Below are 112259 nucleotides of genomic sequence, written 5' to 3' on the forward strand. Positions count from 1 at the left end.
CGCTACGACAAACGAGCCCGCCACTACAACGCCCTCGTCACCCTCGCCTGCCTACAACTCTGGCTGCCGAAATGACATTGCGGACACGCCCTAGGGCCTAGGCCAGTTCCACGCGGATGGGGTCGCCGTCGCGGACGGTGGCCAGCAGGCGGGGGTCGCCGTCGAACGAGCCGAGGACGTTGCACGGGCTCGCCAGGCGGCTCTCGCCCCCGCGCGAGATGGGGGTCGGGCCGTAGGGCAGCGCGAGCGCGTTCCCCTCGGTCCAGAACGCGACCGTGCCCGGGTCGACGACCTGGCGGGCGTCGCTCTCCAGCGCCACGGAGACGCCGGTGTCGAAGTAGACCTCTTCGCCCCAGGTGTTGGCGGACGCGGAGATCGGGAGCGCGGCGGCCAGGGCCTTGCTCGTCGGAGTGTCTTCGAGGGTCGCCGTGAGATGGCCGGCGGGCCAGGAGAATCGAATCTTCATAGCGCAGATTCAACAATCTGTTGAATGTCTTGGCTAGGGGACCCCCGGCTGAAAGTCGCCGAGAAGGGTGCGCCATAATGCTTGTGAATGTGAACGCGTTCACAAGCGTGTCCCGCTTCCTCCGGGATTGGGCGGGATGTGCTCGGCAAACGGCCGCTGTGACCCCGGCTACGAAGGAGACGAGGACGTGGACCTAGCTCTGGCGCCAGAGACTCTGGCGCGATGGCAATTCGGCATCACCACCGTCTACCACTTCCTGTTCGTACCCCTCACGATCTCGCTCGCCGCGCTGGTCGCGATCTTGCAGACCGCCTGGGTGCGGAGCGAGAAGGAGAAGTACCTCAAGGCGACGAAGTTCTGGGGCAAGCTCTTCCTGATCAACATCGCGATGGGCGTGGTCACGGGCATCGTCCAGGAATTCCAGTTCGGCATGAACTGGTCGGACTACTCGCGCTTCGTCGGCGACATCTTCGGCGCCCCGCTCGCCTTCGAGGCCCTGATCGCCTTCTTCTTCGAGTCCACCTTCATCGGCCTGTGGATCTTCGGCTGGGACAAGCTGCCGAAGAAGATCCACCTGGCCTGCATATGGATGGTGTCGATCGGTACCGTCCTGTCCGCGTACTTCATCCTCGCGGCGAACTCCTGGATGCAGCACCCGGTCGGCTACCGGATCAACGAGGAGCGCGGCCGGGCCGAGCTCACCGACTTCTGGCGCGTTCTGACCCAGGACACCGCGCTCACCCAGTTCTTCCACACCTTCACGGCCGCCTTCCTGGTCGGCGGCGCGTTCATGGTCGGCATCGCGGCCTTCCACCTGGCACGCAAGAAGCACGTCCCCGTGATGCGCACCTCCCTGCGGCTCGGCCTGGTCGTCATGATCATCGCGGGGCTGGGCACCGCCATCAGCGGTGACCTGCTCGGCAAGGTGATGTTCAAGCAGCAGCCGATGAAGATGGCCGCCGCCGAGGCCCTCTGGGACGGCGAGGCCCCCGCTCCCTTCTCCGTCTTCGCCTACGGCGACGTCGACAAGGGCCACAACAAGGTCGCGATCGAGGTCCCCGGCCTGCTCTCCTTCCTGGCCGACAGCAACTTCAGCTCCTTCGTCCCCGGCATCAACGACGTCAACAAGGCCGAGCAGGAGAAGTTCGGCCCCGGCGACTACCGGCCCAACATCCCCGTCGCCTACTGGGGCTTCCGGTGGATGATCGGCTTCGGGATGGCCTCCCTCGGCGTCGGCATGCTGGGTCTCTGGCTGACCCGCAAGCGCTTCCTGCTGCCGCCGGCCCTGCGCACCGGTGAGGACGAGGTCCCGCACCTGGTCCTCTTCCGGAAGGCGCTGAGCCCCCGGTTCTCCCACCTCTACTGGGTCGTCGCGCTCTGGACGATGTGCTTCCCGCTCATCGCCAGTTCCTGGGGCTGGATCTTCACCGAGATGGGCCGTCAGCCGTGGGTGGTCTACGGCGTCCTGCGCACCCGCGACGCGGTTTCGCCGGGCGTGACGCAGGGCGAGGTGCTCACCTCGATGATCGGCTTCACCTCGCTCTACGCCGCGCTTGCCGTGATCGAGGTCAAGCTCCTGGTGAAGTACGTGAAGGCAGGTCCTCCCGAGCTCACCGAGGACGACCTCAACCCGCCCACCAAGATCGGCGGGGACGACAAGAACCCCGACCGGCCGATGGCCTTCTCGTACTGAGGCTGAGGAGACCGCACCATGCAACTCCACGACGTCTGGTTCGTACTCATCGCGGTCCTGTGGACCGGCTACTTCTTCCTGGAGGGCTTCGACTTCGGAGTCGGCGTCCTGACCAAGCTGCTCGCCCGGGACCGCCGCGAGAAGCGGGTCCTGATCAACACGATCGGGCCGGTCTGGGACGGCAACGAGGTCTGGCTGCTCACGGCCGGCGGCGCCACCTTCGCCGCCTTCCCCGAGTGGTACGCCACCCTCTTCTCCGGCTTCTACCTGCCGCTGCTGATCATCCTGGTCTGCCTCATCATCCGGGGCGTCGCCTTCGAGTACCGCCACAAGCGGCCCGAGGACAAGTGGCAGAGCAACTGGGAACACGCGATCTTCTGGACCTCGCTGATCCCCGCGTTCCTGTGGGGTGTGGCCTTCGCCAACATCGTCCGGGGGGTGAAGATCGACAAGGACATGGAGTACGTCGGTACCTTCTTCGACCTGCTCAACGTCTACTCGATCCTCGGCGGCCTGGTCACCCTCACCCTCTTCACCTTCCACGGAGCGGTCTTCACCTCGCTGAAGACCGTCGGGGACATCCGGGACCGCTCGCGCGCGCTGGCGACCCGGCTGGGCGTGGTGACGGCCGTACTGGCCCTGGTCTTCCTGATCTGGACCCAGCTCTCGCGCGGTGACGGATGGAGCTTGATCGCGATGGCCGTCGCCGTGGCGGCGCTGATCGCGGCCCTCGGCTTCAACCTCGTCGGCCGGGAGGGCTGGTCGTTCGCCCTGTCGGGCGTGACCATCGCGGCGGCCGTCGCGATGCTCTTCCTGACGCTGTTCCCGAACGTCATGCCGTCCTCGCTGGACGACGCCTGGAGCCTCACGGTCACCAACGCCTCGTCGACCCCCTACACGCTGAAGATCATGACCTGGTGCGCGGCCGTGGCCACGCCGCTCGTCATGCTCTACCAGGGCTGGACGTACTGGGTGTTCCGCAAGCGCATCGGCACGCAGCACATCTCCGACGCGCACTGAGCCCGCGCGGTCCGCGCGGCGTCCGGTCCGGACGGCCGCCGCCCGGACCGGACCTCCTGTCCGACCCTGCCGAGGGGATGTTTCACGTGAAACCGATCGACCCGCGCCTGCTGCGGTACGCCCGTTCCACCCGCCTCTTCCTCGCGGCGGTGGTGGCCCTGGGGCTCGCCGGAGCGGGGCTCGTGGTCGGTCAGGCGATGCTCATCGCCGAGATCGTGGTGGGCGCCTTCGAGAAGGGGCTCGACGGCGGCGCGCTGCGGACCCCCCTGCTGCTGCTCGCGGCGGTGGCCCTGGGACGGGCGCTGGTGGCCTGGCTGACGGAACTGGCCGCGCACCGGGCCAGCGCGGCGGTCAAGTCGGAACTGCGGGGCCGGCTGCTGGATCGGGCGGCCGACCTGGGGCCGGGCTGGCTGAGCGGCCGGAGCACCGGCTCGCTGGTGGCCCTGGCGACCCGGGGCGTGGACGCCCTCGACGACTACTTCTCCCGCTACCTGCCCCAGCTCGGGCTCGCCGTGGTGGTACCGGTGGCCGTCCTGGCCCGCATCGTCACCGAGGACTGGGTGTCGGCGGCCATCATCGTGGTCACGCTGCCGCTGATCCCGCTGTTCATGATCCTCATCGGCATGGCCACCCAGAGCCGGATGGACCGCCAGTGGAGCCTGCTGTCACGGCTGTCGGGGCACTTCCTGGATGTGGTGGAGGGGCTGCCGACGCTCAAGGTGTTCGGCCGGGCCAAGGCCCAGGCCGAGTCCATCCGGAAGATCACCGACGACTACCGCCAGGCCACGATGCGCACGCTGCGCATCGCCTTCCTCTCCTCGTTCGCGCTGGAGCTGCTCGCCACCCTCTCGGTCGCCCTCGTCGCGGTGACCATCGGCATGCGGCTCGTGCACGGGGAACTCGACCTGTACACCGGCCTGGTCATCCTGGTCCTGGCGCCGGAGGCGTACCTGCCGCTGCGCCAGGTGGGAGCGCAGTACCACGCGGCCGCCGAAGGGCTGGCGGCCGCCGAGGAGATCTTCGAGGTCCTCGAGACCCCGTCGCCCCCGACCGGCGCCGGGGCGGCCGTGCCGGCCGGCGCCCAGCGGATCACGTTCGAGGAGGTCGAGGTCCGGTACGAGGGGCGGAGCACGAGTTCGCCCGGGCCCGTGTCGTTCACCGTCGGGCCGGGCGAGTGCGTGGCCCTCACCGGACCCAGCGGGGCGGGCAAGTCCACGCTGCTGGGCGTGTTGCTGGGCTTCGTGGCGCCGGCCTCCGGGCGGGTGCGGATCGGGGACGCCGATCTGGCAGGGCTGTCCCCGGAGCAGTGGCGCGAGCGGGTGGCCTGGGTACCGCAGCGTCCGCACCTCTTCGCGGGAACCATCGCGGAGAACGTCCGACTGGCCCGTCCCGGGGCGTCCGAGGAGGCTGTGGAAGCGGCACTGCGCGACGCCGGGGCCTGGGAGTTCGTATCCGCCCTGCCGAACGGCGCGCGGACCCCGCTCGGTGAGGGCGGGGTGGGCCTGTCGGCCGGTCAGCGCCAGCGCCTTGCCCTGGCCCGGGCGTTCCTCGCGGACCGGCCGGTGCTCCTGCTGGACGAGCCGACGGCTGCTCTGGACGGGGAGACCGAGGCCGCCGTGGTGGAGGCCGTACGCCGCCTCGCGGTGGGCCGGACCGTACTGCTGGTGGTGCACCGGCCGGCGCTGCTGGCCGTGGCCGACCGGGTGGTCCGGGTGGGTGAGGGCGCCGCATTCCTGCCCGTGGCCCCCGGCCCGGCGCCCGAGGGCGCTCCGCAGCGGCCGGCGGCGGTGGCCGTCCCCGGGGAGTGGGTCCTCGGAGCGGCGCCCGAGCGTGAGTCGGTCAGCGGCGGCGCCGACACCGGTGGCGGCGATCCCTTGCGGCGGGTGCGGGCGGTGGCGTCGGCGTGGCGGGGCCGGTTCCGGCTGGGGCTGCTGCTGGGGGCGCTGGCCGTCGGTTGCAGCGTCGGGCTGATGGCGGTGTCGGGGTGGCTGATCTCCAGGGCTTCGCAGCAGCCTCCGGTCCTCTACCTGATGGTGGCCGTCACGGCCACGCGGGCCTTCGGCATCGGGCGGGCCGTCTTCCGGTACGCCGAGCGGATCGTGTCGCACGACGCGGTCCTGCGGATGCTCGCCGACCTGCGGGTGTCGGTGTACCGGCGGCTGGAGCGGATCGCGCCGGCCGGGCTGCGCGAGCAGCGGCGCGGGGACCTGCTGTCCCGGCTGGTGGCCGACGCCGATGCCTTGCAGGACTACTGGCTGCGCTGGCTGCTGCCGGTGGGTACCGCGGTGCTCGTCGGCACCGGGTCGGTGGCCTTCACCGCCTGGCTGCTGCCCGGGGCCGGGGCCGCCCTGGCGGTGGGGCTGCTGCTGGCCGGAGTCGGGGTGCCGCTCGTCAGCGGGGCGTGTGCGCGGACCGCCGAGCGGCGGCTGGCGCCCGCGCGGGGCGAGCTCGCCACCCGGGTGGCCGATCTGCTGACCGGCACCGCCGAACTGACCGTGGCCGGGGCCCTCGCCGACCGGAAGGCGCGGGCCCGGGAGAGCGACGGGGTGCTGACCCGGATCGCCTCGCGCGGGGCCGCCGCCACCGGGCTCGGCGGCGGGCTGTCGGCGCTGGTGTGCGGGCTCACCGTGGTGTGCGCGGCGCTGGCGGGTGCGGACGCCGTCGCCTCCGGACGGCTGTCCGGGGTGGCCATGGCGGTGGTCGTGCTGACTCCGCTCGCGGCCTTCGAGGCGGTCAGCGGGCTGCCGCTGGCCGTCCAGTACCGCCAGCGGGTCCGGCGTAGCGCCGAGCGGGTCCACGAGGTGATCGACGCTCCCGTGCCGGTCACCGAACCGGCCGAGCCGGGCACGCTGCCGGCCTCGCCCTTCCCGCTGCGGCTGACCGGGCTGGCCGCCCGTCACCCGGGCCAGGAGCGGGACGCGCTGCGGGGGCTGGACCTGACGCTGGAAGCCGGCCGGCGCATCGCGGTCGTCGGGCCCTCGGGTTCGGGGAAGACCACCCTCGCCCAGGTCCTGCTGCGGTTCCTGGACCCGGCCGAAGGCGCCTACGCCCTGGGCGGGACCGACGCGCAGACCCTCGACGGCGATGACGTACGCCGTGTCGTGGGCCTGTGCGCCCAGGACGCGCACCTCTTCGACAGCTCGGTGCGGGAGAACCTACGGCTGGCCCGGCCGGAGGCGAGCGAGGAACAGCTGCGTGCGGCGCTCGCCTCGGCCCGGCTGCTGGAGTGGGCGGACGGGCTGCCGGACGGGCTGGACACCCTCGTCGGTGAACACGGGGAGCGGATCTCGGGCGGTCAGCGCCAGCGGCTGGCCCTGGCGCGGGCCCTGCTCGCGGACTTCCCGGTGCTGGTGCTGGACGAGCCGGCCGAGCACCTGGACCTGGCCACCGCGGACGCGCTGACGGCGGACCTGCTGGCGGCCACCGAGGGGCGCACGACCGTACTGATCACGCACCGGCTCGCCGGGCTGGAAGCGGTGGACGAGGTGCTCGTACTGGACCGCGGCGCGGTCGTCCAGCGGGGTCCGTACGCGGAGCTGGCGGCGGTCGAGGGACCGTTGCGCGGGCTCCTGGACCGGGAGCGGGAGGCGGACGGGACCCTGGCCGAGTTCCACCATGCTGACTTTCCCTCCTAAAGCGGACTAACTAGTCTCAAGGGCATGTCAGTGCAGGAGTCTGAGGAATCGCCGGATCCCACACGGGAAACACCGGACCCGCTGGAGGCCGCGACCCGTGCCACCCGGAGCCTCCAGGGGCTGTCCACCGAGCTGACCGCTCGGGTGCCGCAGCTGCTGGAGGCCATGCGCTCGGTCGGTACCGGGCTCGAACTGCACTCCACGCTCGACCGCATCTGCGAGACCGCCGCCGAGCTCGCGGACGCCCGCTACGCGGCGATCGGCGTCGTCGACACCGAGGGACGGGGCCTTTCGGACTTCGTCACCTTCGGCGTCAGCGCCGAGCAGGCCCGGAAGATCGGTCACCGCCCGGACGGGAAGCGGGGCCTGCTCGGCGCGCTGATCTCCCATCCCGACACGGTGCACCTCGCCGATCTGACGAAGGATCCGAGGTCGTCCGGCTTCCCCGCGCACCACCCGCCCATGAAGACCTTCCTCGGCGTGCCGATCCGGGTGCAGGGGGAGATCTTCGGCAACCTCTACCTCGCCGAGAAGAACGGCGGAGGCGAGTTCAACGACTACGACGTCCACATGGTTCGGGTGCTGGCCACCGAGGCGGGCATCGCCATCGGCAACGCCCGGCTGTACGAGGCCGCCACCCAGCGCGAGAGGTGGATCGACGGGTCGGTGGCCGTCACCACCGCCCTGCTGTCCGGCGGGGACGCGGACGACGCCCTCGCGGTGGTGGCCGAACAGGCCCGGCGGCTGGCCGACTCGGCCGCCGGGATCGTGATGCTGCCCGCCGAGGAGGGCGGGATGGAGATCGTCGCCGTCTCGGCCGAGAACCCGGCCACCTCGCTCGGCATGGTGGTCCCCGCCGAGAGCCCCATCGTGGACAAGCTGCTGCGGGGCGAGCCGGTGTTCGTGGCGGACGCCGCCAGCGATCCACGCATGATCAGCCGTCTGACCAGCCAGTACGGGCCCTGCATGATGCTGCCGCTGCACAGCGGCGGCCGGGTGCTGGGAGCCCTGGTCACCCCGCGGGCCCGGGGCAAGCGGCCGTTCAGCGAGGCCGAGCGGACCCTGGCCACGCAGTTCGCCTCCCAGGCGGCCCTCGCCCTGATGATGGCCGAGGCGCAGCGCGACCGGGAGCGGCTCGCGGTGTTCGAGGACCGGGACCGGATCGCCCGCGATCTGCACGACCTGGTGATCCAGCGGCTGTTCGCCACCGGGATGATGCTGGAGGGCGCCCAGCGCCGGTCCATCGTCCCCGAGGTCCGCGACGGGGTCGGCAAGGCCGTGGACGAACTGGACGTGACCATCCAGGAGATCCGCACCGCGATCTTCGCGCTCCAGCAGGGCCCGGCCGAGGCGCCCTCGGGGCTGCGCACCCGGGTGCTGCGGGAGATCAACATGGCGGCCGTGCCGCTGGGCTTCAAGCCCGCGCACCGTTTCCTGGGCCCGATCGACGCCGTCGTCGGCGAACTGGTGGGCAAGAACCTGATCGCCGCTCTGCGTGAGGCCCTGTCGAACGCCTTCCGGCACGCGGAGGCGTCCCGCATCGAGGTGGTGCTCGACTCCACCATCACCCTGGCCGACGGCCGGCCCGGGGTCCGGCTGGAGGTCGCCGACGACGGCGTGGGCATCCCGGAGGGCGGCCGGCGCAGCGGCCTGCGGAACCTGCGCCGCAGGGCAGAGTCGCTGGGCGGCACGAGCCATTACGGACCCGGCCTCGGCGAGGACGGCGGCGGGACCACCTTGGTGTGGGAGGCCCCGCTCTAGGCCGGCATCCCGCCGGCTCCCGCCGGAACCCCGCGGGATGCGCGGGTGCCGGACCGCTTACGGAGCTTCGGGGCGGCCCGCCGCGGTGTGGTCGGCGAGGATGTGCTCGATGACCACGGCCACCCCGTCCTCGTTGTTGGCGACCGTACGGCCCGAGGCCGCCGCGATCACATCGGGATGGGCGTTGCCCATCGCGTACGAGGTCCCCGCCCAGCGGAGCATCTCGATGTCGTTCGGCATGTCCCCGAAGGCGACGACCTCGGCGGGGGTGATGCCGCGCTCGGCGCAGCAGCGCTCCAGGGTGCTCGCCTTGGACACGCCGAGCCCGCTGATCTCCAGCAGGGCGGTCGGGCTGGAGCGGGTGATCGAGGCGTAGGCCCCGGCCGCCGAGCGGGCCAGGGCGAGGAACTCGTCCGGGGTCAGTTCGGGGTGGTGGGCGAGCAGCTTCAGTACGGGCGCCGTGTCCTCGGGCTCCTCCTGCAGCAGCTTCTCGGCGGTGGCGACGGTGGCGCCCGGGTCCTGGAAGAAGGGCGGGTAGGCCGGCTCGTAGTGGATGCCGGTGGTCCGCTCGACCGCGAAGGAGGTGCCGGGGGCGGCCTTCCGCAGGGTTTCCACCACCGTGAGCGCGGTGGCCCGGGGCAGCGCGCGGACCTCCACGAACTCCCGGCCCGCGTGCAGGTCGACGACGGCGGCGCCGTTCGCGCAGATCGCCAGGCCGTGGCCGTGGACGTGATCGCTGACCACGTCCATCCAGCGGGCCGGGCGGCCGGTGACGAAGAAGACCTCGATCCCGGCCTCCTCGGCTGCGGCGAGCGCGGCGACCGTGCGGAGCGAGACGGATTTGTCGTCGCGCAGCAGGGTGCCGTCGAGATCGGTGGCGATGAGCCGGGGTGCGGGGGTGGGCCCGTCCGGGCGCTGGGGAGCCGAGGTCACCGTCCCATCTTCGCCCATCGGCTCCCGCGCCCCGACCAGCTCGGGCCGAGATGTTTCACGTGAAACCGCGCCGTGTGACCAGGTCCGGGCGCGATGTTTCACGTGAAACACGGCCGTTCGGCCCACGGCGGGGCCCCTGGTGCGCAATGTGCGGTTGGCGCGGATGCGGTCGTAGGCTCGAACGCATGAGTCTGCGTCTGAGCACAGTGATCCTCCCGGTCCGCCCCTGGCACGAGGGCGGCCGCGCCCAGTGGGAGCGGGCCGAGCGGCTCGGGTTCCACACCGCCTACACCTACGACCACCTCACCTGGCGGACCTTCCGCGACGGCCCCTGGTACGCGGCGGTGCCCACCCTGACCGCCGCTGCCGCCGTCACCGACCGGCTCCGGCTCGGCACCCTGGTCACCTCGCCGAACTTCCGCCACCCGGTGACGCTGGCCAAGGACCTCATGACGCTGGACGACATGTCCCGCGGGCGCATCACCCTCGGCATCGGCGCGGGCGGCAACGGCTTCGACGCGGTGGCGCTCGGCCAGGAGCAGTGGACCCCGCGCGAGCGCGCCGACCGCTTCGCGGAGTTCGTGCCGCTGCTGGACCGGCTGCTCACCGAGGATGCCGTCACCCACCACGGCACCTACTACTCCGCCCAGGAAGCCCGCAACATCCCCGGCTGTGTCCAGCGCCCGCGGCTGCCCTTCGCGGTGGCCGCCACCGGCCCGCGCGGGGTCAAGCTCGCCGCGAGCCACGGCCAGGCCTGGGTGACCGCCGGTGACCCGAAGGTCTTCGAGGGCACGCCCGATGAGTCGCTGGAGGCCCTGCGCGGCCAGATCGGGAAGCTGGACAAGGCCCTGGCGGAGATCGGGCGCGAGTCCGGTTCCATCGAGAAGGTCCTGCTGACGGGCTTCACCCCCGAGCGCAGCACCCTGCTGGAGTCCGTGGACGCGTTCGTCGACTTCGCGGGGCGTCACCGGGAGCTCGGCTTCACCGAGATCGTCATCCACGCACCGATCCCGGACTCCGACTTCGCCGCGGACGAAGCCGTCTTCGAGCGGATCGCCACCGAGGCGCTCGCCCAGCTCGGCGCCTGAGGGGCCGGGTCCGGCCTGCCGGCCGTGGTCCCGAGGAACAGGCCTCCTCGGGACCACGGCCGGGAGCCGGCCGGATGCTCACCCGGCCGGATGCTCACCCGGCCCGACGCTCACCCGGCCGGACACTCACCCCGTCAGGCGGCCACCCGGCCGGATGCTCACCCCGTCAGGCGCTCACCCGGTCAGGCTCGTGACGAGCCGCCGGGCCTGCGGCAGCAGCCACTCGGGGCCCGTCCCCTCGGGCAGTGCCTCGACCTCCTCGATCAGCGCGGAGATCCGGGCGGCGCCCGCTGCCGGGCGCCCCAGTTCCTGCTCGGTCCAGGCGGCGTTGTTCAGGCACTGGAAGCGGTCCTGGAGGTACTCCGCCCCGAGTCCGGCGTAGAGCGAGGCCGCCCGCTCCCAGAGCAGCACCTCCTCCAGCCGCAGCGCCTCGATCCCGGCCGCGCCCGGCGTCCTGCCCGGGGCGGGGTCGCTGCCGTCGTCGGGGAGCGCGGCGTCCACCCGCCGGTCCAGCACCTGCGCCAGCTGGTGCCAGGTCTGCGCCAGCTCGGCGCGCAGCTCCGGATCCCGGGGCTCGTCGGCCAGGGCCGCCTCCAGTACGCGGGCCGCCTCGTCCATCCGGGTCCGGGCAGCGGCGACGGTGGCTTCGGTGGCCTCCTGGCGCAGCCCCAGCCAGGCCAGCGAGCGCAGGATCCGGACCTCGGAGATCACGGACTCCCCCGTCAGCCGGCGCAGTTCCAGGGCGCGCTCGTAGGCGGCGACGGCCTCCTCGGCCAGCCCGGCGTCGGACAGGCAGTCGGCGGCGGCCTGGGCGAAGGACGCCTGTGGCCGCGGGTCCTCCCAGTCCTTGACCAGTTCCGCCGCGAGCAGGAACTGCTCCGCCGCCGCCCGCGACTCGCGCAGGTCCCGCAGCAGGTTGCCCAGGAAGTCCCGGGCGGAGACGGCCTGTCCCTCGCCGTGTTCCAGCAGGTCGGGCAGCGTGGACTGGAGCACCTCCGCCGCGTCGGCGGTCCGGCCCTCCCGCGCGTGGGCCCGGGCCAGCAGCAGCCGGGCCTGGGCCCCGCCGTCCGCGGTCAGGCCGGCCTGGTCGAACCAGTGGGCCGCCGTCAGCGCGTGCTCGGCGGCCTCGTCCGCCGCGTCCCGGCGCAGCAGGACGTCCGCGAGGGTGATCCGTACGACGGCCTGCTGTTCGGCGTCGGTCACCTCGGCCGCGTGCTCCAGGGCGGACCGGGCCGCCTGCTCGGCCTCCTCGGGCCGCTTCAGGGACATCAGCACCCCGGCCCGCAGGACGAGCGGGTCCACCGCCTCCCAGGGCCGGGCCGCCGTGACCGCCCGGTCCGCGGCGGACGCCAGCAGGAGCAGGGCCCCGTCGGTGTCGCCGCGGGAGAGCGCCAGCCGGCCCAGCATCTCCTCGGCCTCGGCGGCGAGGTCGGGCAGGGTCGGGCCGTAGGAGGCGACGAACGCGGTGAGCTCCGCCACCAGCACCTCGTGGCCGTGCTCCTCCGCATGATCGTGCGCGGCGTCGCCGTGGTCGCGGGTGGGCGCGGCGTCGACCGAGCGGAGGTAGGACTCCACGCGGATCGTGGACAGTTCCGCGAGGGCGATCCGGCGCGCACGCAGCGGTTCGGCCGTGTCCAGCGACTCGGCGGCCCGCAGTCCGGCCGCCAGCAGTTCCCGGATCCGCCCCGGCTCCTCCCCCGCCTGGGCGGCCGCCGTCGCCAGCCGCAGTTCGGCGAGCGCCGCGCGTTCCTCCCGGCCCAGCGCCCGGTACCCGTCGCGGACGCCGGCCAGCAGCGCCGCGGCGTCCTTCGCCCCCGCCCGCGCGGCGGTCAGGGCCTGCTGGTCGGCCAGGTCGGCGGCGAGCAGCGGGTCCGTCTCCGCCGGCGGCAGCGCGGAGGTCCGTACGGAGACCTCGGCCCACAGGGCGTCCGCCCCCGGGTGGCCCGTGTCGCGGGCGGCGCGGGCCCGTGCCACCAGGTCGGGAAGGCCGACGGCAGAGGCGGCCGGGCGTGCCGGGGCTGCCGGAGCCGCCACCGGCACTGCGGGCACTGCGGCGGCCGACGGCCGGGGCAGCGTGGCGCTGCGCACGCCCAGCGGGAGCGCGTCGGTCAGCGGCTCGCGTGCGATCCGCTCGCGCAGCTCGTCCGAGACCCGGGTGGTGCGGTTGCGGGCGTCGAAGCGCGCCGCGACGGCGAGGGCCTGGCCGAGGAGGATCCCGTACAGCTCGTCGACGGTGCGCGCGGAGCCCTCGTAGGGGACGCACGGGTCGGCGCCGTGTCCGAGCCGCTTCAGCCGCCCCAGCAGGACGAGGACGCCGCCGAAGAAGTCCCGCTGCGCGTCGGCGTCCGCGAGCGAGCCGAGGAGCGCCGCGTGCTCGGAGAGGATCTCCAGGCCACGGGCCTCGTTGCCGGTCAGGGCGCAGAACTCGATGTGCTCGCCGATGGAGCGCAGCAGGCTCTCCTTGCCCCGGGCCAGACGGTAGCCGCGCAGATGGTGGGAGCGGGCTTCGGCGGTGCGGCCGAGGCGGACGAGGGGGAGCAGGGCGCGGGCGAGGACCCGGTGCGGTTCCTCCATGCAGGTCTGCTGTCCGCTCAGGACGGGTTCCCAGATCTCGATCGCCCGGGCGTCCTCGCCCCGGTCGGACCAGAACCAGCCCTGGGTGTGGGTCTCGCAGGCGTGGCAGTCGCTCATGGCGTCGCGGTCCGCGGCCCGCCAGCGCTCGACGGCCCGTTCGGCCCGCTCGCGGTCGCCGGTGGCGTGGGCCAGGTAGTACTCGGACTGGCGCACGGCGCGTTCGCTGTACCCGGCGATCCGGTAGCGGCGTTCCATGTCGTCGAGCCAGTGGGTGACGGTTTCGACGGGGATCTCGGGGGATTCGACGATCCGGCCGGCGACCCACTTGAAGCGCCAGAACAGGGAGTGGGCCTCGGATGCGTCGAAGGCCCCCGGGTCGCGGTCGTACTCCTGGAGCAGGCGGGCGAACGGGACGACCATGCGGGTGCGTTCGGCGCTGTACTCGTAGGCGTCGATCTGGCCGACCAGGGCCTGGCGGAACAGGGCGGGATCGCCGCTGACCTCGGCGGCCGCCGTGAGGGCCTCGGCCTGCGCGTTGCGGGCGGCGCCGTAGGGGAGTCCGCGGTTCTGGTGGAGGGCGTGGCGGATCTCTTCGCTGGTCAGGGTGCTCACTTGTCGCCCTCCTGGGCCGGGGTGGAGTGGGTCGCCCATTCCAGGAGCCCGAGGAAGGCCCGGTTGAGCAGGGTGGAGTCCGCCGGGCGCAGCGGCCGTTGGGACATCAGCAGGGCCTGTCCGTAGAGCGATTCGGTCGCCGTGCCGGCCAGCGTGGGATCGGGCAACGCGGCGATCCGCCTGATCAGCGGGTTGTTGTGGTTGAGGACCAGGCGGGCGCGCGGTCCGGAGCCGCGCAGCGAGCCGAGGATGCCGCTCCACAGGGAGTCGGTGCTCTCCAGGGCGGCGGTCCGGTCGCGTTCCTGGCGGGCCTGGCGGTCGTCGAGGTAGAGGGCGGGGACGGCCACGGGCTGGAAGGCGCGCAGCACGACGTCGCAGCTTTGGGGTTCCAGGCGGGTGCGGGCGGTGGACAGGAAGGAGGCGAGGGCCAGTTCGACGTCGGTGGGTACGGGGTCGAGGCGCTCGGTGACGGCTCCGGCGTCGAGTTCGGCGACGTTGAGGTCCGGGCGTACGGAGGGCAGCAGGGCCAGCAGGTCGGCGTCGTAGGTGTATCCGGCGTTGATGACGCCGAGGCCGTGGGCCGCCGCGATCGGGGCGATCTGGCGGAACTCCTCCACGGTGCGCGTGAAGTGGATGTCGGTGTGGGCGGCCGCGAACTCCTCCAGGCTCATGGAGCCGTCGGAGGTCTCGAACGGCAGCCAGGGAAGCATCAGCCCGAGCAGTTCGGCATCGTGCCGGGCCAGCGACTTCACCCCGAGGTGGTGGACGCTCAGGAAGGCGGCTAGACGGTCGGGTTCGCTCGCCGCGAGTTCGGCCAGCCAGCTCCTGACGCGGGCGCCGAGGGCTTCGCGGACGGCTGCCAGGGTCTCGTCGTCGTAGAGGTTCTCGCGGGAGGCCGTGGGCCGCAGGGTGTCGGTGTCGAGGACGGCGCGGACGAAGAAGGCCCAGTCGGGGAGCAGGTTGTCGGCCTGGTCGGTGAGCAGCATGCCCTTGAGGTGGACGCGGTGTCCGGCCCGATGGGCGGGGCTGGTCGGTTCGGGCAGGACGTACGCGACTCCGCGCACTCCCGCGACCGGCAGGTCGAGGTCGATGCTGTCGAGCGGGGTGAAGCCGAACAGGGACGCGCAGTGGCCGGCGAGCGCGACGCGGCGGGCGGCCGGGGTGGGGAAGGGCCGGTCCCACACGGCGGGCCGGTCGGTGACGGGGCGCGGTTCGCCGCCGAGGCCGTCGTCGAAGGTGATCTCGTAGGGCAGGAGGGAGCCGTAGTCACGGGCGAGCCGTTCGACCCGAGCCGGCTCGGTCCACTCCTCGGCGCCCGCGCGGGCCTCCAGGTGGACGGTGGTGCCGGGCTCGGTGCGGGCCTCGTGCGGCAGTTCGCGCACGGTGTAGGAGCCGTCGTCGGTGGCGAGCCACTCCACGGGCACGGCCAGCGGGTCGCGGGCGGAGCGGGTGACGACCCGGATCTGCCGGGCGACGACGAAGCAGGCGAGCAGGCCGATGCCGAACTGGCCGAGGAACTCCTGGCGGGTGGTCTCCAGGCCGTGCTGTCCGCCGCGCTTGGAGCTGCGGCCGATGGTGGCGAGGAGGGAGTGGGCCTCGGCGGCGGTCAGGCCGATGCCGGAGTCCTCGATGGTGACGCGGCCGGCGGAGGCCGACAGGCGGATGCGGACCTGTGCGCCGGGCTCGTGGGCGTGGCGGGCGGTGACGGCGTCGACGGCGTTCTGCAGCAGCTCGCGGACGTAGACGCGCGGGCTGGAATAGAGGTGGTGCGAGAGCAGGTCGACGAGACCGCGCAGGTCGACCTGGAAGTTGTTGACCTCGGCTTCGGCCGGGGAGACGGACGTCATGGGGTGTCACCTCGCGTGATCACAGGGATGGTCGGTGATCGCGAGGTTCCCCCCTCACTGATCCCGGAACGAGAACAGAGTAGGGGGATGATCCGACAGTCCTCCCGTGAATTCCGCGCGCGGCGGATCAGGGGAACCGCAGGAACCGCGGCGGTACGGACTCGGCGAGCCACACCCCGTTGGCGCTGATCCGGAACACGTGCCCGGCCGTGCGCATCCCGCCCGCGTCCACCGCCAGGACCACCGGCCGGCCCCGGCGCGCGCCGACCCGGGCCGCCGTCTCGCGGTCGGGCGAGAGGTGGACGTGGTGGCGGGCCATGGGGCGCAGGCCCTCGGTGCGGATGGCGGCCAGGGCGGCGGGGACGGTGCCGTGGTAGAGGTACGCGGGCGGTTCGGCCTCCGGCAGGTCCAGGTCCACCGCCACGGTGTGTCCCTGGCTGGCCCTGATGCGGGTGCCTTCGACGGCGAAGCGCTGCTTGTCGTTGGTGGCGACCACGTGGTCGAGCTCGGCCCGGCTGAAGGGGAATCCGTGGGAGGCCGCGGCGCGCAGGAGATCGTCGATCTCCACCCATCCCCCGGGATCGAGCACCAGCCCGATGCGTTCCGGCTGATGCCGCAGATGTTTCGAGACGTATGTGGACACCTTCACGGTGCGTCTGTCGTCCATGACCCCAGCTTGTCGGGTCGGACGGGTGAGTATCAGCCATTTTTCGCGGCTCCCTCGGCCACGGACTCCCTCTATCGCGTTTCCAAGATACGGAATACATTTTCCGCTGAACTGCTGCCCAGAGGGAGAAACCGTGACAAACAAGGCTTCACTGCTACGTCGTGTGACTGCCGAACTCATCGGCACCGCGAGCCTGCTCGTGGTGGTGATCGGCTCCGGCATCCAGGCGGCGTCACTCAGTTCCGACACGGGTGTGGCGCTCGTGGCCAACTCACTCGCCTCCGCCATCGGCCTCGGTCTGATCATCACCTTGTTCGGTCCGCTGTCCGGAGCCCACCTCAACCCGGTCGTCACCCTGACGGCGTGGTGGGCGCGGCGCTCCGGCGGCGAGGGACTCGACGTCCGTGAGGCCCTCGCCTACGCGACCGCGCAGACCGCCGGCGCCATCGGCGGGGCCGTCCTCGCGGAGACGATGTTCGGCCGCACCCCGGGCACCTTCTCCACCCAGGTGCGCGACGGCGGCCACCTGCTGATCGGGGAGATCGTGGCGACCGCCGGACTGGTGCTGGTCATCCAGGGGCTCGGCCGCATCGGCCGGTCCCGGCTGATCCCGGCCGCCGTCGCCGCGTACATCGCCGCCGCGATCTGGTTCACCTCCTCCGGCTCGTTCGCCAACCCCGCGGGGACGGTCGGACGCGCCTTCAGCGACTCCTTCACCGGGATCGCGCCGCAGTCCCTGCCCGGCTTCGTCGCCGCCCAGCTGGTCGGCGGGGTCCTCGGGCTGGCGCTGGCCAGGCTGCTCTACGGTCGCGAGGGCGACACCGGTTCCGGTGCCGACGTACAGGGGACGGGGACCGGGACGGAGCCGGAGCCGACGGTGCTCGAGGTCCCGGTGGCCGATATCCCCCGCACCGGCCCCTCTTTCGAGGCCCTCGTCTGAGGTTTGATCCCCGTTCCCCACAGGCAAGGCCGAGTTGTCCACAGCCGTTTCGGTGGATTTCAGCGGCAAGCGTGTGATTCGCCCTGTGGACTACTGATCGAGCACTATCGGCCGCCCCTGCTGACCAGATCGTTCATGGTCCGGGCCTGGAGCTCCCGCTCCGTCGCGGCCCGTACGAATTCCGCCACATGTTCCGGTCCCACCAGTTCCTGCACCGCCCGCACCGTCTCCGCGGGCAACGCCACCGGCGCGGGCCCCGAGGGCTGAGCCCCGCCGGCGGCTCCCAGGTGGCGCTGGAGGTGCCGCGTCGCGAACAGCCGCATCGCCCGGGCCAGCTCCGCGTCCACCGTCTGCTGGGCCAGCGGCCGCAGTCTGCGCACCATCGTCGCCGCCTCCGCCGCGTCCGCGTCGGTCGGCGGCACCTGCCCGAGGTAGCGGGCGAACACGTGCTCCGTGGTGAACTCCAGGAACCTGGAGGCGATGTGCTCCACCTGCCCGCGCAGTTCGCGCAGGTGCCCGGTGATCGCCGGCAGCGGCACCCCGGCCGCGTACAGCTCAGCCGCGACCGCCAGCTCCTGCGGGGAGGGCACCAGGAACTCGTCCGGCCGCCCGGCGATCCGCTCCAGTACCCCCAGCTCGCACGCCTCGTCGACGGCGTCGTCGTCGGGCCGGCCGCCGAAACGCTCGTTGAGGTCGGCCCGGCTGATCCGGGCCGCCTCCTCGTCGGTCCACGGTCCGTGCACCTCGGCCACCAGACCGAGTACGCCGCCCAGCCCGCGCCCCGCGTCCCAGGCCTCCAGCAACTCCTTGATGGAGGCGAGGGTGTAGCCGCGGTCCAGCAGGTCGGCGATCTGCCGCAGCCGCGCCAGATGCGTGTCCCGATAGACGTTGGACCGGCCGCGGCGCTCCGGCTTCGGCAGCAGCCCGCGGTCCTGGTACGCCCGGATCGTGCGCACCGTCGCCCCGCTGTGGTGGGCCAGATCCTCGATCCGGTACTCGGCTACCGCCTGATCGGACAATCCCGGCTCCCTACGACATGGCGGCTCGGCCGACGGCGCCCGCCGCGGCCCGGGCGGCAGGTGACGCCGCCAGGTACTCGACCGCCCTGCGCAGCGAGCCCTCCTGCGAGGGATGGTACGACCGCCGGAAGGAGCGGGGTATGGCCGCGCCCGGCTCTCTCCACGTCGGCAGCAGGCCCTTGGCCGCTGCCCGGCGGTGGCCGGGCAGCGAACGTCGTGCCCGCCCGGCGAGTCCGGGGCCGTGGCGCGTCAGGCCGGCTGCGGTCCCGCCGGTCCCGTGTTCACAGCCGGGGCTCCAGCTTCGCGAACCGTCGCAGCGTGCGCGGGGCGAAGCGGGACATCCACAGCGCGCCCTTGGACTCCGGGGTCACGGGCACGACGGCCTGGTTCTTCACCACCGCGGTCAGGATCGCGTCGGCGACCTTCTCCGGCGGGAAGTTGCGCAGCCCGTACAGCCGGGAGGAACGCTCCTGGCGGCGCTTCTCCTCGGCCGCGTCCACCCCGGCGAACCGGGAGGTGGCGGTGATGTTGGTGTTGACGATGCCCGGGCAGATCGCCGAGACGCCGATCTGCCGACCGGCCAGCTCCGCGCGCAGGCACTCGCTCAGCATCAGCACCGCCGCCTTGGAGGTGCTGTAGGCGGGCAGCGTCTTGGAGGGCAGGTAGGCGGCGGCGGAGGCGGTGTTGACGATGTGGCCGCCCTGGCCGCGCTCCGCCATCTGCTTCCCGAAGATCCGGCACCCGTGGATGACGCCCCAGAGGTTGACGTCGAGGACCTTGCGCCAGTCCTCGGCGGTCGTCTCCAGGAACGCGCCCGACAGTCCGATGCCCGCGTTGTTCACCAGGACGTCGACGATCCCGTACTCGGCGGCGACCTTCGCCGCGAGCTTCTCCATCGCCTGCTCGTCACTGACGTCCACGCACTCGCCCCAGGCCTCGGCGGCGCCCACGAGCCTGGCCATCTCGGCCGTGCGCGCCGCGCCCTCCGCGTCCCGGTCCACGGCCACGACCCGGGCCCCGGCCTCGGCGAACGCGAAGGCGGTGGCTCGCCCGATGCCGCTGGCGGCGCCGGTGACCAGCACCAGCTGCCCGCCGAACCGGTCCGCGTACCGGCCGGGCGCCTGCTGCCGCGGCGCGCGAGCCGCCGGCTCCTCCCGGGCGGTCACGAACTCGGCGATCCACGCGGCCACCTGGTCCGGCCGGGTGCGGGGGATCCAGTGCCGCGCGGGCAGGGTCCGCCGCACCAGGTCCGGGGCCCACAGCCCGGTGTCGTCGTAGAGCCGCTCGGACAGGAACCCGTCCCCGGTGGGAACGATCAGCTGCACCGGGACGTGCGCGTACGCGTCGGTGCGGGGCCTGCGCATGCGGGGCCGGACGTTGTCGCGGTAGAGCCAGGCTCCGTGGGCCGCGTCCTCGGCGACCGAGCCGGTCGGGTAGGAGCTGTCCGGGAAGTTCTCCGCCCGCTGGATCAGCTTCGGCCACCGCTTGCCGAGCGGTCCGCGCCAGGCCAGCTCCGGGAGCGCCGGGGTGTGCAGCATGTAGACGTACCAGGACTTCACGGCCTGGTTCAGCAGCTGGGCGGCCCGGCGCGGGGTGGGCCGGGTCATCCGCTTCTTGATCCAGTGCCCGAAGTGGTCCAGGGAGGGGCCGGACATGGAGGTGAAGGAGGCGATCCGCCCCTCGGTCCGGGCGACCGTCGCGAACTCCCAGCCCTGGACGGACCCCCAGTCGTGGCCGACCAGGTGCACCGGGCGGTCGGGACTGACCGCGTCGGCCACCGCCAGGAAGTCGTCCGTCAGCTTCTCCAGGGTGAAGCCCCCGCGCAGCGGGCGGGGCGCCGAGGAGCGCCCGTGGCCGCGCACGTCGTACAGGACCACATGGAACCGGGCCGCGAGCCGCTCGGCGACCTCGGACCAGACCTCCTTGCTGTCGGGGTAGCCGTGGACCAGCACCACCGTCGGCCGGTCCGTCTCCCCGAGCTCGGCGACGCACAGTTCGATGCCGCCGGTGCTCACCCAGCGCTCGCGCGCCCCCGCCAGTGCCGTACCGCTGCTCATCTCGCTCATGCCGCCTTCTCCTCAGCCCAGCGCCGCACGTGCGGCAGGTCGTCGTCCAGCCAGAAAGCGCTTTCCGCGGGATCCGCGGAATCGGTGACCACGAGGATCTCCTCGAACTTCGCGCCGGTGCCCCGGAAGCCCAGGTGCGGCTCAACCGCCCACAGGCCGGGCTGCGGCGGGTGGTCGGAGAAGTGGTAGGGACTCCACAACGGGGACCAGCCCTCGCGGTGCCCGTGCAGGGCGTCCGCGGCCAGCCCCTTGAGGGACTGGGTGCCGAAACCGAACGCGGTCGGGGACCAGCGCCGCTCCCGGACCCGGTCAATTTTGTGCGCGATCACGCCGAAGGGATAGGCCCGGTGCCGGTTCGCGTACCCCTGGCGGGTCATCAGCCGCTCGACGTTCTCGTAGATCTCGCGCAGCGGGCGGCGCTCGCGGACCTGCTCCAGGATCAGGTCGCGGTGCGGCCGCAGGTCGGACATCAGCCGGTCCTGCACCGGATGGAGGCCGAGGCTGCCTGAGTATCCGATGTCGGCCGCGTACCCCCGGTGGACGGGGGCCATGTCGAGGATGAAGGGCATGCCCGGCTCCAGCCGCCGCCCCGTCGGGAAGAACTGGAGGGGGATCTTGAAGTTCGCGAAGGCGGTGCGGTCCCCGAACCAGGCGAACGGCAGGTGGAACCAGTCCCGCACACCGCGCTCGCGCAGCCAGTCGCGCTGCATCCGCGCCGCCTCGCGCTCGGTCACGCCGGGCCGGAGCTGCGCCGCCACCGTCTCGGCGCACTCGTAGGCCAGGCGCTGGACCTCCCGGAAGCCGCGCAGCTCGGCGGAGAGCCGCCCACGGTCGTGCGCGGTGCGTTGCTTGGTGTGCCCAGCCATGCCAGCCGTCCGTCCCTGTAGCCGTACGCGCCCGTAACTTGCCACTGATGAATGTGACAATGACCGGAGATCACGTCAAGGGTCGTGCACGGACCTGTGGACGAACGCGGCGCTTTCACGCCGGGCCGATTTCGGCCTTCCGTCCGTGTTCCGCCCCCCGTTCCGTCAGCCTTCCGGCAAGGTCCGTAGTCCTCAAGGCGGACAAGCGATCCCGCTCCAGGTCTGACGACCCGCGCCCCGGGCGGCACTAACGTCGTTCGCGTGACTGTCATCGCGACCGAAAGCCTGAGCAAGCGGTACCCCCGAGTGACCGCCCTCGACCGGCTCTCCCTGGACATCGGGCCCGGAGTGACCGGCCTCGTGGGCGCCAACGGAGCCGGCAAGTCCACGCTGATCAAAATCCTGCTGGGACTGTCCCCCGCCACCGAGGGCCGTGCCGCCGTGCTCGGACTCGACGTCGCCACGCACGGCGGCGCCATCCGTGAGCGCGTCGGCTACATGCCCGAGCACGACTGCCTGCCGCCCGACGTCTCCGCCACGGAGTTCGTCGTCCACATGGCGCGCATGTCCGGGCTGCCGCCGACCGCCGCCCGCGAGCGGACCGCCGACACCCTGCGCCACGTCGGGCTGTACGAGGAGCGCTACCGCCCCATCGGCGGCTACTCCACCGGTATGAAGCAGCGCGTCAAGCTGGCCCAGGCGCTCGTCCACGACCCGCAGCTGGTGCTCCTCGACGAGCCGACCAACGGCCTCGACCCGGTCGGCCGCGACGAGATGCTCGGCCTGATCCGCCGTATCCACACCGACTTCGGCATCTCCGTCCTGGTCACCTCCCACCTCCTCGGAGAGCTGGAGCGGACCTGCGACCACGTGGTCGTCGTCGACGGCGGGAAGCTGCTGCGCTCCAGCTCCACCAGCGACTTCACCCAGACCACCACCACGCTGGCGATCGAGGTCACCGACTCCGACACGCACCCGGACGGCACCGCCGCCCTGCGCCGCGCGCTCACCGCGGCGGGCATCACCCTGCACGCGGGCGAGGAGCAGGGGCTGCCCGGAGCCGGCCACATCCTTCTGGTGGAGGCCTCCGGCGAGGACACGTACGACGTGGTCCGCGACACCGTCGCCGACCTCGGGATCGGCCTGGTCCGCATGGAGCAGCGCCGCCACCACATCGCGGAGGTCTTCCGCGACAGCGACCGGGCCGCGCAGGCCGCGCAGGCCGTGCAGGCCGCGCAGGCCGTGCACGCCGCCCCGCCCGCCCCGCCCGTCCCGCAGTTCCAGACCCAGCAGAAGGGAGCCGGTTCCGATGGCGCCTGACACCTCGACCCAGATCCACAACATCGGCTACCGGTCCTACGACGGCCCGCGCCTCGGCCGCGCCTACGCCCGCACCTCCCTCTTCTCGCAGTCCCTCCGGGGCGCGTACGGACTCGGCCGCTCCGCCAAGTCCAAGGTGCTGCCGATGATCCTCTTCGCGGTGATGTGCGTGCCCGCGCTGATCATCGTCGCGGTGGCGATCGCCGTCCCCGGCTCCACCGATCTGCCGATCAAGTACACGACGTACGCCCTGACCACCCAGGTGATCATCGGGCTCTACCTCGCGTCCCAGGCACCCCAGTCGGTCTCCCGGGACCTGCGCTTCAAGACCGTGCCGCTGTACTTCTCGCGGCCCATCGAGCGGGTCGACTACGTCCTCGCCAAGTACGCGGCGATGGCCTCGGCCCTCTTCATCCTCACCGCCACGCCACTGCTGATCATGTGGATCGGCTCGCTGCTGGCGAAGTTCGACTTCGCCGACCAGACCAAGGGATTCGGGCAGGGACTGGTGTCGGTACTGCTGCTGTCGCTGCTCTTCGCGGGCCTCGGCCTGGTGATGGCCGCGCTCACCCCGCGCCGCGGGTTCGGCGTCGCCGCCGTCATCGGTCTGCTCCTCATCCCGTTCGGCGCCGTCACGGCCGTCCAGGGCGTCGCCTACGGCACCGGCCACACCGGGGCCATCGAGTGGATGGGCCTGTTCTCCCCCGTCACCCTGATCGACGGCGTGCAGACCGCCTTCCTCGGCGCGACCTCCGCCTTCCCCGGTGGTGAGGGCCCCTCCGCCGGCGTCGGCGTCGTCTACCTGCTCGTCGCCCTCGGCCTCATCGTCGGCTCGTACGCCGCCCTGATGGCCCGCTACCGGAAGGCCGGTCTGTGACCATCATCGACATCGACCACACCTCCCGCTGGTTCGGGAACGTCGTCGCGGTCAACGACGTGACCATGCGGATCGGTCCCGGAGTCACCGGCCTGCTCGGCCCCAACGGTGCCGGCAAGTCCACCCTCATCAACATGATGGGCGGCTTCCTCGCCCCCTCCACGGGCACGGTGACCCTCGACGGCGCGCCGATCTGGCGCAACGAGCAGGTCTACCGGCAGGTCGGCGTCGTCCCCGAGCGGGAGGCCATGTACGACTTCCTCACCGGCCGGGAGTTCGTCGTCGCCAACGCCGAGCTCCACGGGCTCGACGACGCGGCCGCCCAGCGGGCGCTCGCCACCGTCGAGATGGAGTACGCCCAGGACCGCAAGATCTCCACCTACTCCAAGGGCATGCGCCAGCGCGTCAAGATGGCCTCCGCGCTGGTCCACGAGCCGTCCGTGCTGCTCCTCGACGAGCCCTTCAACGGCATGGACCCGCGCCAGCGCATGCAGCTGATGGACCTGCTGCGGCGGATGGGCGACGAGGGCCGCACCGTGCTGTTCTCCTCCCACATCCTGGAGGAGGTCGAGCAGCTCGCCTCCCACATCGAGGTGGTCGTCGCCGGCCGGCACGCCGCCTCCGGCGACTTCCGCAAGATCCGCCGCCTGATGACGGACCGCCCGCACCGCTACCTCGTCCGCTCCTCCGACGACCGGGCGCTCGCCGCGGCCCTGATCGCCGACCCCTCCACGGCCGGCATCGAGGTGGACGTCAAGGAAGGCGCCCTGCGCATCCAGGCCGTCGACTTCGGACGCTTCACCGAGCTGCTGCCGCGGGTCGCCCGCGCGCACGGCATCCGGCTGCTGACGGTCTCGCCCTCGGACGAGTCCCTCGAGTCGGTCTTCTCGTACCTCGTCGCGGCCTGAAGGAGCTGGCACCCATGTACAACCCCACCGTCGCCCGGCTCACCTACCGGGCCCTCCTCGGCCGCCGCCGCGCGCTGATCCTCTTCGCGCTGCCCGCCCTGCTGATCGTCATCTCCATCGCCGTGCGCGCCTTCACCGGAGTGGACGACAAGGTGGCGGCCGACCTGCTCGGCGGCTTCGCCCTCGCCACGATGGTCCCGCTGATCGGCGTCATCGCCGGCACCGGAGCCATCGGCCCCGAGATCGACGACGGCTCGATCGTCTACCTGCTCTCCAAGCCGGTGAAGCGCCCGACGATCATCCTCACCAAGCTGATCGTGGCGATCGCCGTCACGATGGCCTTCTCGGCCATCCCCACCCTGATCGCCGGATTCATCCTCAACGGCAACGGCCAGCAGATCGCCGTCGCCTACACCGTCGCCGCGCTCGTCGCCTCGGTCGCCTACAGCGCGCTCTTCCTGCTGCTGGGCACCGTCAGCCGGCACGCGGTCGTTTTCGGCCTGGTCTACGCACTGATCTGGGAGTCCCTCTTCGGCAGCCTGGTCTCCGGAGCCAAGACCCTCAGCGTCCAGCAGTGGGCGCTGGCCCTGGCCGAGAAGGTCGCCGGACAGGGGTACGTGGACGCCAGCGTGGGTCTGCCCACCGCCGTGATCCTGCTGCTCGTGGTCACCGTCGGCGCCACCCTGTACGCCGGCCAGAAGCTGCGCCGCCTCACCCTCGCCGGCGAGGAGTAGGCCCGCCGCACCGGCCGTACCCCGTGCCCCGCCCGGCCCATCGGCCGGGCGGGGCGCCGTTTCTCACGGCATCATCGGTGCATGATCGAGCACACGGAGCCGGAGCCGTCCAGGCCCATGAGGTCGTGGATACGCACCTCGCCCGGAACCCACCTCTGGCTCCTGATCATCGCCGTGACCAGCCTGATCGTGGTGATCGCGCCCGACCGGGTGGAGCACGTCCTGCTCCACCGCAACAGCAGCAACATCCACCAGCTCGTGAAGTACCCCGTACGCGCTCTGTTCAGCAGCGCCTTCTGGATCGAGAACCCGTCCTCGCTCGCGCTCTACGCCGTGCTCTTCGAGGTCTTCCACGCCCCCGTCGAGCGCTGGCTCGGCACCCTGCGCTGGCTCGTGATCGTCGCGACCGCCCACGTCGTCGCCACCCTCGTCAGCCAGAAGGTCCTCCTGATGGCCATCCAGCACCACCGGGCGCCGCACAGCATGACCCACGTCGTGGACATCGGAGTCAGCTACGGGATCGCGGCCTCGGTCGGCGTCCTGACCTACCGGCTTCCCGGCCCCTGGCGATGGCTCTACCTGGCCGGGGCCGTGGCCTTCTTCGCGGTACCGCTCTTCACCGGCGGCACCTTCACCGACCTCGGGCACGCCATCTCGCTCGCCGTCGGCCTGCTCGCCTGGCCGCTCACCCTGCACCCGCATCCCCGTCCGGCCCCGACCGAGCCCTGACGAGCCGGGGACGTTTCACGTGAAACGCGGCTGCTGTTTCACGTGAAACATGGCCGGCGTTTCACGTGAAACACCGTCGGTCCTCCGCACAGCCCGACGAAATTCGCTGGTACGGGGCCTGCGCCCCCGGCAGAGTGAGTGGCGCGGGGAGCAACAAAAAGTCCGGGACGGCCACTTCGAGCGCGCCTCACGGCGCGGGCCGTCCCGGACCTCTCGTACGTCTGCCCCGGGCTGCTCAGGCGGCGCCCAGCAGGCGCTCCAGCACCACCGCGATGCCGTCCTCCTGGTTGGAGGTGGTCACCTCGTCGGCCACGGCCTTCAGCTCAGCATGGGCGTTGGCCATCGCGACGCCGTGCGCGGACCAGCCGAACATCGGGATGTCGTTGGGCATGTCACCGAAGGCGATCGTCTCGGCGGCCTTCACACCCAGCCGGCGGGCGGCGAGCGAGAGGCCCGTCGCCTTGCTCAGGCCCAGCGGCAGGATCTCCACTATCCCCGGACCGGCCATCACGATGTCCACCAGGCTGCCGACGGTCTCCCGCGCCACCCTGACGAGCTCGTCCTCGCCCATCCCCGGGTGCTGGATGTACAACTTGTTGAGCGGAGCCGTCCAGACGGCCGCCGTGTCCTCCAGGTATATCGCCGGCAGGCCCTCCTGCACCTGGTAGCCGGGGCCGAACAGCACCTCGCCGTCCACCCCGTCCCGGCTGGCCGCCAGGGCCAGCGGACCCACCTCGGCCTCTATCTTCGAGAGCGCGAGGCCGGCCAGCTGCCGGTCCAGCGTCACCGAGGTCAGCAGCCGGTGCGCTCCCGCGTCGTAGACCTGCGCGCCCTGCCCGCACACGGCGATCCCCTGGTAACCGAGGTCGTCGAGGACGTGCCGCGTCCAGGGCACGGCCCGGCCGGTGACGACGATGTGCGCCGCGCCCGCCGCGGTGGCCGCGGCGAGCGCTTCACGGGTGCGCTCCGAGACGGTGTCGTCGTCACGCAGCAGCGTGCCGTCGAGGTCCGTCGCGACGAGCTTGTACGGGAACGGGGCCGGGCTCACTTGGTGATCGGCTCCAGCACCTCGCGGCCGCCCAGATAAGGACGCAGCACCGGGGGCACCCGCACCGAACCGTCGGCCAGCTGGTGGTTCTCCAGGATGGCGACGATGGTGCGCGGGACGGCGCACAGGGTGCCGTTCAGCGTGGACAGCGGAGCGGTCTTCTTGCCGTCGCGGTAGCGGATCGACAGGCGGCGGGCCTGGAAGCCGTCACAGTTCGAGGCGGAGGTCAGCTCGCGGTACTTGCCCTGCGTCGGGATCCAGGCCTCACAGTCGAACTTGCGCGAGGCGGAGGAGCCCAGGTCGCCGGTGGCGACGTCGATGACCTGGAACGGCAGCTCCAGGCTGGTCAGCCACTGCTTCTCCCAGTCGAGCAGACGCTTGTGCTCGGCCTCGGCCTCCTCCGGCGCGACGTAGGAGAACATCTCGACCTTGTCGAACTGGTGGACGCGGAAGATGCCGCGCGTGTCCTTGCCGTACGTACCGGCCTCGCGACGGAAGCACGGCGAGAAGCCGGCGTAGCGCAGGGGCAGCTTGTCGGCGTCGATGATCTCGTCCATGTGGTACGCCGCGAGCGGGACCTCGGAGGTGCCGACCAGGTAGTAGTCGTCCTTCTCCAGGTGGTACACGTTCTCCGCGGCCTGGCCGAGGAAGCCGGTGCCCTCCATGGCGCGCGGACGGACCAGCGCCGGGGTGAGCATCGGGATGAAGCCGGCCTCGGTGGCCTGCGCGATGGCGGCGTTGACCAGGGCCAGCTCCAGCAGGGCGCCGACGCCGGTGAGGTAGTAGAAGCGCGAGCCCGACACCTTGGCGCCGCGCTCGACGTCGATGGCGCCCAGGGCCTCGCCGAGCTCCAGGTGGTCCTTGGGCTCGAAGCCCTCGGCACCGAAGTCGCGGATCGTGCCGTGGGTCTCGAGGACGGTGAAGTCCTCCTCGCCGCCGACCGGGACGTCGCTGTGGACGATGTTGCCGAGCCGCAGCAGGAGCTGCTTCGCGGCCTCGTCGGCCTCGTTCTGCTCCGCCTCGGCGGCCCGGACGTCCTGCTTGAGCTGTTCGGCCTTGCCCAGCAGCTCTGCGCGCTCCTCCGGGGAGGCCTTGGGGATGAGCTTGCCGAGCGACTTCTGCTCGCTCCGCAGTTCGTCGAAGCGCATGCCGGAGGACCTGCGGCGCTCATCGGCGGAGAGGAGTGCGTCGACGAGCCCGACGTCCTCTCCACGGGCGCGCTGCGAGGCGCGGACACGGTCAGGGTCTTCACGGAGCAGCCGAAGGTCAATCACCCCTCCAGGCTACCGGGCCGGGCTTCCTGGGATCACACCGATATCACGCTGCGTGTCACTATGTCCCAATTGCGGAGAATGGAAAACCCTTCCCCGGCGGCCGGATCCGGCCCCCGGCGCCCGGACGATAAAAGCGGCCCATTCCCCGAAATGGGGCACGACGCCAACGGCCGGGCGAGGCCTGAGCAGGGTCGCAGGGGCTTCCTTGTCCACAGGAATTGCCCCTGGGCCGGTCTTATCCACAGGCTGTGTGCCGGATCTGTGGACACGGAATTAGATCAATAGGGATCGGCGAGCGGTCGGGGTCGATCAGGGTTCAAACCGCCCTCACACACTCATTCGGGTGGGAATGGCTCGCTCCAAAGAGTTGATCGGTGATACGTGGGTGACGCCGTTCACCTACCGCTCCCCAGCGCGAAACCTGAGCCGCCCGGCCGATTTGTCGACCTTGTCGTGCCGACCTGTCGACTTGTCCCCAGGTCCCCATCCCGGCCTGTGGATAACTCTGTGGACAGTGGACGAAGCGCTACGGCCTGCCGTCGAGGCAACGCGTCAGCCAGTCCGAGGCCTCCGTGAAGTCGCTGTCGGAGGTTCCCGGCCGCGCGGCCCGCACCTCACTCAGAGCGACACCGGCACGCGGGTACGAGCCCAGGAAGCGCACCTGCGGGCAGGTCCGCTTCAGACCCATCAGCGCCTCGCTCACCCGGCGGTCGGAGACGTGCCCCTCGGCGTCGACGGCGAAGCAGTAGTTGCCGATGCCCTCCCCGGTCGGCCGGGACTGGATCAGCATCAGGTTCACCCCGCGCACGGCGAACTCCTGGAGGAGCTCCAGCAGCGCACCGGGGTGGTCGTCGCCGAGCCACAGGACCACCGAGGTCTTGTCGGCACCGGTCGGCGCCGCCGGCCGGGCGGGCCGGCCGACGAGCACGAAGCGGGTCTCGGCGTTCTGCGCGTCGTGGATCTCGGTGACCAGCGCCTCCAGCCCGTACGTGGCGGCGGCGAACTCCCCCGCGAAGGCGGCGTCGAAGCGGCCCTCCTGGACCAGCCGGGCGCCGTCGGCGTTCGAGGCGGCCGACTCCCACAGCGCGTCGGGCAGGTTCGCCCGCAGCCAGTTGCGCACCTGCGGCTGGGCCACGGGGTGCCCGGTGACGGTCTTGACATCCGACAGCTTGGTCCCGGGCCGCACGAGCAGCGCGAACGCGATCGGCAGCAGCACCTCGCGGTAGATCATCAGCGGCTCGCCGGAGGACAGCTCGTCGAGGGTGGCGGTGACGCCGCCCTCCACCGAGTTCTCGATCGGCACCAGCGCGGCCGCGGCCTCGCCGTTGCGCACGGCGTCCAGCGCCGCCGGGACCGACACCATCGGGACGAGCTCCCGGGTGGCTGCTTCCGGCAGAGTGCGCAGGGCGGCTTCCGTGAAAGTGCCCTCGGGACCGAGATAGGTGAAGCGGGTGGCCGACATGCGGTCAGCCTAATGCCGGGGCACCCGCCCCCGCCGGGCCGTTCACCCTTCGAGCAGGTGCTGCCCGACGTACTCCCCGGGGCGCGGACCGGGGGGAACGGCGTACAGACCGCTCGACTCGTGCCGGATGAACTCCGACAGCGCGTCGCCGCGGTCGAGCTTGCGCTGGACCGGTACGAACCCGCGCAGCGGGTCGGCCTGCCAGCAGATGAAGAGGAGTCCGGCGTCGGGGGTGCCGTCGGCGGCGATCCCGTCGTGGAAGGAGAAGGGCCGCCGGAGCATCGCGGCCCCGCCGTTCTGCTCGGGCGCCGAGATCCGGGCGTGGGCGTTGGAGGCGATGACGGGCTTGCCGTCGGGGCCGAGCTTGTCCAGGGCCGGCTTCGTGGTCTCGGTGCCGCCGGTCAGGGGGGCTCCGTCGGCCTTGGTCCGGCCGATGACCTGCTCCTGCTGGGCCGTGGACCGCTTGTCCCAGTCGTCGAGCAGCATCCGGATCCGGCGGACGACCGCGTAGGAACCCCCGGCCATCCAGGCGTGCTCCGCCGGTCCGGGGCCGGAGCCCTGTACGAAGATCCGCTTGCCGAAGTCGGCGTCGGACGGCTTCGGGTTGCCGGTGCCGTCCACCTGGCCCATCAGGTTCCGCGCGGTCATCGGGGCGGCGGTCGCGCCGGGCGAGCGGTTGAAGCCGTTCATCTGCCAGCGCACGCGGGCGGCCTCCCCGGCGTCCTTCTGTACGGCGCGCAGCGCGTGGAAGGCGACGAGCCCGTCGTCCGAGCCGATCTGGACCCACAGGTCGCCGTTGCTGCGCTGGGGGTCCAGCCGGTCGGAGGAGAAGTCCGGCAGCGGGTCGAGGGCGACCGGCCGCCGGGCGGTGAGACCGGTCCGCTCGAAGAAGGAGTGGCCGAACCCGAAGGTCACCGTCAGGGACGAGGGCCCCGCGTCCAGCGCGATGCCGCTGTCGCCGTGCGGCGCGGTCTCGCCCGCCATGAGCCGGCGCGCGGTGTCGGACCAGCGGCGCAGCAGCGCCGCGGCCTCCTTGCGCCCGGCACCGGGTGCCAGGTCGAAGGCGACGACGTGGCCCTTGGCCTGGAGCGGGGTGGTGATGCCCGCCTGGTGGTCCCCCTCGAAGGCCACCCGGGCCGCCCCGAGCGCGGCGAGGGAGCCGGCCCGGCCGGAGGTGCCCCCGGCCGGGGAGTCGGAGACCGCCGAGTGCACCAGGGCGCCGCCGGTGGCGCCGAGGGCGAGCCCGGCGGCGCCCGCGGCGCCGACGGTGCCCAGCAGCCGGCGCCGGGAGATTTCGATGTCGGGGTTGCTCGCGGTGCTGTCGGTCACGCTGTTCAGCCGATCTTCACGTTCTTCTGGACGGTCGTCTGGTCGATGTCGGAGGTGCGGACGGTCACGTCGATGCGCCAGTCGCCGGCGAGCGGCAGCTGGACCCCGGTCGCGCTCCAGTGTCCGGGAGCGTCGCGGTCCGGTGCGACCGGCAGCGGGCCGATCTCCTTGGCCTCCAGGGTGAAGGAGATCTTGATTTCGGGGAGGTCCAGCGGCTTGCCGTCGGCCCCGTCGGCCCACAGGTGCAGGGTGTTGGCGCCGACCCGGCCCGGATCGAGTTCCAGGCGGACGGAGCCCTTGCCGTTCTGGCCGCCGGTGTCGAACGGCAGGGTGATCTTGACGGCCCGGTTGGGGACGGCGGGGCCCGCGGAACTGCTGCGGCCCGTCTCCTGCTCCGCGGCGCGGCCCGGTTCGGTGCTGGTCAGGACGGTGGTCACGGCCAGCAGGACCACGGCCACGCCGGCCTCGGCGAGCACCGAGCGGCGCAGGCCCGCGCGGCCCGGATCGGCGTCCCGGACCTGCTTCTCGCGGGCCTTGTCCCGGGCGGCGCGCTGGCGGTCCAGCTGGGCCGCCCGTCGGGGGTCGGCCTCCGCGTCGGCACCCGCGCCGGAGGCAGCCGCCCCGGAAGCACCCGCCCGGGAAGCACCCGCCCCGGAAGCGGCGGTCCCGGCCGGTGTTTCACGTGAAACATCGACGGTCGGCGTTTCACGTGAAACATCGGCGCCCGCCGCCACCGCCGCGTGCTCTTCGGCGGGGACGTCGGCGTCCTCGGTGCGGTCGGCCGCACCGAGACGGCCGGTCCACTTCCGCGATACGGAGGCGATGCCGATGAGGACCGCTACCAGCCCGACCTTGATGAGGAGCAGCTGCCCGTAACTGGTGTCCGTCAGGGCCGACCAGCTGCCGAGCTGGCGCCAGGACTGGTAGATGCCGGTGGCGGCGAGCACCAGGACGCTGATGAAGGCCACCCTGGAGAACCGCCGGACGGCTTCGCGCTCGATGTCCGGCACCTTGTGCAGGGCGACCAGCAGGGCCACCAGACCGCCGAGCCAGGCGGCCACGGCCAGCAGGTGCAGGACGTCGACCGGCATGGCGATGCCGGGCTGGATGCCGGTGGAGGCGTGCTCGGCGAGGGCCCAGGTCGCGGCGATGCCGCCGGCCACGACCGTGCCGCCGATGGCGAGCCCGAAACCGAGGTCGCTCGTCTCCTCCTTCGCCTCCTTCGCCGCGTCGGCGGCGGACACGTCCCCGGAGACGTCGGCAGGGGCATCGGCGCAGACGCCGGTCCCCCCGGCCCCCTCCGTCCCCGAGGCCTTCTGGCGCCGCGCGTAGGCGCCGAAGAGCACGGCGATGAACAGGGCGGCCGCGCCGAGGAGCAGCAGCCGGGAGACGAAGGAGGCGCCGGTCTTCGTGTCCAGGACGGCCCGCAGCCCGTCGAGGTCGAAGGCGTCGGCGAACTTCCCGGAGCCGGTGTACGGGGTGCGCAGCACCAGCATCGCCAGGGTGGCGGCGGTCAGGGTGACCCAGCCGCGCACCACCAGCTTCTGCAGCGAGCGCTCGGCGGCGCCCCTGCGCCAGCACAGCAGGATGAAGGCGCCGCCGCCGACGAGGACGGTGAAGCCGGCGTAGGCGGCGTAGCGGGCGATCCCGTACGCGATGCCGACGGGCCCGCCGCCCGCCTGCTGGTCGGGCAGGGCGACGCTGGTGGCGGAGGGGGCGCCGATGGAGAAGGTGAAGGCGCCGGACACCGGGTGGCTGTCGGCGGAGACGGCCTGCCAGGCGACGGTGTAGGTGCCGTCCGGCAGGCCGGAGTGCAGGGCGGTGCCGTAGCGGATGGTCGAGCCGCTGCACATGTCCCGCAGCTCGCCGGTGTCGACGCGCTTGCCCGCCGGGTCCATGACGCGGATGGAGTCGTCACCCATGGCGACCTGCTCCGAGAAGGAGAGGGTCACCTGGGCGGGTGCCGTGGTGACCACCGCCCCGTCCTTGGGGTCGCTCGCGGTGAGTGCGGCGTGTGCCGAGGCCGGGGCGGCCGCGGCGAACAGGGTTGCCAGCAGGGCTGCGAGAACCAGCACCAGCCGCGGCAGGCGTGCCGTGGCGCGGGCGGCGCGGGCCGGGGAAGGAGCGGGGGCGGTGGCCGTCATGGCGTGTCAGTTCCTCGGTCCGTCAGTGGGCGGTGGAGTTCTGTGCGGAGTAGGTCCGTTCCTTGACGTCCAGGTCGACCTTGACCGGGTCGGCCTTCTCGAAACGCAGCTCGACGGTGATCTTGTCACCGACCTTCGGCTTGTTCTTGAGCCCCATGAACATGATGTGGCTGCCGCCCCGCTCCAGCCGGAGCTCACCGCCCGCGGGCACGTCCAGGGCCTGGACGTGCCGCATCTTCTGGTCCTTGGTCTCGTGGATCTGCAGATCGTCCGAGAGCGGGCTGGTGACGGCGGTCAGTTTGTCGGCCGTCTTCGAGCCGTTCTCGATGACCATGAAAGCGCCGGCCATCTTGTCGTCGACCGGTTCGGGCATGTAGGCCCCGCTGACGGTCAGCTGCGGCTTGCCCGACTTCCCGGAGGAGTCGGTGGAGCCGGCGGAGTCCGATGACGAGCAGCCGGATATGGCGAGCGCTGCCGTCAGGGAGAGGGCGGCGGCGAGGGTGCGGGTGGTGCGGGCGTTCACGGGTTCTCTCCCTTGACGATCTTCGGCAGGTCCTTGGTGTAGTCATCGACGGTGGTGCCCTCGCCGTAGAGGACGTAGCCCTCGTCGGTCTTGGGCGAGAAGCCGATGACCTGGGCCCCGTGCATGGAGACGACGCTGCCGTCGGCCTCCTTCTTCGGGGCCTCGATACCGATGCCGAGCGATCGTGCGGCGGCCTGGATGGTGGCGAAGTCCCCGGTCAGTCCGGTGAAGGACGGATCCTGGGCCCTGAGCCACGTGCCGAGGGAGGCGGGGGTGTCGCGTTCGGGGTCCGTGGTGACGAAGACGACCTGGAGCTTGTCCTGGGCCTCCTTGGGCAGCGACTTCCTGGCGACGGCGATGTTGCTCATCGTCAGGGGGCAGACGTCGGGGCAGTTCGTGTAGCCGAAGTAGATGAGGGTCGGCCGGCCCTTGGTCTGCTCGCGCAAGTTCCACGGCTTGCCGGTGGTGTCCGTGAGGACCAGATCCGGCTTGTCGAAGGGGCGGTCGAGGACGGTCGCGGCTCCGGCCTTGTTCTGGCCGGAGATCTGGGTGACCGAACCTGTGGTCGTGCCCGTCTCACTGCCGCAGGCGGTGAGGGCGAGCGCGGTCGCCACCGCGAGGGCGGCGACCGTCACACGTGTGGTGCGCATGGAGAGATGTCCCTGGGATCGGGGATGGTGGTGCGGACGTACGGGAAACGACGGAGCTCGCGTACGGGCTGCCGCCGTTCCGGGCGAGCCGCCGACGCCCGCCTCCGGGAGGCGGCCGCCGGCGGGCAGTGGCCGTCGCCGGGCAGCGGCCGTCGGCGGCCGTCGGCGTGAGGCGTGGTCAGGAAGCGCGGCGGCGCGAGGCGATGCCGAAGGCGAGACCGCCGAGGCCGACGACGATGCCCACGATGCCGAGCGTGCGCGCGGTCGTGTCGGAGCCGCTCGTGGCGGTGGCCTCGTCGTGCGTGTCCTTCGCGGCGCCGTCGGTGCTCTTGGCGTCGGTGGCGGGCTTCGCGGCGTCGTCGTGGCCGCCGGCGGCCTTGGCGGCCGTCAGCTTCAGCACGGGCGCCGGGGACTGCGGCTCGGGGGCACCGGCCTTGGTCTCCTCGATCCAGCGCACGACCTCGTTGTTGTCGTAGGTCTGGATGGCCTTGAAGACCATCTGGTCGGCGTTGTCGGGGAGCTTGCCGACGGAGAGCGGGAACTGCTGGAACTTGCCGGGTTCGATCTTGCCGCCGGTCCAGGTCACCTTGGTGACGGCCTCGTTGATCTGCTTGCCGTGCACGGTCAGCGGCTTGTCGAGCTTGGTCTTCTCGACGTTCACGGTCCAGCCGGGGATGTCCTGCGGCATGACGGACGTGAGCGGCTGGTCGATCGGGAAGTTGACCTCGAGCTGCGTGGTCGAGGCGTTGTCGCGCTCGTTGGGCACCTTGAAGTTGATGACCGCGTACCCGCCCTTGGCCGCCTCGCCCGCGGGCTGCACGCTGACGTGCGCGAAGGCGGGACCGGACAGGACGAGGACGGCGCCGGCGGCGAGGGCGGCGGCGAGGGACACGCGAGAGGTCTTCACGGCGGAAACACTCCAGGTAGGCAGGGTGACGTCGCTCCGCGCACGGGCGCGCGCGGAGTTCGCGGCACCGGTGCTCCCGCCGGATGTCCGGGGAATGGGGGTGCCGCGTCAGGCTGCGAGGGCGAGCGCCGTGGGCGGCCCGCGCCTGATCACCGAGTGCAGGAGCGCGTCCCGGCCGGTCGCCGGGACGCTCGCCGGGACGGTCCGCCGGGCCAGGGGGCCGCGGGCGGGCGCGCCCGGAAGTCCGGCCGCGAGGGCGCGTACGAAGGCCAGCGCGGCGCGCAGCGGACGTACGGGGTCGGCCTGGGGGGAGCGCCGGGACAGTTCGACGAGCCGGAACAGCGCGGCGTCGCCGCGGCCCAGCAGCCAGCCGGCCGCGAGCGCGGCCAGCAGGTGGCCGAGCAGCATGGCCGGGCTGAACAGCCCGATGGCGGGTTCCCCGGCGGCCCCCGCCATGTGCGCGTGGGCCATGTGGGCGTGTGCCGCGGCCTGTCCGGCCATCGCGGCCGGGTCCAGTCCGGCGGCTTCCAGGATCTGCCGGGCGTCGGCCTGACTGAGCGGTACGGAGTTGCCCCCGCACACCAGCCGGGCGGCGAGCGCCGCGAGCGAGGTGTCGGCTCCGTCTTCTGCCGGCATCGGGGCCGCGCCGTGCTGGCCGAGGCCGAACAGGGTGTGCAGTCCGAGCTGGCCGACGGTGAGTCCGGCGGCGATGCCGGGCAGCGACCGGCGGCGTCCCGCGAGGGGGGCCGCGACCGCGAAGACGCCGACGAGGGCCAGGGCCAGTGCCCACCACGGCACGGTCGCGCAGGAGGCCACCGCGTGGCCGGCTGCGGACAGCACGACGCAGAGCGCGGTGAACACCGCGGCCCGGGTCATCCGGAGGCCCGCTCCGGCGCGTGTCGTGTGGGTGGCAGTCATGGCCGGGCCATCATCGCACTGGGCCCGTGCCCTGCATACGGCAGGTGCTGGAGGGACCCTCGGGTTCCGGCCCAGGGTCAGTGCGGGAGCAGCGCGCGGTCGGCGCGGGGTCAGGACCGGCACGGCGGACGGTCAGCGTGGCGGCGCCGGGCCGGCGTCCCGCGGGCCCCTCGCATACACCGCCGCCCGGGAGCGTCGCATCGGCCGAACGAGGGCTCTGACGGCGCCCGGGGGCTTACGGTCCGCCGGGGGCGGCAATAGGTAACCGTATGAGCATCTGGTGGTCTCTCCACTTGAGGCGGGAAGCCGCGAGCGTGCCGCTCGCGCGGCGCCTGCTGCTGGGGACGATGGAGACCGCGGGGGTGGACCCGGACATCTCCTTCGACCTGTCGGTCGCCTTGACCGAGGCGTGCGCCAACGCGGTGGAGCACGGCGGCCTCGGCGGCCCCTGCGAGGGCGGCGGCGCGGATCCGCGCCCCGGCGGCAGCGGCGGCAGCGGCAACGGCAGCGGCAGCGGCGGCGACGGGCTCCCGGACGGAACCGAGGCGTACCACGTCACGGCCTATCTGGACGGGGACCGCTGCCGCATCGAGGTGACCGATTCGGGGCCGGGGTTCCCGCCCGCGACGGTCTCCCGCCCCAGACCCTCGCTGGCCGAGCACGGCCGGGGCCTGCACCTGATCGCCGAGCTCGCCGATCACGTCCGCTTCCGCAACCGGCCGGGCCGGGGCGCGGTGGTGAGCTTCGACAAGATGCTGAAGTGGCGCGACGGAGCCCTGCTGAAGGTCTCGTAACCGCAGGGGCGCCGCCCGCCGTGGCAGCCGTGGCGGTCGGCCCCGGACACGCCGGTGGGCGGGAACCGTCCCGGTCCCCGCCCACCGTCACGCAGGCACGCACGCACAGGTGCGTCCGCGCGGGTGTCAGCCCTTGAGGCGCGCCATCCACGCCTCGACCTCGTCCGACCGGCGCGGCAGCGCGGCGGAGAGGTTCCGGTTGCCGTCCTCCGTCACGACGATGTCGTCCTCGATCCGGACGCCGATGCCCCGGTACTCCTCGGGCACGGTCAGGTCGTCGGCCTGGAAGTACAGACCGGGCTCGACCGTCAGGCACATGCCCGGCGCCAGCGTGCCGTCGACGTACGCCTCGGTGCGCGCGGCGGCGCAGTCGTGGACGTCCATGCCGAGCATGTGGCCGGTGCCGTGCAGGGTCCAGCGGCGCTGCAGGCCCAGCTCCAGGACGCGCTCGACGGGGCCCTCGACCAGGCCCCACTCGACGAGCTTCTCGGCGAGCACGCGCTGCGAGGCGTCGTGGAAGTCGCGGAACTTGGCGCCCGGCTTCACCGCGGCGATGCCGGCTTCCTGGGAGGCGTACACGGCGTCGTAGATCTTGCGCTGGATCTCGCTGAACGTGCCGTTGACCGGCAGCGTGCGCGTGACGTCGGCCGTGTAGAGGGAATGCGTCTCCACACCGGCGTCGAGCAGCAGCAGGTCGCCCGAGCGGACGTCGCCGTCGTTGCGGACCCAGTGCAGGGTGCAGGCGTGCGGGCCGGCGGCGCAGATGGAGCCGTAGCCGACGTCGTTGCCCTCGACGCGGGCGCGCAGGAAGAAGGTGCCCTCGATGTAGCGCTCCGAGGTGGCCTCGGCCTTGTCGAGGACCTTCACGACGTCCTCGAAACCGCGGACGGTGGAGTCGACGGCCTTCTGCAGCTCGCCGATCTCGAAGGCGTCCTTCACGGCGCGGGCCTCGGAGAGGTAGACGCGCAGTTCCTCGTCGCGCTCGGCGGTGACCTTGTCGGTCAGCGCCTTCTCGATGACCGCGTCGTGCCCGCGGACGGCGCGGACCGGTCCCTCGGCCTCGGCGAGGGCCTCGGCGAGCTCGCGCACGTCCTTGGCGGGGATCCCGAGGAGTTGCTCGGCCTCGGTCAGGGAGTGGCGGCGGCCGACCCACAGCTCGCCCTGGCCGGACAGCCAGAACTCGCCGTTCTCGCGGTCGGAGCGGGGCAGCAGGTACACCGTGGCGGTGTGGCCCGTGGGGCCGGTGGGCTCCAGTACCAGTACGCCGTTCTCGGTCTGGTCGCCGGTGAGGTACGCGTACTCGGTCGACGCGCGGAAGGGGTACTCCGTGTCGTTCGAGCGGGTCTTCAGGCGGCCGGCCGGGATCACCAGGCGCTCGCCGGGGAAGCGCGCGGACAGCGCGGCGCGCCGCTCGGCGGTGTGGGCCGCCTGGGCGATGGGCTCCAGGCCGCGCAGCTCGGTGTCGGCCCAGCCGCTGCGCATGTTCTCGGCGAGCTCTTCGCTGACGCCCGGGTACAGCCCGTTCTTGCGCTGCTTGTGCTTCTTCTGGGGCTGCTCTTCTTCCGGGGTCTCCGGGGTGAGCTCGTCAGCCACGTCTTCTCCTCAGCCGCATCGACACGCAGGGTCCGGGTGTGTGGACCTCGTTCATCGTATGTGCGTCGGGGAGGCGCCCGGCGATGGCTGTGACATATCAGTCATACCGGGCGTCTCCATGGCCCTCAGAACCCGCCTGCCCGCTGCGTGCGGCCGGGCGCGCACCCCAGCGGGCAGCCGCCGTCAGTCGAACCGGGCCGCGAGCAGGACGATGTCCTCGGCCGGGTCCGCCCCGGTGGCGCCGAGGTCCTCCCCGGGCAGGACGGTGCGCAGGATGTGGTCGCAGAGGGCCGCCGGGTCCTCCCGGGCGCTACGGGGAACCCCCGCGGCCGCCGCGTGCAGCCGGGCGTAGGCCCGGTCCATGGGGTCACCGGTGCGCCGCAGCAGGCCGTCGGTGTAGAGCAGCACCGTTTCTCCGGATGCGGGCTCGATCTCCACGCTCGGCGCCTCCCAGCAGGCCAGCATGCCCAGCGGCGCGGAGAGGGTGGTCTCCACGTACTCGGTGCGGCGCTCGCCGATGAGCAGCGGCGGGGTGTGCCCGGCTCCGGCCAGGATGATCTTGCGGGCCGCGGGCTCGCAGTACGCGAAGAGCGCGGTGGCCGAGCGCGCGGGCTCGGTCAGGCGCAGCAGCAGCTCCAGATCGGAGAGGACCGCGACGGGGTCCTCCCCCTCCATGACGGCGTAGGCGCGCAGCGACGCCCGCAGCCGGCCCATCGCGGCGACGGCGCTCGGCCCGGAGCCGGCGACGGATCCGACGGCCAGGCCCATGGCCCCCTCGGGCAGCGGCAGGGCGTCGTACCAGTCGCCGCCGCCGCGCGGGCCGGTGTGGTGCCGGGCGGCGAGCTGGACCCCGGGGATCCGGGGCAGCCGGCTGGGCAGCAGTTCCTCGGAGACGGTGGCCAGCCGGGTGCGGGAGCGCTCCACCTCCAGCATCCGGGCCAGGTGTTCGGCGGCGTGCCGGACGTAGAGCCCGACGAGGTCGCGCTGGCGCTCGCTCGGCTCGGCCTGTTCGTCGTAGAGCCAGACGGCGGCGCCGAGCCGGCCGGTGGCGTCCGCGGTCATCGGCAGCGCGTAGCTGGCGGCGTAGCCGAGCCGGGCCGCGACCTCGCGGTGGCGGGGGTCGGTGGGGGGTTCGTGCTCCCCGGCGCCGGGCACCGCCGGGGCGGAGGCCGGTTCGGGCAGGAACTCGGAGCCGCCGTGGGCGTCGGGCAGTCCGTCGAGGATGCGGCCGTACGAGGTGGCGCTGCGCGGCACCGTCTCGATGTGACCGAGGTCCGCGCGGCCCAGACCGAGCCCGATCGTGGTGCGGGGACCGAGCCCGTCGGAGGGTTCCAGGACGACCAGTCCGCGTCGCGCGCCGACGAGGACGGCTCCGGCGCGCAGGAATTCCTGGAGGGAGGAGGCGAGGTCGGTGGCCCGCGCGAGGCGTTCGGTCAGCTCGTGCAGGGTCGTGAGGTCGGAGACCATGCCCGCCAGCCGGTCCTGGATGACGCTGCTCGCGGCAGGCGGTACGGCCTGGGCGGGGGCGGTTCGAGGGGCGGGGGAGGCGTTCGTGGACGTCGAGGTGGAAGCGGGTGTGGGCACCGCAGTGTGCGCTGAAGCTGTAACTGCCGGATCGATTCCAGCCACTTTCGGCAGATGCGGGGCGCTCATGGCGTCCGCCTTTCCACCTGGTGCGATTCGCCATATAGCATCGCAAACCCCCAGATCGTGCTGCGCCGCCATCAATGGATCCACATCTACACGCACACGAGGAGCGATGTCCAGCATTGCCCAGGCGGGAATACTGGTGTCCGTGAGACGGCGACTCACTGTTCAGCCGGGGCTAAAACTTGGCCGGAAAAAGCGGCAAGCGGACGGTTTTTGCGATCGACTGGACGGGCGTCCCAGGCGGTCCGGGTACGTAATCGGCAGTGTCCGGGGCCAGTTGACGTCTTCCGGCACCGCCGGGAACCGCCCGGCGCGGGTCGTCGTCCTTAGCGGCGGCAGCCGTTTTCGGTAGCGGCGCGGGTCGTCCGGGCGTTCCCGCCGGACCCCCGGCGGACGTTCGACGGACCAGTGAGAAAACTGCACGAACCGTGTGAACCTGCTTGCGGCGGACAGTGACGCGAAACCTGTACGTGTGGTGAGACACCGCTCACATGGTGTGATGTGGCCCTCGACGTTCAACGGAAAGGAACGAGCGCTCATGCGCGAGATCCTCGGAAGGCGTCTCCAGCGGCTCCGCGATCGCTTCAAATTCCCGCGCGCCGCCCCCTCCCGCTCCACCGCGGCGGTCCCGGCCGGCGCCGTCCCGTCCCTCCTCGACGCGGCGCTGACCTGCGCCACCGTCCACCACTGGCCCGTGCTCCCCGGCGTCGGCCGGGCCGCCGCGGACAGTGCGCGCTGCGCCTGCCCCGACCCGGACTGCGTGGTCCCCGGAGCACATCCCTTCGACCCCGGGCTGCTCGCCGCCACCGCCGACCCCCGGATGGTGACCTGGTGGTGGACCCGGCGCCCGGCGGCTCCGCTGCTGCTGGCCACCGGCGGAGCGGCGCCGTGCGCGGTGAGCCTGCCGGCCGGGGCGGCCGCGCGGGCCGTCGTACGGCTGGACGCGCAGGGGCTGCGGCTCGGGCCGGTCGTCGCCACGCCCACCCGGTGGTCCCTGCTGGTGGCCCCGTACTCGCTGGAGCGGCTCGGCGAACTCCTCTACGCCAAGGACCACGTACCGGCCTCGCTGCGCTTTCACGGCGAGGGCGGATACCTGCTGCTGCCGCCCTCCACGGCCTCCGGCGGCGGGCAGGTCCGCTGGGAACGGGAGCCCGCGGCGGGAGCCGGCGGGCTGTGGCTGCCGGAGGTCGAGGCGGTCGTGGACGCGCTCGTCGAGGCGAGCAGCGGCGCTCCCGGCGGGGGCAGCCGGCTCGCGTACTGAGTCACTCGTACGGGTGCCAGTACGACGAGTTTCCCGGGGAATTGGGCGCGGGGATCTCCGCGCCCCTTTCCCGCGTCGCTATCTTCGGCGAATGAATCTCCGCCTGATCGGTATCGGCGCCGGTGTGCTGATCATCTTGTCGCTTCCCCTGGCCGGAGCGATCGCCGGGCCGGATTTCGCCGGTCAGGGCGACGGAAAGGGCGGGGGGCTGCTCTCCTCGCTCGGCCTTTCGGACCCGTCCCGTACGTCGGACAGGGCACGGGCCGGCGCCGACCCGGCGAGCCCCGGACCGGCCCTCCAGGCCCGCACGGACTCCCGCTGCGGTCCCGAACTCCGCGCCCCGCAGGGCCTGGAGGCGCAGACCTGCGTCCTGGAGGGCGAGGGGCAGACGTGGGGCCGCAGCTACTACCGCAACACCAGCGGGCGGGCGCTGGACGCCGTACTGACGGTCATGGGGCCGGCGGGGCGCACGGTGCAGATCCGCTGCGCCGTGGCCGCGGGGGACGAGCCGGGTCTGTGCGAGACGCCGCGAGGGGAGTCGGTCGGAACCCCGGACGGCTACTCGGCTGTTGCGGAGTTTGCAGTTCCGGATGATGAAGGGCGGCTGCTGCTGCGGTCCGGGAGCAACTCACCGGCACCGCACGAGGGTTGAGCACCACCTGAAAAGCAAGGGCCCGGTCGCTGGCGACGGGGGATGCACCAGCGACCGGGCTACAAGAACGGTAACAAGAGATCGCCTGTTCGCAAATTCGATCTCTGATATTCAGACATCGATTTGCAGGCGATTAGCGGGAGTTGTGACTCCGGTCACCGCTCCCGCGGGCCTACGGGACGTCAGCTGAGCGTCACCTGACGGTTGGTGAGTCCGCCGCGCGCACGGCGCTCCTCCGTGGTCAGCGGGGTGTCCGTGGCCAGGGCCGCGGCCAGCCGCTCCGCGAGCTCGGCGGCGGGCTTCTCCACGTCCTCGGCACCGACCCCGGTGGGCAGGTCCCAGACGGGGACCATCAGGCCGTGGGCCCGGAAGGAACCCACGAGCTTCGTGCCCTCGCCGAGCGAGGAGGTGCCGGCGGCGTGCAGCCGCGCGAGGGCGTCGAGCAGCTTCTCCTCGGGGTGCGGCATGACCCAGCGCAGGTGGTTCTTCTCCGGGGTCTCGCACCAGTAGGCGGCGTCCACGGAGGTCAGCTTCACGGTCGGGATGGCGGCCGCGTTGGCGCGCTCCAGCGAAGCGGCGATCTCCGGGGAGGCGTTGCGGGCGTCCTCCGACTCCGGAATCCAGAATTCGAAGCCGCTGTGCACAACCGGCTCGAAAACGCCGTCCAGGTCCAGGAGATCCTGAAGTCGGCTGCCCTCGGCCGGCACGCGCCGGGCGGCGACCGGAGTGCCCGGCTCGGCCGCGAGCGCGCGCTCCAGGGTGTCGGCCATGTCGCGGGCCAGGTCCCCGGTGCTCGAATCGTTCTGCAGGCCGAGCAGGACGGAGCCGTCCTCGCGGCGCAGCGCCGGCCACGCCATGGGCAGGACGGTCACCAGCGTGACGGACGGGACGCCCTCGGGCAGGCCGCCCTTGAGGGTCAGCGGGATGGTGGCCGCCGGGACCAGCTCGCGCAGCGCCACCCAGTCGCACTCGCCCGGCAGCCCCTCGAACGGGCGCTGCACGTGCTCGGTGACGGCGTGCGAGGCGGCCGCGCCGTGGCAGGCCTTGTAGCGCCGCCCGGAACCGCAGGGGCAGGGCTCGCGCGCGCCCACCACCGGGATCTCCCCGTTGGTGATCTGCGGCTTCGCGGTCTTCGCGGCGGGGCGCTTCTTGGCCATCGTGGGTGTCTCCCGGTTGCGGCGGTACGGCGGTCTCTGCGGTCGCGAGCCTAGCCGTTCGTACCGCCGCATCCGGTGGGGTGCGGCCGGGAGCACCGCGGGAGCACGGTCGGCGTGCGCTCCCGGGGGGCCGTCCCCCGTGCGTCCGGGGGATCCGCTTCACGGATCCAGATCGTCGAAGGCGGCCGAGAAGTCGATCGCCGGGGCAGTGACGCGCGTAGCGAAATCGTCGTGCCGGGGCCCGCAGGCGACGATCACCCACACGGTGACCTCACCCGCCGCTCCGTCCCGGACACCCCAGTCCTGGGCCAGGGCGCTGATGATGTTCAGTCCCCGGCCGCCGTGCGCGGTCACCGAGGGGGTGGAGGGGACCGGGCGGGTCGGACCGCCGCCGTCCGTGACCTCGACCGTCAGCCGTCCCGCCTTGTCGACGCGCCAGGCGGCGCGTATCTCCCCGTCCCCGACCTCCCGCGCGCCCAGCGGCCGGCCGTGCCGGCAGGCATTGCTGAGCAGTTCGGAAAGGATCAGTACGGCATCGTCCACGACCGCGTCGGACAGACCGCCGATGCGCAGCTGCTCGCGCATGCGGTGCCTCGCCTCGCCCACGCCCGCCGGTCCATGGGCTATGTCCATGCACGACGACGTGGGCACTTCCTGTGCCATCACCAACGCCACCCCCGGAACCTCCTTAGCCCCACGCCATGGTCTGGATGCCCCAATGGCCTGGACCGGAAACCGCTCTGACGAGGCCCTCTGACGCATTCATGACCAATGAACGCGGAGCGGATGCGCCGGTGCACACCCTGTTACCCGCGGGTCGCGTGGGAAGGGTGCGCAAATCGGGACGTCAGCGTCCCAGTTGGGACAGAACCTGACGTGGCCTGTTCGTGATGATCGCTTCTACACCCAGATCCGCGCATAGCTGAACATCTTCGGGTTCGTTCACGGTCCATACGTGGACGGAGTGCCCGGCGGCCTGGAGCTTGCGGATGAAGCCGGGGTGGTTGCGCACGATGCGCATCCCGGGCCCGGCGATGCGCACCCCGGCCGGCAGCCGCCCGTCGCGCATCCGAGGGGAGATGAACTGCATGAGGTAGACGGTCGGGATCGTGGGGGCCGCCGCGCGCACCCGGTGCAGGGAGCGGGCGGAGAAGCTCATCACCCGGACCGGGTGCGGGCCGTCGGCGGGCGGGGCGTCGAGGCCGAAGCGCTTGAGGAGGAAGAGCAGACGCTCCTCCACCTGTCCGGCCCAACGGGTCGGGTGCTTCGTCTCGATCGCGAGCTGGACGGGGCGGCCGGCGTCGGACGCCAGTTCCAGCAGCCGCTCCAGGGTGAGGACGGAGGTGCGCTCGGGGTCCGCGTCCCAGTCGGGGGACTCCTCGCGGTCCTTCCACGAGCCGAAGTCGAGCGCGGCGAGCTCGGACAGCTCCAGGGCGGAGACGGCCCCGCGGCCGTTCGAGGTGCGGTTCACCCGGCGGTCGTGGACCAGGACCAGATGGCCGTCGGCCGTCAGCCGGATGTCGCATTCGAGGGCGTCGGCGCCGTCCTCGATGGCCTTGCGGTAGGCGGCCAGGGTGTGCTCGGGGGCATCCTCCGAGGCACCGCGGTGGGCAACGACCTGGATGGGGCGGGGCAGTGCGTGGGTCACCCGGTCATGGTGCCATCGAGGGGGCTTCGCGCGTCGGGGTGAGTCCTGGGGATGCGCCGGATATGTCGGAGATAAAGGATGGGGGGAGACGCACAGGTCCGGCTTACAGTGCTCTGACGGGTCATGGGAAAAGCTTCACCCTGGAACTTGTGCGGCATGTCGAACGTTCAGTCGGACCGATGCCGGGCCGGTTCAGGGCCGGCATCGCCTGATTTCCAGTGGCCTTGAAGGCCGTGTAGCCGTGTGTGACTGAGGAGAGAGCGCTGTGAGCACCGAGAACGAGGGCACCGCGGCCCCGACGCCCCCCGCGGCCCCGTCCGCACCCCCTGTGCCGGTGGCCGCCTCCGCCCCCGAGCAGGCTCCGTCGCAGCCGCCCACCGCCCCGCCGGCCCCGGCGCAGGCTCCGGCCGCGGCTCCCGCCCCGGCGCAGAACCCCGCCGCGCCCGGCGCCGAGCAGACCCAGCAGCTCCCGCCGTCCCCGGCCGGCCCCCCCGCGTACGGTCAGCCCCACGACCAGCAGCCGGGCCCATACCAGGCCTACGGCCAGACCCCGCCCCCCGCCCCGGCGGCGCACGGCGCCGAGGGCTGGCCCCCGCCGCCGCCCGCCGTGCCCGCGTACGACGGCGGCGGCGCCGGCCACGGCGGCTGGGGCGCGCCGCTGCACACCGACGGCGCCCCCGCCCCCAAGCCGAAGGGCAGGGGGGGCCTGGTCGCGGCCGTCCTCGCGGCGGCCCTCCTCGCCGGCGGCATCGGCGGCGGCGTCGGCTACTGGGCGGCGCAGCGGAGCGACAACGCCTCCGGTTCGACCACCATCACCGCCAGCACCCCCAAGGACGTCAAGCGGGACCCCGCCTCGGTCGCGGGGCTCGCCGCCTCCGCGCTGCCCAGCGTGGTCACCATCGAAGCCTCCGCCGGGGACGGCGAGGGCGGCACCGGCACCGGCTTCGTCTACGACGAACAGGGCCACATCCTCACCAACAACCACGTGGTGGCCTCCGCCGCCAACGGCGGCAAGCTCTCCGCGACCTTCTCCAACGGCAAGAAGTACGAGGCCGAGGTGATCGGCCGCGCCCAGGGCTACGACGTGGCCGTGCTCAAGCTGAAGAACCCGCCCACCGCCCTCAAGCCGCTGGCGCTCGGGGACTCGGACAAGGTCGCCGTCGGCGACTCGACCATCGCGATCGGCGCGCCCTTCGGCCTGTCCAACACGGTCACCACCGGCATCGTCAGCGCCAAGAACCGTCCGGTGGCCTCCGGCGACGGCTCCGGCGGCAAGAACTCCTACATGAGCGCCCTCCAGACGGACGCCTCGATCAACCCCGGCAACTCGGGCGGCCCGCTGCTCGACGGCCGCGGCGCGGTCATCGGCATCAACTCCGCGATCCAGTCCGCCGGGAACGGCGGCTTCGGCGGTGGCCAGGCCGGCTCGATCGGCCTCGGCTTCGCCATCCCGATCAACCAGGCCAGGAACGTCGCCGACTCCCTGATCAAGACCGGCAAGCCGGTCTACCCGGTGATCTCGGTCTCCGTGGACCTCCAGGCGAAGAGCGACGGGGCCAAGATCTCCGAGCAGGGCGCGTCCGCCAACGAGCTGGTCGACCCCAACGGCCCGGCCGGCAAGGCGGGCCTCAAGCCCGGCGACGTCATCACCGAGTTCGGCGGCCGCCAGGTCGACAGCGGTCCGACCTTGATCAGCCTGATCTGGACGTACAAGCCGGGCGACACGGTGAAGCTGACGTACCTGCGCGACGGCAAGCCGAACACGGTCGACATCACCCTCGGCTCGCGGGTCGGCGACAAGTAGCCGGCCGACGAGTAGCCGGCCGACGAGTGGTGACGGGCCCGCGCTCGACGCTGGCTTGATGGCAGGGGCCGTGGGCGGGATTCCGCCTACGGCCCCTCCCAATATCTGCTTATGCTTCGCTGGTGTTCGATTCACGGCACATACGGACATTCCATGAAGTGGTCGCGGCGGGCTCGTACTCCGCGGCCGCTCGCGTCCTGGGCTACACCCAGCCCGCGATCACCCAGCAGATGAAGGCGCTCGAACGCGCGGTCGGCACCCCGCTGTTCACCCGCGTGGGCCGGAAGATGAAGCTCACCGAGGCCGGCGAGTCCCTGGCCCGGCACGCCGAGTCCATCCTCGGCAGCCTCTCCGCCGCCGAGGCCCAGCTGAAGGCGTACACCCGGCTGCGCACCGGGCGGGTCCGGGTCTGCGGATTCCCCAGCGCCAACGTCACCCTCGTCCCGGAAGCCCTCAGCGGCCTGGCCAAGGACCACCCGGGAGTCCAGGTCGAGCTGCTGGAGGGGGAGCCGCCGGAGTCCCTGCGCCGCCTCCAGCGCGGCGAGTGCGACATCACCCTGGCCTTCACCTATCCCGGCCTGCACGAGGAGATCCCCGAGGAAGTGGCCGAGGTGCGGCTGCTGGAGGACCAGCTGACCGTGCTGCTGCCGACCGGGCACCCGCTGGCCCGGCGCCGCGCCGTGCACCTGGCCGACCTCGCCGAGGAGCGCTGGATCGCGGGCTGCCCGCGCTGCCGGGCCAACCTGCTGCACGAGTGTGCCGAGCTGGGCTTCGTCCCCGACATCAGGTTCGCCACCGACGACAACCTGGTCGTCCAGAGCCTCGTGGCGCAGGGCCTGGGTGTCGCCATGATGCCCGCGCTGGTGCTGCCCTCGCTCTCCCTCAGCCGCGTGTGCGGACGGGTGCTGGAACCCGCCGCGCGCCGGCACATCGCCGCCTACGTCTACCGCGACCACCTGCGGATCCCGGCGACGGCCGTGGTGCTCGACGAGCTGAAGCGCGTGGCCGCGAACCGGGTCGGCTGCTGAGCCCCGCAGACTGAACCCGGCGCTCCAGGCTCCGGCGCTCCGGGCTCCGGCGCTCCAGCGCTCCGGGCTCCGGCGCTCCAGCGCTCCGGGCTCCGGCGCTCCAGCGCTCCGGGCTCCGGCGCTCCAGCGACCCTCGATCCATAAGCGGAGCTTGGGAATTCAGGGCAGAACTGTCGTTGGACGTGATGGATCAGCCGACGGACGCTGCTTCCATGACCACCACCACGCAGGCCCGCACGACCGCGAGGATGGCCGCCCTCGTCAGTGAGATCCGCAAGGTCGTCGACCGGGGGCTGGCCCCCGACCTGACCGCCTACCTGGTCGGTGAACGACTCGCCCCGCACCTGGGCGCGCCCGAGCTGCTCACCCCCGAGCAGTGCGAAGGCCATCCCGACCGGTACCGGCAGCACGTCCTGCACACCGAGCCCGACGGAAGCTTCTCCGTGGTCGCCCTGGTGTGGCTGCCCGGTCAGGAGACCGCCATCCACGACCACGTCTCCTGGTGCGTGGCCGGGGTGCACGAGGGCGCGGAGAGCGAGATCCGCTACCGGCTCGCCCCCGCCATCGCCCCCGGGAGCAGTGCGCGTCTCGTGGCGACCGAGGAAGTGGTCAACGGTCAGGGCGACGTCTGTGGCTTCGCCCCGCCCGGCGACATCCACAAGGTGCGCAACTCCTGCCGTACGAAGGCGATATCCCTGCACGTCTACGGGGCCGACGTGAGCCGCCTCGGCAGCAGTGTCCGCCGCGTCTACCCGGAACCGACCGGCTGATGGCCCTCCTGAACCGCACCGCCCCGCGGCCGCCGAGGACGCCGCTGCGCGGTGTTTCACGTGAAACATCCACCTCCTGGCCCGGATTGGCCCTCGCCGCCGCCGGCACCCTGCTCGCCTGGTGCGTCCATCTGCTGATCCCGGCGGTACCGATGCTGACCGCCTCGGTGGTGCTCGGCATCGCGGCAGCCCACCTTCCAGGTCTACGGAGCACGGTGCGCGGCACCGCCCGCCCGGGCCTGTCGCTGGCCGGTCGGCGACTGATGCGCATCGGCATCGTCCTGCTGGGCCTCGGCCTCGGGCTGGACCAGGTCGCCCGCCTCGGCTGGGCGACGGTGGCGATGGTGACCGGCGTGGTCGCGGCCACCTTCTTCGGCACCGTCTGGCTCGGCCGGCGCCTTGGACTCCCGGGCGATCAGCCCCTGTTGATCGCCACCGGCTACTCGATCTGCGGGGCCTCGGCGATCGGAGCGGTCAGCGAGGTCTCCGGCAGCGACGAGGAGGACGTCGCCTCCTCGGTGGCCCTGGTCACCCTCTGCGGCACCCTCGCCATCGCCGTCCTGCCCCTACTCCAGGGCCCGTTGGGGCTCTCCGACCCGGCTTTCGGGCGCTGGGTGGGGGCGAGCGTCCATGACGTCGGCCAGGTGGTGGCGACCGCCCAGACCGCGGGCCCCGGGGCGCTGGGCGAGGCGGTCCTGGTCAAGCTGATGCGGGTGGCCCTGCTGGCTCCGCTGGTGGCGGCCGTGGCCTTCTCGATGCGGGCCCGGCGCCGTGGGGCACGCACCACCTCGGGGCGCAGGCCCGCTCCGGTCCCGCTCTTCGTGGCCGGGTTCCTGGCGGCGGCGGCGCTGCGCACCACCGGGGTGCTGCCCGACGCGCTGCTGGAGTGGGCGCACACCGCTCAGGGGCTGCTGCTGGCGGCGGCCCTGTTCGGCCTGGGCAGCGCGGTGGACCTGCCGAGGCTGGCCCGGACCGGCGGGCGCGCTGCCCTGCTGGGGCTGGGGGCCTGGGTGATGGTGGCCGGGGTCTCGTACGTCGGCGTCCTGCTCACCGTATGACCTCGCTCCCGCAGGGGAGTTGGCCATTTCCTGGCCGGAACCGACCGAACGCCCGGACTGCCTCCTGACATCTCGCGCCTCTCGTGCGACGGTGCACCCGCACAGCCGATCCGCACCGACAGCTCTTCACCCCACCCTGCCCGGGTCAGACCGGTCCGGGCACGGACGAAGGAGTCCTGCGTGAATCGTCATCGCACGGCGGCGTCCGTCCTCCTCGCCTCGGGCGCACTGCTCGCGGGGGCCCTGACGGCCGCCTCCCCCTCGGCCGCCGCGGAATCGCCCGCCTCGTTCCGGCCGTCCCACACGGCCGGCTTCTGGACGGCGGAGCGGATGCGCCGGGCCACCCCGCTGGACGTGCCGGCGGGCCCCGGCGCCACCGCCACCCGTACGGTCTCCTCCGGGGCCGCCCCGTCGGGCCCGCCGGTCCGGGTGGCGCCCACGACGGCCTCGGCCGCCGCGGCCTCCCCCGCGGCCTTCCCGCAGGCCGGCGGGGCCTGGACGGGCGGCGGAGCGATCGTGAAGACCTCGGGCCGGGTCTTCTTCACCATGGGCGACCGCACGGCCTCCTGCTCCGGCGACTCGATCACGAGCGCCAACGGCAGCACGGTCATCACCGCCGGGCACTGCGTGAAGTACCAGGGCGCCTGGCACACGAACTGGGTCTTCGTCCCGGCGTACGACAACGGGAACGCGCCCTACGGCCAGTGGCCCGCCACCAAGACTTTCGCGACCGACCAGTGGGCGGCGAGCGAGGACATGAACATGGACGTGGGCCTCGCGGTCGTCGCCCCCCTGAACGGCCAGAAGCTGAGCCAGGCCGTCGGGGCCCAGGGCATCCTCTTCAACGGCGGCTACAACAAGAAGATGTACTCCTTCGGCTTCCCCGCGGCGGCCCCGTACGACGGCACGAAGCTCGTCTACTGCAGCGGGAACAGCAACAAGGACTTCCTGCTGACCAAGGACCACGGGCTGGGCTGCAACATGACGGGCGGCTCCAGCGGCGGCCCATGGCTCCAGGACTTCAACGAGGCGACGGGCCTGGGCACCCAGGTCTCGGTGAACAGCTTCGGGTACAGCTTCCTGCCGAACCGGATGTACGGCCCCTACTTCGGCGACGAGGCGAAGGCCGCCTACGACAGGGCCCAGACCTCCTGACCCCCGCCACCCCCTCCCGCCCCGAAACACCCACCACACCCACCCCCACATCCCGGTACTCTGTACCGGCCAGGTGGGTTGCCCGAGCGGCCTAAGGGAACGGTCTTGAAAACCGTCGTGGCAGCGATGTCACCGTGGGTTCAAATCCCACACCCACCGCAGCGGAACGGCCCCTGACCAGTACGTCGGTCAGGGGCCGTGCGCGTGTGCGGGGCGCGCGCCGCCTCAAGGGGTCAGTCGTGGCGGGTCACGGCGGCGGGCTGGAGGCGCAGTTCCCGGACCTGGTAGCAGTCCGAGTGGACCGTCGCGACGACCGCGCCGCAGGCGCACGCCAGGTTGGGACCCCACTCGCCGTCCATGCCGCAGCAGTAGCCGCGCCGCATCGCGCGGTCCGGGTGGGGCTCCAGGCCGGTGCCGTCGTCCGGGTTGAGGACGAGGGTGCTGCGGGGACCGGATTCGACCAGCAGGCCGGAGGGCTCCTCCAGGACGTACGGGGGTCCGTACGGCTGCGGATCCACGGCGAACGCCCCCGGAGCCATGCGCACGATCGGGCTGTCGGTGTGACCCTGCGCGTCCGTGGGACCCGCGTCGGGGCGGTGCCACCCGGCGTCCACGTCGGGGTGCGGCAGGGGCCGCTCGGTGACCGCCCGCGTGAGCGCACGGCCGCAGCTGCGGCACTGGAAGACCGTCATCGGGACACCTCGATTCATGGCCGATTATCCGCGTTGGTTCATACGAGTGGTGTTTGTCGGAAGAACGGCGCGGGTCGTGGGGGCCCTGCGGTTGCGACCACATCATGACGAATGTATGCAGATCCGCCCGTCGGAACATTGAGAAATGAGGCATCCGTCATGACCCACCGCAGCAGCGTCACGTCGATCTGGACCACCGTCCTCGCCGCAGTCGTGGCCCTCCTGGCCGCCCTCGGATTCGGCGGCAAGGCGGCTCCGGTCGCCGCATCCGCCTCCGTCGCCACTCCGATGGTCCCCGCCGTGCGTCGGCCGGCTCCGGTGGCGCGACGGACGTGGCGGGCGATGATGCGGGGCGGTTCGCTCCCGCCGACCATCAAGCAGCGGATCCGCGCCGAGGCCCACGGCAAGTCCCCGTCCGTCCGCTGCTCGGCCACCGCTGCCGCTCTCGCCGCCGACTCGGTACGTCGTTCGGGTTCCGGTTCCGATGTGGGTGTGGGTGCGGGTGCTGGGGTGCAGGCGGGTGCAGGTCTCGGCGGCGGTGCGGAGCGGCGGCAGATGGCGCTCGCGGCGTAGTGGGTCGGCTGGAGCGGGTACGGCACCAGCAGGGAGTACGGCCCGGTCGACGCGGTCGGCAGGGACGTGGAGCAGGACGCGGAAGAGACGCAGCAGAGACGACGCAGCAGAAGCGTGAAAGAGACGTAGCAGACGTACGAGCGCAGGCGCTGGAGCCCGGTCGGTCACGGCCGTGGATCGCGCCGCGGAGTGCCCCCGGAGCGGGGCACGGTGGAATGGCCTCGGCGCACACCGGGGGCGCGCAGGGGGCGTGAAGCTCGACAGGCAGGGCCGTAGGACCGGGAGACGGCGGGGTTCCCGGACGACACGGCCCTCTTCGGCATGTCCGGGACAGGCCGGTTTGAGGGAACGATTCGCCCGTGGTGTGCCAGGGGTTCCAGCGGGGGCGCCGGCGCTGACCTGCGGCGGCCGTGGCGCGAATGAGGTTTATCCGATGTTGGTCATGCTTGCGGGGGAATAGGGGGCTGCGGGGTGGTTCGCCGGGGATTCGGTGGGCAACTCTGGTCTCGCGACGTCGTCCGCAACACGGAACGACCGAGGCGGTCGGCCAACTGCCTTGGAGATCACCCGACTTCGGTTTTCTGGAGGATTCAGACATGGCAAGCATCCGTACCGCCCGCGTCATCGCCGCCGTCGCCGCTCTCCCCCTCGCCGTGGCCCTGTTCGGCGGCGTGGCCTCGGCCGACAACGGCGCCCTCGCGAACGACGGGTCGAATGCGAGCGTCGCCGGCATCATCGGCAGTGGTGTGGGCGGCAACAACCACGGCAATTCCTCCACCTCGCAGCAGGTGGCCACCGGCTCCGGCGCCTCGAACCAGAACAACACCGCGCAGGTCAACGGCTCCGCCTTCACGGCGATCCACCAGGCCAACACGAACGTCGCGGTGGACTTCCACCCCTGGTGGTAGGCGGCCCCTGAGCCGCGCCGACCGCTGAGGGCGCCCGTACGACCGGACCGGCTGGGGTCCGGTCGGGCGGGCGCCCTTCCGCGTGCTCCGGCCCCCGGCCGGTCTCCCGACCTTGACATCGCGAGTAAATCTGACGGACAGTCAGGTCCACTCGTCCGATGACGCGATGCCGGGAGGCCAGTGCCGTGCACCTCGCCCCGTCCGAAGCCCAGTCGAGGCTGCGCGCCGAACTGCGCCAGTACTTCAGGAAGCTACTGCCGGACGGGGCGCCCGAGGACCCTGCCGCCCAGCGCGCCCTGCTGCGCCGGATCGGCGCCGACGGCCTGCTCGGCATCGGCTGGCCCGTCGAGTACGGCGGCCAAGGGCGCGGGCCGGACGAGCAGTTCGTGTTCTTCGACGAGGCCTACCGGGCCGGGGCGCCCGTCTCCATGGTCACCCTCAACACCGTCGGCCCCACCCTCATGAAGTACGGGACGAGCGAGCAGAAGGAGTACTTCCTCCCCCGCATCCTGCGCGGCGAGCTCGTCTTCGCCATCGGCTATTCGGAGCCCGGGGCCGGCACCGACCTCGCCTCGCTGCGCACCCGGGCCGTCCGTGACGGCGCGGAATGGGTGGTCGACGGGCAGAAGATCTTCACCTCCAACGCCCAGAACGCGGACTGGATCTGGCTCGCCTGCCGCACCGACCCCGAGGCCCCCAAGCACAAGGGCATCTCGATCATCCTGGTGCCCACCGACAGCCCCGGATTCGCCTGGACCCCGATCGACACGGTCGGCGGCCTCACCACCACCGCGACCTACTACGACGGCATCCGCGTCCCCTCCGGGCACCTCGTCGGCCCCGAACACGGCGGCTGGGGCCTGATCACCAACCAGCTCAACCACGAACGCGTCGCCCTCGCCGCCATCGGCATGCAGGCCGAGGACTTCTACGAGCGCGCGCGCCGGCACGTCCGCACCCCCGACCCCGCCACCGGCGAGCGCCCGGGCGACCGCCCCTGGGTGCGGGCCCGGCTGGCCGAGGCCCATGCCCGGCTGGCCGCCGTACGCCTCCTCAACTGGCGCCTGGTCCAGGACGTCGGCGCGGGCACGCTCGCCCCCGGCGACGCGAGCGGGGTGAAGTTCCTCGGCACCGAGTCCGCCGTCGAGGTGTACCGGATCTGCCAGGAGGCGGTGGGCGAGGAGGCCCTCATCAGGGGTCCCGGGGCCTTTGCGGGCGGCGAGCTGGAACGGCTGAACCGGGCCGCCCAGATCAACACCTTCGGCGGCGGGGTCAGCGAGGTCCAGCGCGAGATCGTCGCGATGATGCGGCTCGGCATGAAGGGGAGGAAGCGATGACCGGGGGACCGACGACGCCGAGGACCGGGCACACGGCCGGACACGCGGCCGGACACAGGGCCGAGGGCGCCGACGCGAGTGCGGACGCGCACGCCGCCGGGGACGCCGAAGGGGACATACGGTTCCACGCCGCCCTCCAGGCCTTCGAGGGACTCCCCGCCGCCACCGCCGGCCGGGGCAAGGACCCGGTCAACGAGCCGATGATCCGGCACTGGTGCGAGGCCCTGGGGGACACGAACCCCGCCTACACCGGGCCGGACGCCATCGCCCCGCCCACCATGCTCCAGGCCTGGACGATGGGCGGGCTCTCCGGTCACACCGGCCGCTCCGGCGCCTACGACGAACTCCTCGCGCTCCTCGACGGCGCGGGCTGCACCTCCGTCGTCGCCACCGACTGCGAGCAGGAGTACCTGCGGCCGCTGCGCCCCGGGGACACGGTGACCTTCGACGCCGTGATCGAGTCGGTCTCCCCGCGCAAGACGACCAAGCTCGGCACCGGGTACTTCGTGACCACCCGCATGGACGTCCACGCGGGCGGCCGGCTCGCCGGGACGCACCGCTTCCGCATCCTCAAGTACGCCCCCGCGGGCACGAAGGCGAAACCGCGGCCCGCGCCCGTGCCCGCGGCCGCCCCCCAGCGCCCCCGCCCCGTGATCAACCGCGACAACCAGGGCTTCTGGGACGGGGTCCGCGAGCACCGGCTGCTGATCCAGCGCTGCGCCGGCTGTGCCACCCTGCGCTTCCCCTGGCTCCCCGGCTGCAACGCCTGCGCCTCCCCCGCATGGGACACCGTCGAGGCGAGCGGCGCCGGTACGGTCTTCAGCTACGTCGTCATGCACCACCCGCCCTTCCCCGCCTTCGACCCGCCGTACGCGGTGGCCGTCGTCGAGCTCGCCGAGGGCGTCCGACTGGTCACGAACATCACCGGCGTGCCCTACGACAGGGTGCGCATCGGCCTGCCCGTCCAGCTGGAGTTCCTGCGCGTCGACGACACGCTCGAACTCCCCGTCTTCCGCGGAGAGGCGGGCTGACGTGGACTTCCACCCCACGGAGGAACAGGCCGCGGCGGCCGGACTCGCCGCCCGGATCTTCCGCGACCTGGCCACCCACGAACGCCTCGCCGCTGCGGGCACCGGCAGTGACGCCGAACTGTGGAAGGCCCTGGTCTCCGCCGGACTGACCGCCGCCGTCGAGGAGATCGGCCTCCTCGGCCTGGTCCTGCTGCTGGAGGAACAGGGCCGCACCACCGCGCAGGTCCCGTACGCCGCCACCTGCGCGTACGGCATCCTGCCGGTGGCCGCGCACGGCAGCCCCGCCCAGCGCGCCGCACTGCTGCCCGCCCTGGGCTCGGGCGAGGCCGTCGCGACCGGCGCCTTCCCGGCCCGGGGCCGCCGGATCACCGCCGCGCCCGACGGCCGGCTGACCGGCACCGCACCCGCCGTGCCCTGGCTGCGCGACGCGACGCACGTGCTCGTACCGGACGCCGACCGGGCGCTGTGGCTCGTACGGACGGACGCGCCCGGGGTGGTCACGGAGCCGGTGGAGACGACGGCCCCGTGGTCGGCGGGCCGGCTGACGCTGACCGGCGCCCCCGCGGAACGCCTCGGCGCCCCCGGCCCGTCCGGCACCACCCCCGCCCCCGCCCCGGAGGGCGGCGGTGCCTACGAGCAGGTCCTCGCCTGCGCCCGCACCGCTTTCGCGGGCCTCCAGGCGGGCGTCTGCGCGGGCTCGCTCGCCCGCGCCGTCGAGTACACCTCCACCCGCGAGCAGTTCGGGCGGCCGCTCTCCACCAACCAGGGGGTCATGCTGCGGGCGGCCGACGCGTACATGGACACCGAGGCGATCCGGGTCACCGCCTACGAGGCCGCCTGGCGCATCGACGAGGGGCTCGACTCGCGCGCACACGCCCTCACGGCCGCCTGGTGGGCCTCGGAGGCGGGCAAGAGGGTCGTCCACACGGGCCAGCACCTGCACGGCGGCATGGGCGCCGACCTGGAGCACCCCGTCCACCGGCACTTCCTGTGGGGGCGCCAGCTGGACGCCTACCTGGGCTCCGGCAGTGAACTGCTGGCCGAGCTGGGCGACGCCCTCGCCGCAGCCGAGGACGAGGAGGAGAGCGCATGAACGTCGGCGACGCACTGCCCCCGCTGGAGATCCCCATCACCCGCACGCTGATCGTCGCGGGCGCCATCGCCTCCCGCGACTACCAGGACGTGCACCACGACGCGGAACTCGCCCGCGAGAAGGGCTCCCCGGACATCTTCATGAACATCCTGACCACGAACGGCCTGGTCGGCCGGTACGTCACCGACCGGCTCGGCCCGCGCACCGTGCTGCGCAAGGTCGCGATCCGCCTCGGCGCGCCCAACCACCCGGGCGACACGATGACGCTCACCGGCACCGTCACCGCCCTCGACGGGGACACCGCCGAGATCCGGATCGTCGGCGCCAACTCCGTCGGCCACCACGTCACGGGCACCGTGACCGTCACCCTGGGGGCCGGCGCATGAGCGTCCGTACCCGCGACACCCTCGGCGGCCGCGCCGCCATCGCCGGGATCGGCGCGACCGAGTTCTCCAAGGACTCGGGCCGCAGCGAGCTCAAGCTCGCCGTCGAAGCGGTCCACGCCGCCCTCGACGACGCCGGGCTGACCCCCGCCGACGTCGACGGCATGGTCACCTTCACGATGGACACCAGCCCCGAGATCACGGTCGCCCAGGCGGCCGGCATCGGGGAGCTCTCCTTCTTCTCGCGCATCCACTACGGGGGCGGCGCGGCCTGCGCCACCGTCCAGCAGGCAGCCCTCGCCGTCGCCACCGGGGTGGCCGAGGTGGTGGTCTGCTACCGCGCCTTCAACGAGCGCTCCGGCCGGCGCTTCGGCTCCGGGGTGCAGCAGCGCGAGCCCTCGGCGGAGGGCGCGGCGCTCGGCTGGTCCCTGCCCTGGGGCCTGCTCACCCCGGCGTCCTGGGTGGCGATGGCCGCCCAGCGCTACCTGCACGCCCACCGCCTGACCCCCGAGGCCTTCGGCCACGTGGCGGTGACCGGCCGGCGGCACGCGGCGAACAACCCGGCCGCGTATTTCCACGGCAAGCCCATCACCCTCGCCGACCACGCGGCCTCCCGCTGGATCGTGGAGCCGCTGCGGCTGCTGGACTGCTGCCAGGAGACGGACGGCGGCCAGGCCCTCGTCGTCACCACCGCCGAACGGGCCCGGGACCTGCGCCGGCGGCCCGCCGTGATCACCGCTGCCGCCCAGGGGGCCGGCCGCCGCCAGGAGGCGATGACCTCCTTCTACCGCGACGACCTCACCGGCCTCCCGGAGATGGACGTCGTCGCCCGCCAGCTCTGGCGCACCAGCGGGCTGCGGCCCGCGGACATCGACGTCGCCATCCTCTACGACCACTTCTCCCCCTTCGTGCTCATGCAGCTGGAGGAGTTCGGCTTCTGCGGCCCGGGCGAGGCCGCGGACTTCGTCGCCGCCGACGCGCTGCCGCTCAACACGCACGGCGGCCAGCTCGGCGAGGCCTACCTGCACGGCATGAACGGCATCGCCGAGGCCGTCCGCCAGCTTCGGGGCACGTCCGTCAACCAGGTCCCCGGCACGGAACACGTCCTGGTCACCGCCGGGACGGGGGTCCCGACCTCCGGCCTGGTCCTGGGCGCCGACACCTGACCGCCCGCCCCGGCATCCGCCCCGGCACCCGCCCCGGCATCCGCCCCCCGCACACACCGGCGCCCCACCCGTGGTCCCGGTCCGCGCCCGCCCCTCCACCTACAGGAGGTGGGACGCGGCCCGGGCCTACAACCTGAGACGGACCCGCCTTCGGCACCTGCGGCCGATCCCACGGGCGCCGTCCGCTCCTAGCGTGGAGCCATGACCACGCCCGTGTGCACCCACGCCTCGAACCCGACGCCGTACCCGTCGTTCTCGGCGTACGTCCGGACCCGGGGCTCGGTCCTGATGCGCACGGCGCGGTCGCTGACCGCCAACCCCTGTGATGCCGAGGACCTGCTCCAGACGGCCCTCACCAAGACCTACGTCGCCTGGGACCGCATCGAGGACCACCGGGCCCTGGACGGCTACGTCCGGCGGGCCCTGGTCAACACCCGGACCTCCCAGTGGCGCAAGCGCAAGGTCGACGAGTTCGCCTGCGACGAGCTCCCGGAGAGCGAGCAGCCGCCCGCCTCCGACCCGGCCGAGGCGCAGGCACTGCGCGACGCGATGTGGCGCGCGGTGACCCGGCTGCCCGACCGGCAGCGGGCCATGGTGGTGCTGCGCTACTACGAGGACCTCAGCGAGGCGCAGACCGCCGAGCTGCTCGGCGTCTCGGTCGGCACGGTCAAGAGCGCCGTCTCCCGGGCGCTCGGCAAACTCCGCGAGGACCCGGAACTGACCCCGGTGCGCTGACCCGCCCGCGGCCCGGCGCCCCCCGGCGCCCGCTCCGAGCGCCTCGTTTCACGTGAAACATCGACGTCCCCGCCGCGTCGTTTCACGTGAAACATCGACCGGCCCACAGTGATCCGCCCCGCGGTTTGTACCCCCGGGTAGTGACATGCCGAGCGGTATGTGCACAGAATCGGCAGCATCCGACAGCCGCCGCAGCGCCGCAGCGCTCACCGGGAGGACGCTTTGCTGAGCACCATGCAGGACGTACCACTCCTCGTCACCCGCATACTGCAGCACGGGATGACGATCCACGGGAAGTCCCAGGTCACGACCTGGACCGGGGAGGCCGAGCCGCACCGCCGCAGCTTCGCCGAGATCGGTACCCGCGCCACCCGCCTCGCCGGCGCCCTCCGCGACGAGCTCGGTGTCCGCCAGGAGGACCGCGTCGCGACCCTCATGTGGAACAACGCCGAGCATGTGGAGGCGTACTTCGCGATCCCGTCCATGGGCGCGGTCCTGCACACGCTCAACCTGCGGCTGCCTCCCGAGCAGCTGGTCTTCATCGTCAACCACGCGGCCGACCGGGTGGTGCTGGTCAACGGCACCCTGCTGCCGCTCCTGGCGCCGCTGCTGCCGCACCTGCCGACCGTCGAGCACGTCGTGGTCGCGGGCATCGGCGACCGCTCCGTCCTCGACGGGCTCGACGTACGCGTGCACGAGTACGAGGAGCTGCTGGAGGGCCGCTCCGACCACTACGACTGGCCCGAGCTGGACGAGCGCCAGGCAGCGGCCATGTGCTACACCTCCGGCACCACCGGGGACCCCAAGGGCGTGCTCTACTCCCACCGTTCGATCTACCTGCACTCCATGCAGGTCAACATGACCGAGTCGATGGGCCTGACCGCCAAGGACACCAGCCTGGTCGTGGTCCCCCAGTTCCACGTGAACGCCTGGGGCCTGCCGCACGCCACCTTCATGACCGGCATCAACCTGCTGATGCCGGACCGGTTCCTGCAGCCCGCCCCGCTCGCCGAGATGATCGAGCGGGAGAAGCCCACGCACGCCGCCGCCGTCCCCACCATCTGGCAGGGGCTGCTGGCCGAGGTCACCGCCCACCCGCGCGACCTGACCTCGATGAAGCAGGTCACCATCGGCGGCGCGGCCTGTCCGCCCTCCCTGATGGAGGCCTACGACAAGCTCGGCGTCCGGCTGTGCCACGCCTGGGGCATGACGGAAACCTCCCCGCTGGGCACCATGGCCCACCCGCCGGCCGGTCTGAGCGCCGAGCAGGAGTGGCCGTACCGGATCACCCAGGGCCGCTTCCCGGCGGGCGTCGAGGCCCGCCTCGTCGGCCCGGGCGGCGACCTGCTGCCCTGGGACGGGGAGTCCGCGGGCGAGCTGGAGGTGCGCGGCAACTGGATCGCGGGCGCCTACTACGGCGGCGCGGCCGGGGAACCCGTACGGCCCGACGACAAGTTCAGCGCGGACGGCTGGCTCAAGACCGGCGACGTCGGCGTGATCAGCCCCGACGGCTACCTCACGCTCACCGACCGGGCCAAGGACGTCATCAAATCGGGCGGTGAATGGATCTCCAGCGTGGAGCTGGAGAACGCCCTGATGGCCCACCCCGAGGTCGCCGAGGCGGCGGTCGTCGCCGTCCCCGACGAGAAGTGGGGCGAGCGCCCGCTGGCCACGGTGGTGCTCAAGGAGGGCGCCACGGTGGACTACGCGGGGCTGCGTGCGTTCCTGGGAGCGTCGATCGCCAAGTGGCAGCTGCCGGAGCGCTGGACGATCGTGACGGCGGTGCCGAAGACGAGCGTCGGCAAGTTCGACAAGAAGGTGATCCGCAAGCAGTACGCCGAAGGCGCCCTGGACGTCACCACCCTGGGCTGATCAGCCGCGCGTGAGCCAGGGCCGCAGCAGCTTGCTGACCGCGGGCATGGCCACGTAGGTCATCAGGGTGCTGAAGACCACCGCGAAGGCGGCGGTCCGCAGGACGAAGTTCACGTCGACCAGGTACGGCCCGAGCACCGCGTTGCCCGCCAGCGAGATCGGGAAGATGGCCAGCCCCGAGCTGATCGCCATCTTCCAGCGCGGCGGCGCGGGCCGGGTCGTACCCGGCTTGGCGAACCAGGTCTCCATGCCCTGCAGTTCGCGCCGGGCTATCTCGGTGTGGTGGTGGCCGAGGCAGTTGGAGAACCACTCGGCCCGCTGCGGGGAGTCCTGCCAGTGCCGGAACGCCGCCTGGTCGCGGAAGCGGTGGACCAGGAACCACGGACCGCCGTCCGCCGCCGGCCGGAAGAGCCCGTACCCGAGGTGGCCGGGGAAACCCGCGGCCGTCTCCAGGATCCCCTGGGCCCAGGCCTCGAAGTCCTCCTCGTGCCCGGGCTCCACCTGCCGCGCGATCAGCAGGTTCACCTCTCCGCTGTCGGCGGGGACGGTCTGCTCGGACGTGTTGGTGATGGCCATCGGGCCAGGATGGCTAGTTGGTCCCGATCTTGGCCAGCAGGTCCACGATGCGGCCCTGCACGTCCGCCGTCGTGGCCCGTTCGGCGAGGAACAGCACGCTCTCGCCGGAGGCCAGCCGGGGCAGGTGGGCCGCTTCGATCCCGGTGGCCGTGTACACCACCAGGGGGGTGCGGTTCAGCTGCCCGTTGGCCCGCAGCCAGTCCACGATGCCGGCCCGGCGGCGCCGTACCTGCATCAGGTCCATGACCACCAGGTTGGGCCGCATCCGGGTGGCCAGCTCCACCGCGTCGGTGTCGGCGCCCGCCCGCGCGACCTGGAGGCCGCGCCGCTCCAGGGCGGCGGTCAGCGCGGTCGCGATCTCGTCGTGCTCCTCGATCAGCAGGACCCGGGAGGGGTGCTGTTCGCTGTCGCGGGGCGCGAGCGCCTTGAGCAGCACCGCCGGATCGGCCCCGTACGCCGCCTCGCGCGTGGCGTGCCCCAGCCCGGCCGTCACCAGGACGGGGACCTCGGCGGCCACGGCGGCCTGGCGCAGGGACTGCAGGGCGGTGCGGGTGATCGGCCCGGTCAGCGGGTCGACGAACAGCGCGGCGGGGAACGCGGCGATCTGCGCGTCCACCTCCTCGCGGGAGTGCACGATCACCGGACGGTAGCCGCGGTCGCTCAGCGCCTGCTGGGTCTGTGCGTCCGGCGCGGGCCACACCAGCAGCCGGCGCGGGTTGTCGAGCGGCTCGGGCGGCAGCTCGTCGTCCACGGGACGCGGTACGGGCCGGTTGACCACCTCGACGGCCCCGCCGGGTCCGTCCAGCGGCTCGGGGCCCTCGGCGGAGCCCGCCTCGGGGGCGCCTATGGCGAAGGCACGCCCCTGGGGGGCCGGTTCGGAGAGCCTGCGGCGACGGCCGGAGCCGGAACCGCCGCCGTTCGTGGCGCCGGCGTCGAGGCTGATGCCCTGGCCCAGGGTGCCGAGGGCGCGCACGCTGATCGGCTGCGCGGCGCCCGCCGGGGCGTCACCGGGCTGCCGGGCGGCGGGAACGGCGGCGTGGCCGGCGCCGTCGCTGTCCTCGGGGGCGGTCCGGGCCGCCGGAACGGGCCACGCCGGGGTCGCGGGCAGCGCGCGCCGCCGCCCGGTCGGCGGTACGGCTTCCGCGCCGGCGGAGGCGGCGACGGGCCCGGCGGCGGGAGCCGAAGGGGGCTGCGGGGCGGCCGGTTCGGCGGCCACGGGCGAGCCGAGCACCCGGCGTGCCCGGCGTCCGCCCGGCCCCTCGGAGTCCCCGTCGCCCTCACCGGCACCGGGGCCGGCGACGGCCTTCACGGCACCCGGAGCGGGGGCGGAAGCAGGCCCGGAAGCAGCACCGGAAGCGGGAACGGGGCCGGAAGCCGGAGCGGGCGGGGCGACCGGCACCGCGGCGGCCGGCTGCGGCGGCCCGGCGGGCAGCGCGAAGCCGCCCTCGGGCGCGATCGGCCGCTGCGCCGCGGGAGCCCCCGGCCCGGGCGGCGCGGCCGCGGCCCCCAGGGCCCGGCGGCGTCCGGCCGGATGCTCGGTCACCGGCACCGGGGGCACCGCCGGTACGGGCGGCAGCGCGGGCATGGCGGTCCCCTGCGGGGGCACGGGCCGCCCGGCCCCGGGCCGCACCGGCCCGAGCGCGGCTTCGCTGCCGTCGCCGTCCCGGCCCCGCCTGCGCCCGGTGCCCAGCCCGGCCGGGTTCACCGGGGACTGTGCGAGTTCGGCCGGCCCGGAGGGGACGTCGGCGGGGGCGCCGTCGGCTCGGCGCCGCCCGGACGGCAGCGCCAGCGCGCCCCCGCCCCCGGGGGCCCTCGCCGCGTCCGCCTCGTCGTCCAGGAACGCGTCCACCCCGCGCCGGGCCCGCCGGCCGCCGGGACCGGCCGCGGGACCGCCTCCGCCGGAAGGCCGCTCGCCGGAGCCGCCCGGGGCGCCACCGTCCGCGTCGGGCTCGGGCTCCGGGTCCGGCTCCGGCAGGGTCACCGTCCCGGCTCCGGAGCCGAGCGGCAGTTCCAGTACGTACGCCCCGCCGGGCGCGCCCGGCACCTCCACCGTCTGCAGGACCCCGCCGTGCGCGGCGACGATGCCCCGCACGATCGGTTCGTGCACCGGGTCGCCGCCCTCGTACGGGCCGCGCACCTCGATCCGTACGACGTCACCGCGCTGTGCGGCGGCCACCACGATCGTGGAGTCCATGTAGCCGCTGCCCTGGGGGGTCTTGCCGGTGGCGTCGACCCCGGCGACGTCCGCGACCAGGTGCGCGAGGGCCGTCGCGATGTGCCGCGCGTCCACCTCGGCCTCGATGGTCGGGGCGTGCACGGCGAACTGGGCGCGGCCGGGGCCGATCAGCTCGACGGCGCCGTCGATCCCGGCCGCGACGACCGTGTTGATCAGGACGTTCTTCTTGCGGAGCTTCTCGGTGCCCGCGTCGAGGCGCTGGTAGCCGAGCACGTTGTCCACCAGCGTGGTCATCCGCGAGTAGCCGGCGGCCAGGTGGTGCAGCAGCTGGTTGGCCTCGGGCCACAGCTGTCCCGCGTCATCGGCGGCCAGCGTGGCCAGTTCCCCGCGCAGTTCCTCCAGCGGGCCGCGCAGGGACTCGCCGAGGACGGCGAGCAGCTGGGCGTGGCGCGCCGCGAGGGCGTCGTAGGGGCGGCGGTCGGTGAAGGTCATGACGGCGCCGACGAGCAGCTCCCCGTCCCGTACGGGCGAGGTGGTCAGGTCGACGGCGACGGGCTGACCGGCCTTGTTCCACAGCACCTGGCCGCGGACCCGGTGCTTGCGCCCGCTGCGCAGGGTGTCGGCGAGCGGGGACTCGTCGAAGGGGAAGGGGGAGCCGTCGGCGCGCGAGTGCTGGACGAGGCCGTGCAGCTCGCGGTTGCCGAGGTCGGTGGCGCGGTAGCCGAGGATCTGCGCGGCGGCGGGGTTGACGAGGACGACCCGGCCGTCGGTGTCCGTGCCCACGACGCCCTCGGCGGCGGCGCGCAGGATCATCTCGGTCTGCCGCTGCGAGCGGGCCAGCTCGGCCTCGGTGTCCACGGTTTCGGAGAGGTCCCGCACGACGAGCATCAGCAGTTCGTCGCCGGTGTAGGCGGGCTGGGGTTCGCGGTAGGCGTCACGGCCGTCGAGGTGGGCGGCGGTGACCTCGACGGGGAACTCGCTGCCGTCGGTGCGGCGCGCGGTCATCCGCTTGGGCCGGGCGCGGCCCTCCTCGTCGTCGCCGGGCCGGCGCATCGATCCGGGGATCAGCTTGGAGTCGAACTCCGGCAGCAGGTCCAGCACGCCGCGGCCGACGAGACCCGTGCCGGGACTCTCCATGACCTCCAGCGCGATCGAATTCGCGTTGACGACCGTGCCGTTGGCGTTGACGAGCAACAGCGCGTCCGGGAGTGCGTCGAGTATTGCTGCGAGGCGAGCAGCGCCTCGGGATGGCCTGCTGCTCACGACGAGCTTCCTCCCTGACCACGACTACCGGCATGTCACGGGAGGAGTCTAAGGGCACCGCTCCGCGGGGAGGTGGCGGAGGAACGGAGGAATCCGTGCATCCGCCACATCCGCCCAGGTCAGGAACGCGCACTCGGAAGCACAGGTTCCAGGTCGTTCCACCGGCTGATGTCGCATCCGTTCCTCCGCCGGAACGTGCTGTCCACCTTCTGTCCGTGCCAGGTTCCCGTGACGCGGGCGGTGGCGCGGCCGCCGTCCTGGAAGGTGCACAGCTGCCGCTTGGGCTCGGGCGCGAAGGGATCCTTCCCCTCCTTGGCGAACTGCTCCAGCCGGGCGCAGGCCTTCTCGGCCTCCGGGTGGTCGCCGCCGACGGGGCGGCACTCCAGCCGGTACTCGCCGTCGACCAGGCGGTTGCCGGTGTCGGAGACGGTGACGGTGAGGCGGTCGGGGGAGGCGGACAGCAGTCGCCCCAGCGGCAGTGGTGGCAGCGGTCCGGCGGCCGCGGCGGCCAGGGCGGAGGTGACGGCGAAGGCGGCGAGACGCAGCATGGGGCACTCCAGGTCGTCCGTACGTCGTACGCCTCACCAACGAGGAGCACGCCCCGACGTTGCGTGGGCTTTGGGTGGGCTTAAGGCTTTGCCCTGCGGCCCCGGCTGCTTGTACCGTGGGAGCGGATTGGTGACCGGCCCCGCGCCTGTGTCATCATCTGCACGCACCTTCGTACGCGAGGGTGTGCTGGAGGCGTCGCCTAGTCCGGTCTATGGCGCCGCACTGCTAATGCGGTTTGGGGCTTACACCCCATCGAGGGTTCAAATCCCTCCGCCTCCGCACTCACGAAGCCCCGGTCCTCACGGACCGGGGCTTCGGTGCGTTCCGGGTCCCTGCGACCGGCCGGCTCCGGCCGAGTGGTTTCGAAGGCCCCCCGATGGGTAACCAAACCGGCCCCAAGCCCGGCGCGACCCCGCCGCGCGACCCACGTGGACGATCTTCATCTGAATCGTTTTCGCAGGTCAGATGGGTTGGACCTAATGGATTTCGCGTCCCGCCGAGGTCCATGTATTGTTGTTCTCGCAAGGCCAACGGGGCGCAAAACCCCGGGAAGCCCAAGCACTCGTAGCTTAACGGATAGAGCATCTGACTACGGATCAGAAGGTTGCAGGTTCGAATCCTGCCGAGTGCACAGCCGAAGAGGCCCCCCGGTTCACCGGGGGGCCTCTTGCGTTGTCTTGATGTTCCCCTGGCTAGCCTTCGCGGGACCGGTCGGTCTTTTCGTACCTTCGAAGGGGGACTCCATGGGTCTGTTCGGGAACGCGCACCACATCGATGCCGGCACCGCGCAGCGGGACTTCGCGCGGTTGCTCGGGAACGGGGAGCAGGTCCACGCCGCGTACCTGTTGATCCGGGACACGATCCTGTTCACCGACCGGCGGCTGGTGCTGGTCGACAAGCAGGGGCTCACCGGGAAGAAGGTCGAGTACCACTCCATCCCGTACCGGAGCATCACGCACTTCTCCGTGGAGACGGCCGGGCACTTCGATCTCGACGCCGAGCTGAAGATCTGGATATCCGGCACGCCGGAGCCGATCGGGAAGACCTTCACCAAGGGCGTGGACATCTACGAGGTGCAGGCGATCCTCACGCAGTTCGTCGCCCGGTAGGCCGGTCTCGCCGAATTCTGTTCGGCGCTATCTCGGTATTGCAGGATCCGGTACCGTCTTGGCAAGAGCAGCCGGGGCCCTGGGAGGAACACCGCGTGGACGACATCGACCGGGCGCTCGTGCGGCGCCTCCAGCAGGACGCGGGCCAGTCCTACGCGGCGCTGGGCGCGGCCGTGGGGCTCTCGGCCGGGGCCACCCACGAGCGCGTCCGCAAGCTGCGCGAGCGCGGGGTCATCCGGCGGACCACCGTCGAGGTGGACCCGGCCGCGGTGGGCAGCGGGGTGCTCGCCTACGTGATGGTCGACTCCCGCAGCTGGCTGGGGGACTCCCGGGAGGCCTTCGAGGCCATCGCCGAGATCCAGGAGGCGCACGTCATCGCGGGCAGCGCCGCCGTCCTCGTCAAGGTCCGCACCGCCACCACCCGGCAGCTCCAGGACGTCCTGCGGCGCCTGTACGCCATCGACGGCGTCAGTGGCACCCAGGCCACCGTCGTCCTGGACACCTTCTTCGAACGGCCCCTCCCGCTGTGACCTGGCGGAGCACGGGACTGCGCTGGACCGACGGCCGCCCCGTCATGGGCTGGCAGGGCGGCCCGCCGGGCCACGAGAGCACCAGCCGCCTCGTGTACGGGACCCGGCTGGCCTTCACCGTGGGCGAGGGGCGGCGCTGCCTCGGGGTGTGGCGGGCCGGGAAGCGGACCCCGTGTCCGACGGAGCGGACCGTGCCGGGCCGCACGGGCAGCGCCCAGTGTCCCGAGTGCGCCCGCCTGGACCGGTCCTTCTCGGTGGCCGCCGACACCCATGCCGCCGACCCGCGCACCTACCGGGTCTACCTGGCGTGGTTCGGGCCCGGGATGGTCAAGGTCGGCATCACCGCCGAGGAGCGCGGCCCGGCCCGGCTGCTGGAGCAGGGGGCGGTGACCTGGGCCTGGCTGGGGCGCGGGCCGCTCATGGCCGCGCGCCGCACCGAGGAGCTGCTGCGCGCCGCCCTCGGGGTGCCGGACCGGATCGCGTACGTCCGCAAGCGCGCCGTACGGGGACACCTGCCGCCGGCGCCGGAGCGGGCGCGGGAGGTCGCCGGGCTGCACGCGCGGGCCGCCGCACTGTCCGGCTGGCCGGAGTCGCTGGAGCGGGTCGCGTGCGGGATCACCGACCACGCGGCGGTGTTCTGGCCCGACGGGCTGCCCGCCCCGGCCCGGGTGGTCACCGAGCTGGTGCCCGGCGGGAGCATCGCGGGCGGCCTCGTCGCCGCGGCCGGGCCGGACCTGCACTTCGCGGACGGGCTCGTGGTGGACACCCGCCTCATGGCCGGCTGGGGACTGGGCGTGGCGGCCGCGGACACGGTCACCGACGTGCCGCTCGCGCCGGTGCCCCCGGTGCTTCCCGGGGCGGAACAGGACGGGTTGTTCTGACCGCTCGACCGTTCTGACCGTTCTGCCCGTTCTGGCCGCGGGATCAGGACGTGGATCCTGATCCCCCTGCCCTTCCACCGCTGTTCGTGGTGGACACGCGAGGGGCCGACCGCCGAGGGTGGGGACATGAGCACGCAGCCCGCTGGGGCATCCGAACCGCCCGGTGTCACGGCTTCGACCACCACGGCTGACGCGGTCCGCGCCTTCCGGGAACGGCTGGACCTGCCCGGACTGGTCGACGTCCACACGCACTTCATGCCCGCCCGGGTCATGGAGAAGGTCTGGGACTACTTCGACGCCGTCGGCCCGCTCACCGGCGTCGCCTGGCCCATCACCTACCGGCACGAGGAGGAGCAGCGGGTCGCGCTGCTGCGGGAGTTCGGGGTCCGTGCCTTCACCTCGATGGTCTACCCGCACAAGCCCGGCATGGCCGCCTGGCTCAACTCCTGGGCCGCGGACTTCGCCGCCCGCACCCCCGACTGCCTGCCCACCGCCACCTTCTTCCCGGAGCCCGACGCCCCGGCCTACGTCCGGCAGGCCGTGGCGGGCGGGGCCCGCGTCTTCAAGGCGCACGTCCAGGTCGGCGGTTACGACCCGAACGACGAGCGGCTCGACGCGGTGTGGGGGCTGCTCGCCGAGGCCGCGGTCCCCACCGTGATCCACTGCGGCTCGGGTCCGGTCGCGGGCAAGCACACCGGCCCGGGCCCCGTCGCCCGGCTGCTGGAGCGCCACCCGGGCCTGCCGCTGATCGTCGCCCACATGGGGATGCCCGAGTACGCCGATTTCCTCGACCTCGCCGACCGCCACCCCGGCGTCCGCCTCGACACCACGATGGTCTTCACCGACTTCGCGGAACGGCTGAGCGGCTTTCCGCCCGGCGCGCTCGGACGGCTCGCGGACCTCGGCGACCGGATCCTGCTCGGCACCGACTTCCCGAACATCCCCTACCCGTACGAGCACCAGCTGGAGGCCCTCGAACGCCTCGGCCTCGGCGACGACTGGCTGCGGGCCGTCTGCCACGACAACGGCGCCCGGCTGTTCGGCCTCACCGGACCGCCCGGCCCTCCCGGACTGCCCGGCCCTTCCGCCCCTCGCACCCCTCGCACCCCCTGAAGACGTTTCTCAGGAGATTCACAGGAAGGGGCAAGAACGCTCTCAGAGGCGGCGGCCAGCGTGAGGGCATGACTGCGACGACCACCTCCCACGCGTCCACGTCCACCGGCTCCCCGACGGCCCTGGTACGGCCCGACGGCGGACCCTGCCGGGTCCTCGTCGTCGACGACGAGGCCTCCCTGTCCGAGCTGCTGTCGATGGCCCTGCGCTACGAGGGCTGCGAGGTCCGCAGCGCCGGGGACGGGGCCGGCGCCGTCCGCGCCGCCCGGGAGTTCCGCCCCGACGTGGTGGTCCTGGACATCATGCTCCCCGACATGGACGGTCTGGCCGTCCTCGGACAGCTGCGCCGCGAGATCCCGCAGGTCCCGGTGCTCTTCCTGACCGCGAAGGACTCCGTCGAGGACCGGATCGCCGGGCTGACGGCGGGCGGCGACGACTACGTCACCAAGCCCTTCAGCCTGGAGGAGGTCGTCGCCCGGCTGCGCGGCCTCGTCCGCCGCTCCGGCGCCGCCCAGGCCGCCCGCGGCGGCTCGGTGCTGGCCGTCGGCGACCTGCGGCTGGACGAGGACAGCCACGAGGTGGTCCGCGGCGGCCAGGAGGTCCACCTCACCGCCACCGAGTTCGAGCTGCTGCGCTACCTCATGCGCAACCCCCGCCGGGTCCTCAGCAAGGCGCAGATCCTCGACCGGGTCTGGTCCTACGACTTCGGCGGCCAGGCCAACGTCGTCGAGCTGTACATCTCCTACCTCCGCCGCAAGCTGGAGGCGGGCACCGGCCTGCCCCCGATGATCCACACCCGCCGCGGCGCCGGCTACCTGATCAAGCCGGCCGACTAGTGGCCCCGCGCCCGCCCCGGCTCCCCGGCCGCCCCTGGTCCCTGCGGACCCGGCTCGTCGTCTCGGCGGTGGCCCTGATCGCCGTGGTGGGCGCGGCCATCGGCACCGTCACCACCCTCGCGCTGCGCTCGTACCTGGTCGACCGGCTCGACGAACAGCTCGGCGTCTCCGTGGACATGGCCACCCGGGGCCCCGGCGCCGGGAAGGCCTCCCGCGAGAACAGCCTCGGCTTCGTCCTGGCCCCCGGAAACCCGACCGGCACCGCCGGGATCCGCCTCGACCCCGACGGCAAGGTGCTCGCCTCCGGCCTCAGCTCCTCCGGCGACGGATCGCCCCTCGACCACGTCCGCCCCCTCTCCCAGGGCCAGACCGACGCCCTGCTCGCCGTCGCCCGCCAGAGCGCGCACGGCCGCCCCGGGCCCGTCGAGGCGGAACTCCCCGGACTCGGCGGCTACCGGGTGCGCACCTCCCCCGACGGCGGCCTGGTCCTCGCCACCCCGCTGCGCGACGTCGACCGTACGGTGGGCACCCTCGTCGGGGTCGAGGTCTGCGTCACCCTCGCCGGGCTGATCGCCGCCTCCCTCGCCGGTCAGGCCCTGATCGGGGTGGCCCTGCGCCCGCTGCGCCGGGTCGCCGCGACCGCAACCCGCGTCTCCGAACTCCCCCTGCACAGCGGCGAACCCGCCCTCCACGAGCGGGTCCCCGATGCCGAGGCCGACCCCCGCACCGAGGTGGGCCAGGTCGGCGCCGCCCTCAACCGGATGCTGGGCCACGTCTCCTCCGCGCTCACCGCCCGCCAGCACAGCGAGATGCGGGTCCGCCAGTTCGTCGCCGACGCCAGCCACGAGCTGCGCACCCCGCTCGCCTCCATCCGCGGGTACGCCGAACTGACCCGCCGGGGACGGGAGGAGACCGGCCCCGACACCCGGCACGCCCTGGGCCGGATCGAGTCCGAGGCCACCCGCATGACCGGCCTCGTCGAAGACCTGCTGCTCCTCGCCCGGCTCGACGCGGGCCGCCCGCTCACCACCGGCGCCACCGACACCGACCTCGCACCGCTCGTCGTCGACGCCGTCAGCGACGCCCGGGCCGCCGGCCCCGGACACCACTGGCGCCTCGACCTCCCCGCCGAACCCGCGACGGTCCGCGCCGATCCGGCCCGGATCCAGCAGGTCCTGGTCAACCTCCTCGCCAACGCCCGCACCCACACCCCGCCCGGCACCACCGTCACGGCCCACGTTTCACGTGAAACATCCGCCGTCCGGCTGCGGATCGAGGACGACGGCCCGGGTATCGCCCCCGGACTGCTGCCCCACGTCTTCGAGCGCTTCGCCCGCGGGGACGCCTCCCGCTCCCGCGCGGCCGGATCCACCGGCCTCGGCCTCGCCATCGTGCAGGCCGTCGTCGTCGCGCACGGCGGCCGGGTCGACGTACGCAGTGAGCCCGGGCGGACCGCCTTCGAGGTCCTGCTGCCCCTCGCCGTCGGCCCGTCGCCGGACTCACAGAGGGGCCACAGGCTCACCACACAGCCGTGACAGGGCGCCCCGCGAGGGTCGGAGCATGTCAACCGACGCCTGCCCCGGGGCTCTTCCGGCCCGGGCGCCCCTCGCGCCACTGCCCGGCGTGCCCGTACTCGACGTGGTCATCCCGGTCTTCAACGAAGAGGAGGACCTCGGCCCCTGCGTGCGCCGCCTGCACGCCCACCTCACCCGCACCTTCCCCTACCCCTTCCGCATCACCATCGCCGACAACGCGAGCACCGACCGCACCCCCGAGGTCGCGGCCGCCCTCGCCACCGCGCTCCCCGAGGTACGGGGCACACGGCTGGAGGAGAAGGGCCGCGGCCGCGCCCTGCGCACCGTGTGGAGCGACTCGGAGGCACCCGTCCTCGCGTACATGGACGTGGACCTCTCCACCGACCTGAACGCACTGCTGCCGCTGGTGGCCCCGCTCATCTCCGGCCACTCCGACCTGGCCATCGGCACCCGGCTGGCCCGCTCCGCGCGGGTGGTGCGGGGCGCGAAGCGGGAGTTCGTCTCCCGCGCGTACAACCTGCTGCTGCGCTCCTCGCTCGCCGCCCGGTTCAGCGACGCCCAGTGCGGGTTCAAGGCCATCCGCCGCGAGGTCGCCCAGGAGCTGCTGCCCCTGGTGGAGGACTCCGGCTGGTTCTTCGACACCGAGCTGCTGGTGCTCGCCGAGCGGGCCGGGCTGCGGATCCACGAGGTGCCGGTGGACTGGGTCGACGACCCCGACTCCAGCGTCCACCTCGTGCGCACCGCCACCGAGGACCTCAAGGGGGTCTGGCGGGTGGGCCGGGCCCTGGCCGTCGGGGCGCTCCCGCTCGACCGGCTCGTCCGCCCCTTCGGGGACGACCCGCGCGACCGCGTCGCCCTGCCCGGGGTGCCGCGCGGGCTGGCCCGGCAGCTGCTCGGGTTCTGCGCCGTCGGCGTCCTGAGCACCCTGCTCTACCTGCTGCTCTACTCCGCCCTGCGGGGCGCGGCGGGCCCCCAGGCGGCGAACGCGGCCGCGCTGCTGCTGTGCGCCGTCGCCAACACCGCCGCCAACCGCCGGCTCACCTTCGGGGTGCGCGGGCGGGCCCGGGCGGTGCGCCACCAGGCCCAGGGGCTCGTGGTGTTCGGCATCGGACTGGCCCTGACCAGCGGTTCGCTCGCCGCGCTGGGAGCGGCCGGCGCCGAACCGGCCCACAGCACCGAACTGGCCGTCCTGATCACCGCCAACCTCGCGGCCACCGTGCTGCGCTTCCTGCTCTTCCGCGCCTGGGTCTTCCCCGAGCGCACCTCCCCCACGACCGAGGAGGGTCCGTGACCACGGCCGCGCTCCCGCTCTTCCCGCCCGCCGCCCCGCTGCCCGCCGCCGTCCGCCGCGCGGACCCCCGGCCCCGCTGGGAACGGCCCGCGTACACCGTCCTGCTGCTGGCCACCGCCCTGCTCCTGCTGTGGAACCTGGGCTCCTCCGGCTACGCGAACTCCTTCTACTCCGCCGCCGTCCAGGCCGGCTCCGAGAGCTGGAAGGCCTTCTTCTTCGGCTCCTCCGACGCCGGGAACTCGATCACCGTCGACAAACCCCCGGCCGCCCTGTGGCCGATGGCCCTGTCGGTCCGGCTCTTCGGGCTCGGCTCCTGGCAGATCCTCGTGCCGCAGGCCCTGATGGGCGTCGCCACCACCGCCGTCCTGTACGCGGCCGTCCGCCGCCAGTTCGGCGCGGCGGCCGCCCTGCTGAGTGGAACCGCCTTCGCGCTGACACCCGTCGCCGCGCTGATGTTCCGGTTCAACAACCCCGACGCCCTGCTCACCCTGCTGCTCACCGTCACGGTGTACTGCGTACTGCGCGCCCTGGAGGGGGCGCACACCCGGTGGCTGGTCTGGGCCGGTGTCGCGGTCGGGTTCGGCTTCCTGACCAAGACCCTCCAGGCGTTCGTGATCCTGCCGCCGCTCGCCGTCCTCTACGCCGTCTGCGCGCCGACGCGGCTGCGCCGCCGGCTGGGGCAGCTGCTGGCGGCCGGGCTGGCCGCGGTGCTGGCCGGCGGCTGGTGGGTTGCGGTGGTGGAGCTGTGGCCCGCCGCCTCCCGGCCGTACATCGGCGGCTCGCAGAACAACTCCTTCCTGGAGCTGACCCTCGGCTACAACGGCCTCGGCCGGATCAGCGGCAACGAGACGGGCAGCGTCGGCGGCGGGGCGGCCCGAGGCGGCGGCCCCGGCGGCGCCGGGGGCGGCGGCTGGGGGGAGACCGGCATCGACCGGCTGTTCTCGGCCAACATCGGCGGCCAGATCTCCTGGCTGCTGCCCGCCGCCCTGGTGTTCCTGGTGGCCGGACTGGTGGTGACCTGGCGGGCCCGGCGGGCCACCGACTCGCTGGAGGGGATGGCCCGCGCGGCCTTCGTCGCCTGGGGCGGGTCCCTGCTGATCACCGCCGTGGTGTTCAGCTGGATGCAGGGCATCTTCCACGAGTACTACACCGTCGCGCTGGCCCCCTTCGTGGCGGCGCTGGCCGGTATGGGCGTGGCCGTGCTCTGGGAGGAACGCGGCGGGCGGGCCGCCGCGCTCACCCTGTCCGCAACGCTCGCCCTGACCGCGTGGTGGGCCTACGTCCTGCTCGGCCGGGCCACCGGGTACCTGCCGTGGCTGCGCTGGACGGTGCTGGCGGCCGGTCTGGCCGCGGCGGCCGCACTGCCGTTCGCCGCCCGGCTGGGCCACCGGGCGCTGCTCGCGGTGGCCGCCCTCGGGCTGGGCGCGGCGCTGGCGGGGCCGTTCGCGTACTGCCTGACCACCGTCGCCTCCGGGCACACGGGTTCCATCGTGACGGCCGGTCCGGCGGTGGCGGGCGGCCATGGCGGCCCGGGCGGCTTCCGGGGCCCGGGCGGCACACCGGGCCGCTTCGGCCCCGGCGGGGAGGGCGCACCGCGAGGGCTACCGCAGGGCGCACCGCAGGGCATGCCCCGCGGCACGGGAGCGACCGCACGACCGGGTGGCCCCGCCGCACCCGCCGCACCCGGCGGCCTCGGCGGCCGGGGCGGCCCGGGCGCCGGCGGTGGCACGGGCGGTCCCGGCGGGCTGCTGGGCGGCACCCGGGTCGGCGCCGCCGCGACGGCCGCGCTGCGCACCGACTCCTCCCGCTACACCTGGGCGGCGGCGGCCATCGGCAGCCAGAACGCGGCGAGTTACCAGCTGGCCTCGGGCGCGCCGGTGATGCCGATCGGCGGGTTCAACGGGAGCGACCCCTCCCCGACGCCGGAGCGCTTCCGGGAGTACGTGAAGGCGGGGCGGATCCACTGGTTCATCGCCTCGGGCACCGGCGGGGCGCGCGAGGGCGGCGGCGGGCCGGGCGGGGCCGTGGGCAGCGCCATCGAGGCCTGGGTGAAGGGGGCGTTCGAGGCCACCACCATCGACGGGGTCACCTTCTACGACCTGACGGCTCCTTCGGCCGGCTCGTCCTGATCCCGCTGGGACGGGCGGTCAACCCCCTAGCATCAAGAGGGCGGACCGGGCATTCCGGGCTGATCCCCTTGTGGCGAGGAGGGTGCCTCCATGGCGACCGAGGCCGATCCGGGCGGGACCAGGACCAGTGTGTGGCTGGCTGCCGGGCCCGCCGCCCACGCCAGACGCCGCAGCGAGGCACCGTCGGGGCTGGACCGGGAGCGGATCACCGCCGCCACCGTGCGCCTCCTCGACGCGGAGGGGCTGCACCGGTTCTCCATGCGGCGCCTGGCCTCCCAGCTCGGGGTGACCGCGATGTCCCTCTACTGGTACGTGGACACCAAGCACGACCTGCTCGAACTGGCCCTGGACAGTGCCCTGGGCCAGCAGCGGCTGCCCTCCGGACCGCCCCCGGAGGAGGGCTGGCCGGGCCGGCTGCGCAGTCTGGCGCGCGGGTACCGGAGGCTGTTGGCGGAGCATCCGTGGGTGGCCCCGCTGAGCGTGGCCTACCCGAACATCGGCCCGCACGCGCGGGCCTTCGACGCCGCCCTCCAGCGGCTGCTGGACGCCACCGGCCTGGCGGATCCCGGCCGGACCGGCGCGCACCTGGCGGTCTCGCAGTTCCTGCACGGCTGCGCCGCGACGGCCCGGCGGGCGCCCGAGGCGGACTTCGGCCTGGCCCTCGACGTCCTGATCGCGGGGATCGAGGCCAAGGCCCGGGCCAGAGCCGGTGGCGGCGGGCCGGGCCGCAGCCCTCGGTGACGGGGGCGGACGGCGGAAGGACGCGGGGACGGGACACGTTCGTGCCTCGTCCCCGCGTCCTTCCGGTCCGCCGGTCCTGCGTCGCCTACGGGGCCGGGACCTTCGTGGTGGCGGTCTCCGTGACCTGGGCCGGGAGTTCGGTGGAGCCCTCGGCGGCCGGTGCGTGGGCGGCCGGCCTCGACTTCAGGGCGACCTCCTTGATGAAGACCACCAGCACCAGGGCGAGCAGCGCGAACGGCGCGGCGTAGAGGAAGACGTCGCCGACGCCGTGCCCGTACGCGGACTCGATGACCGTGCGGAACGGCGCGGGCAGCTTGTCGAGGTCGGGGATGCCCCCGCCGGCGGTGCCGCCGTGGCCCATGGCGGCGGCCTTCGGGCCGAGCTCGGCCAGTCCGTCCTTGACATAGTGGGTGACCCGGTTGGCCATGACCGCGCCGAGCGCGGAGACGCCCACGGCGCCGCCGAGCGAGCGGAAGAAGGTGACGACCGAGCTGGCGGCACCGAGGTCCTCGGGGGCCACCTGGTTCTGGGTGGCGAGGACCAGGTTCTGCATCATCATGCCGAGACCGAGGCCGGTCAGCGCCATGAAGACCGCGATGTGCCAGTACGCGGTGTCGTGGCGCAGGGTGCCCAGCAGTCCGAGTCCGGCGGTCAGCAGGACGCCGCCGGCGACCAGCCACGCCTTCCACCGGCCGGTCTTGGTGATGATCTGGCCGGAGACCGTCGAGGAGACGAAGAGGCCGCCGATCATCGGGATGGTGAGGATGCCCGACATGCTGGGGGACTCGCCGCGGGCCAGCTGGAAGTACTGGCTGAAGAAGACCGTGCCGGAGAACATCGCGATGCCGACGAAGAGCGAGGCGGCCGAGGCCAGGCTGATGGTCTTGTTGCGGAAGAGGCGCAGCGGAATGATCGGGTCGCTCGCACGGGACTCGACGAGCAGGAAGAGCAGACCGAGCGCCACGGCGCCGCCGACCATGGCCGCGGTCTGCCAGGAGAGCCAGTCGTACGAGGTCCCCGCCTGGGTGACCCAGATCAGCAGCAGGGACACGGCCCCGCTGATCAGGAAGGCGCCGAGCCAGTCGACCTTGACCTCGCGGCGGACCACCGGGAGCCGCAGGGTCTTCTGGAGGACGATCAGCGCGATCACGGCGAAGGGCACGCCGACGTAGAAGCACCAGCGCCAGCCGAGCCACGCGGTGTCGGTGATGACGCCGCCGAGGAGCGGGCCGCCGACGGTGCCGACGGCGAAGACCGCGCCGAGGTAGCCGCTGTAACGGCCGCGCTCGCGCGGGGAGATCATCGCGGCCATCACGATCTGGGCGAGGGCGGAGAGGCCGCCGACGCCGATGCCCTGGACGACGCGGCAGGCGATGAGCGTGCCGGTGTTCTGGGACAGGCCCGCCACGACGGATCCGAGGACGTAGATGACCAGGGATATCTGGACGAGCAGCTTCTTGCTGAAGAGGTCGGAGAGCTTGCCCCAGAGCGGGGTGGCGGCCGTCATCGACAGCAGGGCGGCGGTGACGACCCAGGTGTAGGAGGACTGGGTGCCGCCGAGGTCGCTGATGATCTTGGGCAGGGCGTTGGAGACGATCGTGGAGGACAGGATCGCCACGAACATGCCGAGCATGAGCCCGGACAGCGCCTTCATGATCTGGGCGTGGGTCATGGGCGCGCCGTCGGACGTGGTCTCCGGCCGGCCGCCTCCCCGCACACCGTGGGGTGTGGTCGTAGCCATGGGTTTCCTTTTGTCTAGAAGCTCGATCGGAGTCGGGCCAGCAGGGTGTTGAGTGCGTCGATGTCTTCGGGGGACCAGCCGGTGAGCGCCTTCTCCAGCGCGTCCGTGTAGCGGGCGCCCAGTTCGGTGAGCACCGCGCGGCCCGCGGCGGTGAGGCGCAGGATCCGGCAGCGGCCGTCTCCGGGGTCGGTCTCCCGGTCGATCCAGCCACGGGCCGCCAGATGGGCGACGTGCCGGCTCGACACCGAGATGTCGACGGCCATGAACTCGGTCAGGCGGCTCAGCCTCATCTCGCCGTGCCGGTCGAGCACGGTGAGGACGGCGGCCGCGCCGGGCGGGCAGTCCGGGGGCAGGATCCGGGCCAGGTCGCGCTTGACCGCACCGACCCCGGTGAGCTGGCGGGCCAGCTCCTCGTACCGGGTGGTGCTCCGCGCCGTCCGTGTGGTCACCGGACCGTCTCCCATCTCGTTGCTTGGGGCAACCATAGGAGCGAATGGTTGCTACAGGCAAATTAATCCGGGGGGTCCGCCGGTAAAGGAATCGGAAAAGCCGTTAGGGTCCTGAGCCATGGCTGCGAACCACAACTCACCTGAGCCCGAGGGCACCTACGACCCCGCGGGCAGCACACAGATGTTCCGGGCGTTCGTGGAGGAGGCCGAACCGGCCCGCACCCCGTCCGTGCCGGGCGCGCGGCGGCGCGCGAAGGAGTCCTCCGGTTCCAGGCGCGGCGTGGGCGTGGCGCTGGCCGTCGCGCTGGTCCTGGTGCTGGGGGCCGCCGTGTGGATGGTCGTCGGCTGACCGGCTGACCGGCTGACCGGCTGACCGGCCGGGCCTCAGCTCCAGGTGGCCGTGACGTTCCGGGTGTCCACGTGCATGCCCAGGGGGACCCGCCAGGACTCCACGCAGACCGTGTAGGTCTGCGTCTTCGACGTGCCCCCGGCGATCGGGGCGGGCAGCGGCTGACTGGTGGTGATCGTGGCCCAGTCGACGCCGAGGGCGCCGATGATGTGGGTCGCGAAGCCGACCGTGCCCGAACGGGCCGCGGTGCCGCCGGTGTTGGTGAACGTCACCGTGACGCGCTCGCACCAGCGTTCGGACGTGGCCGCGCGGGCCGGGGTGCCGAGTGTGATCCGGGCCGCGGTGGCGGGCGGCGGCGGGGGCGGCGGAGTACCCGGCTTCGTGCCGGGCGCGCTGGGAGTGCCGGGAGTGGCCGGGGTGCCCGGTGTGCCGCCCGAACCGGAGCCGCCCGAGCCGCCCGAGCCGCCCGAGCCGCCCGAACCCGAGCCGCCCGAGCCGCCCGAGCCGCCCGAGCCGCCCGAACCCGAGCCGCCCGAGCCGCCCGCGCCCCCGGAGGGGTCCGGCGTGGTCGGGGTGCCCGGAGCCGGCGGGGTGCCGGGGGGTGCCGCGGAGCCGCCGGGGCCGGTGGCCGTCCCTCCGCCCGGGGCGGAGCCCGCACCGGGCCCGGACCCCGGTGCGCCGGGCGACGTAGAAGACGGAGAAGGCGTGGAGGCCGTCGAAGCCTCGGCGGCCGACGCGGCCGGGGGCAGGGTCTGGAACTCGACCCGCTCCTGGGGTGCCACGTTCTGCCCCGCGCCCCGTTCGGGGCCGGGGCCGGCCGCGCCCACGGCGACGTAGCCGTCCCGGGCCGGTCCACCGCAGCCGGTGAGGGCGGCGGCGGCCGTGCCGCACAGGGCGAGGGTCAGGGCGAGCGTGGTGCGGGATCCCGTTCGCATCGCGCCAGTTTTCCTGACGTCATGTCAAATGTGAACCCCGCGGTGCCGCTCCGGCTCACTCCCCGATGAGGCCCACGCGCAGTTGCGCCAGCGTGCGCGTCAGCAGCCGGGAGACGTGCATCTGGGAGATGCCGACCTCCTCGCCGATCTGCGACTGGGTCATGTTCGCGAAGAAGCGCAGCATGATGATCTGCCGCTCCCGGGGCGGGAGTTTGGCCAGCAGCGGCTTCAGGGACTCCCGGTACTCGACACCCTCCAGCGCGGTGTCCTCGTACCCGAGACGGTCCGCGAGGGAGCCCTCGCCGCCCTCGTCCTCCGGGGAGGGCGAGTCGAGCGAGGAGGCCGTGTAGGCGTTGCCGACGGCGAGCCCGTCGACCACCTCCTCCTCGGAGACGCCGAGCACGGCGGCCAGCTCCGGCACGGTCGGGGACCGGTCCAGCTTCTGGGCGAGCTCGTCGCTGGCCTTCGTCAGCGCCAGGCGCAGTTCCTGGAGCCGGCGCGGGACGCGGACGGACCAGGAAGTGTCTCGAAAGAATCGTTTGATCTCGCCCACGACGGTCGGCATCGCGAACGTCGGGAACTCCACGCCGCGTTCGCAGTCGAACCGGTCGATCGCCTTGATCAGGCCGATGGTGCCGACCTGGACGATGTCCTCCATCGGCTCGTTGCGACTGCGGAACCGGGCCGCCGCGTAACGCACCAGCGGCAGGTTCAGCTCGATCAGGGTGTCGCGTACGTACGTTCGGTCGGGGCTGTCCGCGTCCAGGGCGGCGAGTCGCTGGAAGAGGGTGCGGGAGAGGGTGCGGGTGTCGATGGCTTCCGAGCGGTCGGACACTGCCGGAGTCTCGCGCTTGACGAGCGTGAGCACCTTGGAGCTGCCCTGGTCTACGGACATGCCACCCCCTTGAGGTCGCGGACGGTCGCGTTCTCTGCGCGCCCGTCGGAGGAACGCAGCCTCCACCTGAATACCGGAGGCGGGGCTGCGGCAAACGCGGTTCCAGCAGAATGTCACATGTCGGCAACACGCTGTAGCGTCATGTCGACAAGTATCTCCAGTGACAGACGGCCGACCGAGCGGAATGAGCCGGTTCTGTAGGGAAACGCGGGAGCGCCTCCACCCGATCCGGTTAGGCCTCGATCCTGTTTGCGGATCTCAGACGGGCGAAGCTCCGGGCGAGCAGCCGCGACACGTGCATCTGGGAGACCCCCAGCTCGGCGCTGATCTGCGACTGGGTGAGGTTGTTGTAGTACCGCAGCAGCAGGATCCGCTGCTCCCGTTCGGGCAGCTGGACCAGCAGGTGGCGGACGAGGTCACGGTGTTCGACGCCGGCCAGCTCGGGGTCCTCGTACCCGAGCCGGTCGAGCAGGCCGGGCATGCCGTCGCCCTCCTGGGCGGCTTCGAGCGAGGTCGCGTGGTAGCTGCGGCCGGCCTCGATGCAGGACAGCACCTCGTCCTCGCCGATCCGCAGCCGCTCGGCGATCTCGGCGGTGGTCGGGGTCCGGCCGTGGAGGGTGGTGAGGTCCTCGGTGGCGGCGTTGACCTGCACCCACAGCTCGTGGAGGCGGCGCGGGACGTGGACGGTGCGGACGTTGTCCCGGAAGTACCGCTTGATCTCGCCGACGACCGTCGGCATGGCGAAGGTGGGGAACTGGACCCCGCGCTCCGGGTCGAACCGGTCGATGGCGTTGATCAGGCCGATGGTGCCGACCTGGACGACGTCCTCCATCGGCTCGTTGCGGCTGCGGAAGCGGGCCGCCGCGTACCGCACCAGCGGAAGGTTCGCCTCGATGAGGGCCCCGCGCACCCGGTCGTGCTCGCTGGTGCCCGGCTGCAGCCCCTTCAGCTGGCCGAAGAGGACCTGGGTCAGGGCCCGGGTGTCCGCACCCCGGCCCTGAGGTCTCGGCGGCACCGGTGGCGCCTGGGGGGCCGGGGGCTCCTCGTGCTGCTCCTGGCGGGGCTCCTGCCGGGGCGCGAGCGCGTGCGGCGGGGGTTCCTGCTGGGACTCCTGCTGGGGTGGCACCTGAGGCGCAGTACTGGCCGGCACGGTCACGCCACCCCTTCAGTCAACTATCCGTCAAAAGCGGTCATAGCATCACAAGACATGTGCACTGTGTGCAAGCACCGTATAACCACGTGTTGAGGGCAACTTCTGCATATGTGGGCAATTTGCTCGAATGGCGGGAATGCAAAAGACCCCCCATCCGTCGGAGTGGGGGGCGGGAAGTCCGGAAACCGCTTCAGCGTACGGGTTCAGTTCACCAGTTCGGTGATGAACTCGCCGATACCGGAGGCCGCATCCGATATGCCCTGGAAGCCTATTCCCACCATCTCGGCGGCCCGCTTCGGCTGGGTGATGATCACGAAGAGGACGAACACGGTGAGGACGCCCGTGATGAGCTTCTTGGTGTCCATGAACGGTGTCGGCCTCCCCAACCGGCTACTGCAAAGTCGGTGGAGTCTAACCGGTCAAGTTCTGGCACTCACCTGCCCTTTAAGGACCAATGACCCGGGGGGACGGGTCCTTTGCCGCTGGGTGCCGGGTTGCGGACAGCGCAGGATTGAGGAGAGCCCACCGGTTCTGGCAGGAAATCGGTGGGTGAGGGACAGGACCTCACTGCGGGGTCCGAGCCGCAAGCTTCCCCCCTGACTGCGGCTCGGGCTGGCAGGTTCCGTCCTCACCGGGGGAAGTGGCTTGTCCCCCCGATGCCACTTCCCCCGTCCCCCACGTCGAAGGTCCCGACTCCGGTCGGGGCCTTCTTCGCGTGATGGGTCCGTGCGCCCCGGTCGTCCGTACGCCCGTCCGGTCCTCCGGTACGGGAGCTATTCGATGGCCCCGGCCAGGTCGGCGATGGGCTGGACGGGTGCGATCACGGGCGCGAGCTGGTTCGGCAGCTCCATCAGCTGGTTGAGCTGGTTGGCACCCGCGCTGACCTTCGAGCCGATCTCCTGGACGGACCGCGGCTGGGCGCCCGCCGGCATGTCCGGGGTGGCGGTCGGCAGGTCCGGGAGGGTGAGGGGGGCGATGCCCGCGGCGGAGGCGGCGGGTGCGGCGAAGCCCGCGGCGGCCCCCGCGAGGGCGATGGCGGCGAGGATGCGCTGGGTCTTGTTCATGCCGTGACAACGGCCGAGCCGTCGGCCGGTCACGGCGGGCATGCGCGAGAGCCCCGGTTCGTACGAACCGGGGCCCTCGTCAAGTGCGGTAGTGGAGGGATTTGAACCCCCGATGGGTTGCCCCATACTCGCTTTCGAGGCGAGCTCCTTCGGCCACTCGGACACACTACCGAGATAGATCCTAGCCGATGGCGGGGAGTGCTTTGCAACTCCGGACGGAGTGGCCCCGCTCACCGCTCCCGGAAGAACTCCGTCAGCTGCCGCGCGCACTCCTGCTCCAGCACCCCGCGGATCACCTCGGGCCGGTGGTTGAGCCGGCGGTCGCGCACGAGGTCCCAGAGCGACCCCGCCGCGCCCGCCTTCTCGTCCCCCGCGCCGTACACGACCCTCGCCACCCGTGACTGCACGAGCGCGCCCGCGCACATCACGCACGGCTCCAGGGTCACCACGAGGGTGCACCCCGTCAGCCGCCACTCCCCGAGCCGGGCGGCCGCCCGGCGCAGCGCCAGTACCTCGGCGTGCGCCGTCGGGTCGCCGGCCGCCTCGCGCTCGTTGTGCCCGGCGGCGAGGAGCTCTCCGTCCGGGCCGAGCACGACGGCACCGACCGGCACGTCGCCGGCCGGTACCGCCAGGGCGGCCTGCTCCAGCGCCAGGCGCATGGAGTCCCGCCAGGGATCCCGTACGGGATCGTGGTCGTACGGGGTGTCGTGCACGGCGATCACTAGCGGACGGCCTCCAGTACCTCGGTGGCGCCGAGCGAGTCGGCGATCTCCGAGAGGGCGTCTCCGTCGAGGGACATCAGTTCCTTGTGGCCGACTCCGAGGTCGTCCAGCAGCCGGGGGTCGCCGAGCGGGCCGGCCGGGAGCGGTTCGGCCCCGGTTCCCACCTCGTCGTCCGCGTCGTCGTCCCCGGCGTCCGTGAACGCGGCGACCGGTTCGTCCTCGCCGTCCTCGGTCCCGTCCAGATCCAGTACGTCGAGATCGTCGTCCTCCTCATCGTTGCCCAGCAGCTCCTTGGTCAGCATCGAGCCGTACGAGCTGCGGTCGGCGGCGGAGGCGTTCGACACGTAGTACCGAGGGTCCTCCTCCCCGTCCACGCGGATGACGCCGAACCACGCGTCCTCCTGCTCGATGAGGGCGACCACCGTGTCGTCGTCGACAGCGGCGGACCGGGCGAGATCGATCAGATCACTGAGGGACTCGACGTTGTCGAGTTCCATGTCGCTCGCTTCCCACCCGTCTTCGGTGCGCGCGAGCAGTGCGGCGAAATACACCGTGACTCTCCCACTGGTCATAGGTGTGCCGGTTGGAGGTCCCCCCGGCCGGAGGTTGGGGTGGGAACGGCCGTGACGCTCGCCGGTCCTTACCCCGCCCAATCGGCATCGTGGCAGAAACAGCGGCTTTGCGAGAGGTCTTCGGCGCGGCGGCCGTGTCGCGGCGCCCGTTGCGGGGCCGGTTGCGGGGCCGGCGGGAGACGCAGGGAGACGCAGGGGGGACGGCGGGCGGCCGGCGGGGGAAGAGGGGCGGGACGGGTGAGGGACGGAGGAGGGGCGGGCGCGCGGCGGACGCGAAACCGGGTCCGCGCCCGGGTCCGCGCGCGGTCACCAACGGAAGGTGCGCATCCGCATCTGCTGGCGCATCCGGGCCGCGCGGGCGCGCCGTGGCTGGACCCGGTCGCGCAGTTCCCGGGCCTCGTTCAGGTCGCGCAGGAACTGGGCGCGCCGCGCCCTGCGCTGCGCCGCCGTCTCCGGGGTCTCGTACGCCTCGTACGCCTCGCTCCCGGCGATCCCGTCACTCCCGCTGCTTCCGTCGCTCCCGTCCCTCGTGCTGGTCTCGTTCGGCTGCGTGTCGGGCATCGGCCACCACCCACGGCTGGTCCGGTCGTCCTCCTCCGCCGGCGCGAAGCAGTCCCCCCGGACCCACCTTCCCCCGGGTGGCGCGTTTGATGCCACCCTTCGGCAGGACGGCCCAGGTCAGGCCTCGTCCGCGTCGTCGTGGAGGGTCGGTACGACGGCCACCGGGCCGTGCGCGTGCTGGAGCAGCGCGTTCGCGACCGAGCCCATCAGCAGGGAGCGCCGGCGCGGGTGGTGGCGGCCCACCACGACGAGCGCGGCCGCCCGGGACGCCTCCACCAGCCGTCCGGCCGCGTCCCCGGGCACGGCGGCCTGTTCGACGGGCACGTCCGGGTACCGGGCCCGGACCGGGGCGAGGCGCTCCGTCTGGGAGCGCAGCATCTCCCGTTCGGCGGGGATGCCGTCGCCGCCGTCGGCCAGCGCCTCGGGCGGGATCACCGCGAAGGGGCTGTCGATCACCATCGTCGGACCGGGCGGGAGGGCGTACGCGGAGACCACCTGGAGGGCGGTCCCCCGCGCGGCGGCCTCGGCGAAGGCGAAGTCCACCACGTCGTCCGGGGTCTCCGCGGCGTGCAGCCCGAGCACCACGCGGCCGGCGGAGGGGTGCGAGGCGGCGCCCCCGGCCTCCCGGTCCGCATGCGGGACGACCACGACGGGGCAGGTCGCGGTGGTGGCGACGGCCCGGCTGCTGGAGCCGAGCAGCAGCGCGGCGAACCCGCCGCGCCCGCGCGAGCCCATGACCAGCATCAGCGGCGCGCTCTCGGCGGCGATCACCCGCAGGGCTTCGGGGACCGAGCCCTCCAGCGCCTCGTAGCGGACCTCCGGGGGCAGCTCGGGGGCGGTTTCCAGGAGGCCGCGCACGTGGTCGCCCACCGGGTCGGCGTACTGCTCGGGCTCGTTCGGATCGTGCAGCGCCGAGCGGCGGCCCGCGTACAACTGGGACGCCTCGGGGAGCACATGGGCGACCAACAGGCCGGTGCCGTGGCGCAGCGCGGCCGTGCGGGCCCATTCCAGGGCGCGCAGACTGTGCTCGGATCCGTCGACGGCCGCGATCACGGGTGCGTGGGTCATCACCCCAGGGTCCCGGGCGCCGCCGGGGGCCGCACCTCGGGCCGCTCCCGGGCGTGTCCCGGGCCGGGCACGGCCGGGCGCGGGCCCGGTGCGGGCCGGGCACGGGCGCGCGGCGCCCGTCCCACCGCGTAGCCTTTTGCCAGTGGGTCGCGAACAGGCGACCGGTTTCGCAGGTAGCAGGGTCGCAGGTCGCAGATCGCAGGTCGAAGCCCGGCTGAGTCTTGGAGGATGTTGTGCGTTTGCAGGTCGTCGATCACCCCTTGGTGGCGCACAAACTCACCACGCTGCGCGACAAGCGCACCGACTCGCCCACCTTCCGCCGGCTCGCCGACGAGCTGGTGACGCTCCTCGCCTACGAGGCCACGCGTGACGTGCGCACCGAGCAGGCGGACATCGAGACCCCGGTCGCCCCGACCACGGGCGTCAAGCTCTCGCACCCGCGCCCGCTGGTCGTGCCGATCCTGCGCGCCGGTCTCGGCATGCTGGACGGCATGGTGCGGCTGCTGCCGACCGCCGAGGTGGGCTTCCTCGGCATGGTCCGCAACGAGGAGACCCTGGAGGCCTCCACGTACGCGACGCGCATGCCCGAGGACCTCTCCGGCCGTCAGGTCTACGTGGTCGACCCGATGCTGGCCACCGGCGGCACGCTGGTCGCCGCGATCCAGGAACTCATCAAGCGCGGCGCCGACGACGTGACCGCCGTGGTGCTGCTGGCCGCGCCCGAGGGCGTCGAGGTCATGGAGCGCGCGCTGGCGGGCACGCCGGTGACGGTGGTGACGGCCGCCGTGGACGAGCGGCTCAACGAACTCGGCTACATCGTGCCGGGCCTGGGTGACGCGGGCGACCGCATGTACGGCTCGGCGGAATAGCCGTACGGCGGGTCCGCCCGCCTCAGCACTTCCCGGCGGGCGCGGGCACGGGGTTGGCCAGGGCGGCCAGCGCCTTGTCCGCGTCCGCCTTCGCGGTGAGTTCCTTGAAGGAGTCGCCGAGGATCAGGTCGATGTCGCCGCCCTCGCGCGCGTCGGTCTGGGTCGTGACCCCGGTGAGCTGCGCGGCGAGCACGGAGTACGCGGCCTTGTCGGTCCGCGGTGAGCCGACCAGTATCCCGGCGCCGGGGACCTTCTTGTCGAAGCCGGCGGGGGCGTTGCCGACCTGGCCGATGACGAAGCCGCGTTTCTCCAGCTCGTCGCGGACCGCCTTGGCGAGTCCGGCGCGCGGGGTCGCGTTGTAGATGTTGACGGTGATCTGACCGGGCTGGGGGAGCGCGGCCGCGGGAGGGGCCGAGGGAGCCGCGCCGGGGCCTGACCCCGTGTTCACGGCCTTCGCGGCCTTGCCCGCGCCGGGGGACGCCGTGGGGCAGTCCTTGCCCGCCGCTGCCGCGTTCCGCTTGCCGTCGCCCCGGAAGACGCCGATGAGCTGGAGTCCCCCGTAACCGAGCAGGGCCAGCGCGAGGAGCGATCCGAGCAGGGCGAACACGACCTTGCGGCGTCGCCGGGGCCGGCTCATGCGGGGGTAGGCAGCTCCCGTGACGCGGTACTTTCCGCCCATGCCGGGGGGAGTGAGCATGCTCATGGGGCGCAGCGTAGTGCCGTACCGGAACGATGCCTACTAAATGATCTATTGATCGGCCAAGGCCGACCCGAAAGGCGCAATCAGTCCATTTCCAGGACGCGCGCGTGCAGCACCTGGCGTTGCTGGAGGGCCGCGCGCACCGCGCGGTGCAGCCCGTCCTCCAGGTACAGGTCGCCCCGCCACTTCACGACGTGGGCGAAGAGGTCGCCGTAGAAGGTGGAGTCCTCGGCGAGCAGCGTTTCGAGGTCCAGCTGGCCCTTGGTCGTCACGAGCTGGTCGAGCCGGACCGGGCGCGGGGCGACGTCCGCCCACTGCCGGGTGGTTTCCCTGCCGTGGTCGGGGTACGGCCGCCCGCTTCCGATGCGCTTGAAGATCACACGGAAAGCCTACCGGGCCCGCGCCTGCGGGCGCAGCCTCGCGCCGTCGGTGCAAAAGTGGCACACGGGGCTATTACGGGAGTGATGCATGAGTCCGAGCACCGACCCCGCCGTTCCGGCGGACCCCGCGGACCCCGCGGACCCCGCGGACGGCCCGGCCGCGCGGATCGCCGCCGCGTACGCGTTCACCGGACCCGCGCTCGAACTGGGTGCCCTGCTCTGGGACGGTGCCTGCCTGCCGGACCGGCAGATCCGCGTCCCGCTGTCGATGCTCAACCGGCACGGCCTGGTCGCGGGCGCCACCGGCACCGGCAAGACCAAGACCCTCCAGCTGATCGCCGAACAGCTCTCCGCCCACGGCGTGCCCGTCTTCCTCGCCGACATCAAGGGCGACGTCTCGGGGATCTCCGCGCCGGGCACGGACAACGACAAGGTCCGCGCACGGGCCGCCGACGTCGGCCAGGACTGGCAGCCCGCCGGCTGCCCGAGCGAGTTCTACTCCCTCGGCGGCCTCGGCACCGGCATCCCCCTGCGGGCGACCGTCACCGCCTTCGGGCCGGTCCTGATGTCCAAGGTGCTCCAGCTGAACCAGACCCAGGAGCAGTCCCTCGGCCTGATCTTCCACTACGCCGACACCAAGGGCCTGGAGCTCATCGACCTCAAGGACCTGCGGGCGGTGGTCGCCTTCCTCGTCTCCGACCAGGGGAGGCCCGAGCTCAAGGGCATCGGCGGCCTCTCCACCGTCACCGCCGGGGTGATCCTGCGGGCGCTGACCGCCTTCGAACAGCAGGGCGCCGGCGCGTTCTTCGGCGAGCCCGAGTTCGACACCGGCGAGTTCCTCCGCACGGCCGCCGACGGGCGCGGGCTGGTCTCCGTACTGGAACTCCCGGCCGTGCAGGACAGGCCGCAGCTGTTCTCCACCTTCCTGATGTGGCTGCTCGCCGACCTGTACACCGACCTCCCGGAAGTCGGCGACCTGGACCGGCCCAAGCTCGTCTTCTTCTTCGACGAGGCCCACCTGCTGTTCAACGGCGCGTCCAAGGCCTTCCTCGACTCCATCACCCAGACCGTCCGGCTCATCCGCTCCAAGGGCATCGGGGTGTTCTTCGTGACGCAGACCCCCAAGGACGTGCCGGCCGATGTCCTCGCCCAGCTCGGCAACCGGGTCCAGCACGCCCTGCGCGCCTTCACCCCCGACGACGCCAAGGCCCTCAAGGCCACGGTGAAGACCTTCCCCAACTCCCCTTACGACCTGGAAGAACTGCTGACCCAGCTCGGCACCGGCGAAGCCGTCATCACGGTCCTCAGCGAGAACGGCGCCCCCACCCCCGTCGCCGCCACCCGGCTGCGCGCGCCGCGGTCGCTGATGGGACCGGTCGACGCGGCGGCCCTGGACCGGGCGGTGAAGGCCTCCCCGCTGTACTCGCGCTACGCGGAGCCCGTCGACCGCGAATCGGCGTACGAGAAGATCAGCGCCGAACAGGCCGCCGCCGAGGCCGAGGCGGAGGCGGCGGCCGCCGCGGCCGCAGCCGAGAAGCAGGCCAAGGCGGCCGAGAAGGCGGCGCGCACCGCCCCGAAGCCGGACCCCTCGCTCGCCCAGCAGGTGGTCGGGAGCGGACTGTTCCGCTCGCTCGCCCGCTCGGTCGGCACCCAGCTGGGCCGGGAGATCTCCCGCTCCCTCTTCGGCACGGCCCGGCGGCGCCGCTGACGCGGCCCGCCCCCGCGGGTCCAGGCGGAATCCAGGGAACCGGGTGCCGGACGTACGGCAGCCGCTGACAGACTCGGGGCATGCGGACCGAACTGACCGACACCACGTCCAGCAAGATAGACCGGGCGCTCCTCGCGGCCCGCCGAGCCGTGGGCAGCCCCACGATGGGGCTGGTACTGACGCTCGTCGTGGTCACCGACGAGGAGAACGCCTACGACTCCGTACGCGCGGCCTCCGAGGCCTCCCGCGAACACCCCTGCCGCATCATCGCGGTGATCAAGCGCACCGCGCGCGGCCCCCAGCGGCCGCACCGCACCCGCCTCGACGCCGAGCTGCGCGTGGGCACCGACGCCGGGTCGGGGGAGATCGTACTGCTGCGCCTGCACGGCGAACTCACCTCGCAGGCCGCCTCGGTGGTGCTGCCGCTGCTGGTGCCGGACGCGCCGGTGGTGGCGTGGTGGCCGGCCGACGCCCCCGACGATCCCGCCCGCGACGACCTCGGCCGGCTGGCGCAGCGGCGGATCACCGACGCCCAGGCGGCGCCCGACCCGGTCGGCGCGCTGGCGCGGCGGGCCACCTCGTACGCCCCCGGCGACACCGACCTGGCCTGGACCCGGCTCACGGTGTGGCGCACCCTGCTGGCGGCCGCCTTCGAGCAGAACGTGTCCGGGGTGACGGGCGCCGCCGTGGAGAGCGAGGACGGCAACGCGAGCGCCGAACTGCTGGCGCGCTGGCTGGAGTGGCGGCTCGGGGTGCCGGTGGAGCGGGTCACCACCGAGGGGCCGGTCATCACCCGGGTCCGGATGGACACCGCCGCGGGCGAGGTCCGGGTCGACCGGCCGGCCGGGGCGCTGGCCGCGCTGGTGCTGCCGGGCTGGCCGGACCGGACGGTCGCCCTGAAGGTGCGCACGAGCGCCGAGCTGCTCGCGGAGGAGCTGCGCTGGCTCGGCGCCGACGAGGTCTACGCCTCGGCGCTGCGGTCGGCGCGGCCGGCCCAGGCATCGCTCTGCGCGTAGTGGTTGTCGTACACCGGCTGGCTGTCGATGATGTCCTGCACGGTGGCCTCGCCGGCGCGGACCCGGCCGAGGAGGCGGTAGTAGTCGAAGCGGCCCATGCCGGGCGTGAAGCCGACGAAGACCTCGGCCGTGTGTCCGGCGGCGGGGGCGAAGGCGTGCTTGACGCCCGGGGGGACGCTGAGGAAGTCGCCCTTGCCGAGGGTGTGCACCTCGTCGCCGACGAGGACGTCGAGCCGGCCGTCGGTGACGTGGAAGAACTCGGTCGCCTTGGTGTGGAAGTGCACGGGGGCGCCGGCCGCTCCCACCTCGAAGCTCGCGGTGTTGCAGGTCAGTTGGTCGGTGTCGGTGAGCAGCGTGATCCGGCTGCCGGGTCCGTCGGAGATGGTCTCGGCGGTGGTGGCGCGCGTCAGGTTCTCGGTCATGGCCGGATCCTACGGAGACCCTCCGACGAAGATCCACCGGGTTCCGCGGCCCGTTCCCGGAAGCATTCCCTCCACTACGGGGCCCGCGCTACGGCGCCCGCACTGCGGGGCCTCCACTACGGGCCCTGCTTGGCGGCCGCCTTCTTCGCCTGCTTGTACTCCCTGACCTTCGCCAGCGACTCGGGCCCCGTGATGTCCGCCGCCGAGCGGTACACGTTCGCCGGGCCGTAGTCCCCGGCGGCCTCCCGCCAGCCCTTCGGCCGGACGCCCAGCCGCTTGCCCAGCAGCGCGAGGAAGATCTTCGCCTTCTGCTCCCCGAACCCCGGCAGCGCCTTGAGCCGCTCCAGCAGCTCGGCGCCGCTCGCCGCGTCCCGCCAGACCGCGGCCGCGTCCCCGTCGTAGTGCTCGACGAGGTACGCGCACAGCTGCTGGATCCGCTTCGCCATGGAGCCCGGGTACCGGTGCACGGCCGGCTTGCGCGACAGCAGCTCGGCGAAGGCGTCCGGATCGGCGGCGGCGATGGCGTGCGCGTCGAGGTCGTCGGCGCCGAGCCGCCGCGCGATCGTGTGGGGCCCGGCGAACGCCCACTCCATCGGCACCTGCTGGTCGAGCAGCATCCCGACGAGCGCGGCGAGCGGGCTGCGTGAAAGCAGGGCGTCGGCTTCGGGCTCCTGCGCGAGCCGGATGGTGATGTCGTCCATGCCTCCAGCCTCCCCCGCCCCGGCCGCCCGCGCGCGGTCGGCGCGCGATTGTCAGACCCCCCGCCTAGCGTGGAGGCGACAGGCAGTGGATGTGCTGGGGACGACGTACGACACAGGAGTCGATCGACCATGTCCGATTTTCCGGAAGGCGCCCCGTGCTGGGTGGACGCGATGTTCACCGATCTGGAGGGGGCCAAGGAGTTCTACGCCGACGTACTGGGCTGGACCTTCTCCGAGGCCAGCAGTGAGTACGGCAACTACACGCAGGCCTATGCGGGAGGGAAGGCGGTAGCGGCCGTCGTCCCGCCCATGCCGGGAGCCGAGGCCGCCTCCCAGTGGTGTCTGTACTTCGCCTCGCCGGACGCCGCGGCCACCACGGAGAAGATCCGGTCGGCGGGCGGCGAAGTGGTGATGGAGCCGATGCAGGTCGGCACGTTCGGCACGATGGCCATCGCCAGGGAGCCCGGCGGCGCGGTCTTCGGCGTCTGGCAGCCGGGCGAGCACAAGGGCTTCGAGAAGGTCGGCGAGGCGGGGGCGTACGCCTGGGCCGAGGTCTTCAGCCGGGAGCCGGAGAAGACGGACGCGTTCCTGACGCAGGTCTTCCCGTACGAGGCCCAGCAGATGGACGCCGGTGAGGAGTGCGAGGACTCCGAGGCGGCCGCCATGGACTTCAAGATCTTCAGCGTGGGCGGCAAGGGGAACCCGGTGCTCGGCCGGATGAAGATGGGCGACGAGTTCCCGCCGGAGATCCCGTCCTACGTCCAGGTCTACTTCGGCGTCCCGGATTGCGACGAGGCCGTCCAGAAGACCAAGGCCCGGGGCGGGGCGCTGCACTTCGGGCCGGTGGACAGCCCCTTCGGCCGCTTCGCGGCGCTCACGGACCCGCAGGGCGCGGCGTTCGCGGTCATCGACATGTCGACCACGGCCGGAGAGATGCCGACCTTCGGCTGACCGGCCCCGCCCGCCTGGCCGACAGGGCCAATGACCCCCCTCTGACCTGCGACAACCGCAGGAACGAGCCGGGCGGGTGGTTCTGGTTCGCGGATGCGAGGGGCTGAACACGCGTCAGCCCCCGGGCGCATAGCGTCGATCCCGTCCGGTTCCTGCCGGGCCGCGCGACGTGTCTACGTAAGAGGTCGAAGCACCCATGAGCCTGAGCATCCGCAACCAGATCGCCGGAACCGTCACCGCCGTCACCGTCGGCGAGGCGATGGCGACGGTCAAGGTCCGCCTGGAGGGCGGTCAGGACCTCACCGCCGCCATCACCGCCGAAGCCGTCAAGGAGCTCGGCCTGGCCGTCGGGTCCTCCGTGAAGGCGCTGGTCAAGGCCACCGAGGTGGCCCTGGCGACCGGGTCCGTCGAGGGGCTCTCCATCCGCAACCAGATCGCCGGGACGGTCGTCGAGGTCGCCACCGGGCCGGCCATGGCCTCCGTGAAGGTCGACGTGAACGGCGGCGGCCTGACCGCCGCGATCACCGCCGACGCCGTTCAGGCCCTCGGCCTGGCCGCCGGTTCCTCCGTCGTCGCGCTGATCAAGGCGACCGAGGTCTCGCTCCAGGCCGCCTGATCAGGGCCCGTCCTCGGGCAGGGCCCGTTCACGGTCAGGGCACGTGCACGATCAGGGCACGTACACGCTCCGCCCGAGGCCGATGGCGGTCCGGCCGGGGCCGACCAGCTGCGTCACGCGTCCGTCGCAGAGCGGGCCCGACCACACCGAGGCCACCTCGTCGGTGAGGTTCGCGATCCTCGGCGGGGCGAAGTCGCCCAGGGCGTAGCAGCCCGAGGGGTTGTGGTGCGCGGCGCCGTCGATGATCAGGACGCCGTTCGCCGCCTGCGCCGTGCCCGGGGCCGCGAGGGCCAGTACCGCCGCCGCCCCGCACGCGCCGAGGGTCTTCGTCATGGTTCGCATCGTTCGCATGGTTCGTCCGTCTTTCTGGCGATCTGCTGTGTGTAGCCGACGGTAGAGTGATCATGACTTTCTGTGATACCGGCGTGCGGTGGTGAAGGCGGGGCGCGTGGATCTCCAGTGCATGCTCGACGGGCTCGTCGCGTCCGGCGCCGAGTCCGGGCTCCAGGTGGCCGTCTACCGGCGCGGCCGCCCGGTGGCCGAGGCGTACGCGGGCGTCCCCGGGTCCGGGACGCTGATCCACTCCTTCTCCGTCGGCAAGGGCGCCACGGCGACCCTGGTGCACGTGCTCGCGGAGCGCGGGCTGCTCGACTGTGAGGCCCCCGTCGCCCGCTACTGGCCGGAGTTCGGGGCGCACGGCAAGGCGGGCGTCACCGTCCGGCACGCCCTCACCCACACCGCCGGGATCCCGCACCTGCCGCGCGGCCTGACCCGCGCCGAGCTGTGCGACTGGGACACGATGTGCGGGGTCGTCGCCTCGGCGCGCCCGCTGTGGGAGCCGGGGACCGCCAGCGGCTACCACGGCTGGACGTACGGCTGGGTGCTCGGGGAGACGGTGCGCCGGGTCACCGGGCTCACCCCCGGACAGGCGCTGCGCACGTACGTCTCCGAGCCCCTCGGGATCGCCGACGAGCTGTACTTCGGGCTGCCGGAGTCCGAACTGCCCCGGGTCGCGCCGCTGGTGGAGGGCGGCTGGGAGGCGTACCTGGCCGGGCTCCCGTACGGGGCCCCCTTCACCCGGCTCGTCGCCCCCAACCGGGGCTTGTGGACCACCGCTTCCCTCGCCAACCGGCCCGGCTACCTGCGGGCCGACCTGCCCGCCTGCGCGACGCTGACCGCCCGCGCCGCCGCCCGGATGTACGCGGCGCTGCTGGGCGAGGTGGACGGCGTACGGCTGCTCTCCGCGGCGGGCGTCGAGGCGGCCGCCGCGGTGGCGGTGGAGGGCCGGGACCGGATGCTGCTGCGGCGGCACGCCAAGGGGCTCGGCTACTTCCTCGGCATGCCGCCGATGGGCGGGGAGCCGTCCGCCTTCGGGCACCACGGCAGCGGCGGTTCCCTCGCCTTCGCCGACCGCGCGCGGGGGCTGTCCTTCGCCCTCACCCGCACGCGCCTGGCCGGTCCGGACAACGCCACCGCTCAGCGGCTGGCCGACGCCGTCCGGGCGGGCGCCGGATCCTCCGCCGCCGCGCGCGGTGGCTTGACCGAGAAGTAGCGGCGGGCCGGCGCGGCGCGGGCCGCAGCCGTGCCGTCATGTGTGGGTTTCACCTTGCGTCTTCCGGGCGATTTTCTGCCAGACCACATCGCGCGTCAGCGGCATTTCGGTGAAGCGGATGCCCGTCGCGTCCCGCAGGGCGTTCGCGAAGGCCGGGCCCACCGGGTTGAAGGGGCTCTCGGACATGGACTTGGCGCCGAGCGGCCCGATCGCGTCCGAGGTCTCCATGAAGTGCACCTCCGTGCGCGGCACGTCCGCGTACTGCGGCAGGCGGTAGCGGCGGAAGGCGGCCGTGGTGACCTCCCCGCGCTCGTCCACCCGTACCGTCTCGAAGAGGGTCGCCCCGAGGGCCTGGGCGACGCCGCCCTCGACCTGGCCCCGGCACTGCATCGGGTTCATGACCTTGCCGGCGTCCGCCGCGTGGACGCTGCGCAGGATCTTCATCTCGCCGGTGTCCGGGTCCACCGCCAGCCGGAACCACTGGGCGTTGAAGGCCACCGAGCGGGGGGAGCCGCTCCAGTGGCCGTCCGCCGCCAGTTCCTCCAGCCCGCCCGTCTCGTACGCGGCCTCGTACAGCTCCTTGAGGGTGACGGTCCGGCCCGCGCAGTCGAAGGCCTCTGCGTCCAGGCGGCACAGGTGCCGGGCCACGCCCGTGTACCGGGCCGCGAAGGTCCGCAGGCGCTCCGCGAGCGAGTTCGCCGCCAGCAGCACGGCCTTGCCCGCCACCACCGTGCCGGCCGAGCCGAACGCGCCGGTGTCGTGGCGGACGACGTCCGTGTCGGACTGGCGGACGGTGATCCGGTCCACCGTCGTGTTCAGCGCGCCCGCGGTGATCTGCTGGTGGACGGTGGTGGTGCCGTTGCCGAACTCGGCCGTGCCGACCGCGATGTCGTACGTGCCGTCGCGCAGCAGGCCGACGCGGGCGTCGGCGAAGTGGCCGCCCGGCGGGCCGGTCGCGATCATCGCGACCGCCGAGCCCGTCCCGGTGAGCCAGCCCTCCGGCACGTCCTCGTGGCTGCGGTCCTCGGCTATGGCCCGGCGCACCACGTCCATGCACTGCTTCATCCCGTACGAGGCGATGAACAGGTCCTCCTCGTGGCCGATCGGGGTCACCAGGGGGTCGCCCGCGCCGATGACGTTCTTCTCGCGCAGGACGAGCGGGTCCATGCCGAGCCGGATGGCGAGCTCGTCCATCACCGATTCGAGGGCGAAGAGGACCTGGCCCAGTCCGTAGCCGCGGAAGGCGCCCGCCGGCACGCCGTTGGTGTAGACGGAGTACGCCTCCACCTCCTTGTTCGGCGCCTTATAGACGGCGAAGGACTCGCCCACGCTGTGGAACATGACGGCCGGGCCGTGGTTGCCGTAGGCGCCGGTGTTGGAGACCACGCGGATGCGCAGGGCCGTGAGGGTCCCGTCGGCCTTGGCGCCGATCTTGACGGTGATCTTGAAGGGGTGGCGGGTGGTGGCACCGTAGAACTGCTCGGCCCGGGTGAATTCGAGCTTCACCGGCCGGCGCAGCTTCAGGGCGGCGAGGACCACGATGTCCTCGGTGAGCATCTCCTGCTTGCCGCCGAACCCGCCGCCCACCCGGCCCGCGACGACGCGGACCTCGTCCTCGTTCAGGTCGTAGAGCGCGCACAGCGCCCGCCGGGTCAGGGACGGCGCCTGGGTGGAGGAGCGGACGGTGATGCGCTCGCCGTCGCCGTCCTCCTTGGGCTCGAAGTAGGCGACGCTGCCGTGGGTCTCCAGGCTGGCGTGCTGCACGCGCTGCGTCCGGAAGGTCTCCTCGTGGACGACGTCCGCCTGTGCGTAGCCCTTCTCCATGTCGCCGATCGTCCGGTGGACCTCGCCGCACACGTTGTTCCCGGCGCGGGCGATCCCCGACTCGCGGCCCTTGGGGTGGAGGACGGGGGCGCCCGGGAGCATCGCCTCCTCCGGGTCGATCACGTACGGGAGTTCCTCGTACGTGACGACCACGCGGCGGCAGCCCTCCTCGGCCGCCTGCTCGCTGTCGGCGACGACGGCCGCCACGCGCTGGCCGACGAAGCGGACCACGTCGTCCAGGACACGGGTGTCCATCGGGTCCTCGGTGGGGTGCTCGTGCCGGGCGGAGGAGTACAGCCGGTCGGGGGCGTCGTGGTGGGTGAGGACCGCGTGCACGCCGGGGACCCGCAGGGCGTCGCGGATGTCGATGCCGACGATCCGGGCGTGGGGGTGCGGGGAGCGCAGCAGCTTCATGTGGAGCAGCCCCGGCACCTCGACGTCGAAGGTGTAGCGGGCGGTGCCGGTGACGACGAGGGGCCCGGCCGGGGCGCCGAGGGACTTGCCGACGGCCTGCCCGGCCTCGGGGCGTTCGGTGTGCCTGACCCCGCGGACGGCGTCCTCGATGGCGCGGTAGCCCGTACAGCGGCAGATGTTGCCCTTGAAGGCGCGCGGGAGGTCCTGGAGCTTGCCGTCGTCGTGGGCGGTGCCCGCCTCGGCCTGGAGGGCCGCGGTGGTCATCAGGAAGCCGGCGGTGCAGAAGCCGCACTGGAAGCCCTGGGCGTCCAGGAACTGCTGCTGCGCCGGGTGGAGTTCGCCGCCGGGCCGGGCGAGGCCCTCGACGGTGGTGACGGCGCGGCCCCCGGCGCGGACGGCCGGGTAGAGGCAGCTGTGCACCGGCTGCCCGTCGACGTGGACGGTGCAGGCCCCGCAGTCGCCCTGGTCGCAGCCCTTCTTCACGCCGAACCAGCCGCGCTCGCGCAGATAGGTGCGCAGGCACTGGCCGGCGCGCGGCTCCTCCTCGAACCGCCGCTGGTTGATCTCGATCTCGTAGCTCATCGCGGTGCCTCCGAGGGGCAGAGTTCGCGGCGGATCTCCTCGGCCAGGCGCAGGGCCATGTGCCGCCGCCAGTCGGGCAGTCCGTGGATGTCGTCGAACCACTCGCCGGGCCGGACGGCGGAGTCGATCGCCCCGCGCAGTTCGTGCGCGGTGGGCGGCAGCGTGAACCAGAAGCGGAACGGGCGGGTCGTCGCGGCGGAGACGGTGACGGCGAGGGAGCCGTCCTGGGGGTCACGGGTGCCGATGACCAGGGCGCCGGAGCGGCCGAGGCCGTAGAGGGAGGCCTGCCGGAAGGCCGTGCGGCAGGTCAGGGCGCGGGCCGGGAGGCGTACGGAGCGCAGCAGTTCGCCCTCGCGTAGGTCCTTGACCCCGGCGCCGCGGATGAAGTCGGTGACGGCCACGCGGCGGATGGCGCCGTCCTGGCCCTGGAGCAGGACGGTGGCGTCGAGGCCCGCGCCCAGCGAGATGACCGGGCCGGCCGGGAGGCCGTTGCAGAGGTTCCCCCCGACGGTGGCCATGTTCCAGATCTTGAAGCTGGCGAGGAAGGCCCGGCAGCACTGCTCGATCAGCGGTGCGGCGGTCGCGGGCAGGGACCGGCCGAAGCGGGACAGTTCGGTGATGGTGCAGGTGGCGGCGATGTCGAGGGAGCCGTCGGGCTGCCAGGACAGCGGCGGCCAGCCCATCCGGGAGAGGTCGACGAGACGGCGGACGTGCGGCTGGGGCTCGGAGAAGAGGTACGTGCCGCCGCCGAGCCAGGCGTCGCCGGGGCGCCAGGGCTCGCGGCGGCGCGCGTCGCGCACGTCGAGCACCGTATTGAGGTCCATTTCGCGCCACCAGCCTCTCTGTGATCCGGCGTTCGCCTCAGTGAAGCAACGGGGCGGGGGACGAAACGACTGGTTCCGGCCACGGAAACCCGGCGGGTTCGGGCAGTTCGCCCTGGATAATCAACCAAGAGCCGTATGCAGGACATCACCTTGCATTTACGATGACCTTTCTCGTATTCACCTGGCGAATGTGGGTCACCACCACCGCAAGGAGTCCCTGCCATGCACGTCCTCGATCTGCTCCAGTCCGACAATCTCGGCCTCACGCTGCTCTGGGGTGAGGAAGCTCTTCTCGGCCAGGAGGTCAGCGGGGTCACCGCCACCGACCTGGAGGACCCGGGCCGTTTCCTGGGCCCCGGGGAGCTGGTGCTGAGCGGGCTCGTGTGGTGGTCGGAGGGCGACCTGAAGAAGGTGGACCGTTTCGTCTCCGCCCTCGCCGGCGCCGGCGCCACCGCCCTCCTCGCCGGAGAGGAGACGCACGGGCGCGTCCCCGACGAGCTCGTCAGCGCCTGCCGGGCCCACCGGCTGCCGCTCGTGGCCGTCCCGGCGCAGACCAGCTTCCGGGCCGTCACCGAGGCCGTCTACCTGCGCCAGTGGGGCGACCTCAGCCGCCGTCCGACCCGGACGTTCGCCCTCCCCGAGAACGTCCGCGGCGAACTCAGCCGCCTGCTTGAGGCCGGGGCCGGACCCGCCGAACTCCTCGACCGGGCCTGCGCCCACCTGGGCAAGGTGCCCTGCTACGTGCTGACCGCGAGCGGGCGCACCATCGCCCGCACCCCCTCCGCGCCGGCCATCCCCGCCCAGCGGGCGGCCGCCGCGCGGGACGGGCTCTCGCTGCGCATCGAGTCGGAGAGCTCCCCGTACGACGCCTGGCAGCTCCACCTGCCCGACGAGGGCGCCGCGCCCCCGCGGGTGCTCCACGAGATCGCCGAGGTCCTCGCCCAGTACCGCGACGGGCACGCCCGCCGGGCCGCCGCCGCGCGCGCCGCCGGGCAGGAGCTGATCGCCCTCCTGCACGGGGACGCCGACCCGGCGGCCCTGGAGGAGGCGCTGGGCGCGGCCGGACTGCCGGCCGGCGGCCCCTACCGGGTGCTCGCCGCCACCTCCGGGGAGGCCCTGGCCGAGGCGCTGGGCCACCTGGAGGGGATCCCGTGGGCCGCCGGGGAGTCCGCCGCCGTCCTGTACGAGGACCCGCGCGCGGGGCTCGACGTGGCCGCCGAGCTGCGCGCGGTGTGGCCGCTGCTCCAGGCGTGCGGGGGCCCGGAGGCGGACCTCCGCCTCGGCGCGGGCGCGCGGGCGGCGGGGCCGGAGGGGCTGCGGGCCTCCCTGAACCAGGCCCTGTTCACGCTGACGGCGGCGGGCGGGGAGACCCCCGTACGGGCCGTCGAGCAGCTGGACACCCTCGCGGAACTGCTGTCCGGGGTGCCGCCGGAGGTGCGCGGCGTCTTCGGCGCGCGGACGCTGGGCGCGCTGGGCGACGGGATGCTGCGGGAGACCCTGGAGGTCTTCCTCGCCAACAACTGCTCGTGGGCCCGCACGGCGGAGGCCCTCCACCTGCACGTGAACACGGTGCACTACCGCATCGAGCGGGTGGAGTCCCTGACGGGCCGTGACCTGTCCCGGCTGGACCACAAGCTGGACCTGTACGCGGCCCTGCACTGCGGCTGAGCCCCCCGGCCGCGCGGCTGAGCCCCCCGGCCGCCGTCCCGGCCCGAGCGCCGTCGCCCGTGCCCCCCGAGGGTGCGGGCGGCGGCGCTTTCAGCCGTCCGGGGGGAGGTCCACGCAGACCTCGGTGGACTTCACCCGGGCGGTGACGCTGACCCCGACGGCGATGCCCAGCTGTTCGACCGATTCGCGAGTCACGACGGAGACGATGCGGTGCGGGCCCGACTGGATCTCCACCTGGGCCGCGACGTCGTCGACCCGTACCGCGGTGACGATGCCCGCGAAGGAATTGCGGACGGAGGTGGCGGCGGCTCCCTCGGGCACCGGGTGCAGGCCCTCGGCCCGTTCCTTGGCGAAGGCGGCCAGCGCCGCGCCGTCCACCACACGGGCCCCTTCCGGCGTGCGGACCGCGCTCAGCCGTCCCGCTTCGGCCCAGCGGCGCACGGTTTCCGGGCTCACGCACAGCAGGCTCGCCGCCTGCCCGATCGAGTACGACGGCACGCGCGCAGCTTAGCCACGACACGTGCCGCGGGGCTCCGCAGCAGGGGTTGCGAACGATGTACGCAGAGGCGTACGTTGTTCACATCGCGAGCGAACGGTGTACGCAACAGTCGGAAGAGGGGAAGGGATCGCCATGGACGCGCTGGACGGGATCACCGGGAGCGGGGCGGCGCGCGACCCGCGCCGCTGGCTCATCCTGATCGTGCTCTGCCTGAGCACGCTCGTACTGGTCGTCGACAACATGGTGCTGACGGTCTCGATCCCGCCGATCGCCGAGGACCTCGGCGCCGGCGCCGAGGACATCCAGTGGATCATCGAGTCCTACATCCTCGTCTTCGCCGGACTCCTCCTCACCGCGGGCAGCCTCTCCGACCGCTTCGGCCGCCGCCGGGTGATGATCATCGGCCTCGCGCTCTTCGGGATCGCCTCCCTGCTCGCCGCCTACGCCGACTCCCCGGGCCAGCTCATCACCGGACGCGTGGTCATGGGCATCGGCGGAGCCCTCGTGATGCCGAGCACCCTCTCGATCCTGATCACCGTCTTCGACGAGGAGGAGCGCCGCAAGGCCATCTCCGCCTGGGGCGCGGTCGCCATCGTCGGCATGGTCGGCGGCCCGGCGCTGGGCGGCGTGCTCATCGCCCACTTCTGGTGGGGCGCCGTGTTCCTGATGAACGTCCCGATCGCCCTGCTCGCCATCGCCGCCGCGCTGGTCCTGATGCCCGAGTCCAAGGGCCCCTGGCGCAAGCCCGACTTCCTCGGCATGGCCTTGTCCGTCACCGGCATGACCGCCCTGATCTGGGCCATCATCGCCTTCCCGAAGGACGGCCCGACGGTCTACGCCGCCGTCGCGGTCCTCGCCCTGGCCGGCTTCGTCCTGCACGAGCTGCGCACCGGGTCCCCGATGGTGCCGCTCGGCCTCTTCCGCAACCGGATGTTCAGCGGCTCCAGCTTCTCCCTGGTCCTGCTGACCTTCGCCAACGGCGGCCTGATGCTGATCCTGACCCAGTACCTCCAGTTCGTCGCCGGGTACACCCCGACCCAGACCGGCCTCGCCTTCACCCCGCTCGCCGTCGCCACGCTGGTCTTCAACGGCCTCGGCGCCACCCTGGGCAAGAAGGTCGGCAACCGGATCATGACGGCCGCCGGTCTCGCCGTCATCGCCGCGGGCTTCGCTCTGCTGGCCACGCTGGAGGCCGGCGACAGCTTCTGGCCGCTGTGCGCCGCCATGACCGTGATGGGCCTCGGCGGCGGCCTGGCGATGCCCGCCGCCACCGCCGCCCTGATGGGAGCCGTCCCCCAGGAGCACGCCGGCGTCGGCTCCGCGCTCAACGACACCGTCCAGCAGACCGGCGCCGCCCTCGGCGTGGCCGTCCTCGGGGCCCTGCTCAGCGGGGTCTACGGCGGCGAGATGCCCGCCGGGGCCCCGGACGCCGCCCGGCACTCGGTGGCCGCCGCGCTGACCGACCCGGCGCTGGCCGACGCGGCCCGGTCCGCCTTCACCTCGGCCATGTCGGCCACCTTCGCCGCGGCGGCCCTGGGCGTGCTGGCCGCCGCCTGCCTGGCCCTGGTCCTGATGCGGGACGCCAAGGGGGCGGCGGGCCCGGGCCCGGACCCGGACCCGGCGCCGGTGCGGCCGGAGGCGGCCGGAGCGGGCACGAGCTGAGCCCGGGGAGGTGAACGGGGAGCGGCGGGGGTTTCCCCCGCCCCTCCCCGTCCCGTCGTTCGGGGCAGGGCGCGGGAGGGCGCGGGAGGGCTCGGGAGGGTGCGGGAGGGTGCGGGGGTGAGTCCCCGGGGCCACCCGGGTGACGCCCACCTGGGGGAGCGCACCCCGCTTTCCCGATGAACGGGACGGACACGTATCCGATGCGCTTCGCCCGGCCGCCCCGAACTGCTTCGGTACGGGCGTCGCCTCCCCCGCCCCGATCGGAGTCCGCCCGCCATGCGCATGTCCGCGCGCGTCACCCTCGCCGCCCTGCTCGCGCTGGCCCCGGCCCTCGCCGCCCCGGCCGCGCACGCCGCCCCGGAACCGGCCCCGGCGCCCGCCCCGCTGCGTACCTCGGCCGCCGCGGTCCCCGGCACGTACATCGTGACGCTGGCCGAGGGCGTCGACGCGGCGCGGACCGCCCGGGAGCTGGGCGTGCGGCCGACCTTCGTCTACGGCAGCGCCCTCAACGGCTTCGCCGCCCCGCTCACCCCGGCCCAGCTGGACACCGTTCGCGTGCGCCCGGGCGTGACGTCGGTCGAGGAGGACGCCGAGCTCACGTCCCCGCCGCGGCCCGGCGCCGCGCCGGACACCCGGACGCCGGCCCGCTCCTGGGGCCTGGACCGGATCGACCAGCGGAACCTGCCGCTCGACGGCGAGTTCACCACCCGGGGCAGGGGCGCGGGGGTGAGCGTGTACGTCCTCGACACCGGGATCGACTACCGGCACGCGGAGTTCGGCGGCCGTGCCGTCCCCGGCTTCGACGCCGTGGACGACGGAGCCACGGGCGAGGACTGCAACGGACACGGCACGCACGTCGCGGGCACGGCCGCGGGCGCGACGTACGGGGTCGCCCCCGAGGCCCGCCCGGTCAGCGTCCGCGTCCTCGACTGCTCCGGCCGCGGCACCTACTCGGGGATGATCGCGGGCCTCGACTGGGTCGCGAACAACGCGGTGCGGCCCGCGGTCCTCAACGGCTCGCTGGGCGGGGACGCGTCGCAGGCCGTGAACGACGCCGCGAGCGCCCTCGCCGACGCGGGCGTGCTGCCGGTCTTCGCGGCGGGCAACGACGCGAAGGACGCCTGCCTGGTCTCGCCCGCCTCCGCCCGGGGCGCGGTGGCGGTCGCGGCGAGCGGCCCGGGGGACGAGGAGTCCCCCTTCTCGAACCACGGCGCCTGCGTCACCCTCTACGCGCCCGGCGAGGACATCGTCTCCGCGAAGCTCGGCGGCAGCAGCGTCGCCCACGACGGCACGTCCATGGCCTCCCCGCACGTCGCGGGCGTCGCCGCCCTCTACCTGGCGGCGCACCCGACGGCGGAGCCGGCCGAGGTCCGGGCGTTCCTCGAAGCCGGGTCCACCCGGGGCGTCCTCTCCCGGACCGGTCCCTCCAGCCCCGACCGGCTCCTCTTCACCAACGGGCTGTAGCCCCGGGCTCCACCGGCCCCACCGGCCCCGTCGGCTCCACCGGCACCCCGGCGGCCCGGCCGTCCCGCTCGACGCCGATGACGTCGGGGTGCGCCCGCAGCGCCGTGAGCTGGGCGGCGTCCAGGTCGGCGGCGAACCCCCCGAACACGCTGCGGTAGACGTGCCGGGGCTCCGTGACCCCGGTCTCGCGCATCACCCGTTCGGGATCGGCGCCCGGGGCGAGGGTGACGACGTACGGCTCGGCGGCCCGGCCCTCGTCGGCGCTCACCGCCGGCCCGGCGTGCGCGACGGGGGCCGCCGCCACGGGGGCGGCGAGCAGCAGGGCGGCGGTCAGGACGGTACGCAGCAACGGACGCACGGGGACTCCCTCTCGGCGGTGACAGCGGCTACCCGCTCCTTCGGCTCACCGGGACCGCTCCTTGAGCCGCCGCTCCGGCCGGGGGCTCACCGGTCGGGGGCTCACCGCCCGGGGGCTCACCGCCCGGCGGCGGCGGCCTTGGCCCGGGCGGCGGCGACGTAGCGGACGGTGAAGAGCATCGGCAGGACGAAACCGGCGGCCTGCACGAGGGTCGCGGCCGTCGAGTGGCCCTGCCCGGCGTGGGCGAGGGCCGCGAGGGCGCCCGCCGTGACGGCGAAGGCGGCGGTCCACACGGCGGTGATGACGGCGTTGATCCGGACGAAGGGCTTCGCGCCCCAGAGCTCGCGCGGGGTGGTGCGCTTGGCGATGCCCAGCGTGAACGGCCTGCCGATGAGCAGCGAGACCCCGGCGATCAGGGCCAGCGTGGCCGAGGAGAGGGCGGCCGAGTAGGCGTGCGCCGCGGAGTCCGGATCGGCGAAGGCGACCGCCGCCAGGGCCGCGAAGAAGACCGCCGAGCCGATCTCGATGATCAGGGCGTCGAAGCCGGCCCCGGCCCGCCGCTGCTGCACGGTCACCGCGACCGCCGCGACGAGCCCGGCCAGCGCGCCCCACTGCCACTGGGCGGAGGGGAGCACGGCGAAGACGATCCACGGAAGGAAGGTGCGCACGTACGACATCGGATGAACCCCCGGCTCGATGTTCCTGTTCTGACATGTCGAAATTAGAACCTCTATCTATGACATGTCAAGAGTGGAAGGTAAGGTGAGGGTCATGAGCCTTCGACACGCCCTCCTCGGACTCCTGTCAGAGCGCCCCGCCAGCGGCTACGACCTGCTGAAGCGCTTCGAGACCTCCCTGGCCAACGTGTGGCCCGCCACGCAGAGCCAGATGTACGGGGAGCTGTCCAAACTGGCCGCCGCCGGTCTGATCGACGTCTCGGCGGAGGGCCCGCGCGGCCGCAAGGAGTACACCCTCACCGAGGAGGGGCTGAGCGAACTGCGCCACTGGCTGACCGAGACCAAGCCGGCCCGCAACACCCGCAGCGACCTCCTGCTGCGGGTCTTCTTCCTCAATGTGGTCACCCCCGACCAGGCGCGGGGCTACCTCACGGAGATCGTGGAGCTCTCGGAGCGCGAACACGAAGCCCTGCGCGCCCTGTCCGGCTCCATCGACTGGGGCGACGACCCCCTCTCGGTGAACGGCAAGATCGCCCTCGAATACGGCCTCCGCCTCAACGCGATGCGCCGCGACTGGGCCGCCTGGGCCTCGGAGCAGATCCGCTGAGGCCGGAAAGCGAAGGGCCCCGCTGCCTGGCAGCGGGGCCCTTCGTGCGTGACGCGGCGCGGGTGCCTCAGGCCCTCGCGCTGGTGGCCAGCTGGCCGAGGACGTCGAGGAGCCCGGTGACGACCTCGGTGTCGTCGGCGGGGTGGGTGTCGGCGAACCGGGTCACGGATCCGGGCACGGAGAGCCGGGCCTGGTCGAGGACGGCGGCGCCGGCGATGCCCGCGGACTTGCGGGCCTCGTCCTGGGCCCAGACCCCTCCGTAGCTGCCGAAGGCGGTGCCGACGACGGCGACCGGCTTGCCGGTGATCGCGCCGGTCCCGTACGGGCGGGACAGCCAGTCGATCGCGTTCTTCAGCACGGCGGGGATGGTGCCGTTGTACTCGGGCGAGACGAGCAGGAGCGCGTCCGCCCGGGACACCGCCTCCCGCAGGGCCGCCGCCGGTGCCGGGACGGCCCCCTCGACGTCGATGTCCTCGCTGTAGAAGGGGATGTCGGCGAGGCCGCCATGGATCTCGACCTCGATGTGCTCGGGCGCGTGCTTGACGGCCGCCTCGGCCAGCTGGCGGTTGTGCGAGCCGGCCCGGAGGCTGCCGACGAGGGCGAGGACGCGCACGGTCATGGTCGGACTCCTTGCTCAGGGCCCCCGAGGGGGCGGCCGCGGCGGGTGCCGCGGGTCTGGGGCCGACCGTAGGCCCGGGCCCCCACCGGGCGGATCAGTAAGGTTTCTGGCAGTGGCTACGTAAATCCGCCGGGAGGGCGCGGGCGGCGAGCGGGGCCCGGGGGGAGGCGGCACATGCTCTACGGACGGCAGTCCGAGGAAGCGGCGCTGGACGCGCTGCTCGACGCGGCGCGGCAGGGGCGGGGCGGCGCGCTCGTCCTGCGCGGGGAAGCGGGCATCGGCAAGTCCGCCCTGCTCGACCGGATTTCGCCCGACTCGGCGCCGACGGTGCGGCGGGTGACCGGCTGCGAGGCGGAACGCGACCTCGTCGGCGCCGGCCTGCTCCAGCTGCTGTGGCCGTTACAGGAGCAGGTCGCGCAACTGCCCGGCCCGCAGGCACGGGCGCTGCACACCGTGCTCGGCGGGTCCGCCGGGCCGGCCGACCGGTACACGACCGGACTCGCGCTGCTCACCCTGCTCGCCCGGCTCGCCGAATCCGGCCCGGTGGTCTGCGTGGTCGACGACGCCCAGTGGCTGGACCGCAGCAGCGCGGACGCCCTGCTGTTCGCGGCCCGCCGGATCGCCGCCGAGCCGGTGGCGCTCGTCTTCGCCGCACGCGACGAGGGCTTCGACGCCCGCGGGCTCCCCGAGCTCTTCCTGCCCCGCCTGGACCGCCGTTCCGCCGCCCGGGTGCTGGAGCGGTACCGGCTGTCCGCCGCGCGCCGCGAACAGGTCCTGGAGGACGCGGACGGAAACCCGCTGGCACTCCTGGAGTTCGGCCGGGCCGAGCCCGCCTGCGGCCCCGGTGGCGGCCGGCGCGTCACCGACCGCGTCCTCGCCTCGTTCCGCGACAGGATCACCGAACTGCCCGACCACGTACGGCTGCTGTTGCTCACCGCCGCCGCGGACGGCAGCCGCGACCTGGCCCGCGTACTGGCCGCCGTCGACGCGCTGGGCGGCAGCGGTGCGCGGGCGCTGGAAGCGGCGGAGCGGTCGGGGCTGTTGCGCGTCGACGGGGCCCGGGCGGCCTTCCGGCACCCGCTGGTCCGCGCCGCCGCCTACCAGAGCGCCCCCTCCGTCCAGCGGACCCGGGTGCACCGGGAGCTGGCCGCTCTCGCCGCCGACTGCGATGCCCGCGCCCGCCACCTGGCGCTGGCAGCCCTCGGACCCGACGCCTCCGTGGCCGCGGAAGTCGCCCGGGCCGCGGACCGCGCCCTGGACCGGGCCGCCCCCGCCCTCGCCTGCGACCTCTACCAGCGCGCCGCGGACCTCTCCACCTCCCTGCCGGACCGCGGCCGCCTGCTGCGCCGGGCGGCCGCCGCGGCCGTGGCCGCCGGGGACCTGGGCCCGGCCGCCACCCTGGCCGAACGGGCCGGCCCGCTCGCCACCACCGGGGCGGACCGGGCGGCCCTTGCCGAGGTCCGTGCCGCCGTGGAGTTCGAGCGCGGCGACCAGGCCGCCGCGGCGCGCCTCCTGGTCGCCGGCGCCCCGGAAGCCGGTCCCGGCCCGTCGGCGTCGATGCTGCGCACCGCGGCGACGTACGCCTGGTTCTCCGGGGACGCCGGCTCCGTGCGCGCCTGTGCGGAGCTCCTGCCCGGCGACGACACCGTGCGGGGCATGGCCAGGCTGGTGGACGGCGACCACCCGGCCGGTCTCGCCGCGCTCGCCGCGGCCGCCGCCGAGGGCGGACCCGGCATGCGCCCGGTCTACGCGGCGGCCCTGCTCGGCGACGACGGCCGGACGGAGGAGCTGGTCACCGCCGAAGTGGCCCGCAGGCGCCGGGCCGGGCTCGCGGGGGGACTTCCGGAGGCGCTGCAGATGCTGGCCCGGCTCCAGGTGATCCAGGGCCGGCACCGCGACGCGGAGGCGTCGGTGGCCGAGGCCCGGGCGGTGGCCGAGGACTGCGGCATGCCCCAGCGCATCGGCCGCCTGGAGGTGGTCCTCGCGCGGATCGCCGCCATAGAGGGGGACCCGGAGCGCTGCCGGCCGGTCGCCGGGGGGACCGTCGACGGCGGGGTCGCGGTCGCCTGCCTGCTCGGCCTGCTCGACCTGGGCCTGGGCCGCTACGAGGAGGCCCTGGTCCGCCTGGAGTCGGCGTGGACCCGCCCGGGCCACTACATGACGGCGCTGGTGGCGGCGACGGGCGACCTGGTCGAGGCCGCAGTGCGCCTCGGCGCCCCCGAGCGGGCGCGGCTCCCGTGGCAGCGCCTCGCGTCATGGGCCGAGGCCGGGGGACAGCCCTGGGCGCGGGCCGTCGCGCTGCGCTGCGAGGCGCAGTTGACCGGGCGCGAGGAGGCCTTCACCGCGGCCGAGGCCCTGCACGAGGGGGCAGGGCGCCCCTTCGAGGCCGCCCGCACCCTGCTGGTCCACGGCGAATGGCTGCGGCGCGCCCGGCGCCAGACGGAGGCCCGGGCCCGTCTGCACGGCGCGCTGGAGGTCTTCGAGCGCCTGCACGCCGCTCCCTGGGCCGGCCGCGCCCGCGCCGAACTCCGTGCCGCCGGGGAGCCGGCCGCCGCGGCCGTCCCCACGGCCGGGGCGCTGGCCGACCGCCTCACCCCGCAGGAGCTGCAGGTGGTCCGGCTCGCGGCCGCGGGCCGCAGCAGCCGCGAGGTCGCCGGGCTGCTCTTCCTGAGCCCGCGCACGGTCGAGCACCACCTCTACAAGGCCTACCCCAAGCTCGGCATCCGCTCGCGCACCGAACTCGCCCGCCTCGACCTGGACTGACCGGCCGCAGGAAGCGCAGACGCAGCAGGCGGAAACACAGCAGGCGAAAACGCAGAAGGCCCCGGCCGGTTTCCCGGTCGGGGCCTTCAAGTGCCCGGTGAGGCACTGGCGGAGGATACGAGATTCGAACTCGTGAGGGGTTGCCCCCAACACGCTTTCCAAGCGTGCGCCCTAGGCCACTAGGCGAATCCTCCGCCGCAAACAATACAAGACGTTGGGGGGTGCTCGCGAACACGATCCGATCTTGGGGGCCGGCGAGGGAACCGGCGGGATACCGGGAGGGGTGCGGGTCGATTTCGGGTCCCGGGATCGGCTAGGGTGGGGCCCAGCCCCTCACGTGGCGCTATCTCACCCAACTCCCCCAGGGCCGGAAGGCAGCAAGGGTAAGTGGGCTCTGGCGGGTGCGTGGGGGGCGCTTTGCGTTCCGGGACGGGTCCGGGGGCGTCGGCGGGCCGCCGTTGTCGGCGGGCCCGGATAACCTCGTAGACGTGTCGTCCCTTGCGCTGTACCGCCGCTATCGTCCCGAGTCGTTCGCCGAGGTCATCGGGCAGGAGCATGTCACTGCACCGCTGATGCAGGCCCTGCGGAACAACCGGGTCAATCACGCGTACCTGTTCAGCGGGCCGCGCGGCTGTGGGAAGACGACCAGCGCGCGGATCCTGGCCCGCTGCCTGAACTGTGAGCAGGGTCCTACCCCGGAGCCCTGTGGCGAGTGCCAGTCCTGCCGTGACCTGGCCCGCAACGGGCCGGGTTCCATCGATGTCATCGAGATCGACGCCGCGTCCCACGGTGGTGTGGACGACGCCCGTGACCTGCGGGAAAAGGCCTTCTTCGGGCCCGCGTCGAGCCGGTACAAGATCTACATCATCGATGAGGCCCACATGGTCACCTCGGCGGGCTTCAACGCCCTGCTGAAGGTGGTCGAGGAGCCGCCGGAGCACCTCAAGTTCATCTTCGCGACGACCGAGCCCGAGAAGGTCATCGGGACGATCAGGTCCAGGACGCACCACTACCCCTTCCGGCTCGTACCGCCCGGCACCCTGCGGGAGTATCTGGGCGAGGTCTGCGGGCGCGAGGGCGCCAAGGTCGAGGACGGCGTGCTGCCGCTCGTCGTGCGCGCCGGGGCCGGGTCCGTCCGTGACTCCATGTCCGTCATGGACCAGCTGCTGGCCGGCGCCGCCGATGACGGTGTGACGTACGCCATGGCGACCTCCCTGCTCGGCTACACCGAGGGCTCGCTGCTCGACTCCGTCATCGACGCCTTCGCCTCCGGGGACGGCGCCGCCGCCTTCGAGGTCGTCGACCGCGTGGTGGAGGGCGGGAACGACCCGCGCCGGTTCGTCGCCGACCTGCTGGAGCGGCTGCGCGACCTGGTGATCCTCGCCGCCGTGCCCGACGCCGGGGAGAAGGGGCTCATCGACGCCCCCGCCGATGTCGTGGAGCGGATGCAGGCCCAGGCCTCCGTGTTCGGCGCCGCCGAGCTGTCGCGCGCCGCCGACCTGGTCAACGCCGGACTCACCGAGATGCGGGGCGCGACGTCGCCGCGGCTCCAGCTGGAGCTGATCTGCGCCCGGGTGCTGCTCCCGGCCGCCTTCGACGACGAGCGCTCCTTCCAGGCCCGTCTCGACCGGCTGGAGCGCAGCGGGCCGCCCGCCGGCGCGTTCGCCGCGCAGGCCGCGCAGGCCCCGCCCGCCATGGGCTACGTTCCCGCGCCCGAGGCGCACGCCATGGCCCCGGCCGGGCCGGGCGGTGGGGTCGCCGCCGCGCGGGCCGCCGTACGGGGTCCCGGGCCCGAGGAGGCCCCGGTTCCGGCGGCCGCCGCCCCGGCCCCTGCCCCGGTCCACGCTCCGGCCCCGGCTGAGGCCCCCGCCCCGGCCGCCCCGGCCGCCCCCGCCCCCGGCGCGTGGCCCGGAGCCGCGCAGCCCGGCAGCGGTGCCCCCGGCGCCTGGCCGGGCGCCGCGGCGCCCCAGGGCCCGGCCGCCGCCCCCGCCCCGGCGGCCCCCGCGCAGCCGGCCGCCGGTGCCTGGCCCAGCGCCGCCGCGCCCGGCAGCGGAGCCCACGCCCCGTCCCCGGCCTCCGCTCCCGCCCCGGCCGCCGCCCAGCCGGCCGCCGCCGCCCCCGCCACGTCCTCCCCGGGCATGGCCGCCGGCGCCGGACAGGTCCAGGCGATGTGGCCCGGCATCCTGGAGGCCGTCAAGAACCGCCGCCGCTTCACCTGGATCCTGCTCAGCCAGAACGCCCAGGTCACCGGCTTCGACGGCAGCACCCTCCAGCTCGGCTTCCCCAACCCCGGAGCCCGCGACAACTTCGCGAGCAGCGGCAGCGAGGAGGTCCTCAAGGCGGTGCTGGCCGAGCAGTTCCAGGTCAACTGGAAGATCGACGCCGTGGTGGGGGGCGGCGGCGGCCCGGCCCCCGTCCAGCAGTCCTCGTACGGCGCCCCGGCCGCGCCCGCCTACAGCCCGCCGCAGCCCGCCCCGCAGCAGCAGCCTCAGCAGCACCAGGGCTCCGCCCCGCAGCAGCAGTACCAGTCGCCCCAGCAGTCGGCCTCGCCGCCGTCCCAGCAGCCGCCCGTCCGGCAGGCGCCCCCGCCGGTCGCCCCCGAGGACGACGTACCGGAGGCGGACGACCCCGACCTCGTCGACACCGCGCTGACCGGACACGACCTCATCGTGCGCGAGCTCGGAGCCACCGTTGTGGAGGAATACACGAACGAGTAGCCACCCGTCATTGGGTGGCCGCACGAAACGCGCCACGCCGTCCGGGCTACCCTGGGCGGCGTGAAGGTCCTCGTCATCGGCGGCGGCGCCCGCGAACATGCCCTGTGCCGCTCTCTGTCCCTCGACCCCGACGTCTCCGCGCTGTACTGCGCCCCCGGCAACGCCGGCATCGCCGAGGTGGCGGAGCTGCGCCCGGTCGACGCCCTCAACGGCACCGCCGTGGCCCGGCTGGCCGCCGAGCTCGGCGCCGGGCTGGTCGTCGTCGGCCCCGAGGCGCCCCTGGTCGCCGGGGTCGCCGACAGCGTCCGCGCGGCCGGCATCCCCTGCTTCGGCCCCACGGCCGCGGCCGCCCAGCTGGAGGGCTCCAAGGCCTTCGCGAAGGACGTGATGGCCGCGGCCGGCGTCCCCACCGCGCGCAGCTACGTCTGCACCGACGCCGAGGAGGTCGACGAGGCCCTCGACGCCTTCGGCGCCCCCTACGTCGTCAAGGACGACGGCCTCGCGGCCGGCAAGGGCGTCGTGGTCACCGAGGACCGGGCCGTAGCCCGCGCCCACGCGCTGGCCTGCGACCGGGTCGTCATCGAGGAGTACCTCGACGGCCCCGAGGTCTCCCTCTTCGCCATCACCGACGGCGTCACCGTCCTGCCCCTCCAGCCCGCGCAGGACTTCAAGCGCGCGCTGGACGGCGACGAGGGCCCCAACACCGGCGGCATGGGCGCGTACTCCCCGCTCCCCTGGGCCGACCCCAAGCTGGTCGACGAGGTCATGGAGCTGGTGCTCCAGCCGACCGTCGACGAGCTCCGCCGCCGCGGCACCCCCTTCTCCGGCCTGCTCTACGCCGGTCTCGCGATCACCTCCCGCGGCACCCGGGTCATCGAGTTCAACGCCCGCTTCGGGGACCCGGAGACCCAGGTGGTCCTCGCCCGGCTGCGGACCCCGCTGGCGAGCGTCCTGCTGAACGCCGCCCAGGGCACCCTGAACGCCGAGCCGCCGCTGAGCTGGCGCGACGACGCCGCCGTCACGGTGGTCATCGCCTCCCACAACTACCCGGAGACGCCCCGCACCGGGGACCCGATCGAGGGCCTCGACGAGGTGGCCGAGCAGGACGCCCCCGACGCCTACGTGCTCCACGCCGGGACCCGCCGCGAGGGCGACGCGGTCGTCAGCGCGGGCGGTCGCGTGCTGTCGGTGACGGCGACCGGTTCCGACCTGGCACAGGCGCGGGAGAAGGCGTATAAGGCGGTCGCGCGGATCCGGCTCGACGGCGCGCAGCACCGCACGGACATCGCGGCCAAGGCGGCCGAAGGCCGCTGACCGGCGGGGTCGTGGCGGGACGGGCCCGGGGCGCGGGAGACGCGCACCGGGCCCGCGCGCGTGTCCGCGTCCGTTCGCGTGCGACTGCATCCGGCCGCGTTCGAACGCACCCACCTTTACCCAAAGCCATTCCATCGGGTGATCGTCACCCGGACCGCCTGACGTCCGCGCCCGCCCCAACTAGGGTGCGGCGGAAGCATTCCGGCACATGGCCCACCGGCATTGCGATGTCGGTGGCGGGTGTCACAGTGGGGGAGTGAGCTACGCCGCCGCAGGGCAGAGGGGGTGAGGTCCGGCCGTGTCCGCAACAGGTTCGATCGCAGAAGTGGGCGCACCGTCCGCGCGTTCGCGGGCCCTCGCCGTGCTGCGGGTCCGCAGCAGGGCACTGGCCGCCGTGCTGCTGCCCGCCGCCCTCGCGGTGGTGCTCGTGTCCGCCCGGATGACGGGCCGGCTGGCAGGTGACCCCTGGCCGGCGGTGACCCTGGCCGTGTGCGCGGTCGCCGTCCTGGTCCTGCTCGTGGGCGGGATCTTCGGCGCCGTCGTACTGTGGGCCGGTCCCGCCGTGACGCCGACGGTGCCGCTGCCCGAGTCCGCCGCCCCCGACCTCTACCGCCTGGTGCGCGACCTCGCCGACCGGATGGACGTTCCGGCGCCCTCCGCGATAGCCCTCACCCCCGACTGCGACAGCTGGCTGGAGGACCGTACGCATCCGGCCCACCGCCGCACCGCCATATCCGCCGGTCC

At 73.1% G+C, this 112259-nt stretch carries 100 protein-coding genes, 5 tRNA genes, 1 other RNA gene and 1 pseudogene (1 of these 107 running past the window's edge); 56 read left to right on the forward strand and 51 right to left on the reverse strand.

Annotation, left to right across the window (positions count from 1 at the left end):
• Positions 1-97: 97 nt before the first annotated feature.
• On the reverse strand, positions 98-466 hold the full coding sequence (locus tag ACFYYT_RS27120; protein ID WP_351823260.1) for a cyclophilin-like fold protein: 369 nt from the start codon (positions 464-466) through the stop codon (positions 98-100).
• Between the two features lie 187 nt (positions 467-653).
• On the opposite strand from ACFYYT_RS27120, the gene ACFYYT_RS27125 reads away from it, so the two are divergent.
• From ACFYYT_RS27125 to ACFYYT_RS27140, 4 genes are all read left to right on the forward strand, one after another.
• Complete coding sequence (locus ACFYYT_RS27125; protein WP_351823257.1) at positions 654-2159, forward strand: cytochrome ubiquinol oxidase subunit I; 1506 nt, start codon at positions 654-656, stop codon at positions 2157-2159.
• An 18-nt stretch (positions 2160-2177) separates the two neighbouring features.
• Entirely contained in the window at positions 2178-3179 is a 1002-nt protein-coding gene (cydB, locus tag ACFYYT_RS27130; protein ID WP_351823254.1) for a cytochrome d ubiquinol oxidase subunit II, read from the forward strand.
• Between the two features lie 86 nt (positions 3180-3265).
• On the forward strand, positions 3266-6814 hold the full coding sequence (cydD, locus tag ACFYYT_RS27135) for a thiol reductant ABC exporter subunit CydD (RefSeq protein ID WP_351823251.1): 3549 nt from the start codon (positions 3266-3268) through the stop codon (positions 6812-6814).
• A gap of 24 nt (positions 6815-6838) precedes the next feature.
• Positions 6839-8575 carry a GAF domain-containing protein gene (locus tag ACFYYT_RS27140; protein WP_351823248.1) on the forward strand — a complete coding sequence of 579 codons (1737 nt, stop codon included), beginning with the start codon at positions 6839-6841 and terminating at the stop codon, positions 8573-8575.
• A 57-nt stretch (positions 8576-8632) separates the two neighbouring features.
• Here ACFYYT_RS27140 and ACFYYT_RS27145 read toward each other — a convergent pair whose 3' ends face one another.
• Positions 8633-9526: a Cof-type HAD-IIB family hydrolase gene (locus ACFYYT_RS27145; protein ID WP_351823245.1), complete on the reverse strand. Its 894-nt coding sequence runs from the start codon at positions 9524-9526 to the stop codon at positions 8633-8635.
• 167 nt (positions 9527-9693) lie between these two features.
• On the opposite strand from ACFYYT_RS27145, the gene ACFYYT_RS27150 reads away from it, so the two are divergent.
• Positions 9694-10596, forward strand: a complete 903-nt coding sequence (locus ACFYYT_RS27150; protein WP_351823242.1) for an LLM class flavin-dependent oxidoreductase — start codon at positions 9694-9696, stop codon at positions 10594-10596.
• Positions 10597-10770: 174 nt separating this feature from the next.
• Here ACFYYT_RS27150 and ACFYYT_RS27155 read toward each other — a convergent pair whose 3' ends face one another.
• The 3 genes from ACFYYT_RS27155 to ACFYYT_RS27165 all read right to left on the reverse strand — a co-directional run bounded on the left by ACFYYT_RS27155 (position 10771) and on the right by ACFYYT_RS27165 (position 16296).
• On the reverse strand, positions 10771-13782 hold the full coding sequence (locus ACFYYT_RS27155; RefSeq protein WP_351823239.1) for a tetratricopeptide repeat protein: 3012 nt from the start codon (positions 13780-13782) through the stop codon (positions 10771-10773).
• Positions 13779-15629 carry an HSP90 family protein gene (locus ACFYYT_RS27160; protein ID WP_351823237.1) on the reverse strand — a complete coding sequence of 617 codons (1851 nt, stop codon included), beginning with the start codon at positions 15627-15629 and terminating at the stop codon, positions 13779-13781. The genes ACFYYT_RS27155 and ACFYYT_RS27160 overlap by 4 nt, the downstream gene beginning before the upstream one ends.
• 127 nt (positions 15630-15756) lie before the next feature.
• Positions 15757-16296: an RNA 2'-phosphotransferase gene (locus ACFYYT_RS27165; protein WP_351823234.1), complete on the reverse strand. Its 540-nt coding sequence runs from the start codon at positions 16294-16296 to the stop codon at positions 15757-15759.
• A gap of 133 nt (positions 16297-16429) precedes the next feature.
• On the opposite strand from ACFYYT_RS27165, the gene ACFYYT_RS27170 reads away from it, so the two are divergent.
• Positions 16430-17236, forward strand: a complete 807-nt coding sequence (locus ACFYYT_RS27170; protein ID WP_351823232.1) for an MIP/aquaporin family protein — start codon at positions 16430-16432, stop codon at positions 17234-17236.
• Between the two features lie 104 nt (positions 17237-17340).
• Here ACFYYT_RS27170 and ACFYYT_RS27175 read toward each other — a convergent pair whose 3' ends face one another.
• The 4 genes and pseudogenes from ACFYYT_RS27175 to ACFYYT_RS27190 all read right to left on the reverse strand — a co-directional run bounded on the left by ACFYYT_RS27175 (position 17341) and on the right by ACFYYT_RS27190 (position 21187).
• Complete coding sequence (locus ACFYYT_RS27175; RefSeq protein ID WP_351823229.1) at positions 17341-18255, reverse strand: MerR family transcriptional regulator; 915 nt, start codon at positions 18253-18255, stop codon at positions 17341-17343.
• A 10-nt stretch (positions 18256-18265) separates the two neighbouring features.
• Positions 18266-18517, reverse strand: a pseudogene (locus ACFYYT_RS27180) (metal-dependent hydrolase); the annotation flags it as partial.
• 19 nt (positions 18518-18536) lie between these two features.
• Complete coding sequence (locus tag ACFYYT_RS27185) at positions 18537-20321, reverse strand: SDR family oxidoreductase (protein WP_351823226.1); 1785 nt, start codon at positions 20319-20321, stop codon at positions 18537-18539.
• Positions 20318-21187, reverse strand: a complete 870-nt coding sequence (locus ACFYYT_RS27190) for a M24 family metallopeptidase (protein WP_351823223.1) — start codon at positions 21185-21187, stop codon at positions 20318-20320. Before ACFYYT_RS27190 ends, ACFYYT_RS27185 begins: the two co-directional genes overlap by 4 nt.
• Positions 21188-21448: 261 nt before the next feature.
• Between ACFYYT_RS27190 and ACFYYT_RS27195 the strand changes: the two genes are divergently transcribed.
• The 5 genes from ACFYYT_RS27195 (at position 21449) to ACFYYT_RS27215 (ending at position 25755) form a co-directional block, all read left to right on the forward strand.
• Positions 21449-22507: an ABC transporter ATP-binding protein gene (locus ACFYYT_RS27195; protein WP_351823220.1), complete on the forward strand. Its 1059-nt coding sequence runs from the start codon at positions 21449-21451 to the stop codon at positions 22505-22507.
• Positions 22497-23384, forward strand: a complete 888-nt coding sequence (locus tag ACFYYT_RS27200; protein WP_351823217.1) for an ABC transporter permease — start codon at positions 22497-22499, stop codon at positions 23382-23384. The genes ACFYYT_RS27195 and ACFYYT_RS27200 overlap by 11 nt, the downstream gene beginning before the upstream one ends.
• Positions 23381-24292, forward strand: a complete 912-nt coding sequence (locus tag ACFYYT_RS27205) for an ABC transporter ATP-binding protein (protein ID WP_351823214.1) — start codon at positions 23381-23383, stop codon at positions 24290-24292. The genes ACFYYT_RS27200 and ACFYYT_RS27205 overlap by 4 nt, the downstream gene beginning before the upstream one ends.
• A gap of 14 nt (positions 24293-24306) precedes the next feature.
• A complete protein-coding gene (locus tag ACFYYT_RS27210) occupies positions 24307-25026 on the forward strand; it encodes an ABC transporter permease subunit (protein ID WP_351823211.1) in 720 nt (239 codons plus the stop codon).
• An 81-nt stretch (positions 25027-25107) separates the two neighbouring features.
• Positions 25108-25755 (forward strand): rhomboid-like protein, encoded by a 648-nt coding sequence (locus ACFYYT_RS27215; protein ID WP_351823208.1) that lies wholly within the window; start codon positions 25108-25110, stop codon positions 25753-25755.
• Between the two features lie 235 nt (positions 25756-25990).
• Here ACFYYT_RS27215 and ACFYYT_RS27220 read toward each other — a convergent pair whose 3' ends face one another.
• From ACFYYT_RS27220 to ACFYYT_RS27260, 9 genes are all read right to left on the reverse strand, one after another.
• Positions 25991-26803 carry an HAD family hydrolase gene (locus tag ACFYYT_RS27220; protein WP_351823206.1) on the reverse strand — a complete coding sequence of 271 codons (813 nt, stop codon included), beginning with the start codon at positions 26801-26803 and terminating at the stop codon, positions 25991-25993.
• On the reverse strand, positions 26800-28077 hold the full coding sequence (gene serS, locus ACFYYT_RS27225; protein WP_351823203.1) for a serine--tRNA ligase: 1278 nt from the start codon (positions 28075-28077) through the stop codon (positions 26800-26802). The genes ACFYYT_RS27220 and serS overlap by 4 nt, the downstream gene beginning before the upstream one ends.
• A 526-nt stretch (positions 28078-28603) precedes the next feature.
• The gene (gene pheA, locus ACFYYT_RS27230) at positions 28604-29539 is read right to left on the reverse strand and encodes a prephenate dehydratase (RefSeq protein WP_351823200.1); all 936 of its coding nucleotides are present in this window, start codon (positions 29537-29539) and stop codon (positions 28604-28606) included.
• Positions 29540-29581: 42 nt separating this feature from the next.
• Entirely contained in the window at positions 29582-30868 is a 1287-nt protein-coding gene (gene efeB, locus ACFYYT_RS27235) for an iron uptake transporter deferrochelatase/peroxidase subunit (protein ID WP_351823197.1), read from the reverse strand.
• Between the two features lie 5 nt (positions 30869-30873).
• Positions 30874-33012 (reverse strand): copper resistance protein CopC, encoded by a 2139-nt coding sequence (locus ACFYYT_RS27240; RefSeq protein WP_351823194.1) that lies wholly within the window; start codon positions 33010-33012, stop codon positions 30874-30876.
• A 22-nt stretch (positions 33013-33034) separates the two neighbouring features.
• Entirely contained in the window at positions 33035-33535 is a 501-nt protein-coding gene (locus tag ACFYYT_RS27245; RefSeq protein ID WP_351823192.1) for a copper chaperone PCu(A)C, read from the reverse strand.
• Complete coding sequence (locus ACFYYT_RS27250; RefSeq protein WP_351823189.1) at positions 33532-34185, reverse strand: SCO family protein; 654 nt, start codon at positions 34183-34185, stop codon at positions 33532-33534. Before ACFYYT_RS27250 ends, ACFYYT_RS27245 begins: the two co-directional genes overlap by 4 nt.
• A 178-nt stretch (positions 34186-34363) precedes the next feature.
• A complete protein-coding gene (locus tag ACFYYT_RS27255; protein ID WP_351823187.1) occupies positions 34364-35092 on the reverse strand; it encodes a YcnI family protein in 729 nt (242 codons plus the stop codon).
• Positions 35093-35200: 108 nt separating this feature from the next.
• Positions 35201-36010, reverse strand: a complete 810-nt coding sequence (locus ACFYYT_RS27260; protein ID WP_351823184.1) for a hypothetical protein — start codon at positions 36008-36010, stop codon at positions 35201-35203.
• Between the two features lie 269 nt (positions 36011-36279).
• Here ACFYYT_RS27260 and ACFYYT_RS27265 point away from each other — a divergent pair, with 269 nt between their 5' ends.
• Complete coding sequence (locus tag ACFYYT_RS27265; protein WP_351823181.1) at positions 36280-36804, forward strand: ATP-binding protein; 525 nt, start codon at positions 36280-36282, stop codon at positions 36802-36804.
• A gap of 126 nt (positions 36805-36930) precedes the next feature.
• Here the strand turns inward: ACFYYT_RS27265 and ACFYYT_RS27270 are convergent, their stop codons facing one another.
• A complete protein-coding gene (locus ACFYYT_RS27270) occupies positions 36931-38397 on the reverse strand; it encodes an aminopeptidase P family protein (protein WP_351823178.1) in 1467 nt (488 codons plus the stop codon).
• 183 nt (positions 38398-38580) lie between these two features.
• Positions 38581-40167, reverse strand: coding sequence for a PP2C family protein-serine/threonine phosphatase (locus ACFYYT_RS27275; RefSeq protein WP_351823175.1), 1587 nt, complete (start codon positions 40165-40167; stop codon positions 38581-38583).
• A 418-nt stretch (positions 40168-40585) separates the two neighbouring features.
• Here ACFYYT_RS27275 and ACFYYT_RS27280 point away from each other — a divergent pair, with 418 nt between their 5' ends.
• Both ACFYYT_RS27280 and ACFYYT_RS27285 read left to right on the forward strand, forming a co-directional pair.
• Entirely contained in the window at positions 40586-41308 is a 723-nt protein-coding gene (locus ACFYYT_RS27280) for a bifunctional DNA primase/polymerase (RefSeq protein WP_351823174.1), read from the forward strand.
• A 91-nt stretch (positions 41309-41399) separates the two neighbouring features.
• A complete protein-coding gene (locus ACFYYT_RS27285) occupies positions 41400-41960 on the forward strand; it encodes a hypothetical protein (protein WP_351823171.1) in 561 nt (186 codons plus the stop codon).
• A 182-nt stretch (positions 41961-42142) separates the two neighbouring features.
• Here ACFYYT_RS27285 and ACFYYT_RS27290 read toward each other — a convergent pair whose 3' ends face one another.
• From ACFYYT_RS27290 to ACFYYT_RS27300, 3 genes are all read right to left on the reverse strand, one after another.
• A complete protein-coding gene (locus ACFYYT_RS27290) occupies positions 42143-43117 on the reverse strand; it encodes a DUF5926 family protein (protein ID WP_351823168.1) in 975 nt (324 codons plus the stop codon).
• A gap of 159 nt (positions 43118-43276) precedes the next feature.
• On the reverse strand, positions 43277-43879 hold the full coding sequence (locus tag ACFYYT_RS27295) for an ATP-binding protein (RefSeq protein ID WP_351823166.1): 603 nt from the start codon (positions 43877-43879) through the stop codon (positions 43277-43279).
• Between the two features lie 85 nt (positions 43880-43964).
• A complete protein-coding gene (locus ACFYYT_RS27300; protein ID WP_351823163.1) occupies positions 43965-44765 on the reverse strand; it encodes a glycerophosphodiester phosphodiesterase in 801 nt (266 codons plus the stop codon).
• 265 nt (positions 44766-45030) lie between these two features.
• Here ACFYYT_RS27300 and ACFYYT_RS27305 point away from each other — a divergent pair, with 265 nt between their 5' ends.
• The 6 genes from ACFYYT_RS27305 (at position 45031) to ACFYYT_RS27330 (ending at position 50739) form a co-directional block, all read left to right on the forward strand.
• Positions 45031-46569 (forward strand): trypsin-like peptidase domain-containing protein, encoded by a 1539-nt coding sequence (locus ACFYYT_RS27305; protein WP_351823160.1) that lies wholly within the window; start codon positions 45031-45033, stop codon positions 46567-46569.
• A 122-nt stretch (positions 46570-46691) separates the two neighbouring features.
• On the forward strand, positions 46692-47597 hold the full coding sequence (locus ACFYYT_RS27310) for a LysR family transcriptional regulator (RefSeq protein ID WP_351823157.1): 906 nt from the start codon (positions 46692-46694) through the stop codon (positions 47595-47597).
• Between the two features lie 212 nt (positions 47598-47809).
• Positions 47810-48367, forward strand: a complete 558-nt coding sequence (locus ACFYYT_RS27315) for a cysteine dioxygenase family protein (RefSeq protein WP_351823154.1) — start codon at positions 47810-47812, stop codon at positions 48365-48367.
• Complete coding sequence (locus tag ACFYYT_RS27320; RefSeq protein WP_351823151.1) at positions 48367-49425, forward strand: putative sulfate exporter family transporter; 1059 nt, start codon at positions 48367-48369, stop codon at positions 49423-49425. The genes ACFYYT_RS27315 and ACFYYT_RS27320 overlap by 1 nt, the downstream gene beginning before the upstream one ends.
• Before the next feature lie 180 nt (positions 49426-49605).
• Entirely contained in the window at positions 49606-50580 is a 975-nt protein-coding gene (locus ACFYYT_RS27325) for a peptidase (protein WP_351823149.1), read from the forward strand.
• Positions 50581-50652: 72 nt separating this feature from the next.
• A tRNA-Ser gene (locus ACFYYT_RS27330) sits at positions 50653-50739 on the forward strand.
• Positions 50740-50813: 74 nt separating this feature from the next.
• Here the strand turns inward: ACFYYT_RS27330 and ACFYYT_RS27335 are convergent.
• A complete protein-coding gene (locus ACFYYT_RS27335) occupies positions 50814-51272 on the reverse strand; it encodes a hypothetical protein (protein WP_351823146.1) in 459 nt (152 codons plus the stop codon).
• A 159-nt stretch (positions 51273-51431) separates the two neighbouring features.
• Here ACFYYT_RS27335 and ACFYYT_RS27340 point away from each other — a divergent pair, with 159 nt between their 5' ends.
• The 9 genes from ACFYYT_RS27340 (at position 51432) to ACFYYT_RS27380 (ending at position 60370) form a co-directional block, all read left to right on the forward strand.
• A complete protein-coding gene (locus tag ACFYYT_RS27340; RefSeq protein ID WP_351823143.1) occupies positions 51432-51845 on the forward strand; it encodes a DUF6344 domain-containing protein in 414 nt (137 codons plus the stop codon).
• A 596-nt stretch (positions 51846-52441) separates the two neighbouring features.
• Positions 52442-52753, forward strand: coding sequence for a hypothetical protein (locus tag ACFYYT_RS27345; RefSeq protein ID WP_351823140.1), 312 nt, complete (start codon positions 52442-52444; stop codon positions 52751-52753).
• Between the two features lie 185 nt (positions 52754-52938).
• Positions 52939-54090: an acyl-CoA dehydrogenase family protein gene (locus ACFYYT_RS27350; RefSeq protein WP_351823263.1), complete on the forward strand. Its 1152-nt coding sequence runs from the start codon at positions 52939-52941 to the stop codon at positions 54088-54090.
• Positions 54087-55121 (forward strand): OB-fold domain-containing protein, encoded by a 1035-nt coding sequence (locus ACFYYT_RS27355; RefSeq protein ID WP_351823138.1) that lies wholly within the window; start codon positions 54087-54089, stop codon positions 55119-55121. The genes ACFYYT_RS27350 and ACFYYT_RS27355 overlap by 4 nt, the downstream gene beginning before the upstream one ends.
• Before the next feature lies 1 nt (position 55122).
• Entirely contained in the window at positions 55123-56214 is a 1092-nt protein-coding gene (locus tag ACFYYT_RS27360) for an acyl-CoA dehydrogenase family protein (RefSeq protein WP_351823136.1), read from the forward strand.
• Entirely contained in the window at positions 56211-56600 is a 390-nt protein-coding gene (locus ACFYYT_RS27365) for a MaoC family dehydratase (RefSeq protein WP_351823133.1), read from the forward strand. Before ACFYYT_RS27360 ends, ACFYYT_RS27365 begins: the two co-directional genes overlap by 4 nt.
• The gene (locus ACFYYT_RS27370) at positions 56597-57763 is read left to right on the forward strand and encodes a lipid-transfer protein (RefSeq protein WP_351823130.1); all 1167 of its coding nucleotides are present in this window, start codon (positions 56597-56599) and stop codon (positions 57761-57763) included. The genes ACFYYT_RS27365 and ACFYYT_RS27370 overlap by 4 nt, the downstream gene beginning before the upstream one ends.
• A 201-nt stretch (positions 57764-57964) precedes the next feature.
• Entirely contained in the window at positions 57965-58498 is a 534-nt protein-coding gene (locus tag ACFYYT_RS27375; protein ID WP_351823127.1) for a SigE family RNA polymerase sigma factor, read from the forward strand.
• A gap of 222 nt (positions 58499-58720) precedes the next feature.
• The gene (locus tag ACFYYT_RS27380) at positions 58721-60370 is read left to right on the forward strand and encodes a long-chain fatty acid--CoA ligase (protein ID WP_351823124.1); all 1650 of its coding nucleotides are present in this window, start codon (positions 58721-58723) and stop codon (positions 60368-60370) included.
• Here ACFYYT_RS27380 and ACFYYT_RS27385 read toward each other — a convergent pair whose 3' ends face one another.
• From ACFYYT_RS27385 to ACFYYT_RS27395, 3 genes are all read right to left on the reverse strand, one after another.
• Entirely contained in the window at positions 60371-60946 is a 576-nt protein-coding gene (locus tag ACFYYT_RS27385; protein ID WP_351823121.1) for an antibiotic biosynthesis monooxygenase, read from the reverse strand.
• Between the two features lie 13 nt (positions 60947-60959).
• Positions 60960-64385, reverse strand: a complete 3426-nt coding sequence (locus ACFYYT_RS27390; RefSeq protein WP_388609567.1) for a PAS domain-containing protein — start codon at positions 64383-64385, stop codon at positions 60960-60962.
• Positions 64386-64504: 119 nt separating this feature from the next.
• Positions 64505-64933, reverse strand: a complete 429-nt coding sequence (locus ACFYYT_RS27395; protein WP_351825976.1) for an SSI family serine proteinase inhibitor — start codon at positions 64931-64933, stop codon at positions 64505-64507.
• 189 nt (positions 64934-65122) lie between these two features.
• Here ACFYYT_RS27395 and ACFYYT_RS27400 point away from each other — a divergent pair.
• The 11 genes from ACFYYT_RS27400 to ACFYYT_RS27450 all read left to right on the forward strand — a co-directional run bounded on the left by ACFYYT_RS27400 (position 65123) and on the right by ACFYYT_RS27450 (position 75099).
• A tRNA-Ser gene (locus tag ACFYYT_RS27400) sits at positions 65123-65213 on the forward strand.
• A 279-nt stretch (positions 65214-65492) separates the two neighbouring features.
• A tRNA-Arg gene (locus tag ACFYYT_RS27405) sits at positions 65493-65565 on the forward strand.
• Between the two features lie 112 nt (positions 65566-65677).
• Complete coding sequence (locus tag ACFYYT_RS27410; protein WP_351825975.1) at positions 65678-66043, forward strand: PH domain-containing protein; 366 nt, start codon at positions 65678-65680, stop codon at positions 66041-66043.
• A gap of 95 nt (positions 66044-66138) precedes the next feature.
• Positions 66139-66573 carry an Lrp/AsnC family transcriptional regulator gene (locus ACFYYT_RS27415; RefSeq protein WP_351825974.1) on the forward strand — a complete coding sequence of 145 codons (435 nt, stop codon included), beginning with the start codon at positions 66139-66141 and terminating at the stop codon, positions 66571-66573.
• A complete protein-coding gene (locus ACFYYT_RS27420) occupies positions 66570-67454 on the forward strand; it encodes a DUF2797 domain-containing protein (protein ID WP_351825973.1) in 885 nt (294 codons plus the stop codon). The genes ACFYYT_RS27415 and ACFYYT_RS27420 overlap by 4 nt, the downstream gene beginning before the upstream one ends.
• 126 nt (positions 67455-67580) lie before the next feature.
• Positions 67581-68567, forward strand: a complete 987-nt coding sequence (locus ACFYYT_RS27425; RefSeq protein ID WP_351825972.1) for an amidohydrolase family protein — start codon at positions 67581-67583, stop codon at positions 68565-68567.
• Positions 68568-68635: 68 nt separating this feature from the next.
• The gene (locus ACFYYT_RS27430) at positions 68636-69403 is read left to right on the forward strand and encodes a response regulator transcription factor (protein WP_351825971.1); all 768 of its coding nucleotides are present in this window, start codon (positions 68636-68638) and stop codon (positions 69401-69403) included.
• On the forward strand, positions 69403-70938 hold the full coding sequence (locus ACFYYT_RS27435; RefSeq protein ID WP_351825970.1) for a HAMP domain-containing sensor histidine kinase: 1536 nt from the start codon (positions 69403-69405) through the stop codon (positions 70936-70938). Before ACFYYT_RS27430 ends, ACFYYT_RS27435 begins: the two co-directional genes overlap by 1 nt.
• Before the next feature lie 25 nt (positions 70939-70963).
• Entirely contained in the window at positions 70964-72229 is a 1266-nt protein-coding gene (locus ACFYYT_RS27440; protein ID WP_351825969.1) for a dolichyl-phosphate beta-glucosyltransferase, read from the forward strand.
• The gene (locus ACFYYT_RS27445) at positions 72226-74358 is read left to right on the forward strand and encodes a glycosyltransferase family 39 protein (RefSeq protein WP_388609572.1); all 2133 of its coding nucleotides are present in this window, start codon (positions 72226-72228) and stop codon (positions 74356-74358) included. Before ACFYYT_RS27440 ends, ACFYYT_RS27445 begins: the two co-directional genes overlap by 4 nt.
• Positions 74359-74448: 90 nt before the next feature.
• Entirely contained in the window at positions 74449-75099 is a 651-nt protein-coding gene (locus ACFYYT_RS27450; RefSeq protein WP_351825968.1) for a TetR/AcrR family transcriptional regulator C-terminal domain-containing protein, read from the forward strand.
• Positions 75100-75184: 85 nt separating this feature from the next.
• On the opposite strand, the gene ACFYYT_RS27455 is transcribed toward ACFYYT_RS27450, so the two are convergent.
• Positions 75185-76840, reverse strand: coding sequence for an MDR family MFS transporter (locus ACFYYT_RS27455; RefSeq protein WP_351825967.1), 1656 nt, complete (start codon positions 76838-76840; stop codon positions 75185-75187).
• Positions 76841-76854: 14 nt separating this feature from the next.
• A complete protein-coding gene (locus tag ACFYYT_RS27460) occupies positions 76855-77304 on the reverse strand; it encodes a MarR family winged helix-turn-helix transcriptional regulator (RefSeq protein WP_351825980.1) in 450 nt (149 codons plus the stop codon).
• Positions 77305-77407: 103 nt separating this feature from the next.
• On the opposite strand from ACFYYT_RS27460, the gene ACFYYT_RS27465 reads away from it, so the two are divergent.
• On the forward strand, positions 77408-77638 hold the full coding sequence (locus ACFYYT_RS27465; protein ID WP_351825966.1) for a hypothetical protein: 231 nt from the start codon (positions 77408-77410) through the stop codon (positions 77636-77638).
• Between the two features lie 35 nt (positions 77639-77673).
• Here the strand turns inward: ACFYYT_RS27465 and ACFYYT_RS27470 are convergent, their stop codons facing one another.
• From ACFYYT_RS27470 to ACFYYT_RS27515, 10 genes are all read right to left on the reverse strand, one after another.
• Positions 77674-78573: a hypothetical protein gene (locus tag ACFYYT_RS27470; protein ID WP_388609575.1), complete on the reverse strand. Its 900-nt coding sequence runs from the start codon at positions 78571-78573 to the stop codon at positions 77674-77676.
• Positions 78574-78628: 55 nt separating this feature from the next.
• Complete coding sequence (locus ACFYYT_RS27475; RefSeq protein ID WP_351825964.1) at positions 78629-79468, reverse strand: RNA polymerase sigma factor SigF; 840 nt, start codon at positions 79466-79468, stop codon at positions 78629-78631.
• A 232-nt stretch (positions 79469-79700) separates the two neighbouring features.
• Positions 79701-80618, reverse strand: a complete 918-nt coding sequence (locus ACFYYT_RS27480) for an RNA polymerase sigma factor SigF (protein ID WP_385322584.1) — start codon at positions 80616-80618, stop codon at positions 79701-79703.
• 206 nt (positions 80619-80824) lie between these two features.
• Positions 80825-80986: a hypothetical protein gene (locus ACFYYT_RS27485; protein WP_164720920.1), complete on the reverse strand. Its 162-nt coding sequence runs from the start codon at positions 80984-80986 to the stop codon at positions 80825-80827.
• 408 nt (positions 80987-81394) lie between these two features.
• On the reverse strand, positions 81395-81685 hold the full coding sequence (locus ACFYYT_RS27490) for a hypothetical protein (RefSeq protein WP_351825962.1): 291 nt from the start codon (positions 81683-81685) through the stop codon (positions 81395-81397).
• 86 nt (positions 81686-81771) lie between these two features.
• Positions 81772-81856: transfer RNA gene (locus tag ACFYYT_RS27495), tRNA-Ser, on the reverse strand.
• Positions 81857-81915: 59 nt separating this feature from the next.
• A complete protein-coding gene (gene tadA / locus ACFYYT_RS27500; RefSeq protein ID WP_351825979.1) occupies positions 81916-82344 on the reverse strand; it encodes a tRNA adenosine(34) deaminase TadA in 429 nt (142 codons plus the stop codon).
• A 62-nt stretch (positions 82345-82406) separates the two neighbouring features.
• Entirely contained in the window at positions 82407-82958 is a 552-nt protein-coding gene (locus tag ACFYYT_RS27505) for a hypothetical protein (RefSeq protein ID WP_351825978.1), read from the reverse strand.
• A gap of 327 nt (positions 82959-83285) precedes the next feature.
• Positions 83286-83540, reverse strand: coding sequence for a hypothetical protein (locus ACFYYT_RS27510; protein ID WP_351825961.1), 255 nt, complete (start codon positions 83538-83540; stop codon positions 83286-83288).
• 117 nt (positions 83541-83657) lie between these two features.
• A complete protein-coding gene (locus ACFYYT_RS27515) occupies positions 83658-84608 on the reverse strand; it encodes a universal stress protein (protein WP_351825960.1) in 951 nt (316 codons plus the stop codon).
• Positions 84609-84841: 233 nt separating this feature from the next.
• Here ACFYYT_RS27515 and upp point away from each other — a divergent pair, with 233 nt between their 5' ends.
• The gene (gene upp, locus ACFYYT_RS27520; protein WP_351825959.1) at positions 84842-85477 is read left to right on the forward strand and encodes a uracil phosphoribosyltransferase; all 636 of its coding nucleotides are present in this window, start codon (positions 84842-84844) and stop codon (positions 85475-85477) included.
• Between the two features lie 22 nt (positions 85478-85499).
• Here the strand turns inward: upp and ACFYYT_RS27525 are convergent, their stop codons facing one another.
• Together ACFYYT_RS27525 and ACFYYT_RS27530 are read right to left on the reverse strand one after the other, a co-directional pair.
• On the reverse strand, positions 85500-86180 hold the full coding sequence (locus tag ACFYYT_RS27525; protein ID WP_351825958.1) for a LytR C-terminal domain-containing protein: 681 nt from the start codon (positions 86178-86180) through the stop codon (positions 85500-85502).
• Between the two features lie 80 nt (positions 86181-86260).
• Positions 86261-86557: a type II toxin-antitoxin system VapB family antitoxin gene (locus ACFYYT_RS27530; protein WP_030010424.1), complete on the reverse strand. Its 297-nt coding sequence runs from the start codon at positions 86555-86557 to the stop codon at positions 86261-86263.
• An 88-nt stretch (positions 86558-86645) separates the two neighbouring features.
• Between ACFYYT_RS27530 and ACFYYT_RS27535 the strand changes: the two genes are divergently transcribed.
• On the forward strand, positions 86646-88265 hold the full coding sequence (locus tag ACFYYT_RS27535) for a helicase HerA-like domain-containing protein (RefSeq protein WP_351825957.1): 1620 nt from the start codon (positions 86646-86648) through the stop codon (positions 88263-88265).
• Positions 88266-88345: 80 nt separating this feature from the next.
• Positions 88346-89281 (forward strand): glucose-6-phosphate dehydrogenase assembly protein OpcA, encoded by a 936-nt coding sequence (opcA, locus tag ACFYYT_RS27540; RefSeq protein WP_351825956.1) that lies wholly within the window; start codon positions 88346-88348, stop codon positions 89279-89281.
• Here the strand turns inward: opcA and ACFYYT_RS27545 are convergent.
• Both ACFYYT_RS27545 and ACFYYT_RS27550 read right to left on the reverse strand, forming a co-directional pair.
• The gene (locus ACFYYT_RS27545; RefSeq protein WP_351825955.1) at positions 89227-89703 is read right to left on the reverse strand and encodes a cupin domain-containing protein; all 477 of its coding nucleotides are present in this window, start codon (positions 89701-89703) and stop codon (positions 89227-89229) included. The two genes, opcA and ACFYYT_RS27545, sit on opposite strands and share 55 nt — an antisense overlap.
• Positions 89704-89819: 116 nt before the next feature.
• Positions 89820-90404 carry an HhH-GPD-type base excision DNA repair protein gene (locus ACFYYT_RS27550; RefSeq protein WP_351825954.1) on the reverse strand — a complete coding sequence of 195 codons (585 nt, stop codon included), beginning with the start codon at positions 90402-90404 and terminating at the stop codon, positions 89820-89822.
• 129 nt (positions 90405-90533) lie between these two features.
• Here ACFYYT_RS27550 and ACFYYT_RS27555 point away from each other — a divergent pair, with 129 nt between their 5' ends.
• Together ACFYYT_RS27555 and ACFYYT_RS27560 are read left to right on the forward strand one after the other, a co-directional pair.
• Complete coding sequence (locus ACFYYT_RS27555; protein ID WP_351825953.1) at positions 90534-91355, forward strand: VOC family protein; 822 nt, start codon at positions 90534-90536, stop codon at positions 91353-91355.
• A gap of 196 nt (positions 91356-91551) precedes the next feature.
• Positions 91552-91971, forward strand: a complete 420-nt coding sequence (locus ACFYYT_RS27560) for a TOBE domain-containing protein (RefSeq protein WP_351825952.1) — start codon at positions 91552-91554, stop codon at positions 91969-91971.
• A 51-nt stretch (positions 91972-92022) separates the two neighbouring features.
• Here ACFYYT_RS27560 and ACFYYT_RS27565 read toward each other — a convergent pair whose 3' ends face one another.
• On the reverse strand, positions 92023-92304 hold the full coding sequence (locus ACFYYT_RS27565) for a hypothetical protein (protein ID WP_351825951.1): 282 nt from the start codon (positions 92302-92304) through the stop codon (positions 92023-92025).
• 115 nt (positions 92305-92419) lie between these two features.
• Between ACFYYT_RS27565 and ACFYYT_RS27570 the strand changes: the two genes are divergently transcribed.
• Positions 92420-93523, forward strand: coding sequence for a serine hydrolase domain-containing protein (locus tag ACFYYT_RS27570; protein ID WP_351825950.1), 1104 nt, complete (start codon positions 92420-92422; stop codon positions 93521-93523).
• Between the two features lie 36 nt (positions 93524-93559).
• On the opposite strand, the gene ACFYYT_RS27575 is transcribed toward ACFYYT_RS27570, so the two are convergent.
• Both ACFYYT_RS27575 and ACFYYT_RS27580 read right to left on the reverse strand, forming a co-directional pair.
• Positions 93560-96343 (reverse strand): molybdopterin-dependent oxidoreductase, encoded by a 2784-nt coding sequence (locus ACFYYT_RS27575; RefSeq protein ID WP_351825949.1) that lies wholly within the window; start codon positions 96341-96343, stop codon positions 93560-93562.
• The gene (locus ACFYYT_RS27580; protein WP_351825948.1) at positions 96340-97167 is read right to left on the reverse strand and encodes an FAD binding domain-containing protein; all 828 of its coding nucleotides are present in this window, start codon (positions 97165-97167) and stop codon (positions 96340-96342) included. The genes ACFYYT_RS27575 and ACFYYT_RS27580 overlap by 4 nt, the downstream gene beginning before the upstream one ends.
• A gap of 222 nt (positions 97168-97389) precedes the next feature.
• Here ACFYYT_RS27580 and ACFYYT_RS27585 point away from each other — a divergent pair, with 222 nt between their 5' ends.
• The gene (locus ACFYYT_RS27585) at positions 97390-98835 is read left to right on the forward strand and encodes a helix-turn-helix domain-containing protein (RefSeq protein WP_351825947.1); all 1446 of its coding nucleotides are present in this window, start codon (positions 97390-97392) and stop codon (positions 98833-98835) included.
• 90 nt (positions 98836-98925) lie between these two features.
• Here ACFYYT_RS27585 and ACFYYT_RS27590 read toward each other — a convergent pair whose 3' ends face one another.
• Entirely contained in the window at positions 98926-99333 is a 408-nt protein-coding gene (locus ACFYYT_RS27590) for a helix-turn-helix transcriptional regulator (protein ID WP_351825946.1), read from the reverse strand.
• Between the two features lie 133 nt (positions 99334-99466).
• Here ACFYYT_RS27590 and ACFYYT_RS27595 point away from each other — a divergent pair, with 133 nt between their 5' ends.
• Together ACFYYT_RS27595 and ACFYYT_RS27600 are read left to right on the forward strand one after the other, a co-directional pair.
• A complete protein-coding gene (locus ACFYYT_RS27595; protein WP_351825945.1) occupies positions 99467-100996 on the forward strand; it encodes an MFS transporter in 1530 nt (509 codons plus the stop codon).
• Positions 100997-101272: 276 nt separating this feature from the next.
• On the forward strand, positions 101273-102460 hold the full coding sequence (locus ACFYYT_RS27600; RefSeq protein WP_351825944.1) for a S8 family peptidase: 1188 nt from the start codon (positions 101273-101275) through the stop codon (positions 102458-102460).
• On the opposite strand, the gene ACFYYT_RS27605 is transcribed toward ACFYYT_RS27600, so the two are convergent.
• Both ACFYYT_RS27605 and ACFYYT_RS27610 read right to left on the reverse strand, forming a co-directional pair.
• A complete protein-coding gene (locus tag ACFYYT_RS27605) occupies positions 102444-102818 on the reverse strand; it encodes a protease inhibitor I9 family protein (protein ID WP_351825943.1) in 375 nt (124 codons plus the stop codon). The two genes, ACFYYT_RS27600 and ACFYYT_RS27605, sit on opposite strands and share 17 nt — an antisense overlap.
• A 116-nt stretch (positions 102819-102934) precedes the next feature.
• Positions 102935-103495, reverse strand: coding sequence for a hypothetical protein (locus tag ACFYYT_RS27610; protein ID WP_351825942.1), 561 nt, complete (start codon positions 103493-103495; stop codon positions 102935-102937).
• A gap of 94 nt (positions 103496-103589) precedes the next feature.
• On the opposite strand from ACFYYT_RS27610, the gene ACFYYT_RS27615 reads away from it, so the two are divergent.
• The gene (locus ACFYYT_RS27615; protein ID WP_351825941.1) at positions 103590-104102 is read left to right on the forward strand and encodes a PadR family transcriptional regulator; all 513 of its coding nucleotides are present in this window, start codon (positions 103590-103592) and stop codon (positions 104100-104102) included.
• Positions 104103-104169: 67 nt separating this feature from the next.
• Here ACFYYT_RS27615 and ACFYYT_RS27620 read toward each other — a convergent pair whose 3' ends face one another.
• A complete protein-coding gene (locus ACFYYT_RS27620; protein ID WP_351825940.1) occupies positions 104170-104721 on the reverse strand; it encodes an NADPH-dependent FMN reductase in 552 nt (183 codons plus the stop codon).
• A 174-nt stretch (positions 104722-104895) separates the two neighbouring features.
• Between ACFYYT_RS27620 and ACFYYT_RS27625 the strand changes: the two genes are divergently transcribed.
• The gene (locus ACFYYT_RS27625; protein WP_351825939.1) at positions 104896-107484 is read left to right on the forward strand and encodes an AAA family ATPase; all 2589 of its coding nucleotides are present in this window, start codon (positions 104896-104898) and stop codon (positions 107482-107484) included.
• A 106-nt stretch (positions 107485-107590) separates the two neighbouring features.
• Here ACFYYT_RS27625 and ACFYYT_RS27630 read toward each other — a convergent pair.
• Positions 107591-107678: transfer RNA gene (locus tag ACFYYT_RS27630), tRNA-Ser, on the reverse strand.
• Positions 107679-107808: 130 nt separating this feature from the next.
• On the opposite strand from ACFYYT_RS27630, the gene ffs reads away from it, so the two are divergent.
• From ffs to ACFYYT_RS27650, 4 genes are all read left to right on the forward strand, one after another.
• Positions 107809-107907: signal recognition particle sRNA small type (ffs, locus tag ACFYYT_RS27635), an RNA gene on the forward strand.
• 65 nt (positions 107908-107972) lie between these two features.
• On the forward strand, positions 107973-110201 hold the full coding sequence (locus ACFYYT_RS27640) for a DNA polymerase III subunit gamma and tau (RefSeq protein WP_388609590.1): 2229 nt from the start codon (positions 107973-107975) through the stop codon (positions 110199-110201).
• 60 nt (positions 110202-110261) lie between these two features.
• Complete coding sequence (purD, locus tag ACFYYT_RS27645; protein ID WP_351823893.1) at positions 110262-111515, forward strand: phosphoribosylamine--glycine ligase; 1254 nt, start codon at positions 110262-110264, stop codon at positions 111513-111515.
• Positions 111516-111813: 298 nt separating this feature from the next.
• A protein-coding gene (locus ACFYYT_RS27650) for a hypothetical protein (RefSeq protein WP_351823896.1) crosses the window boundary here: on the forward strand, positions 111814-112259 show its 5' end (the start). Its footprint extends 1255 nt past the window's final position; the window shows 446 of its 1701 coding nt (coding positions 1-446); it begins with the start codon at positions 111814-111816; its stop codon lies off the right edge, out of view.

It is taken from the genome of Streptomyces sp. NPDC002032, assembly GCF_042890765.1.
Classification (GTDB): Bacteria; Actinomycetota; Actinomycetes; order Streptomycetales; family Streptomycetaceae; genus Streptomyces.

Bases quoted from the DNA above. Each gene is read 5' to 3' on its own strand.
- ACFYYT_RS27120 (WP_351823260.1), bottom strand. From the start codon at position 466: ATGAAGATTCGATTCTCCTGGCCCGCCGGCCATCTCACGGCGACCCTC.
- cydB (WP_351823254.1), top strand. From the start codon at position 2,178: ATGCAACTCCACGACGTCTGGTTCGTACTCATCGCGGTCCTGTGGACC.
- ACFYYT_RS27140 (WP_351823248.1), top strand. From the start codon at position 6,839: ATGTCAGTGCAGGAGTCTGAGGAATCGCCGGATCCCACACGGGAAACA.
- ACFYYT_RS27145 (WP_351823245.1), bottom strand. From the start codon at position 9,526: ATGGGCGAAGATGGGACGGTGACCTCGGCTCCCCAGCGCCCGGACGGG.
- ACFYYT_RS27150 (WP_351823242.1), top strand. From the start codon at position 9,694: ATGAGTCTGCGTCTGAGCACAGTGATCCTCCCGGTCCGCCCCTGGCAC.
- ACFYYT_RS27160 (WP_351823237.1), bottom strand. From the start codon at position 15,629: ATGACGTCCGTCTCCCCGGCCGAAGCCGAGGTCAACAACTTCCAGGTC.
- ACFYYT_RS27165 (WP_351823234.1), bottom strand. From the start codon at position 16,296: ATGGACGACAGACGCACCGTGAAGGTGTCCACATACGTCTCGAAACAT.
- ACFYYT_RS27185 (WP_351823226.1), bottom strand. From the start codon at position 20,321: ATGAGCGAGATGAGCAGCGGTACGGCACTGGCGGGGGCGCGCGAGCGC.
- ACFYYT_RS27190 (WP_351823223.1), bottom strand. From the start codon at position 21,187: ATGGCTGGGCACACCAAGCAACGCACCGCGCACGACCGTGGGCGGCTC.
- ACFYYT_RS27200 (WP_351823217.1), top strand. From the start codon at position 22,497: ATGGCGCCTGACACCTCGACCCAGATCCACAACATCGGCTACCGGTCC.
- ACFYYT_RS27210 (WP_351823211.1), top strand. From the start codon at position 24,307: ATGTACAACCCCACCGTCGCCCGGCTCACCTACCGGGCCCTCCTCGGC.
- ACFYYT_RS27215 (WP_351823208.1), top strand. From the start codon at position 25,108: ATGATCGAGCACACGGAGCCGGAGCCGTCCAGGCCCATGAGGTCGTGG.
- pheA (WP_351823200.1), bottom strand. From the start codon at position 29,539: ATGTCGGCCACCCGCTTCACCTATCTCGGTCCCGAGGGCACTTTCACG.
- ACFYYT_RS27240 (WP_351823194.1), bottom strand. From the start codon at position 33,012: ATGACGGCCACCGCCCCCGCTCCTTCCCCGGCCCGCGCCGCCCGCGCC.
- ACFYYT_RS27250 (WP_351823189.1), bottom strand. From the start codon at position 34,185: ATGCGCACCACACGTGTGACGGTCGCCGCCCTCGCGGTGGCGACCGCG.
- ACFYYT_RS27260 (WP_351823184.1), bottom strand. From the start codon at position 36,010: ATGACTGCCACCCACACGACACGCGCCGGAGCGGGCCTCCGGATGACC.
- ACFYYT_RS27265 (WP_351823181.1), top strand. From the start codon at position 36,280: ATGAGCATCTGGTGGTCTCTCCACTTGAGGCGGGAAGCCGCGAGCGTG.
- ACFYYT_RS27275 (WP_351823175.1), bottom strand. From the start codon at position 40,167: ATGCTGGACATCGCTCCTCGTGTGCGTGTAGATGTGGATCCATTGATG.
- ACFYYT_RS27280 (WP_351823174.1), top strand. From the start codon at position 40,586: ATGCGCGAGATCCTCGGAAGGCGTCTCCAGCGGCTCCGCGATCGCTTC.
- ACFYYT_RS27285 (WP_351823171.1), top strand. From the start codon at position 41,400: ATGAATCTCCGCCTGATCGGTATCGGCGCCGGTGTGCTGATCATCTTG.
- ACFYYT_RS27290 (WP_351823168.1), bottom strand. From the start codon at position 43,117: ATGGCCAAGAAGCGCCCCGCCGCGAAGACCGCGAAGCCGCAGATCACC.
- ACFYYT_RS27295 (WP_351823166.1), bottom strand. From the start codon at position 43,879: ATGCGTCAGAGGGCCTCGTCAGAGCGGTTTCCGGTCCAGGCCATTGGG.
- ACFYYT_RS27315 (WP_351823154.1), top strand. From the start codon at position 47,810: ATGACCACCACCACGCAGGCCCGCACGACCGCGAGGATGGCCGCCCTC.
- ACFYYT_RS27320 (WP_351823151.1), top strand. From the start codon at position 48,367: ATGGCCCTCCTGAACCGCACCGCCCCGCGGCCGCCGAGGACGCCGCTG.
- ACFYYT_RS27335 (WP_351823146.1), bottom strand. From the start codon at position 51,272: ATGACGGTCTTCCAGTGCCGCAGCTGCGGCCGTGCGCTCACGCGGGCG.
- ACFYYT_RS27340 (WP_351823143.1), top strand. From the start codon at position 51,432: ATGACCCACCGCAGCAGCGTCACGTCGATCTGGACCACCGTCCTCGCC.
- ACFYYT_RS27345 (WP_351823140.1), top strand. From the start codon at position 52,442: ATGGCAAGCATCCGTACCGCCCGCGTCATCGCCGCCGTCGCCGCTCTC.
- ACFYYT_RS27355 (WP_351823138.1), top strand. From the start codon at position 54,087: ATGACCGGGGGACCGACGACGCCGAGGACCGGGCACACGGCCGGACAC.
- ACFYYT_RS27365 (WP_351823133.1), top strand. From the start codon at position 56,211: ATGAACGTCGGCGACGCACTGCCCCCGCTGGAGATCCCCATCACCCGC.
- ACFYYT_RS27370 (WP_351823130.1), top strand. From the start codon at position 56,597: ATGAGCGTCCGTACCCGCGACACCCTCGGCGGCCGCGCCGCCATCGCC.
- ACFYYT_RS27375 (WP_351823127.1), top strand. From the start codon at position 57,965: ATGACCACGCCCGTGTGCACCCACGCCTCGAACCCGACGCCGTACCCG.
- ACFYYT_RS27385 (WP_351823121.1), bottom strand. From the start codon at position 60,946: ATGGCCATCACCAACACGTCCGAGCAGACCGTCCCCGCCGACAGCGGA.
- ACFYYT_RS27395 (WP_351825976.1), bottom strand. From the start codon at position 64,933: ATGCTGCGTCTCGCCGCCTTCGCCGTCACCTCCGCCCTGGCCGCCGCG.
- ACFYYT_RS27410 (WP_351825975.1), top strand. From the start codon at position 65,678: ATGGGTCTGTTCGGGAACGCGCACCACATCGATGCCGGCACCGCGCAG.
- ACFYYT_RS27425 (WP_351825972.1), top strand. From the start codon at position 67,581: ATGAGCACGCAGCCCGCTGGGGCATCCGAACCGCCCGGTGTCACGGCT.
- ACFYYT_RS27430 (WP_351825971.1), top strand. From the start codon at position 68,636: ATGACTGCGACGACCACCTCCCACGCGTCCACGTCCACCGGCTCCCCG.
- ACFYYT_RS27440 (WP_351825969.1), top strand. From the start codon at position 70,964: ATGTCAACCGACGCCTGCCCCGGGGCTCTTCCGGCCCGGGCGCCCCTC.
- ACFYYT_RS27450 (WP_351825968.1), top strand. From the start codon at position 74,449: ATGGCGACCGAGGCCGATCCGGGCGGGACCAGGACCAGTGTGTGGCTG.
- ACFYYT_RS27455 (WP_351825967.1), bottom strand. From the start codon at position 76,840: ATGGCTACGACCACACCCCACGGTGTGCGGGGAGGCGGCCGGCCGGAG.
- ACFYYT_RS27460 (WP_351825980.1), bottom strand. From the start codon at position 77,304: ATGGGAGACGGTCCGGTGACCACACGGACGGCGCGGAGCACCACCCGG.
- ACFYYT_RS27465 (WP_351825966.1), top strand. From the start codon at position 77,408: ATGGCTGCGAACCACAACTCACCTGAGCCCGAGGGCACCTACGACCCC.
- ACFYYT_RS27470 (WP_388609575.1), bottom strand. From the start codon at position 78,573: ATGCGAACGGGATCCCGCACCACGCTCGCCCTGACCCTCGCCCTGTGC.
- ACFYYT_RS27475 (WP_351825964.1), bottom strand. From the start codon at position 79,468: ATGTCCGTAGACCAGGGCAGCTCCAAGGTGCTCACGCTCGTCAAGCGC.
- ACFYYT_RS27485 (WP_164720920.1), bottom strand. From the start codon at position 80,986: ATGGACACCAAGAAGCTCATCACGGGCGTCCTCACCGTGTTCGTCCTC.
- ACFYYT_RS27490 (WP_351825962.1), bottom strand. From the start codon at position 81,685: ATGAACAAGACCCAGCGCATCCTCGCCGCCATCGCCCTCGCGGGGGCC.
- tadA (WP_351825979.1), bottom strand. From the start codon at position 82,344: ATGCGCCTGGCGCTGGAGCAGGCCGCCCTGGCGGTACCGGCCGGCGAC.
- ACFYYT_RS27510 (WP_351825961.1), bottom strand. From the start codon at position 83,540: ATGCCCGACACGCAGCCGAACGAGACCAGCACGAGGGACGGGAGCGAC.
- ACFYYT_RS27515 (WP_351825960.1), bottom strand. From the start codon at position 84,608: ATGACCCACGCACCCGTGATCGCGGCCGTCGACGGATCCGAGCACAGT.
- ACFYYT_RS27525 (WP_351825958.1), bottom strand. From the start codon at position 86,180: ATGAGCATGCTCACTCCCCCCGGCATGGGCGGAAAGTACCGCGTCACG.
- ACFYYT_RS27535 (WP_351825957.1), top strand. From the start codon at position 86,646: ATGAGTCCGAGCACCGACCCCGCCGTTCCGGCGGACCCCGCGGACCCC.
- opcA (WP_351825956.1), top strand. From the start codon at position 88,346: ATGCGGACCGAACTGACCGACACCACGTCCAGCAAGATAGACCGGGCG.
- ACFYYT_RS27545 (WP_351825955.1), bottom strand. From the start codon at position 89,703: ATGACCGAGAACCTGACGCGCGCCACCACCGCCGAGACCATCTCCGAC.
- ACFYYT_RS27550 (WP_351825954.1), bottom strand. From the start codon at position 90,404: ATGGACGACATCACCATCCGGCTCGCGCAGGAGCCCGAAGCCGACGCC.
- ACFYYT_RS27555 (WP_351825953.1), top strand. From the start codon at position 90,534: ATGTCCGATTTTCCGGAAGGCGCCCCGTGCTGGGTGGACGCGATGTTC.
- ACFYYT_RS27560 (WP_351825952.1), top strand. From the start codon at position 91,552: ATGAGCCTGAGCATCCGCAACCAGATCGCCGGAACCGTCACCGCCGTC.
- ACFYYT_RS27565 (WP_351825951.1), bottom strand. From the start codon at position 92,304: ATGACGAAGACCCTCGGCGCGTGCGGGGCGGCGGCGGTACTGGCCCTC.
- ACFYYT_RS27575 (WP_351825949.1), bottom strand. From the start codon at position 96,343: ATGAGCTACGAGATCGAGATCAACCAGCGGCGGTTCGAGGAGGAGCCG.
- ACFYYT_RS27580 (WP_351825948.1), bottom strand. From the start codon at position 97,167: ATGGACCTCAATACGGTGCTCGACGTGCGCGACGCGCGCCGCCGCGAG.
- ACFYYT_RS27585 (WP_351825947.1), top strand. From the start codon at position 97,390: ATGCACGTCCTCGATCTGCTCCAGTCCGACAATCTCGGCCTCACGCTG.
- ACFYYT_RS27595 (WP_351825945.1), top strand. From the start codon at position 99,467: ATGGACGCGCTGGACGGGATCACCGGGAGCGGGGCGGCGCGCGACCCG.
- ACFYYT_RS27600 (WP_351825944.1), top strand. From the start codon at position 101,273: ATGCGCATGTCCGCGCGCGTCACCCTCGCCGCCCTGCTCGCGCTGGCC.
- ACFYYT_RS27610 (WP_351825942.1), bottom strand. From the start codon at position 103,495: ATGTCGTACGTGCGCACCTTCCTTCCGTGGATCGTCTTCGCCGTGCTC.
- ACFYYT_RS27615 (WP_351825941.1), top strand. From the start codon at position 103,590: ATGAGCCTTCGACACGCCCTCCTCGGACTCCTGTCAGAGCGCCCCGCC.
- ACFYYT_RS27620 (WP_351825940.1), bottom strand. From the start codon at position 104,721: ATGACCGTGCGCGTCCTCGCCCTCGTCGGCAGCCTCCGGGCCGGCTCG.
- ACFYYT_RS27625 (WP_351825939.1), top strand. From the start codon at position 104,896: ATGCTCTACGGACGGCAGTCCGAGGAAGCGGCGCTGGACGCGCTGCTC.